The organism is Streptomyces sp. NPDC016562, from assembly GCF_043076955.1.
In the GTDB taxonomy this organism is placed as follows: Bacteria; Actinomycetota; Actinomycetes; order Streptomycetales; family Streptomycetaceae; genus Streptomyces.
On record NZ_JBIBRZ010000002.1, the window covers coordinates 496,896 to 611,510 of the forward strand.

Here is a 114,615-nt window from a genome sequence, read left to right on the forward strand (position 1 = left end):
GAACCAGCGCTTGTAGTCGGCGGCCGGGATGCGGACCGGGTTGCGGGCCAGCTGCTCCTCGGTGAGCCAGTCCTGGTCGTGGCCGCCGGCCTCGATCAGGGCGCGGATCAGCTCGTCGCCGTCGCCGGAGACCAGGCCGGGGATCTCGGGGACGGGGCCGAAGTCGTAGCCCTCGGCGATGAGCGTGCGCAGCAGTTCGACGGCGCTGGCCGGGGTGTCCAGGCCCACCGCGTTGCCGATGCGGGAGTGCTTGGTGGGGTACGCCGACAGGACCAGGGCGATCTTCTTGTCGCGGCGGTCGATGTGGCGCAGGCGGGCGTGGCGTACGGCGATGCCGGCGACGCGGGAGGCGCGCTCGGGGTCGGCCACGTAGGCGGGGAGGCCGTCCTCGTCGATCTCCTTGAAGGAGAACGGGACGGTGATCAGGCGGCCGTCGAATTCGGGTACGGCGACCTGGGTGGCGGCGTCGAGGGGGGAGAGGCCCTCGTCGTTCTCCTCCCAGGTACCGCGGGAGCCGGTCAGGCACAGGGCCTGGAGGATCGGCACACCGAGCGCGGCGAGCGCGCCCGCGTCCCAGGACTCGTCGTCGCCGCCGGCGGAGGCGGTGGCGGGACGGGTGCCGCCGGCCGCGAGGACGGTGGTGATGATCGCGTCCGCGGACTCCAGGGCCTGGATGAGCTCGGGCTCCGGGGTGCGGAGGGAGGAGACGTAGAGGGGGAGCGGCTCGGCGCCGTGGGCCTCGATGGCGTCGCACAAGGCGTGGACGAAGGCGGTGTTGCCGCTCATCTGGTGGGCGCGGTAGTAGAGGACGGCGACCTTGGGGGTGGGGGCCGCCGTGGTGGTGCCGGGGGTGGTGCCCGTGCCCGTGGTGGAGGCCGTGCCTGTGGTGGGGGCCGTGCCTGTGCTTGGGGCGGGTGCCGGGCGGTCCAGGGGGCCCCAGGTGGGGGAGGCGGCGGGGGGTTCGAAGCCGTGGCCGGTGAGCAGGACGGTGTCCGAGAGGAACCGGGCCAGCTGGTCGAGGTTGGCCGGGCCGCCGTGCGCGAGGTAGCCGTGGGCCTCGGCCGCGATGCCGATCGGGACCGTGGAGGCCTCCATCAGCTGGGCGTCCGGGGCCTGTTCTCCGGTGAGGACCACCACGGGGCGGCTCTGGCCGGGGGCGAGGAGGACGTCGAGGCCCTCCTGCCAGGCGCGGAGTCCGCCGAGGAGGCGTACGACGACCAGGTCGACTCCGTCGAGGAGTCCGGGGAGGTCGTCGAGAGGGAGGCGGGAGGGGTTCGCGAACCGGTACGGGACGGGGGCGTCAGCCGTGTTCGCGGCGCGAGCGCTGAGCAGATCGGTGTCGGACGTCGACAGCAGCAGGATCATGCGGCGGCAGGCCTTCCTCGGGGTTTCCGCGCCCCGGGCAGTGAGGACAGCGGGAGTTCCTGACTTGCCCGGCGGTGTGGCTCTGCCGGGTTCACAGTGGCGGGACCGCGCCGGAATCTCACCGGGCTTCCTCCCATGTCGCCGTCCTCGGCGACGGCGGGCCGTGTGGTCCGCCGGAAGGTCATCTTAGGGCGTGAGTTTGTGCAGGCCGGGCCGGGGTGGGCGTGGGCGGGGGCGGGTGGGGGTCGGGGGCTTTGCCGGGGGTGGCGCTGGAGGTGTTGGCGCGGCGCCGTTGCCGGGGCTCTGCCCCGGGCCCCGCGCCTCAAACGCCGGCGGGGCTGGTGTGGGTGGCGGGGCGGGAGTGGGCGGCGGAGCTGGAGTGGGCGGCGGAGCTGGATGGGCGGGGCTTTTCCCGGGCCCCGTAGGCGGGGGGGTGGGGGCCGCGCCTCGGTTGGTGGGGGCGGGAGGGGCTTTGCCGGGGGTGGCGCTGGGGGTGTTGGCGCGGCGCCGTTGCGGGGGGGGGGCCCCCCCCCCCCGGCCCCCGACCCCGCCCCGGGGGGGGGGGGGGGGGGGGGGGGGGGGGGGGGGGGGGGGGGGGGGGGGGGGGGGCTGGATGGGCGGGGCTCTGCCCCGGGCCCCGCGCCTCAAACGCCGGCGGGGCTGGAGTGGGCGGCGCGGGGTGGAATCGCGGTGGGGGAGTGCTGGTGGTGGGGGTGGATTGGCTGGTGGGGGTGGAGGCGGGGAGGGGCGTGCGGTTGTGGGTGGGGTGGAGGCCGGGAGGGGGTGGGGTTTCTGGTGGGGGTGGGGGCCGGGATGGGGGGTGGGGTGACTGGTGGTGGCAGGAGGGTGGTGACGGACACAGGTCGGGGGATCGGAATCGTGGGTATGCTCGCCGCCATGCCCCAGCCCCCCTCCGCCGTATCGCGGGACGAACCCGTCATACGGGATCGCGGTGACGCATGCCCCGGTGCGCTGCGGCTGCACGCGGCGGACGACGGGTACCTCGCCCGTGTGCGGATCCCCGGCGGAGCGCTGACCGCGCGCCAGGGGTCCCTGCTCGCGCTGGCCGCCGACCGGTTCGGCGACGGGCACCTGGAGCTCACCTCCCGCGGCAACGTCCAGGTGCGCGGCCTCGCCGAGGGGTGCGGCGCCGGGCTCGCGCGGCTGCTCGACTCCGCCGGGCTGTTGCCCGCGCCCGGTCACGAGCGGGTGCGCAACATCGTGGCCACGCCCGCCTCGCAGGACGTGCTGCCCTGGGTCCGCGAACTGGACCGGCTGCTGTGCGCGAACGCGCGGGTCACCGCCCTGTCCGGGCGGTTCCTCTTCGCCTTCGACGACGGGCGCGGGGACGTGGCCGCCCTGGAGCCGGACATCACCGTGCTCGGCCGGCCGGGGGCGGGGGAGCGGGCGCTGGTGCGTCTGGGGCCGGCCGCCTCCGGCGCCGTGGCCGTCGCCGCGCAGGACGCCCCGCGCGCCGCACTGCTCGCCGCCGAGTACTTCCTCGACGCCGCCGACGCGGCCGGCACCCGGGCCTGGCGGGTGAGCGAGCTTCCCCCGGAACACGGCCTGGACGAGGGCGAGTTCGGCGCGCGGCTGGCCGCCGCCGGTATCGAGGCGACGCGCGAGGCCGCGGTGGACTGGCCGTACTGCCCGCCGCCCCAGCCCTGGGGCCGGGGCGCGGGACCGGGCCCGCGCGGAGCCCTGTGCGTCCTGCCCCCGCTGGGGCGGCTGACCACCGAACAGTGGCGGGTCTTGGTGCGGGTCGCCGAGCACGGCGATGGGCTGCGGATCACCCCGTGGCGCACCGTCATCCTGCCCGGCGCCCCGCTCGGGGAGCCGGTCGACGGCCCGGCCCTGCTGGAGGCCGCCGGGCTGGTCGTGTCCCCCGACAGTCCCTGGCTGTCCGTCACCGCCTGTACGGGGCGCCCCGGTTGCGCGAAATCCCTCGCGGACGTACGCGCCGACGCGCGCGCCCTCGTCGAGCGGGCCCTGGGGCCGCTGCCCGTGCACTGGTCCGGGTGCGAGCGCCGGTGCGGGCACCCGCGGGGGACGCAGTGGGTCGACGTGGTAGCCACGCAGGACGGCTACCGGCTCTCCGCGCACGGGCAGGCCCTGTCGCATCAGCCGTACCAGACGCACCAGCCGTACCAGCAAGGCCTACAAGACCTGGCGGACGCCCTGACGGCCGCACGCGAGATCCCCTCATCACCTCAGAGTCCGAAGACGCAGTGAAGAAATGAGCGAGTACACCGTGTTCGAGTACGAGAAGGACGGCGCCGCGATCTACCGCCAGTCCTTTGCCACGATCCGCGCCGAGGCGGACCTCTCCGGGCTGCCCGCCTCGGTCGCCCAGGTCGCGGTGCGCATGATTCACGCGTGCGGGATGACCGACCTCCCGCAGGACCTGGGGTACACCCCCGAGGTGGTGCTGCGCGCCCGCGCCGCGCTGGAGGCGGGCGCGCCGATCCTGTGCGACGTGCAGATGGTCGCGAGCGGGGTCACCCGCAAGCGCCTGCCCGCCGACAACGAGGTGATCTGCACGCTCTCGGACCCGGCGGTGCCGGAGCTGGCCGCGAAGATGGGCACCACCCGCAGCGCCGCCGCGCTCGAAGTGTGGCGCGACCGCGGCCTGTTGGAGGGCTCGGTGATCGCCGTCGGCAACGCGCCGACCGCACTGTTCCGGCTGCTGGAGATGATCGAGGAGGGCGCCCCGCGCCCGGCCGCCGTCATCGGCGTGCCCGTCGGCTTCATCGGCGCGGCCGAATCCAAGGACGCCCTCGCCGCCCACCCCTCCGGCCTCGACCACCTGATCGTGCGCGGCCGCCGGGGCGGCAGCGCCATCGCCGCCGCGGCCGTCAACGCCATTGCGAGCGTGGCCGAATGAGCACCAGGACCAGTGACGGCAAGGGGCGCCTCTACGGGGTCGGGCTCGGGCCCGGCGACCCGAACCTGATGACCCTGCGCGCCGTCGAGGTGATCGGCGAAGCCGACGTCGTCGCCTACCACAGCGCCCGGCACGGCCGTTCCATCGCCCGCTCGATCGCCGCGAAGCACCTGCGCGAGACGCACATCGAGGAGCCGCTGGTCTATCCGGTCACCACCGAGACCACCGACCACCCCGGGGGCTACCAGGGCGCGATGGAGGAGTTCTACGAGTCCGCCGCCGCCCGCCTGGCCGTCCACCTGGACGCCGGCCGGACCGTCGCCGTGCTCGCGGAGGGCGACCCGCTCTTCTACAGCTCGTACATGCACATGCACAAGCGGCTCGCGGACCGGTACGAGACCGAGGTCATCCCCGGTGTCACGTCGGTCAGTGCCGCCGCCGCCCGGCTCGGCACGCCGCTCGTGGAGGGTGAGGAGGTCCTGACCATCCTCCCCGGCACCCTGCCCGAGGAGGAGCTCACCGCCCGCCTCGCCGCCACCGATTCGGCGGTCGTGATGAAGCTCGGCCGGACCTTCCCGGCGGTGCGCGCCGCCATGGAGAACAGCGGCCGGCTCGCCGAGGCCCGCTACGTGGAACGCGCCACCATGGCCGGCGAGCGCACCGGCGTCCTCGCCGACACCGACCCCGGCAGCGTGCCGTACTTCGCCGTCGCCGTGGTGCCCAGCCGCATCGGCAACCCGGGCAGCGTGCCCTCCGGTCCCGGTGAGGTCGTGGTCGTCGGCACCGGCCCGGCGGGCCCGCTGTGGCTCACCCCGCAGACCCGGCGGGCGCTGGCCGACGCCGAGGTGCTGGTGGGCTACACCACCTATCTGGACCGGGTCCCGGTGAAGCCGGGCCAGATCCGGCACGGCTCCGACAACAAGGTGGAGTCGGAGCGCGCCGAGTTCGCGCTCGACCTCGCCCGGCGCGGACAGCGGGTGGCCGTGGTCTCCGGCGGCGACCCCGGGGTCTTCGCCATGGCCACCGCCGTCCTGGAGGTGGCCGGGCAGGCCGAGTACAAGGACGTGCCCGTACGGGTGCTGCCCGGCGTGACCGCCGCCAACGCGGCGGCCGCCGCGGCCGGGGCCCCGCTCGGTCACGACTACGCCACCATCTCGCTCTCCGACCGGCTCAAGCCGTGGGAGGTCATCGCGGAGCGCCTGCGCGCCGCCGCCTCCGCCGACCTGGTGCTCGCGCTGTACAACCCCGGCTCGCGCAGCCGGACCTGGCAGGTCGCGCAGGCGCGGGAGCTGCTGCTGGAGCTGCGCTCGCCGCAGACGCCGGTGGTCGTGGCGCGCGACGTGGGCGGCCCGGAGCAGTCGGTACGGATCGTCACGCTCGCCGAACTGGAGCCGTCCGAGGTCGACATGCGCACGCTCCTGCTGATCGGCTCCTCGCAGACCCAGGTCACCGAGCGGGCCGACGGCTCGCGGATCACGTGGACGCCGCGCCGCTACCCGTGACCGGGCGGGGCGCTCAACGACCCGTGGCCCGGGGCGGTCCGCCGCCCCGGGCCACGGGTCCTTCCACCGCGTGTCCGGCCTCGCGGGAGAGCGACGCCGGACCTACGCGGCCCCCCCGCGGCCGAGCCAGCGCAGGGCCGCCGGCACCGAGTCCGCCTCCGGTACGCCCTGGGGGACGGGCGGGCGGCGTACGACCAGGACCGGGACGCCCGCCTCGCGGGCGGCGGTGAGCTTGGGGGCGGTCGCGGAGCCGCCGCTGTCCTTGGTGACCAGGACGTCGATCCGGTGGCGGGCGATCAGTTCCCGTTCGTCGTCGAGGGTGAACGGGCCGCGCGCCAGGAGGGTTTCCAGGCGCGGCGGCACCGGCCCCTCCGGCGGGTCCACCGAACGCACCAGGAACCAGGTGTCGGTGAGGTGCGCGAAGGTGTGCAGGCCCATCCGGCCGGTGGTCAGGAACGCGCGGGAGCCGACGCCGGGCAGCAGCTGCGCCGCCCCGGCGAGGGAGTCGGTGAAGGTCCAGTCGTCGCCCGGCTGCGGGCTCCAGCCGGGGCGCCGCAGCGCCAGCAGCGGGACGCCCGTGAGCGGCTGCGCCTCGGAGGCGTGGAAACTCATCCGCTCCGCGAACGGGTGGGTGGCGTCGACGACATGGGTCACGTCGTGGCCGGCGATCCACTCCGCGAGGCCCGCGACGCCGCCGAAGCCGCCGATGCGGATCCCGCCCGGCGGGAGCACGGGCGCGGTGACCCGCCCCGCGAGCGAGGTGGTCACACGGACCGAGGGGTCGGACGCCAGCGCCTGCGCGAGCTGCCGGGCCTCCGTCGTACCGCCGAGGATCAGCACGTGGCGGGTCGGCACCTCGTGCGCCGGCTGGGCCTGCCCCGAGTGGGTCTGCCCCGCGTGGGTCTGCCCCGACTGGGTCTGCCCCGGCCGGGGTTCAGCAGACATGCCGGTCCCGCTCGGGCGAGTACAGGTGGCTGTCGCGGAACTGCTCCGCGCCCAGCGTGCGCCCCACCACGATGACCGCGGTCCGCACCAGTCCGTGCTCCTTCACCTGGGCCGCGATGTCGGCCAGGGTGCCGCGCAGGATCAGCTCGTCGGGACGGCTGGCCATCGCCACCACCGCGACCGGGCACTGGGCGCCGTAGTGCGGCAGCAGCTCGTCCACGACCCGGTCCACGTAGCGAGTGGCCAGGTGCAGCACCAGCAGGGCGCCGCTGCGGCCCAGCGTGGCCAGGTCCTCGCCGGGCGGCATCGGGGTGGCCTGCTGGGCGATGCGGGTCAAGATCACCGTCTGGCCGACGGTGGGGACGGTCAGCTCCCGCTTCAGCGCCGCGGCGGCCGCGGCGAAGGCCGGGACGCCCGGGACCACTTCGTACGGGATCCCCGCCGCGTCCAGGCGCCGCATCTGCTCCGCGACCGCGCTGAAGATGGACGGGTCGCCGGAGTGCAGCCGCGCCACGTCCTGGCCCGCCGCGTGGGCCCGTACGCACTCCTCGATGATCTCGTCGAGGTTCAGCTGCGAGGTGTCGACCAGCCGGGCGCCGTCCGGGCACTCGGCCAGCAGCTCCTGCGGGACGAGGCTGCCCGCGTACAGGCACACGGGGGCGGCGGCCAGGGTCCGCGCCCCGCGCACCGTGATCAGGTCGGCGGCGCCGGGGCCCGCCCCGATGAAGTACACGGTCATGTCAGAGATCCTTCTCGCTCGTCGACTTCGTCACTGACCACTGGGTGACCGCCATCGCCTGGCGCCAGCCCGTGAAACCGCCGACCGGCACGGCGTGCGCGACCGCCAGTTTCACCAGTTCGCCGCCGTGGCGCCGGTAGCGGTCGGTGAGGACCGCCTCCGACTCCAGGGTGACCGTGTTCACCACCAGCCGGCCGCCGGGGGCCAGCGCCGCCCAGGCCGCGTCCAGCAGGCCCGGCGCGGTCAGCCCGCCGCCGATGAACACCGCGTCGGGGGCCGGGAGCGCGACGAGCGCCTCCGGGGCGGCGCCCACCACCACGCGCAGGCCGGGCACGCCGAGGGCCGCCGCGTTACGGGAGATCCGCGCGGCCCGCTCCGGTACGCGCTCCACCGCCACCGCCCGGCACGAGGGGTGCGTGCGCATCCACTCGATGCCGATGGACCCGGAGCCCCCGCCGATGTCCCACAGGAGCTCGCCGGGGGCCGGGGCCAGGGCGCACAGGGTGGCGGCGCGGACGTGGCGCTTGGTGAGCTGGCCGTCGTGTTCGTACGCGGCGTCCGGCAGGCCGGGGGTCGCGCCGAGCCGGGGCGCGTCGTGGGCGGGGTCCCGGCGGCAGTCGAGGGCCACCACGTTCAGGGGGTCGCCGGGCGCGTGGTCCCAGCTCTCCGCGCGGCCCTCGTACGCGTCCTCGCGCTCGGACCCGAGCTGTTCCAGCACCCGCATCCGGCTCGGGCCGAAGCCCCGCTCCCGGAGCAGAGCGGCGATCTCGCCCGGGGACGCCGCTCCGGCGCTGAGCACCAGCACCCGGCGTCCTTCGTGCAGCGCGGCCGCGATCCGGGCCACCGGGCGGCCGACCACCGTGATCACCTCGGTGTCCTCCACCGGCCAGCCCAGGCGGGCGCAGGCGTAGGAGACGGACGAGGGGTGGGGGTGGACCAGCAGGGCCTGCGGCCCGAGCTCCTCGGCGAGGGCGCGGCCGATCCCGTAGAACATCGGGTCCCCGCTGGCCAGCACCGCGATCCGGCGGCCGGCGTGCTCGGCCATCAGCTTCGGTACCGCCGGGCGCAGCGGGCTCGGCCAGGAGACGCGCAGGCCGGTGCAGGCGTCGGCGGGCAGCAGGTCCAGCTGGCGCGGCCCGCCGATCAGCACGTCGGCCGAGGCCAGCGCGGACCGGGCGGCGGCGGTGAGCCCGGCCCAGCCGTCCGCGCCGAGACCGACGACCGTCACTGGTATGGGGGGCGGTGCGGAGCTCACTGCGCGATACCTCGGGGACGGGAAGGGACGGGGTGCGGACCCGCAGCCTACTGGCCTGCACGGACGACCCCCGCTGCCACCCCTCGCCGAGGCCCGTCTACCCTCGGTAACCACCGCTCGTGAGGGAGTCGACATGCCCGGCTGGAACGCCACGAACATCCCCGACCAGAGCGGCCGGACCGCCGTCGTGACGGGGGGCAACAGCGGGATCGGCTTCGTCACCGCCCGCGAACTCGCGCGGCGCGGCGCCCGCGTCGTCCTGGCCTGCCGCAGCGCCGCCCGCGGGAAAGCCGCCGAGGTGCGGCTGCGGGCGCAGGTGCCGGGCGCCGAGGTGGAGTTCCTCCCGCTGGACCTGGCCGACCTGGCCTCCGTACGGGAGTTCGCCGCGGCCTACGCGAAGCGCCGCGCGTCCCTGGACCTGCTGGTCAACAACGCGGGGGTGATGGCCCTGCCGTACGGGCGCACCGCCGACGGGTTCGAGACGCAGTTCGGGGTCAACCACCTCGGCCACTTCGCGCTGACCGGGCTGCTGCTGCCGAGGCTGCGGGCCGCCGGCCCCGGCGCCCGGATCGTGAACGTCTCCAGCAACCTGCACGTCCTGGGAAGCCTCCGCGGCCACGACCTCGTCGACCCCGAGGCCCTGGGCAGCGGCGGCGGCCCGCACGGCTACCGGCGCTGGGCGGCCTACGGCCGCTCCAAGACGGCCAACCTCCTCTTCACGCACGAGCTGTCGCGGCGCTTCGCCGCCGCCGGCTTCCCGATCACGGCCGCCACGGCCCACCCCGGCTACGCCTCCAGCAACCTGCACGCCGGAGCGGCGAAGCTGGAGGGCCCCAGCCTCGTCTCGCGCCTGGCGGCGTTCACCAACACGGTCGTCGCCCAGTCCACGGCCGCGGGCGCGCTGCCCACCCTGTACGCGGCCACCGCGCCCGGGGTCCGGCCGGACGCGTTCATAGGGCCGCGGTTCGGCTGGCGCGGAGCGCCGGTGCGGTCGCGGCGGGCGGGGTGGACCCTCGACGACAGGTCCGGCGAACTGCTCTGGGCCGCCTCCGAGAAGCTCACGGGCGTCTCGTACGCGTCCTTGCCGGGCTGAGCGGGGGGCCTGGGGGCCGAGCCGGGACTTACTTGACGGCGCGCTCGTACAGGGCCCGGGCCGCGTCGCCGAAGTAACTGCTGTACGAGCTCTCGTCGTCGCCGCCCCCGTCGCGGCCGCCGATCACTCCGATCAGGGTGCGCCGGTCGGTCAGCACCGGGCCGCCGCTGGTGCCGTTGGGGACGTCCGCGCAGTCCAGCCGCACCTGCGTCGGCCCGGCCGCGACGGCGGTGTTGCGGCACTCCAGGGGCTGCTCGGACCCGTTCGAGTAGCCCACCAGCCGTGCGGGCGCCGGCAGTTCGGGCCGGAAGGCGATGGTCTCGGCCCCGGTGACGTCCTCCAGCCGCTGGCCCGGGTATCCCGGACGGCGCAGCCGGACGAAGGCGAGGTCGTGGTCGGGGTCCTGGTCCTCGGTCCAGCGCGGGTCCACGTCGATCCGGGCGGGCACCCAGACGCCGTACGGCGCCACGCCGTCCCGGTAGCCGGGGACGAAGGCGAGGTTGGTGCGGAAGCCGCGGCCGTACACGCAGTGGGCCGCGGTGGCGATGAGGTCGCCGGCGGGGGAGTGGACCACGACGCCCGAGCAGTGGTGGTCCGGGTCGCCGTCGGCGCCGGGGGAGAAGAGCGCGCCGATCGCGGGCTCGGCGGCGGCGGGCCGGGCCTCCAGGGGGTCCGAGGGCTGCCACCCGGCGGACCGCCAGTCCACCGCGGCGCCCCCGTCGGCGAAGGCGTGGCCGTCCGTCGGCGGCTCCGCGTCCTCGCGGACGATCCCGTCGAGCACGGCGGCAGCGGTCTTGTCCGCGCGCTCGGGGTCCTGCTGGTAGGTGCCCTGGGACGGATCGCCGTCCGCGCGGTTGGCGGCGATGCCGCGCAGCTCCCAGGCCACGTACCCGGTGCCCGCGAGCACCACGGTGCACAGGAGGCCGAATACGACGGAGCCGCGCGCGGCCCGGCCCCGTTCCCGCCCCCGCCCGTGAACCTTGCTGACCATGTGGCACTCCCACCCCGCAGACACGTCCGACTCCTCGTTCGATGGGAGCGCGCCGTCCCGGGTTCCGGCTGCGGGACGTGTCCGTTCTCACAACCCGCCCCCTCGCCCCGTGCACGTCACTGCGCGGCCTTCCGCTCGTCATCCAACTGGCTTACGCTCCACGCGATTTGACGTGCACATGGTCGAGCGGCCCAGCTGGCGGACGGCCACCTGGCTGACGGGAGTCGGATGATGAGAATACGGAACCGGGTGGCGGGCGCGGTGACCGCAGGGCTGGCGGCCGTGGCCCTCGCGCTGGGCACGGCCCCGGCCGGCGCGTCGGCGGCCGGGGCGGCAGCGGCCGTCGAGGGTCTCCCGTACGCGGGATCGACCGGTGTGGGCGTGCACAACGCCTACGAGAAGACCAAGTACCCCTACTTCGCGGACGCGTTGGACTCCGGCGCGGCCATGCTCGAACTCGACGTGTGGACCAACTTCTTCGGAAGCTCCTGGCGGGTCTCGCACAACAACCCGTTCGGCAACGACAGCAACTGCGAGAACGCCACCACCGCGGCCCAGCTGCGCACCAAGTCCCGCAACCAGAACCTGGCGGGCTGCCTCGCCGACATCCGCAGCTGGCACGACGCCCACCCCGGCCACCGGCCGATCGTCCTCAAGCTGGAGCTCAAGGACGGCTTCGCCGCGAACCTCGGCCGCGGCCCGGCCGACCTCGACGCGCTCGTGACCGGCAAGCTCGGCGACGCCCTCTACCGTCCCGGCCAGCTCGCGGCCGGACACCCCGACCTCGACACGGCCGCTCGCGCCGGGGCCTGGCCCAGCCGCGCCGCGCTGGCGGGCAAGTTCATCGTCGAGCTGATCCCCGGCACCGTGGAGGAGGGCAACAGCTCCGACACCCTGTGGACCGACCGCGAGTACGCCACCCACCTGCGCTCCCTCGCCGCCCAGGGCCGGCTCGGGCAGGCCGCCGCCTTCCCCGCGGTGCACCGGGCCGAGGCCGGCGACCCGCGCGCCCGCTACGCCGACGCCGGGCTGCGCCCCTGGTTCGTCGTCTTCGACGGGGATGCGAGCGCGTACGCCGGGGGCTCCATCGACACGGGCTGGTACGACCGCAACCACTACCTGCTGATCGCCACCGACGCCCACAACGTCGCCCCGGCCATCGACGGCACCCACCCGACCGAGGCCCAGGCCCGCGACCGCCTCACCCTCCTGGCCGGCCACCACGCCTCGGTGATCTCCGCCGACTGGTACCCGCTGCCCCAGGTCCTGGCGACGGTGGTGCCGCGCGGGTAAAGCTGTGATGGATGGGGAGACGCTCTCTAGCCGCCCGGCTGCGCACCCGGCTCAGAGCCCGGCCCGGGTGTGCGGCGGCGGGTCAGGACGCGGGTGGTGGTGCCGTCGTCCTCCTGGACGTCGCGGTCGTGGGTGAAGCCGGTGCGCGTCAGCAGGGCCAGGGAGGCGGTGTTGGGCGCGGCCACGGTGGCGTGGACTTCGGTCAGGCCGAGGGAGTCGAAGCCGTATGCGACGATCGCCTCCGCGAGCTCCGTACCGAGGCCCGAGCCCCAGGCCTCGGGGGCCAGCGCGTAGATGATCTCGTGGCCGTCGACCTCGTCGGTCCGCTTGATCTCGGCGTGCCCGATCAGGCGGCCGTGGCGGCGCACCGCCCAGACGTCGAAGAGGTCCTCGGCGTAGACCTTCGTGAAGACCCGCCCGAACAGGGCGCGGTCCTCGGCCTCGGTGGTGGGGCCGTCCCCCATCCACCGGGACACGCGGGTGTCCTGGAAGAGGGCCACGAAGGCCTCCTCGTCCTCGGGGACGTACGGGTCGAGGACCAGGCGAGCGGTGCGCAGTACGGGAGTCACGAACGGCGAGGCTACCTGCCCGGCCGCGGCCCGGCCCCGTACGGGTCCAGGGCTGAACTCGGCGTTCCGGGTTCCCGGTTCGCCCCGCGGCGCTAGGGTGCGGGCGGGGGCGACTGCGCGAGGGGGGCGGGCCTGCGATGCGTTTTCTCTTTGTCCATGGCACGGGGGTGCGGCGCGAGCGGCACGACAGGCTGTTCGCGCTGGTCCGGGAACGGCTGACGGCCCGGTTCCCCGACGCGGCCGTCGAATCCTGCTACTGGGGCGACCGGTTCGGCGCGACGCTCGGCGCGGGCGGCCGCTCCGTACCGGGCCTGCGGCCTCGGCCGCTGCCGGAGGGCCCGCCGGACCCCGTCGACGCGGAGACGGCCGAGTGGGCGCTGCTGCTCGCCGACCCGTTGTGCGAGCTCAGGGTCCTCGCCGAAGCAGGCTGGGACGGGGTGGGGACAAGAGCGGACGGGCCGGACGGGCCGGACGACGACCGCGACGACGCCCACCACGACGACCGCGACGACGGCTTCGCGATGCCCGGCGTCCAGCCCGCCGGGCAGCGCGTGCTCGGGCTGCTCGCCGCGTTGGCGCCCGCGCCGCCGCCCGACGGGGACGAGCTCGGCGCCCTGCTCCACGCCACCGGCCTCGCGGCGGGCTACCCCGCCGCCCTGGACTGCGCCGCCGGCTCCGCCGAAGCGGCCGGGGCCGCGGCCCGCGCCACCGGTGAGGCGCAGGCGCGCGAGGTGGCCACCGCGCTCGCCCGGGCCGTCACCGCCGCCGCGCTCGCCCTGGCCGGAGCCGAGGCCGACTGCACCGGCGCCGAACGGGACCGGATCGTCGAGCTGCTCACCACCCGCCTCGGAGGCGACGCCCGGTTCCCCGGCGCCCGCGCGGCCGCCGTCCTCGGCCGGCTCGCCCTGCGGGTCACCACCCAGCCCCTGCTCAACGCCCGGCGCGGCGCCCTCACCGTCGGCGCCACCCCCGCGCTCGGCGACATCCTGCGCTACCAGGCCCGCGGCCACGGCCTGCGGGAGTTCCTGCACGAGCGGATCGCCGCCCGCCCGGGGCCGACCGTACTGATCGGCCACAGCCTCGGCGGGATCGCCCTGGTGGACCTCCTCGCGCTCGCCGCCGCCCGCGGCACGGCCGTCCCCGGGGCGCACCTGCTGGTCACCGTCGGCTCCCAGGCGCCGTTCCTCTACGAACTCGGCGCGCTGACCGCGCTGGAGCCCGGCGAGAAGCTCCCGCACGGCTTCCCGCGCTGGCTCAACGTCTACGACCGCCACGACGTCCTCGCCTACCTCGCCGGTCCCGTCTTCCCCGGCGACCCCCGCGTCAGCGACCACGAGGTCACCAGCCGCCAGCCCTTCCCCGCCTGCCACAGCGCCTACTGGAAACAGGACTCCCTCTACGAGCGGATCGAACAGGCGGTGGCCGAAGCGGAGATCGGGTGACCCCCGCCGACCTGCTGCCCCCGTCCCTCGGGCCGCAGCGCACCTTCGCGCTCGTCGCGGGGGTCGAGCGCTACGAAATCAGCCACCGCTGGAACCTGCGAGGTCCGGCCCGCGACGCCCTGCGCTTCGCCCACTGGCTGACCGGGCCCGCCCAGGTCCCGCCGGGCAACGTCCGGCTGCTGCTGTCCCCGCTCGACGCCCCCGAGTCCCTCGACTGGTCGCAGTCCCCGGCCATGGCGGAGCTGCGGACGACGCACCGGCCGGCCACCGAGGAGAACGTGAAGTCGGCGCTGCTCGACGAACTCCCGCAGTGCGACGGCGACCTGCTGTGGATCTTCTGGGCCGGGCACGGCTACCTGGGGCCGCGCCACGAGCTCATCCTGCCCTGCGCGGACGCCCGTCCCGGCCAGATCAGACACCTCAACCTCGACTCGGCGCTGCGCTGGTGGCGGACCGACCTCGTCAAACAGCGCCGCTTCCCGCTCCAGGCCGCCCTCGTGGACTCCTGCCGGGTCGACGCTCCCCGCGACACCCGCTGGAATTTCGGCACCACCGATTACGGCGGCGGCAGTTCGGTCCCCGGACGGCGGCAGTTCCGGCTCTACGCCTCCCGCGAGGGCGAGGCCGCGCAGAACGACGCCGAGCGCGGCGCGGGCCGCTTCACCGAGGCCCTGCTCGGCGAACTGGGGCAGCGCTCCGTACGGGAGAGCGTCACCGGGCTGCCCGGCGCCGCGCGCAGCATCCACCGCACCTTCCAGGAGCGGCGCGAGCGCGGCGAGGGCTGGCAGCTGCCGCAGTTCGTCGTGGACCGGGACTGGGACGCCTGCTCCTTCCTCGGCCTGCCCGGCGAGGACCCGCTCGGGGCCCCCACCTGCCGGACGGCCCGGCTCGACCAGCAGGCCTGGGACGGGCTCGGTGAGCTCTTCGAAGGCCGCGAGCTGCCACGGTGCGCCTATGAGGCCTACGTCTGGGCGTTCAAGGTGGCCGGCTGCGCGGCCCCGGTGGGCGTCGGCCTGCCGTGCGACAGCCTCCTCGACGTGGTCCAGGACCTCGACGAGCGTCAGGGCGGGCGCGGTGGGATGCCGCTGGCCGTGCCCTTCGTACGGTTCCTCGCGGAGCGGGCCGCGGTGGGCGACGCGCCGTGGGCCGCGCGGCTGCGGGCCTGGGTGGGCGCCACCCGCGAGCGCCTCGCCCTGCCCGCGCTGCCCCCGCCCCCGCCGCCGCCGCGCCGCGCGGTCGTGCACGTCCGGCTGGAGACCCCACCGGGCGGGGAGCCGGGCTTCCTGGCCCGGATGTGGCTGCGGGGCGAACGGGCCGAGCACATATGGGAGTCGCAGGGGCACCGCCTGCGGCTGGAGGGCGTACGGGAGGAGCTCGTGCGGCAGCTCGCCCTCCTCGGCGCGGAGCCGCACGGGATCGTGGACCGCATCGAGTTCCACGTGCCGTACGAGCTGCTCGACGCCGACTTCGACCAGTGGCCGGTGCCGCGCGGCCGGGCCGGCAAGCACCGCGCCCTGGGCCTGCTCTACCAGGTGGTGGTGTGCTGCCCGGAGGAACGGGCGGACACCCGCGCCGAGTGGCACGCCAGCTGGCGCTGGCTGTGCGCCCGCGGCGGCCGGCACCCCGACGCCGTCCGGGTGGTGCGGGACGCCGAGGTCACCGACGCGCTCGGGATGGAGCTGGCGGCGGGGCCCGCGCCCGCCTGCGTCCTGGCGCACACGACGGCCGCCCCGGACGCCGGGCTGCTGGAAGCCGTGCTCGAAGCGGGCGTGCCGGTCGCGGTCTGGCGGCGCGGCGGCGGCGTACCGGCTCCCGCGCTCCTCGACCTGCTCGCCCCGGCCGGGGCGGACGGCCGCCCCGACCCCGGCGCACTGGACGTACTCGCCCTGCCGGCCCGCGTGCGGGAGGTGCGCCGGGCGGCCGCGGGGGCGGGCGCGGGACCCGTACGCGCCCATCAACCACCGTCGGAGGCAGACCAGTTGGTGCTGTTGTGGGACGATCCCGACGACGTGCCGGGCCTGCGGTCCCTGGCCTGACGCCCCCGACCTGCCGACGACCCCCGACCCCCACCCCCGACCCCCGATCCGTGACGGACGGCAACACCGATGATGGAGGCACAGGCAGTGGCGAAGGACTGGTGGCTGTACCGAGGGGCCGGTGAGGGCGCGGACCGGCGCGCACGCCTGGAGGCCGGATCCCCGCCGCCCTGGCGGGACTTCACCGGCACCCCCGACCCCGGGTACACGCCCCCCGGCTGCGAGGGGCCGGCCTGGGAGCGCACCTGGCGGCGCGGCGAGGGCTACGTACCCGACGAGCCGGAGAAGGACGTGGTGAACACCGCCCTGCACCTGCGCCGGCCGCTGCTGATCACCGGGCGGCCGGGCGTCGGCAAGTCCACGCTCGCCTACAGCATCGCGGCGGACCTGGGCCTGGGACCCGTACTGCACTGGCCGATCACCAGCCGGACCGTCCTGCGGGACGGGCTGTACCTGTACGACGCGATCGGGCGGCTCCAGGAGGCCGGGCTGGAGCAGCTGCGCACCCCGGGCGCCGCCGGCGCACCGTCCGGCACCGTCCCCGGCGGTCCCACCGGCACCCTCCCCGTCGCACCCTCCGGCACCGTCCCCGGCGCCGCCCCCGCCCCCGCACCCTCGATCTCCCGCTACCTGCGCCTCGGGCCGCTCGGCACCGCCCTGCTCGCGCAGGACCGGCCCCGCGTGCTGCTCGTCGACGAGATCGACAAGAGCGACATCGACCTCCCGGGCGACCTCCTCACCGTCTTCGAGGACGGCGGTTTCGTCATCCCCGAGCTGGCCCGCCTCGCCCAGGAGGACCCGACCGTCGCCATCGGCACCGACGACGACCCCGACGCGGCCGTCCGGATCACCCAAGGCCGCGTCCAGTGCCGGTACTTCCCCGTCGTCGTCCTCACCAGCAACGGCGAGCGCGACTTCCCGCCGGCCTTCCTGCGCCGCTGCGTCCGCCTCCACCTGGAGCCGCCCGGTCCGGAGAAGCTGGCCCGCATCGTGCGCCGCCGGCTCGGCGTCGACATCGAGGACAGTACGGAGTACCAGGAACTCGTCCGCAGCTTCCTCGACCGCGCCGAGGACGGGGACCTGGCCACCGACCAGCTCCTGAACGCCATCCAGCTCCGCCTCGCCGGCGCCTGGTCGGCGCCCGGCGACCGCGACCGGTTCCTGGCCACCGTCATGCAGCACCTGAACGGGCCCTCGGTGTGATCGAGCAGCTGCTCGCCGCCTTCGCCGACGGCGCCGACGACAGCGGCCCGAACCCCGGGATCGGGGCGGAGGAGATCGCCGACATCCTGTGGCTGGCGGCCCGGGTCGACGCGGGCCGCGAGGCCGCCGCGCCGGGCACGCCCGCCACCGGCCCCGCGGGCGAGCGGCCACCGGAGCCCGAACCCGGAGCGGCGTCGCCCGAGGCCGGTCCGGCCCCCGACGACTCGCCCGCGCCCGGTGACCCCGCGGGGGGCGAGGGCGCCGTACGGCTCTTCCCGGCCACCGTACGCGAGCCCACCGCGATCCCGGCCGACCCCGGCGGCCCCGCCACGGGACTGCGGGGCACACCGCTGCGGCTGCCCCGGGCCGCCTCCCTCGACGACCCGCTCGCCCTGATGCGCTCCCTGCGCCCCGTCGGCCGGCGTTCCATCGGCGGCCCCGGAGAGGAGCTGGACGAGCAGCTCACCGTGGAACGCAGCATCGAGCGCATGGTGGTGACCCCGGTCCTGCGCCCCGCCGAGAGCCGCTGGCTGGACCTGGCGCTCGTCGTCGACACGCACCACTCGATGCTGCTCTGGGCGGACCTCGTGGACGAGCTGCGCCGCGTGTTCACCCGTAGCGGGGTCTTCCGCGACGTCCGTACCTGGCAGCTGACGGGCACCGGTTCCGGCGCCACCCCGATGGTCACCCGCGGCCGCGGCGGCCCGCCCCGCAACCCCCTCGAACTGGCCGACCCGGCGGGCCGCCGGCTGATCCTCGTCGTGTCCGACACCGTGGCGGAGGGCTGGCGCGAGGCGCCCGTGCAGGGCGTGCTCCGGCACTGGTGCGCGCACAACGCCGTGGCCGTCCTGAACGTGCTGCCCGAACGGCTCTGGACCCGCGGCGCCGTACGGCCGGTGCCCTTCGCCGTCCGCGCCGACCGGCCGGCGGCCGCCACCCGCTCCTGGCAGCAGGTGCCGGCCGTCCGCCGCGCCCGCCCCGGCCGCCGCCGCCGCGCCGCCGCGGCGGTGGTCCCGGTGGTCGGCGTCGCCCCGGGCAGCCTGGCCCGGCTGGTGCGCGTGGTATCCGGGGACGGCCGGTGGCGGCGGCTGGCCTGCCTGCGCCTGGACGCGGAGCCGGGGTCCGTGAGCGCGAAGTCCGCGAGCCGCCCGGGCGAGCCCGCCCCGGGCGGCGGCGCCCGCAGCGCACTGGAGGCCGTGGAACACTTCCGCGCCCACGCCTCCCCGACCGCGCAGCAGCTCGCCGCCCACCTGGCCGCCGTACCGCTGACCCTGCCGGTGATGACCCTGGTCCGGCGCTCCCTGCTGCGCGACTCCGAACACGGCCACCTGGCGGAGGTCGCCCTGGGCGGGCTGTTCGAGCCGTGGGGGGCCGGACAGGACCCCGAGAGCGTGGAGTTCGCGTTCCTGCCCGGCGTACGGGAGGCCCTGCTCGGCTCGCAGCTGCGCGGGGACGTGGCCGCCGTACGGGAACTGGTGCGCCGGCGCGTCTGGGAGTTCATGTCCCGCAACCGGGGCCCCGGCCCGGACTTCTCCGCGACCCGGGTCACTGGGCGACGGGACGGCCGCCGCCGGGTACCCGACGGGGCCCTGCCCTTTGCGGCGAAGCCGCAGCCGCACGACCTGCCGGAGCCCGGCCTGCGCGAGCGCGTCGTACGGGTCCGCTACGACACCCTGCCGGAACCGCAGGAGGTGGGCACCCTGCTGACACCGCGGCTGGTGCTCACCGTCGGCGACGCGGCGCTCTCCCGGTCGACGGTCGCCTGGGTGCGGGCCGGTGACCGGGAGGTGCCCTGCCGCCCGGTGTGGTGGGACGACGCGGCGCCCCGGGTGTTCCTGCTGCTCGCCGACGAGGACCTGGTGGAGCGGGGTCCGGACCGGGATCCGGCGTTCTGGTCCGAGCCCCTCGCCTGGTCGACGGACGAGCCCGGCGCGGGCGCCGTCCGGCTCCGCGTCGACGGCCGCACGGACCAGGGGGAGCCGGTCGCGCTCACCGGCGAGGTGGTCCCGTACGAGGGGGCCCGCAACGGCGAGCTGGTGCGGCTCTCCGCCGAGCCCGAGAGCTGGACGCACTACCGTGGCGGCCCCGTCTCGGCCGACGGGCGGCTGACCGGCGTCGTCCACGGGGTCTGGCCGGACCGCATGGTGTTCCTGTCGGGCCCCGCCCTCCTGGACCAGCCGGGCTTCCGCGCGGCCCTGGCCGACCACGCGCGGGCACACCTGACGGCGGCCGCCGGGTCCGCCTCCGGGGGCGCGGTACGGGAGGTGTGCCTGGCGCTGCAGCCCGGTGACGGCGGCGCGTACCCGATCGGCGGCTCGCCGGACCAGGAGGTGGTCCACGTGCTGACACGGCTCATGGGGGACGCCCGGGTGGCCGGGGAGCTGACCGGTGGGGAGGGCGGACCGGTCCTCGTGCTGCTGGACGCGCCCGGCGCCCTGGCCAAGGCGGGCCGGCTGCTGTCCGAACTGCCCGGCGCGTGGGCCGCGTCGGGCGACCGGCGGACGGAGGGGCTGCAGCCCCCTCTCGGCGTCGGCGTGGCGACCGGAGCGGCGGAGGCCGTCCGGCTCGTCGAGCACCCGCAGTTCGTGGAGGCCGGCCGGCGGTCCGAGAGGTCCCGCTCACCCCTCCTCGCGCTCTCCCGCCACCTCGGCGGGGACCTCGACGCGCTGCTGTCGCCCGGCGCGCTGAGCCCCCTGGGATCGCAGGCCTGGTTCTTCGACGGCGACTTCGCGCGCCTCGGACGCGCCCTGATGGAGGCCGCCGGACGCCTGGACGAGGGCGTCAGCTGGCCGACCTGCGGCCTTGACGTCCCGCAGGCCGATCCGGCGGGGTGCACCGGCATCCGGCTGACCGGCCACGACCGGTGCCTCGCCCATGTGGAGGGCCCGGAGCGCAGCGCCTACCTCAGGACGCTGAGGCACCTGCCGAGGGTGGACCTGCGGGGCACCACCTTCGAGGACGGGCTGCTCGGCGAGGTCCTGGAAGCCTTGAAGGAGCACGAGTCGGGACGCGTCCTGCTGGGCGAGGCCGCCTTCGACCACGCGCGTTTCGTGGACGACTGGCCGGACGTGCGATCCACGTTCAGTGGCCGCAGCTCCTTTCAGTGCGCGGTCTTCGAGGGACGGGCGGAGTTCGAAGAGGTGTCGTTCGGAGGAGCGGCCTCCTTCGACGACGCGGTGTTCCGGCGGGGCGCCACCTTCGAACGGAGCCTGTTTCATCGGAGCGCCTCCTTCCGGCGGGCGCGCTTCGGCGACGGCGCCGGGTACGCGTGGGCCGTCTTCACGGAGGACGCCTCCTTCGCGCGAGCGGTGTTCGAGGCGGAGGCGGACCTCACCGGGATCCGGGCCACGGGGCCGGCGGACTTCACCCTCACGGTCTTCGAAGGGCCGGTCGCACTGGACACGGCGGCGTTCTCCGCCGCCGTGTCCTTCGCGCATGCGAGGTGGGACCGGGAGGTGGTGGCACGCGACGTCTCGTTCGGGGGGCCGGTGAGTCTGCGCCACGCGCGGTTCCGGGCGCCGGCGCGGTTCGAGGCCGTGCGCCTGGGGTCCGGGGCCGGGGCCGGGACGCCGTTCGGCGACGCGGCCGACCGCTGGATCGTGCACGGTCGCTCGTCCGGCGCCTGGGACATCACGCTGGCGGACCCCGGCGGGGCCTGACCATGCCCCCGGGGCCCCGTTACGGCCCGCTGTGCGAGGCCTCCAGCCGCCGCGGCGGACGGCCGTCGGCGGCGTCGAGTCCCGCCTCGATCTCGTCCAGGGCGCGGCGGGCGGTCGCGATCCGCTCCTTCACGTCTGCGGTTCCCGCATCGGGGCCGGGGCCGGGGCCGTGAGCGGGGCCCGCGGTGGGGGAGCCGGGCCGCTTGGGGTTCCGGTCGGCCGCCTCCTCGATCTCGCGCGCCTCGTCCAGGGAGTTGAGGACCACCCCGATGAGCACGTTCACCAGGACGAAGGAGGCGAGCAGCGCGTACGAGGCGTAGTAGAGGATGCTGAGCCGGGAGATCTCCAGTCCGGCGCGGACGGCGTCGGTCAGGCCGTCGAGGGTGGTGAGCAGGAACAGGGTGAGCATGGCGCGGCCCACCGAGCCGTAGTGCCCGGGGTCGGAGCCGGCGAAGCAGACCCAGCCGATCATGGCGTACACGTACAGGACCAGCGCGCCGACGAACAGGAAGCTGGCCGTGCCCGGCAGGCTGCGGCCGACGGCGATCAGCAGGATCCGCAGGTGCGGCAGGAAGCGGGCGGTGCGCAGGACCCGGGCCAGCCGCAGCAGCCGCAGCAGGGTCGCGTTCTCGCGAACGAGCGGGAGGAAGGCCGAGGCCACGACCGCGAGGTCGAAGAGGTTCCACGGGTCGCGGAAGAATGCTTTCGGCCGGTCCGCGAAGGCGCCGAGGCGCAGCAGCATCTCCAGCGTGAACAGGGCCAGGCAGCAGTCCTCCGCGGCCCTCAGCAGCTGCTGGTGGTCGTGGGCGAGCCCGCTGTAGGTCTCGGCGCCCATCAGCGCCGCGTTGAACAGGATCGCGCAGAAGACGACCAACCCGAAGGCGGGCGCCTCCGTGGCCACCCGGCACCGGGCAGCCAGCTTCATCCGGCCGCGTCCGGCCGGCCTCGGGTTCGTCATCGTGCTCCTCCCACTCTCGTCCGCACAGCGGGCCGTGATCGGCCCGACCGTCTAACGCCCCACAGGCGATCGGGTTTCACCACTTCTCGCACGGCAACGTGCCCATTCGGGCCCGCGGCGGGCGCGGACGCTCACCCGCCGTCGCCCCAAGTACGCTGCGCGCGGAGTCGGTTGATCCAGAGGTGGGGTGGGCCGCGGGCCCCTATGCTCGCTTCGTACTCCAGCACCCCGTACACCCGTACACCCATACACCCGTGCATCCGCACGCCTTGCGCACCGTAAGGGGACCGCGTCGTGAGTGTCCGCATCCAACCCTCCTCCCAGGTCGACGAGAGCGCCGAGCTCGGTGAGGGGACCACGGTCTGGGACCTGGCGCAGATACGGGAGGACGCCCGGCTGGGGCGGGGCTGCATCGTGGGGCGCGGGGCGTACGTGGGGCCCGGTGTGCGCATCGGCGACCACGTCAAGCTGCAGAACTACGCACTGGTCTACGAGCCCGCCGAACTGGGCGACGGAGTCTTCATCGGCCCGGCGGCGGTGCTCACCAACGACTTCTACCCCCGCGCGGTCGACCCGGACGGGCGGCTGAAGCGCGACGGCGACTGGGAGGCCGCCGGGGTCGTGGTCGCCGAGGGGGCCTCCCTGGGGGCCCGTTCGGTGTGCGTGGCCGGGGTGCGCGTCGGGCGCTGGGCCCTGGTCGCGGCGGGCGCGGTGGTGTCGCGGGACGTCCCGGACTTCGCGCTGGTGGCGGGGGTGCCGGCCCGGCGGATCGGCTGGGTGGGCCGGGCCGGGGTACGCCTGGTGGAGAGCGGTGACGAGCCGGGGGTCTGGCGGTGCCCGCGCACCGGAACGCTGCACGACGAGAGGGACGGCGGGCTCACCGAACGCACCTGACGCAATGCCGGAGATATTCGGGCACCGGCATTTCCTCAAAACCACAATCAACGAACATCCGTGGGCATACCGTGTCCCTGCACACGGGATCTGAGCTGGCAACAGGCCGTGTTCGGTGGGGGGTTGTGTACGACGAGGGCACCGCGGGCCATGCCGTGCGGCGCGGGTTCACCGTGCTCGCCGACACGTTCGCGCACGTGCGTGCCCCGGTCCGCGGCATCGCTGGGGGGTCCAGTGGCGGCCTCGGACGGCTCGTGTCACCCGGCGTGAGGACGCCGCGGGCGCGGGCGCCGTCACGCGCAGTTCCCCTCCGTCGGGCGACGACCGCCAGGTCCGTCCGAGGAGCGATCAGAGGGGGTAGCCGTGATGGAGCCGCACAACTCGGACGCACGGGGTGCGTGCCGTACCCGGGAGGCCGGGGTGGGGACCCGATGACGACCGCACGATTATCCGCCCTGGCGGAAGCGGACCTGCCGCTGCACGCCCTCGCCGAGCGGCTGCTCGCCCTGGCCGAGGCGGGGCTGCCCGAGATGTACCTGCCCGACGCCGAGACCTTCGTGTTCACCCGGGCCGGGACGGTCTCCCCCGACGGAAGCCGCCGCCTGGAGCAGCGGGGCACGAGCACCCGGTACGCGGCCATCACCGCCCTCGGGGCCCGGTTCCTGCCCGAGGAACGCCAGCGCGCCCTGTTCGGCGGGCGCAGCGCCCAGGAGTTCGCGGGGCTGCTCGTGGAGCGGCTGGCGGGGGTGGTGAACCTCGGTGACGCGGCGCTGATCGCCTGGGCCGCCGCCGAGACCGCCCACCCCAAGCTCTCCGACGCCCTGGACCGGATGGCCGCGCTGGACGCGCCCGGGCGTCCGCGGTACACGGTCGAGGCGGCCTGGGTGCTCTCCGCCCTCGTGGCCGCGCGCGCCTGCGGGGACGTGGAGGACCGCATCGCGCTCGCCCGCCGGCGGCTGCTGGCGGCCAGAGCCACCGGCCCCCTCTTCGCGCACGCCACCGGGCCCGGGCTGGTGCCCCGGTACCGCGACCACGTGGCCTGCTTCGCCGACCAGACGTATCCGCTGCAGGCACTGGCCCGGCTGCACGCGAGCGGCGACGACCCGCAGGCCCTCGCGGCCGCCGACGCCTGCGCCGCCCGCATCTGCGCCCTGCAGGGCGACGGCGGCCAGTGGTGGTGGCACTACGACGCCCGCCGCGGCACCGTGGTGGAGGGCTACCCCGTCTACAGCGTCCACCAGCACGCGATGGCCCCGACCGCCCTGTTCGACCTGGCCGAGGCGGGCGGCACGGACTTCGGCCCGGCGATCCGCCGGGGGCTGCGCTGGATGACGGACGTACCCGAACTCGCCGGGCCCACCGGGGCCCCGCGCGAGCCGATGATCCGCGAGGACCACGGCGTCACCTGGCGCAAGGTCTACCGGGGCGATCCGAGGAAGGCCGTGCGTGCCGCCCGCGGGCTCACCGCCAAGGTGGCCCCGCGGGCCCGCCTCGCACCCCTGGACCTGCTGTTCCGGCCCGGCTCGGTGGACCGCGAATGCCGTCCGTACGAGTTCGGCTGGCTCCTGTTCGCCTGGCTCGGGGGGCTGGCGCGATGACGCGACGGCCCTGCCTCTTCGGGGTGTCGCTCGACGCCCTCACCATGGACGAGACCGTGCAGCGCTGCCTGGACGCGGTGCGGCGCGGGGAACAGATCGAGATCGGCATGGTCAACGCCGCCAAGCTGGTCAACATGCGGCGCGACCCGCGTCTCGCCGAGGCGGTCGCCGGCTGCGACCTCGTCCTGGCCGACGGCCAGGCGGTGGTCTGGGCCGGCCGGATCCTGGGCGTCCGGCTGCCCGAACGGGTCGCGGGCATCGACCTGTTCATGCGGCTGCTCGCCGCGGCCGAGGTGGCGGACATCCCCGTCTACCTGCTCGGCGCCGAACAGAGCGTCCTGGAGATGATGCTCCGCCAGATCTCCGCACGCTTCCCCCGGCTGCGGGTGGCCGGCAGCCGCAACGGCTACTTCGCCGACCGCGACCAGGAGCCCATCGCCGACGCCATCGCCGGCAGCGGCGCCCGGCTGCTCTTCCTCGGCATGACCTCGCCGAAGAAGGAGATCTTCACCGCCGGCTACGGCAAGCGCACCGGCGCCCACGTGGTCCACGGCGTCGGCGGCTCCTTCGACATCCTCGCCGGCATCACCAAGCGGGCTCCCCTGGTCTGGCAGCGGATGGGACTCGAATGGTTCTACCGCACCCTCCAGGAGCCGCGCCGGCTCGGCAAGCGCTACCTCACCACCAACGCCGCCTTCCTCCTCATGACGGTCAAAGAGCTCATCCACCGCACCCCGTCCGCCGGTTCCGCGAACAGGAGTCACTGATGCGTGTCGTCGTCGTGGGACAGGGCTACGTCGGACTGCCGCTGGCCGTCCGGGCCGCCGAGGTCGGACACCAGGTGATCGGGTACGACGTGGACGCCCGGCGGGTCAAGAGCCTCGCCGCCGGCGAGTCGTACGTGGAGGACGTCTCCAGCGAGCGGCTGGGCCGCGCGCTGGCCAACGGCAGTTACCGGCCCAGCGAACTGGCCCGGGACTGCGGCGGCTTCGACGTGGCGGTGGTCACCGTACCCACGCCCTTGCAGGAGGGCGCTCCCGACCTGCGCTACATCGAGGAGTCGGCGCGCACCCTCGCCCGGTTCCTGCGCCCCGGCGCCACGGTGGTGCTGGAGTCCACCACCTATCCCGGCACCACCGAGGAACTGTTCGCGCCGATCCTGGAGGACGGCTCGGGGCTCACCGCCGGCGCCGACTTCCACCTCGGCTACAGCCCGGAGCGCATCGACCCGGGGAACACCGTCTGGGGCTTCCAGCAGACCCCCAAGGTCGTCTCCGGCATCGACGCCGGCTCGCTGAAGGCCGTCGAGGCCTTCTACGGAGAGCTCGTCGACACCACGGTGCCGGTGCGCTCGCCGAAGGAGGCCGAGCTGGCCAAGCTGCTGGAGAACACCTTCCGGCACGTGAACATCGCGCTGGTCAACGAGATAGCGATGTTCGCCCGCCACCTCGACATCGACGTGTGGCAGGCCATCGAGGCGGCGTCCAGCAAGCCCTTCGGCTTCATGAAGTTCACGCCCGGCCCCGGGGTCGGCGGCCACTGCCTGCCCATCGACCCCTCCTACCTGTCCTGGCGGGTCCAGCGCGAGCTCGGCCAGAGCTTCCGCTTCGTCGAGCTGGCCAACGACATCAACAGCCACATGCCCGAGTACGTGACGCGCCGCGTCATCGACGCGCTCAACGGCAAGCGCCGCTCGGTCAACGGCTCCCGGGTCCTGCTGCTCGGTCTGGCCTACAAGAAGAACACCGGCGACGCCCGCGAGTCGCCCGCGGTGCGCATCTCCCAGCTGCTCCTCGACATGGGGGCCAAGGTGCGCGCGGCCGACCCCCACGTGGTGGAGGACGTCACCGTGGACGCGCGCCTCGTCCGCGTGGAGCCCACGCGCAAGGAGCTCGCCGCCGCCGACGTGGTCGTCCTGCTCACCGACCACGACTCCTTCGACTACCAGATGGTCACCGAGCACGCGGCGTTCGTCCTCGACTGCCGCAACCGGATGACCGGCCCCATGGTGGAGGTGCTCTGAGCCCATGACCAGGATCGTCTGCGTGGCCGGAGCGCGGCCCAACTACATGAAGATCAAACCGGTGATGGACGCACTGGAGCGCCGGGGCGCCGAGGTGGTCCTCGTCCACACCGGCCAGCACTACGACGACGCCATGAGCGACGTGTTCTTCCGCGACCTCGGTATCCGCACACCGGACCGGTTCCTCGGCGCCGGCTCGGGCACCCACGCCCAGCAGACCGGGCGGGTGATGGCCGCCTTCGAGCCGCTGCTCGACGAACTGGCGCCGGACGCCGTCGTGGTCGTCGGCGACATCAACTCCACGCTGGCCTGCGCCCTGGTGACCGCGAAGGCCGGCCCGCTGCTGGCCCACGTGGAGGCCGGGCTGCGCAGCCGTGACTGGACGATGCCCGAGGAGGTCAACCGGGTCGCCACCGACCGGGTGAGCGACTACCTGCTGGCCCCCTCGCCCGACGCCGCCGCGAACCTGCGGGCGGAGGGCTACCGGGAGGACCAGATCCACGTCGTCGGCAACGTCATGATCGACACCCTCCTCGCCAACCTGGAGCGGGCCAGACGGTCGGACGTCCTGGACCGGTACGGGCTGACACGCGGCGGATACGGCCTGGTCACCCTGCACCGGCCGGCCAACGTGGACGACCCGGCGGCGCTGCGCGGCCTGCTGAAGGCCCTCGGTGAGATCGCCGGCCGCTGCCCGCTGCTGCTGCCCGTGCACCCGCGGAGCGCCGAGCGGGTGGCCGGACAGGGCGTGCCGGAGGGCGTCCGCCTGGTGCCGCCCGCCGGTTACCTCGACTTCATCGCCCTCCAGGACTCCGCGCGCCTGGTGCTCACCGACTCCGGGGGCGTCCAGGAGGAGACCACCGCCCTGGGCGTGCCCTGCGTGACCCTGCGGGAGAACACCGAGCGTCCCGTCACCGTCGAGGAGGGCACCAACGTCCTGGCGGGCACCGACCCGGAACGCATCGTGGCCACCGTGCACCGGGTGCTCGACGACCCGCCCGCCGCCCGCTGCCCCGCGCTGTGGGACGGCCACGCCGGCGACCGCGTCGCCGAGGTCCTGCTGGGCGGCGCGGCCGCGGGCACCCGGCCGCGGCCCACCGACCTCGTCCCGTAACACCGCACCGCGAAGGGGAAGACCATGGATCTCGCCGAGATCTGGCGGGTCATGCGCAGACGCTGGTACGTGCTGCTGCCCGGACTGCTGCTCACCGCGGCGCTGACCACGGGTGTGTACCTGCTGGTCCCGGTGCAGTACGTGTCGCAGAGCACCGTGACGCTGCTGAACTCGAAGAAGGCCACGGTGGCCTTCGACGGCAACCCCTTCCTGAGCACCCAGGCCTCGCTCACGGGCATGGCCGACGGCCTGGCCCGCAACCTCAACTCCGACGACTCCGTCGCCGACCTCACGTCCCTGGGCGTCACCGGAACGCACGAGGCGAAGATCGCCGACAACGCCCAGGGGCCCTTCATGTGGCTGAGCGTCACCGGAACCGACCCGGCCGCCGTCCGGAAGTCGGACGAGATCTTCACCGCGTACGCGGAGAAACGGCTGATGGAGTTCCAGACCCAGCAGTCGGTGGCCCCCGAGGCCATGATCCGCATGGCCACCATCGTCCCTCCGCAGAAGCCGGAGGCGCAGACCAAGGCCAGGCTCCAGTACCTCGTCATGGCGGGCGCGCTCGGCTTCGTCCTCAGCGTGGTGGCCACCTTCTACGTCGAGGCGCGGCGCCGCCGCCCGCAGACGCCCGGCCGGCACCGGCCCGCCGGGGGCGAGGAGGCCGTACCGGGCCCGTACGAGGGGGACGACGGCGGGGAGGAGACGAGCGCGTCCCACCCGGCCGCTTCCGCCCCGGCCGCCTCCGCCGTGGCCGGATCGCCGTGACCGGATCCGCGGCGGACACCGCGGCCACGCCCGCTGCGGCGCCGCCCTCGCTGGGACGCAAGGTCGGCTCCGCCGCCAAGTGGAGCCTGATCAACACGGTCGTCATGCGGCTCGGCAACTTCGCCACCGGCATCGTCCTGGCCCGCTTCTTCCTCGGCCCCGAGGCCTGGGGCGTGTACGGGATCGCCCAGACGGTCCTGCTGGTCCTGCTCTCCGCGAACGAGCTCGGCGTCTCGCTGGCCATCGTGCGCTGGGAGGGCGACCCGCGCCGCTTCGCCCCGACCGTCCTGACCCTGAGCGCGGTCTCCAGCTGCCTCCTGTACGCGGCGCTGTTCGCCACGGCGCCCGCGGTGGCCGGCGTACTCGGCTCGCCCGAGGCCTCCGGGGTCCTGCGGGTGATGTGCCTGTGCGTGGTTCTCGACGGGCTGTCCCAGGTCCCCGCGGGCTTCCTCACCCGGGAGTTCGCACAGGGCCGGCGGATGGCGGTCGACGCGCTCAACTTCACGCTCAGCACCGGCGTGACCCTGCTGCTGGCCGTCGACGGCTGGGGCGCCATGAGCTTCGCCTGGGGTTCCGTCGCCGGCAACGTGGCGGCCCTGATCGGCTGCTCCCTGGCCGCCCCCGGCACCCTGAGGTTCGGCTGGGACCGCGAACAGGCCCGGGCGCTGCTGCGGTTCGGCCTCCCGCTCGCCGGGGCCAGCATGCTCGCGCTGGGCGTCGTCAACGTGGACACCATGGTCGTGGGTTCGGCCCTGGACCCGCTGGCCCTCGGCTTCTACGTGCTCGCCTTCAACATCTCCGGCTGGCCCGTCCGCATCATCTCCGAAGCCGCCCGCCGGGTCTCCTTCGCGGGATTCTCCCGCCTGGCCGACTCGCCACAGGCGCTGGCCGCCGGCTTCGGCCGGGCCCTCGGCGTCGTGGTGACGGCCACCGTCCCGCTCTGCGTCCTGCTGGCCGCCCTCGCCGCGCCGATCGTCGACCTCGTCTACGGCGAGCGCTGGCTGCCCGCCGCCCGCGCGCTGCCCTGGCTGATGGCGCTCGGGCTGGTCCGCATCGGCTGCGAACTGGCCTACGACTGCCTCGTGGCGATCGGCCGGCGCCGCTCGCTCATCGCGGTCCAGGGGCTGTGGCTCCTCGTCCTGATCCCCGCCCTCGTGGCCGGCGCCCGTACCGGCGGGATCGTCGGGGTGGCCCAGGGCCACGTCCTGGTCGCCGGCGCCGTCGTGGTGCCGGTGTTCCTCCTCGCCCTGCACCGCGGGGGCGTCGGCCTCGGCACGGTCGCACGGGCCTGCGCCTGGCCCCTCCTGGGCGGAGCGGTGATGGCCGCGGCGGTCCTCGTGCTGGAGCGCGCCCTCGGCGACGGCGTCCTCGCGCTCCTGGTGACCGGACTCGCCGGGACCCTCCTCTACGGGGTGTGCGTGCTGCCCGCGCGCGGTCTGCTACGGGGTGCGCGGGCGTGAGCCGGGACCGCGGGCGCCGGGCCGCCCGGCTGCTCACCGGGGTACTGGCGGCCGTCGTCCTCCTCCTGTGCCTGCCGGGGCCCGCCGGGGTGAGCGAGCGCGCGGACGCGCCCTCCGCGACCCCGTCCGCCACCCTTCCCGGGACGGGTACGCCCGGACCCACGGCCACCGCGAGCCCCACCGGCCCCTCCGGCACCCCTTCCGCGGCCCCCTCCCCGGCCCCCTCGGAGGGGGCGGGCGAAGCGTCGCCGGGCGCCTCCGCCTCCGCCTGCGCCTCGCCCGGGGCCTGCGGATTCCCCGACGCGAGCACCACCGGCCCCCGGACCGCCCTGGAGCGGCACGACACCGGCAACCTGTCCGTCAAGAAGGACGGCACCGTCATCAAGGGCTGGGACATCCACGGCTCCCTGGACATATACGCCGACGACGTCACCGTCATCGACAGCAGGATCACCTCGGCCAACTGGTGGGGGATCAACCTGCGGCCCGGCTTCGGCGGACTGAAGGTCCTGCACACCGCCATCACCGCCGTGCCCGGCAAGGGCCCGGACAACGGAGGGGTGAACTACGCGGTCTCGAACATGGGCGGCAGCTCCATCGAGGTCGGCTGGTGCGACATCTCGGTGTTCGGCAACGCCCTGTCCATGGGCCAGGGGGACCTGCACGACAACTACGTCCACGACATCGTCGCCTTCCGCAACCAGGGCGGCGAATGGCAGCACACCGACGCCGTCATCAGCGGAGGCGGCAACCAGGGCCGCCTCACCCTGCGCCACAACACCCTGCTGAACTCCACCCCGGTGGACCGCGGAGCCACCGCGGCCGTGGGCCTGTTCGCCGACACCGGGGCCGTCTCCTCCGTCGTCGTCGACGGCAACTGGCTGGCCGGGGGAGCGTACGCCCTCTACGGCGGCGGGCCCGGCGCCACCGGCATCGAGGTGACGGACAACGTCTTCTCCACCCAGTACCACCCGGGCGGCGGAGCCTACGGGCCGGTCGCCGCCTGGAACGCGGGCGGCGCCGGAAACGTGTGGCGGGGCAACCGCATGTCCGACGGCCGGCCCGTCACCCCCCAACCCACCGGCTGAGAAGGCGAGTCCACCATGTCCCGGATCGCGCGGGCCCCTTGGGAACTGCTCAAGCGGACCTTCGGCTGGCTGGTCCTCTTCGAGGCCCGGAACAAGATCCTGCTGGCCCCCACCGCCGTACGGCTGCGCTCCTTCGAGGACGCGGAGACCGCCCGGCTGGGCGCCGCCCTGGGCCGGCCCCCGACGGCCCTGGTCGCCACCGTGATCGCCACCCACCGGCGCCCCGAGGCCCTGCGCGCGGCGGTCCGCTCGGCGCTGGACCAGACCGTCACCGACCAGGTCGTCATCGTCGTCGACGACGGCGCGGGCCTTGGCGAACTGCCTGAAGACCCACGGCTGTTCGCGGTGTCGCTCGCCCGCAACACGGCGACGGCCGGCGTCGTGCGCAACGTCGGGATCCGGCTGACGCGATCGCGGTACGTGGCCTTCCTCGACGACGACAACCTCTGGGAGCCCGACCACCTGGCCCAGGCCCTCGCGGCGCTGGAGCCGCCCGGCGGGCCCGACGCCGTCTACACCGCACTGCGCAGGGTGCTGCCCGACGGCCGCGAGCGGGACGTCCTGTCGGTGCCCTTCGACCGCCGGCGCGCCGCCCACGAGGCCTTCCTGGACACCAACGCCTTCGTCGCGCGCCGCAACCGCTCCCTCCACTTCAGCCGACTGCGCCGCACCCCCGAGGTGCTGCCCCGCGAGGACTGGGAGCTGGTGCGCCGCTACAGCCGCCGTCACGCGGTGCGCCACCTGCCCCGGGTCACCGTGCGCTACCTGGTCAACCCGGAGAGCTTCTGGACCGCGTGGGAGGGCCCCGGCGCGCCGTAGCGCCGACGGGAAGGCTGCCTACGCTGGAAGGGGCTCGCCCGTCGTCTCCAGCGAGGTGGACCGATGACCACGCAGCGCACCGCCACCAGGAAGAACGCCACCACCACGCACACCGCCACCGCTGCCGCCGTCGCCGCCGTGTGCCTGCTGTCCGGATACGCCCCCGCGCCGGCCCCGGACACCGGTCCCTGCCCGACCTCGCCGGCGGACAGCTTCTGGCGGGCGCCCGTGGACGCGCTTCCCGTGCACCCGCGCTCCGCCCAGTACGTCGCGTCGATCGGTGCCGAGGCACCCCTGCACCCGGACTTCGGGTCGGGGCTCAGCGACGGCCGGCCCTTCGGCATCCCCATCACGGTCTCGGACCAGCAGGTGCCCGAATCGAAGGTCACCCTGGACTACGCCGAGGAGAGCGAGAGCTCCGGCTACCGCATCCCGCAGCATGCCAAGATCGAGAACGGTCCGGCGAGCGACGGGGACCGGCACGTCGTGGTCTGGGACCGCGCCCTGTGCAAGTCCTACGAACTGTGGGACGCCCACCCGCAGGGCGACAACGCCTGGCACGCCGGCTCGGGCGCGATCTTCGACCTGCGGAGCAACCGGCTGCGCCCCGACGGGTGGACCTCGGCCGACGCCGCCGGTCTCGCCATCCTCCCCGGTCTGGTGCGCCCCGACGAGGCGGCGAGCGGGCGGATCGACCACGCGATCCGGATCACCGTGCCCCGCTCGGACCAGAGCTACGTCTGGCCGGCACGGCACCAGGCGGGCTCCGCGGCGGACCCGTCGCTGCCGCCGATGGGCCTGCGGTTGCGCCTCAAGAGCTCCGTGGACACCTCGCGGCTTCCCCCGCAGGCGAAGGCCGTGGCCGAGGCACTCGCGACGTACGGCGCCATCGTGGCGGACAACGGCTCGGCCTGGTTCCTCTCCGGTGAGGAGAACGCCGCCTGGGACAACGCCCAGCTCGACACCCTCAAGGGCTTCAAGGGCTCGGACTTCGAGGCGGTCGACGCCTCCGGACTCATGCGGTCGCCGGACTCGGGCGCCGTCGCGCCGAGGTGACCGCGCCCCGGACCACCCCCTCCTACGGCCCCGGTGTGGCGCGCAGCGCGGACGGCCCGGCCAGGGCCTTCGCCGCCGCCGCGCTGGCCGGGCGGCCGAGTACGGCCCGCGAGGTCTCGCGCAGCAGGACGGCCGCGCGGAAGGCGGCGGTGGCGGCGGCGCCGTGCCGACGCCCGTAGAGCCGTACGCGGTTGAGGGTCAGCAGGGTCCACAGGCGCGGCGAGACCCGTGAGTCCCCGCCGAGGTGGGTGGCGGCGGCCGCGGGCTCCAGCCGGGTCAGGAAGCCGCGGTCGCGGGCCCGCAGGCAGTACTCGGTCTCCTCCGAGTAGAGGAAGAACGACTCGTCCCAGCCCCCGCACGCCTCCAGGCAGTCCCGGGACAGCGCCATCAGCGCGCCCGTCGCCCAGTCCACGACCGTCGCCCGCCCGTACGCGGCCGGGTCGGTGACCAGTTCGCTCCAGCGCGGGAAACGCCCGGCCCGGCGATTGCCCAGCACCGCCTCGCCGAGCGCCCGGGTCACGCTCGGCTCGCGGCGCAGCGAGTGCACCGGCGCACGGCCGCCCTCCTCGTAGAGCAGCGGGACGCTGATGCCCACCCGGCCGCCGCCGGGGGGCCGGGCGTCGAGAGCGTCCACGAGCAGCTCGGCGCAGCCGCGCCGCATCCGGATGTCCGGATTGCACACCAGGACCGCCCGGAAGCCGCCCTCCCACCCGGCGGCGGCCCCGAGGGCGGCGTTCACCCCGGCCGCGTAGCCGGCGTTCCGGCCGGTCTGCACCACGGTGGCGTCCGGGGCCAGGGAGCGGACGAGGTCCACGGTCCCGTCGGCCGAGTCGTTGTCGGCGACGACCAGGCGCCAGTCGAGCCCGGCCATCCCCTCGGGCAGGGAGGCGAGGAACTCCGGGAGCACCGGCGCGCTGTTCCAGGTGACGACGAGAACGGCTACGGGACCGGCTGTTCGAGAAGGGGCCGGGACGCGGGCACAGTGGTCGGACGGCATGGGGACTCCACGGTTGCGGGCGTCGGCTCGGCGCGCCGGATGAAGCCGAGGCAGCTGCCTCCGGCGGCGATCGTCAGGAAGAACATCCCGGCGAACATCGGGAAGCTGAGGGCGTCGAAGGTGGCGCTGATGACCAGGGCGACGAGGGCCGAGGCGAAGAACGCCTGGCCCAGTTCCCGGTCCGACTCGGTGCGGGCCAGCCTGCGGACGGCGCCGCCCTGGTGCACGCCGGTGAAGAGGAGGACCAACAGCGCGATCAGCCCCACCAGGCCCATCTCGGCCAGCGTCAGCATGTACTGGTTGTCGGTGAAGAAGAACAGCTCGGGCAGGAAGGTCCCGAAGCCCCGCCCGACCAGGGGGCGTTCGTCGAGGTAGGGGACGATCGCGCTGTACTTCACGGTGCGCGCCTGGGTACTGCTGTCGGAGTTCGTCAGGAAGGAGCCGAACAGCGTGGTGATGGTGCCGATCAGCCCGGGGACGATGACCTTGAAGCAGGCCACCGAGCCCATCAGCAGACCGATCGCCGTCCACCGCCGCTGCGGCTTCCAGCGCGGCAGCATCACCAGGACGACGATGAGCGCCCCGATGATGGATGTCCGTGACACCGTCAGCGGCAGGGCGCCCCCCATCAGCACCACCGGCCCCCACCGGCGCAGCGCGCCCAGGTGCCGGCGTACCGGATCGAAGGCCTGCTGCACGGCGAAGGGGAGCAGGAGGGCGAGCATCCCGCCGAACTCCAGGGGCTGGGCCGTGGTGGAGCGCGGCCGGGTGAAGGAGCCGCGGTCCAGGGTGGTGATCTGGGCGACGCTCGACTTGAGCCCCGGGATGCTGATCTTGTCGGCGATGTTCGTGGCGGTGAAGAAGTCGTAGTAGCCGATGGCGGCCACCACCGCCCCCATCACGACGGCCCGGCGCAGCAGCACGTCGAGCCGGGCCCGGTCCTGGATCCCGGCGGACACCAGCACCACCAGCGCCACCCAGACGAGCAGGGCGATCAGGCCGCGGTCGGCCCCCAGCACCTCCTTGCGCGAGCTGCCGCGGGTCGCGTTCGCGAGGTACGAGGCCAGCACGGAGAAGGCCAGCAGGCACATCACCACCCGGGGCAGCCGGGTGCCGGGCGCGGGGCGGATGCGGCCGGTGAGCCAGGCGGCCAGGTACCAGAACAGGCCGAGCAGGGCGAACACGTTGGCCGGTGTCCCCACGCCGCCCAGCCCCGGCAGGGTCAGGTTCGAGGGGATGAAGAAGGCCAGCGCCAGGTATCCGGTGAGCACCGCGGTGGCGTCCAGCTGCCGGCCCCGCGGCCTCCTGTGCGGACGCACCCGGCGCGAGCCGGCCGTGGCCCCAGCCGCGGCCGCCGCCGCGCGCCGGCGGCTGCGGACCGCCAGCAGGGTCTCCGTGAGGAAGGACAGGACGAAGGCGGCCGTGGTGCCCAGGATGACGACGCCCAGCACCTGCTGGTAGCGGCTCTTGAGCTGCGGCACCGGGGTCTGCGGCAGCACCACCGGCGCGCTCTGCACGAAGTACGCCGGCTCGACCTCGGCCGCGGCCTGGAGCGCGGTGAGCTGCTCCCCGGCGAAGGCGGTCAGCTTGTTCGTCTCGTCGAGCACCTTCGCCCGGTCGGTCCCGGTGACGGTCAGCGTCAGCATCGGCCCCGAGGTGTTGGCGGCGAACCCGACCGTATAGGGGTCGCTCACGCCGATGCCCTGCAGGTCCCGCGCCGCGTCGGTCCCCGACAGGGTCCTGATCAGTACGTCGGCGGTCACGACCAGCGAACCGCCGGCGTTCGAGAGGGGGTTGCCGAAGGCGGGGGCCAGTTCGGCCACCGCCGTGGAGTCGAGCAGCGCCACCGAACTCTGCGACTGGTACGCCACCGGCACCGACCGGTACAGGTGCGCGCCCGCGAGCAGGCTGATCAGAGTCAGGGGCACCATCACGTACCAGCGGCGGCGCAGCACCGCGAAGATCTCACCGATGCTCACGAACACCCCCCGGAGCAGGGCGCGTTGATGGCCGGTTTGACGGCGGGCCTACCCGCGTCCTGGGAGGATCGGTCATGACGGAAGGAATCCCCGTGTCGCCTGGTGAGTTGGTCCGTGCGCTGCGTCGGCGCTGGTACGTCCTGGTCGTGGCGGCCCTGCTCGCGGCCGCCGGAGCCCAGCTGGTGCTCCACCCCACCCGGACGTACCTGAGCACGGCCATCGTGGTCCTCAAACCGCCGGTGACCGGCAACCAGCCGAACCAGCTCGCCAATCTCCAGCCCCCGCTCGCCGCCGTCTCCTACGCGGTGGTGCGACAGCTGGAATCGCCCGCCGGGGCGGACGAGCTCGCCGCGGCCGGAGTCCGCGGCACCTACCGGCTCATCCCGCGCAACAGCGGGACCAGCGTCACCCCGCGCTACCTGATCCCCTCCCTGCAGGTCCAGGCGGAGCAGTCCGACCCCGCCGCGGCCGACGCGGCCGTACGGAAGATCATCGAGCTCTACACGCAGCACCTGGCGGACCTGCAGACGCAGCAGGAGATCCCCGAGAGCGCGCGGATGAGCGTGACCCTGCTGGTGGCGCCCACCGCGGTCGCGCAGACCGGCACCAAGAGCAGGGCGCTGGCCGGGGTGGCGCTGCTGGCCGCCGTCGCCGGGGTGGCGGCGGCCCTGTGGACCGATCAGGTCCTGACGCGCCGCGCCCGTCGCCGGCGCGCCACCGCCACCGCCGTCGCCACCGAAGAGGCCGACGCGGGCGCGGGCGCGGGTCCCACGGACGCCGGCGAGGCGCACGCGCCCCTCGCCGGGGCGTCCCGCTGAGGACGGGCGAGCGTCCATCAGATCCCTCGGCGCTTCCAGGACCGCCACCAGAGCCACTCGCGGCCCCGGTCCACGACCGCCGAGAGCACCAGCGGCTGGAGGTACGGCATGACGCGCGCACCGATGCGCCGGCGCCTGCGCAGCGCCCGGTACTCGGCCAGAGCGGTGTGACCACCGGGCACGCACTCGGCGGCGAACTCCTCCAGCTCCTCGACCGGGACCACCGCCGTGCGCCCCCGGTCGTAGGCGCGGTAGGCGCGCCGCAGCGCGTACCGGGCGAGCCGGGTGCGGGCGTCCTGCGCGAGCCGGTCCGGATCCGGCAGGAGGCCGGCGCACTTGTCCAGCACCGAGTCGAAGGCGACGAGGCGCTGGCGCAGGTCGTCGAGCTGCCCGCCGAAGTCGGTGAGGGACATGTTGTCGCCGTGCACGCGGTAGAAGGCCTGGTCGGCGCCGCTGACGTAGCCCACGTCGGCGTGCGCCGCGAGCCGCATCCACATCTCGATGTCCCCGGCGTGCGGCAGCTGCGGATCGTAGCCCCCGACCTTGCGCTGGAGGCTGGTGCGCACGACCACCTCCGGTGAGGTGATGCAGCCGGTGCCCTCGCGGAACCGCCGCTCCAGCCACCACTGTCCCGGATAGACGACCGACCCGGTGCTGCGGGTACGGGCCGCGGGCAGCGGGCCGCCGTGGCGGAAGCGCAGCGGCCGGCCGTAGCAGAAACCCGCCCGCGGATGCGCGTCCAGCAGGGCCGCGGCGCGCACCAGGGCCCCCGGGACCAGCCGGTCGTCCGCCGAGACCAGGGCGACGTAGTCGCCGTCGGCCCACTCCAGCAACCCCTCGTTGTAGGTGGCGATGTGGCCCTGGTTGCGCTCGTGGACCCGCACCTCGATCCGCGGGTCCGCGGCCGCCAGGGCCCGGGCGACGGCCGCGGAGTCGTCCGGCGAGGCGTCGTCGATGATCAGCACCCGGACGTCCACGCCCTCCTGCTCGTCCAGGACGCTCTTGACGCAGTCGGCCAGGAAGTGGCCGTACTTGTAGCAGGGGATCACCACGCTGACGGTGCTCACGGGCCGGTCACCTCCGAGGAGTCGGCCGACGGTGCGGCGGAGGGCGGGGTGGTGGTGAAGAGCGGCCCCACCCAGTAGTTCACCGAGCCGAAGGTGTTCGCGGGGAAGGCCGTGGCCGCCCCGTACTTGTAGAGCCCGTTGCCGGCGCCCGCGCCGCCGTCGGCCGGCGCCACGAGCGGGTAGGAGCGGTGCGCGCCGGTGAAGTAGCCGCCGTCCACCGAGTAGTTGCCGTTCGGCGCGTGGTAGGAGGCCACGTACGAGGTGCCCGCCGTGATCGGCACGGGGGAGGCGAACTGGAGCCGTTGCCAGCCCGTCAGCGTCTCGCTGCCGAAGGTGCCGGTGGCGAGCAGCGTGCCGCCGGCGGTCCACAGGCTGCCGGTGTGGGTGCCGGTGTTGCCGGGGCCCTTGTAGAAGGTGACGCCGGTGACGTAGCCGCTCACCGCGGACTGGAAACGGGTGCCCAGCTCCACCGAGTTGGCGTCGTCGCCCACGTTGGCGGTGCTCGGCGTCGCCGTCGCGCTCCACAGGCCGCACGGGCAGTTCACCGTCGGCGGGCTCGCGCTGGTGGTGAAGTTCCACGTGACCGGCGCGGCCATGGCGTTGCCCCACAGGTCGGAGGCCTGTACGGACGCCGTGTAGGTGGTGCTCAGCGCCAGCTCGCTGGTCGGGGTGAAGGTGGCGCTGTTCGAGGAGCCGAGGACCTTGGTGCCCGGCACGGCGGCTCCGCCGGAGTCCTTGAGGGTGAACACCAGGGAGTCCGCGTCGACGGCGCCGCTGAAGGTGGCCGTGAGCGCCGCGGTGATGGCGGTACCGGTCGCCGCGGACTGCGGCGAGGTCGAGGTGACGGTGGGCGGTGTCGTGCTCGCGGTGGCGGTCTCCAGGACGGCGTCCACCCAGTAGTTGCTGCCGGAGGAGGCGGTGGCGGGGAATCCGCCCGTTGCGCCGTAGCGGTAGACGCCGTTGCCGCCGTCGGTGCCGCTCTTCAGCGCCGTGAGCGGGGCGAGTCCCGCGTCGCCCCCCGCGAAGGTGGTGTCGAAGGAGTAGCCGCCGTGCGGGGCGAAGTAGGAGGCGATGTAGGTGGTGTTGGCCTTGACCGGCACGGGTGAGGAGAAGTTCAGCTGCTGCCAGCCGGAGGCCGTCTCGTTGGTGAAGGTGCCGGTGGCCAGCCGCTGGCCGGTGCTGCTCCACAGGCTGCCCGTGTGGGTGCCGGTGTTGGCGGGGGACTTGTAGAAGCGGACACCGGTGATCGAACCGGGCGCCGAGGAGCGGATCTTCACGCCGAGCTCGACGGCGCTGCCGTCACCGGCGTTGACGGTGCCGGGCACGGCCGCCGCCGGCCATACCGTGCAGGGGCACTGCTGGGGTCCGACGGTCAGCGCCACCGTGGTGGTGGCGCCGATGTTCACGCTGTCGTCCACCGCGCGCACCTTGATCTGCGCCGGGCCCGGGGCGGTCGGGGTCCACGTGTGGCTCCAGGAGCCGAGGCCCGTCGCCGCCTTCCAGGTGGTCCCGCCGTCGGTGGACACCTCCACACGGGCCACCACGCCGCCGCCCGTATCGGTCGCCGTACCGGTGACCGTGACGGGCCGCAGCGCGGGCACGGTGGCGTTCGACGTCGGGCTCGCGACCGTGACGGCCGGTCCCGCCGTATCGGCGGAGGCGCTCGCCGGGACCAGGCCGGACTGCAGGGACCGGGGCTGGACGCCCATGTCGGCGAACACGTTCACCGTGGCCTGCTGCATCCGCTTGTCCTCGGTGACCACCGCGTCGTCCGGATTGCCGACCGGCATGTTGGTCAGGCCCCAGGACCACTGCACGGTGCCCGCCCCGAACACCAGCGCGCCCGAGGCCTGGTCCCGGAAGGCGACCAGGCTGTGCGTCGCGGTGCCGTTGCCGTAGGTGTTCCCGTAGTCGAGCAGGAGCTTGCCGTCGTCGACGTCCACCGTGGTGGAGGACATCCGGATCTGCCCGGCGGGCCGGGTCGCGTTCTCCACGTCGCTGTCCCACTCGTAGCCGAGCGTTCCGACGGGGAACGTGGCGGTCTGGGACGGGGTGAGGTTGGCGACCGTGGTGCCCCGCCACAGCCGCAGCTTGGCGAAGGAGCCCGGCACGGTGATCGCGTCGCTGCGGTAGCCGTTGACGCTGAACATCGAGCCGGTCAGCTGGTTCTGCGGCTGGAAGGGCCGCCCGCCGGTGGCGCCGGCCGGGTCCATGAAGGTGCCCGTCCAGATCCCGCTCGGGTCGGGGACGCCGTTGGGCTGCGGGAAGGACAGCTTGGTCTCCTTGTAGGAGACCAGCGTCCGGTTGGCCGTGGACGTGCCGTCGATGCTCGGGGCGAGGCGGGTCTTCCAGAAGACCTCGTTGCCGCTGAAGTACGTCTGGTGGACCCCGGCCCTGCGCGCGTTCAGCGCGTTCGTGAACTGCTCCTGGGTCCAGTACTCGTCGTGGCCCGAGGACATGAACACCTTGTGGTTCGCCAGCTGCGCACCGCGGGTGGACACGTCGATGCCGGACATGTAGCTCACGTCGTAGCCGTTGCGCTCCAGCCAGGAGACCATCTGGAACTCGGACCCGTAGATCCCGTTGTCCCCGCCGATGTCCATCGGCCGGTTGTAGCTGACCTCGTACGCCCGCCCGTCCGGGGCCGGCCCGCCGCCGTCGTAGAGGTCCTGGCCGCCGTAGTCGTTGTACGCCTGCCAGGTCTGGTCGCTGGTCTGCACCACGATGTCGGAGTGGCTGGAGTCGTCGCGCACCACGAACGGGTAGGGCATCACCCCGTTGCCGTCCGCCTGGTCGAAGTTGACCACGTACAGACCGGAGACCGCGTCGGACGGCACCGTCCAGGTCGCCGTGACCGGCCAGTTGCCGCAGTCGACCAGACCGGTGGAGGCCTTGGTGGCGCAGGCGCGTGGGTTCCCGCCCGGCAGGACGTTCGCCGGGTACGTCTGGGCGGCCTGGGCCGCGGTCGACTGGAGGCGGGCCCCGTCCCCCGCGTAGTGGCCCAGGCGGAAGACCGAGACGCGGTACGGCGTCGGCGACTGGATCTTGAACTGCACGGTGTCGCCGGGCCGGACGCTCGTCTGGGCCGGGAAGCCCTTGATGTCGCCGTACGCGCTGGGCGCGAACCAGTCGGACATGGGCGTGCCCGGCTTGGAGTTCTCGCACACGATCGCGTTCGCACCGGGACCGCAGGGGTCGGCGGCGCCGGCCACCGAGGCCGGCGGGAGGACCGTGGCCATCAGGGCCGCGATCACGGTGAAGAGTCCGTAGCGGAGCAGCCTTGTCCGTCTGTTCATCTGGACCTCATTGGTTTCGCGTCGACAGGGCGTCAGCGCAGGGCGTCCGCGAGCGTGTCCACGACCCGCATCTGCTGAGCGGAGGTGATCTGCGGGAAGAGGGGGAGGGAGAGCATCCGGTCCGCGGCCCGCACGGCGTGCGGGAAGGCCCCGCGGCCGTGGCCGAGGTGGGAGAAGGCCGGGGTGAGGTGGACGGGGGCCGGATAGTGCACTCCCGCGCCGATGCCCTCCGCGTTGAGCTTGCCGACGACGGCGTCGCGGTCCGCGCCCGACACCCGTACGACGTACAGGTGCCACACGTGCACGTTGCCCTCCGCGGTGACCGGCAGGGTCAGGCGTCCGGCCGCCGCCCACGGGCCCAGCAGCTCGTCGTACCGGGCGGCGGCGGCCCGGCGGGCCGCGTTCCCCTCGGCCAGCCGGGCCAGCTTCGCCCGCAGGACCACCGCCTGCAGACCGTCCAGCCGGCTGTTGAACCCGGCCACGTCGTGGCGGTACTTGGCGACGCCGCCGTGGTTGGCGAGGGCCCGCACCCGATCGGCGCTCTCCTCGTCGTCGGTCACCACCGCGCCCGCGTCCCCGTACGCGCCCAGGTTCTTGCCCGGGTAGAAGCTGGTCGCGGCGATGCCGCCGCTGCCGGGGGAGCGGCCGTGCCGGGTCGCGCCCTGGCTCTGCGCCGCGTCCTCGACGAGCTTGACGTGCGCCGGCAGGTGCGCGGCCAGTTCCGCGGTGGCGGCGCACTGCCCGTACAGGTGGACCGGGACCACCGCGCGGGTGGCCTCGCCGACCGCGTCCAGCGCGGCCTGCGGGTCCATCAGCAGCGTGTCGGGCAGGCAGTCGACCAGCACCGGCCGGGCCCCGGTCCGGGCCACGGCGCCCGCGGTGGCGATGAAGGTGTTGGCGGGCAGCACCACCTCGTCACCGGGGCCGACCCCACTGGCGCGCAGGGCCAGTTCGAGGGCGTCGGTGCCGTTGGCCACGCCCACGCAGTGCCCGACCCCGGCGAAGGCGGCGTACTCGCGCTCGAAGGCCCGGACCTCCTCACCGCCGATGAACGCGGTGGCGGCCAGGACACGGTCGAAACCGGCCCGTACCTCCCCGGCCACCTCGGCGTGCGCCGCCTTCAGGTCGACGAGCGGTATCTGGTTCATCTGACTCGGCTCTCCATCCGTGTCTCCGGCCGCGGGCCGGTCGTCTGCTCGTCGGTCCCTAGCCCGTCGGCCCGCAGCCCGTCGGCCCGCAGCTCGTCGAGCGCGGGACGGTCCGCCGCGCGCAGCCGGCGGGCCGGGCTGCCGGCCCAGACCTCGCCCGGCGGCACGTCCCCGAGGACCGTGCTCCCCATCCCGGTCAGCGACCAGGCGCCGACCCGGGCGTACTCACGCACCAGCGATCCCGCGCCCACGTAGGCGCCCCGCCCCAGCCGCACCCCGCCGCCGAGCCGTACGCCCGAGGCGAGCGTCGCGAAGTCCCCGACGGCGTCGTCGTGGGTGAGGACCACCTGCGGCATCACCGCCACGTGGGACCCGACCCGGACGGCGGCGGTCAGCACGCAGTGCGCCAGCAGCACCGAGCCGGCGCCGAGCGTCGAGGACCCCGACACCACGGCCGTGGGGTGGACCACCGTCGCGTACCGGGCCGCGGGCAGGGCCAGGCGCCGCACCAGGCGGGCCCGTACGGCGTAGTCCCGCGGGCTGCCCACGCACACCACCACCCGGGCGGCGGCGTGCTCGTGCACCAGCTCGCAGCCGCCCAGCACCGCCGTCCCGTCCACGTCCCGGCCGTGCAGCGCGGGGTCGTCGTCGAGGTGCCCGGCGAGCCGCCACCGTGCGGGGCGGCCGCGCGCGACGTCCGCGGCGGCCACGTCCCGTACGGCCTGGGCGGTCTCCCGGGCGAACCCGCCCGCGCCGACGACCAGCAGGTCCTCGGTCACCGGCAGGTCCTCGGGCACCGGCGGTTCTCGGGTCAGGGCGGTGTTCATCCGCCCGCCCGGTCCCGCAGCACGGCCACCACCCGGTCCTGCTGGGCCTCGGTCATGGTGTGGAACAGCGGCAGGATCAGGGAGTCGCGGCTGATCCGCTCGGTCACCGGCAGCGGGGCCGCGCCGTGGCCCGCGTAGGCCGGCTCCAGGTGCGAGGCCATGATCCCGCGCCGGGCCGAGATCCCCGCCGCGCCGAGCACCGCGAGCAGTTCGTCGCGGCCGACGGGGAAGTCCCGGGCCAGCAGCACCCAGTACGACTGGAAGTTGCCCTGCCCGTGGGCGGGATCGCGGACCGGCCGTACGCCCGGGACCTCCCGCAGCAGCCGCGCGTACCGGGCGGCGAGCGCCCGCCGCCGGGCCACGATCGCGTCCAGCTTGCCCAGTTGGACCAGGCCGACCGCGGCCTGGATGTCGGTCATCCGGTAGTTGTAGCCGACCTCCAGATAGCTCTCGACGATCGGCTTGGCGCTCGCGTGCCGCTGCGCGGCGGACACGTTCATCCCGTGCTCGCGCAGCCGGCGCAGCCGCTCGGCCCACCGGGCGTCGTCGGTGGTCAGCATCCCGCCCTCGCCGGTGGTGATGACCTTGCGGGGGTGGAAGGACCAGGCGGCGAGCAGGGCGCCGTGGCCGACGGACTTGCCGCCGACCGTCGCGCCGATCCCGCAGGCCGCGTCCTCCACCAGCGCGAGGTCCCAGTCGGCGCAGGCCGCGCGCAGCGCGTGCACGTCGGCGGGCACCCCGCCCTGGTGGACGGCGAGCACCGCCTTCGTACGGGACGTGCGGACCGCGTCGACGGTGGCGGGCGTCAGGTTGCCGGTGGCCTCCTCGACGTCCGCGAACACCGGCCGCGCGCCCACGTAGCGCACCGCGTTGGCCGTGGCGATGAAGGACAGCGAGGGGACGACCACCTCGTCGCCCGGACCGAGGTCCAGGGCGATCAGCGCCAGGTGCAGGGCCGTCGTGCACGAACTCACCGCGATGCCGTGCTCCGCGCCCACGCGCTCGGCGAAGGCCTGCTCGAACGCGGCGACCCGCGGGCCCTGGGCGACCCAGCCCGAGAGCACCGCGCCGGCCGCCGCCTCGGCTTCCTCCGCACCCAGCCACGGCACCATGACCGGAATCCGGGCCGGCGGTACGGGATCCTGCGCGCTCATCGGCCGGCCTCCCCGGCGGCCTCGTCCGCGGCGCGCTCCGCCCGCCACCAGTCGACCAGGTCCCGCAGCCCGGCGCGCAGGTCGATCCGCGCCGTGAAGCCGAGGCGCGCCGCGGCCGCCGAGGTGTCCGCGAGCCGGCGGGTCACCCCGTTCACGGTGCGGGCCGGGCCGTGCTCCGGGACCAGGCCGTCCGCGCCCATGGCCTCCAGCAGGCCGTTCGCCAGCTCCAGCAGGCTCGTCTCGGTTCCGCTCGCCACGTTGAACACCTCGTCGGTCAGATCCGACTCGGCGGCCAGCAGATTGGCCCGCGCGATGTCCCGGACGTCGACGAAGTCCATGGTCTGGGTGCCGTCGCCGAGGATCAGCGGCGGCTCGCCCGCGGCGATCCGCTCCATCCAGCGGATCAGCACCTCCGTGTAGAGCCCGTGGATGTCCATCCGGGGCCCGTACACGTTGAAGTAGCGCAGCGCGACGTAGTCCAGCCCGTACATCGCGTGGAAGCTGCGCAGCACGCCCTCGTTGAAGGCCTTCGCCGCACCGTAGAAGGTGTCGTTGTGGTACGGGTGGTGGCGCTCGCCCGTCGGGAAGGACTCGGCCAGCCCGTACACCGAGGCCGAGGACGAGGCGATCACCTTGCCCACCCCGGCGGCGGCCGCGGCCTCCACCACGTTGAAGGTGCCGTCCACCATCACCTCGTTCGCCAGCCGCGGCTCCTGCGCGCACTGGGTGATCCGGATGGCGGCGAGGTGGAACACCAGGTCGGCGCCCTCGGTCGCCTTGCGCACCGCGGTGACGTCGCGGATGTCGCCCTCGACGACCTCCACCACCCTGCTCGGCAGGGCGCGCGCCAGGTTGGCGGTCCGTCCCCGCACGAAGTTGTCGAGCACCACGACCTCGCGTGCCCCGTTGTCCACCAGGAGGTCCACCACGTGCGAGCCGATGGTGCCCGCCCCGCCGGTGACCAGGATCCTCTTGCCTCGTACGCTGCTCAACGCCCTGCCCCCACTGAGTCGTCCGTCGTCGTGCGTGCTGGCGGCCTGCGGCCGAACGGTCAACGTCCGGTGCGCAGTCCGACGACCGCGCCACGGAACTCCAGGCTCCGGGAGGCGGCTTCGAGGATGTCCAGGACCTTCAGGCCCGCCCTGCCGTCCGTCAGCGCGGGCCGGCCCGACCTGATGGCGCCGGCGAACTCCTCGACCATGCTGCGCAGCGCCTCCCTCTCACCGATCGCGGGCGCCACCATGTCGCCGGTCCGGTAGGAGACGAGCATGTCGCGGCGCTCGTCCGGGCCGATCTCCTGCGGGGTGCTCAGCTCCACGCCGCGGTCGAAGACCGACACGCGCTGGGTGGGGTTGAGGTCGTCCCACACCAGGGTGCGCTTGGAGCCGCCGACCATGGTGGTCCGCACCTTCGTCGGGGACAGCCAGTTGACGTGCACGTGCGCGATCGCGCCGGTGCTCAGCTGGAGCGTCAGATAGGCCACGCAGGACTGCCCGGCCCCGATCGGATCGGCTCCGTGCGCGGCGACGGCGACCGGCTGCACGTGGTCCGGGAGGATGAAGTCGAGGACCGACAGGTCGTGGGGGGCCAGGTCCCACAGGACGTCGACGTCCTTCTGGACGAGCCCCAGGTTGATCCGTACCGAGTCCACGAAGTGGATCTCGCCCAGTTCGCCGGAGCGGACCATGTCCCGGATGCGGCCCACCGCCGGGGTGTAGCAGTACGTGTGGTCGCACATCAGGGTGAGACCGCGCTCCTCGGCCTCGGTCACCAGCCGCAGCCCGTCCTCGTACGTGGCGGCCAGGGGTTTCTCGACGAGGACGTGCTTTCCGGCGCGCAGGGCGGCCAGCGCGACGTCCAGGTGCGTGCCGGCCGGGGTGGCCACGGCGACCGCCTGGACGGCCGGGTCGGCGAGGACCGCCGCGTAGTCCGAGGTCGCCCGCACGGTGGAGTATCCGCCGAGCACCTGCCGGGCGCGGTCCTCGTCCAGGTCGCAGAGCCAGTGCAGCCGGAACTGCGGACTGGACTGGAAGTTGCGGACGAGGTTGGGGCCCCAGTAGCCCGCGCCGACCACGGCGACGCCTAATCGATCCGGCTGCCCGGCGTCCCGTCCGCCGTCGTTGACAGTGCTCGGCTTCACAGCGTTCCCCTTCCTTCCGCGCACGCCGACCGGCGTGTCGCCCCTCATGGCCGGGACGCGTGAGATGGAGGGGGAAAGCCGTCGGCGGCAGGCCGGGCGTCCGCGCGACCCGTGCATGACCTGCTCAACGGTGATGGCCCCCCACAACCGATGCTCTGCGTGCTCCGCGTACCACCCCCCGGACCCGCTGCGCGTTCCCCCCGGCAGCCGGACCCGTACCGCGTGCCGAATGCGCTCGGCGCCGCTCAATCTAGACCACGGGGCCTACGCGGGGGCGGAGTTGACCGAATCGCCGGGAGCGGGTGTTCGACCCCGTGCATACTGCCGGGGTGACCAGCATCGTGATACCGGCCCACAACGAGGGCCGGGTCATCGGCCGCCTCCTCGACGCGCTCCTGGCCGACAGCCCGGCCTCGACCTCCGCGTCCCCGTCCGGCTCCGGTGTCCGGCCCGGGTCCGGTCCGGACATCGTCGTCGTGTGCAACGGCTGTACGGACGACACCGCCCGGGTGGCGGGCGCGCGGGGTCCTCGCGTACGGGTGGTGGAGATCCCGACTCCGTCCAAACACAGGGCACTTCGGGTCGGTGACGAGCACGCCCGGGGCTTCCCCCGGCTCTACGTGGACGCCGACGTCGTCCTCGGGGCCGCCGACGTCCGGATCCTCGCCGGCACGCTCGCCGGGAACCCCGAGCTCCTCGCGGCCGCCCCCGGGCGCGACGTCCCCCTGGCCGGCTGCGCCTGGCCGGTCCGGGCGTACTACCGGGTCTGGCAGCGGCTTCCGGCCGTCCGCGAGGGCCTGTTCGGGCGGGGGGTGATCGCCGTGACCGGGCCGGGGCACGCGCGGATCGCCGCGCTGCCGCCCCTGATGGCCGACGACCTGGCCGCGTCCCTCGCCTTCGGGCCCGGGGAGCGGCGCGTGGTCGAGTCGGCCCGGGTGACCGTGCGTCCGCCGCGCACCTGGTCCGACCTGATCAGGCGGCGGATCCGCGCGGCGACCTCCTCCGCCGAGTTCGAGCGCTTCCAGGCGGCGCAGCGGGCCGCGGTCGGGGTGGGGGGCGCGGGTGAGCCGGGGCCGTCCGGGCCGTCCGGGCCGGACGCGCCGGTGCCGACCGCGCCGACCGCGCCGACCGCGCCGACCGCGCCGACCGCGCCGACCGCACCGTCCGCGCGGACCGGCGCGGCCGATCTGCGCGCCCTCGTACGGGAGCGCCCGAGCCTGCTGCCCGCGGTCGCGGTCTTCGCCGTCGCGGCCCTCGCCGCCCGCAGGGGATCCCGCAAGGCCATCCGCGACGGGGACTACTCCACCTGGCTGCGGGACGAGAGCAGCCGGGAGGGATGAGGCCGGATCCGGCCCCGGAGAGGCCGGATCGGCCCGGCCGTCGGCCCGTACAACGACTAGGGTTCCCTGGCACGTTCGAGTGACTCAGACCGTCGGCATCGGGGGGTTCCAGAGCATGTACCTCGCGGACCGCTCGCCGCCCGCGGGCGCGCAGGACGCGCCCGGGAAGCCCGGCTCCGCCCGGGTCCCCGCGGTCGCCCCCACCGTCCTCGCCCTGGGCACCGTCAGCCTGATCACCGACGTCTCCTCCGAGATGGTCACCGCCGTCCTGCCCCTGTACCTGATCGCGGGTCTGGGCCTGAGCCCCCTCGGCTTCGGCGCGCTCGACGGCGTCTACAACGGGGTCAGCGCCCTGGTCCAGCTGACCGGCGGCCACCTCGCGGACAGGGTGCGCAACCACAAGCTGATCGCCGGCATCGGCTACGGCCTGTCCGCCCTGTGCAAGCCGCTGCTGCTGTTCGCCCACAGCCTGGGCCCGGTGGGCATGGTCCTCGCCCTGGAACGCACCGGCAAGGGCCTGCGCACCGCCCCCCGCGACGCCCTGATCTCCCTGTCCACACCACCGCGGTTACAGGGCCGCGCCTTCGGTGTGCACCGGGCCATGGACACCACCGGGGCGCTGCTCGGCCCGCTCGCCGCCTTCATGATCCTGAGCGTGGCGGTCGACGGTTACGACGCCGTCTTCGGGGTCAGCGCCTGCGTCGCCGTGCTCGGCCTCGTGGTGCTCGTGCTGTTCGTCCCGTCCGGCGGCGACCCCCGCCCGGTACCGAAGGACGCGGGCGCGAGCGGAGGTCCGAGCGCCGGCACGGGCCCGGCCGCGGCCCCCCGAGCGGCTCCCGTGGGCCTGCGCGACGCACTGGCCCTGCTGCGCCTGCCCCGCCTGCGCGCCCTGGCGGGCTGCGCCGTCCTGCTCGGCCTCACCACCGTCAGCGACGCCTTCGTCTACCTGCTCCTCCAGCGCCGCACCGGCATCGGCGAGCAGTGGTTCCCGCTCCTGCCGCTGGGCACCGCCGCCGTGTTCCTGCTGCTGGCCGTACCCGTCGGCGCCCTGGCCGACCGGATCGGGCGGCGCACCGTGTTCCTCACCGGCCACGCCCTCCTCCTGGCCGCCTACGGCCTGCTGCTGTGGGCCCCGCAGGCACAGGCCCTGCCCTACCTCGTCCTCGCGCTGCACGGCATGTTCTACGCGGCCACCGACGGCGTGCTGCCCGCCGCCGTCGCGGCCACCGTCCCCGCGCCGCTGCGGGCCACCGGCCTGGCCCTGGTCGGCACCGGCCAGGCGCTCGCGCGCTTCGGCTGCTCGCTGGCCTTCGGTGCGGCGTGGACGCTCTGGGGCACCGGCCCGGCACTCGCCGCCGCCGCGGCCGGCCTGCTGTGCTGCGCGACCGCGGCCGGCTTCGTCCTGCGCCCGCCGGCCCCGGACACCGCCGCCACGCTCCCCGACCCGGCCCCGGACACCGCCGGCCTCCCCGACCCGACCCCAAGCCCCCGAGGAACCGAATGACCCGCTCCCGGCGCCTGCTCGTCCTCACCGTGGCGGCGCTGCTGCTCGGGGGCCTGGCCACCGTGTTCGTGCTGCGCGCCGCCTCCCGCGCCGACCGGCCGGGGGCGGGCGGCCCGCCGGTCGCCGAGGGCGCCGTCACGCTCACCGCGCAGGGCCGGCTCGCCCTGCTGGGCAGCGGCCAGGGCCCGCACCGCGGAGCCGTCGCCTCGGTCCCGGCCGCAGCGCCCGACGGCGCCCGCACCGTCTCCGACCTCACCTGCCAGCGGTTCCACGCCGCCGCCGGCACCGGCGTGTGCCTGCGCTCCACGCCGGGCGCGCTGGCCCAGGACAACAAGGCCCTGATCGTCGACGCCGACCTGCGCACCGTACGCAGCTTCCCCCTGGCGGGCACCCCCAGCCGGGCCCGCGTCTCGCCCAGCGGCCGGTTCGTCGCCTGGACCGTCTTCGTGTCCGGCGAGTCCTACGGGACCGCGTTCTTCTCGACGCGGACCGCGATCCTCGACACCCGTACGGGGAAACTCGAAGCCGATCTGGAGGAGTTCGCCGTCTCCATGGACGGCCGGGACCACCGCGCGCAGGACGTCAACTTCTGGGGGGTGACCTTCGCCGGGGACGACGACACCTTCTACGCGACCCTCAGCACCGCCGGCCAGACCCACCTGGTCAGGGGCTCGGTCTCCCGGCGCTCCGTCACCACCCTCGCGCAGAACGTCGAATGCCCGTCCCTGTCCCCGGACGGGACCCGCATCGCCTACAAGAAGCGGGTGCGCCCCGGAGCCTCGCTGTGGCGCGAACACGTGATGGACCTGCGGACGCTGCGCGAACAGCCGCTCGCGGAGAAGCGCAGCGTGGACGACCAGGCCCTCTGGCTCGACGACCGCACCCTCGCGTACGCCCTGCCCACGGACGGGGCCGTCGACAGCACGGACCTGTGGACCGTGCCTGCCGACGGCTCCGGAGCTCCCGCGCTGCTGGCCCCCGGCGCCTCCTCCCCGGCCCGGCTGGGCTGAGGCCGGGGCGGCGCGATCCGCCCCCTCTCGCGGCCCGCCCGCCGCCAGAGGTGGCGGTCGGCGAACGGTGGGATAATCCAGTTGAGGGGACGGATGGAACGCATCCGTGAGGGAGAAGCCGGGCGACTCGAAGGAGGAGCGTGGTGAGCACTCCCGTTGCGCGCATCGCCGACCTGCTGGAGGAGGCGCCGACGGCCTCCAACCCCGCGCCACAGCTTCCCGCGGCGGCCCAGGAGGAGGCACCCCGCACCGAAGGCCCCACCCTCGCCCTGACGGTGGTGTGGGGCGACCTCGCGGAGGCGAGCGCAGACCTGCACGTCACGGGCCACTACCAGTCGGTGGTGCCCACCGCCGCCGAGCTCGCACTCGACCGCGCCATATCCAGCGAGTCCCGCGGGGTCATCACCGAGCACACCAAACTCGGCTGGATCGACGCCCAGCTGGGGGAAGTCACGTACTTCCCCTGCAAACCGGGGCCCGTACGCTCCGCCGCCGTCGTCGGCATGGGACCCATGGGCACCCTGACCGAACGCCGCGCCGTGCAGATGTACAGCTCGCTCCTCGGCGAGGCGGTCGGGCTCGGCCACGTCCAGACCCTGGCGACCGTGCTCATCGGCGCGGGCGCCGGGAATCTGACCGTGAACCAGGCGTCCCGCGCGCTCGCCGGGGGATTCGCCGGATACCTGGCGTCCCTGCCGGCCACGCCGCCGCCGCGGCTGGGCGAGATCCTCGTCGTGGAGGTCGACCGGCTGCGCGCGGAGCAGCTGCTCCTGGGGCTGACCAAGGCGACCGAGAAGCTGCCGCAGCTGCGGATCGGCCCGGAACTGGTCGAGGGCAGCGGCGGCCAGCTGTTCGCGCCCTCCGCGGCCGTGTACGCGCTCACGGCGCTGACGCGCCTCGCCCGGCCGGCCCGCCCGGCGCCCGACGGCGAGACGAGCCCGGACGGCGAGGCGGCACGCGGCGGTGAGCCGGCGCCGGACGGCGAGGCGGCGCCCGACGGGGAGGTGAGGCCGGACGGCCCGGACCCCCCGCCCGAGGAGGACGTCCTGCGCAGCGTGCTGGCCGGCTTCGCCCCCCACATCCAGGGCAAGGTCCGCGATCAGCTGGTCCAGCTGGCCGAAGTGGCCCGCACCGACCTGACGTTGACGGTCCGCGCGGCCGCCGAGGCCCAGGCCGACGCGCTGCCGGTCCGGATGTCCGTCCAGTCGGGCGTCGGCGGCCTGCGCTGGGCGGCCCTGACCGGGCGGGCCACCGTACCGGAACGGCTCGTCCCCGTGGACATGGACCTGCTGCGCGAGCTCGTGGACCGGCTGACGGAGCCGACGGTCGAGGACGCGAGCGGACTGCCCGACCTGCTCTCCCGGTTCGTGGTGCCCCCGGACTTCCAGCGGCTGCTCACCGACGACGCGACGGTCCTGCTGGAACTGGACCGCGACACCGCCTCCGTGCCCTGGGAGTTCCTGGCCGAGACCCAGTCGGCGGGCGGTGACCGGCGCGACCCCCTGGCCATCCGCACCCAGCTGTCGCGGCAACTGCGCACGCCCTACTCGCGGGTGCTGACCGAGGGGCCGGCGGACGGACAGCTGAGCGCCCTGGTGATCGGCGACCCGGGAGACCCGGAGAAGGGGTTCCAGCTCCCGGGAGCCCGCAGCGAGGCCCTCGCGGTCGCCACCCAGCTCAAGAACCTCGGGGTCAAGGTCACCCTCTTCGTCGGCGCGGCCAACTCCACCCGGCAGCCGGGCGTCGACCCCGCGCGACGCCTGGACGTCCTGCGGGTCCTGCTGTGCGGCGGCAACCACATCGTCCACTACTGCGGTCACAGCGACTTCGACGTCTCCGCCACCGGACGGCGCTCGGGCTGGGTCTTCGCGGACGGGCTCCTGACCGCCCAGGAACTGTCCCTGCTCGAACGGCCGCCCCTGATCGTCGTGGCCAACGCCTGCTACACCGCCCGGCTCGGCGGGACCACCGGCCCCGGCACACCGGACGCGCCGCCCGGCGTGGTCGAGCACAGCCCCTGGGGCAACCCGCAGGCCGCGCTGGTCCCGAGCCTCGCCGACGAGTTCCTGCGCGTCGGGGTCGGACACTACATCGGGGCGGGCTGGCGGATTCCCGACGACCAAGGGGTCACCTTCGCCGAGCAGTTCTACCGGCACCTGTTCAAGGGCGGCACCGGTGAGGAGGCGCCGACGGTCGGCGGAGCCGTCCGCGCCGCACGCAGGAGGCTCTACGAGCGGCGCGCGGCGGGGCGGCAGTCGCCCGCCGGCGCACCGAGCCCGGAGCGGTGGAGCTCCTGGGCCGCCTACCAGCACTACGGGGACGGGGCAGCCCGGTTCGTCCGGCCCGACCCGGCCGACCGACCGGACACCGCCTAGGAGGTCTGCTCATGGCCAGGATCCCGATGGCCGACGTCGTCGTCCTACTGCCCGGCATCACCGGGAGCGTACTGACCAAGGACGGAAAAGATGTATGGGCGCCCTCGTCCTCGGCGGTACTGGGCGCGCTGACGAGTCTGGGCCGCTCCCTGGACTCCCTCCAACTCGGGGAGGACGACTGGCGCGTGGACGACCTAGGCGACGGGGTCTCCGCGCCCCGGCTGGTGCCCGACCTCCACACCCTGCCGGGCCTGTGGAAGATCGACGGCTACACGGCGGTCGAGCGGTTCCTGCTGGCGCAGTTCGACCTGACGGCGGGCGAGAACTACTTCCCCTTCCCCTACGACTGGCGGCGCGACAACCGGGCCGCGGCCCGCAAGCTCGCCCTCCAGAGCGAGACCTGGCTGACGGACTGGCGGACGAAGAGCGGCAACGCGGCCGCCCAACTCGTCCTGGTGGGGCACTCGATGGGCGGACTGGTCTCCCGCTACTTCGTCGAGGCGCTGGGCGGCTGGAAGAACACCCGGGCCATCGTGACCTTCGGTACGCCCTTCTACGGCTCGCTCAACGCCGTCGAGTTCCTCTGCAACGGCTTCCAGAAGCGGCTCGGCCCCTTCGAGCACGACCTCACCCGCCTCCTGCGCTCCCTGACCGCCCTCCACCAGCTCGTGCCCGTCTACCGGTGCGTGGACGGGCCGGACGGCGTGGCCCTCACCCCGGCCAACGCGGAACTGCCCGGCTGGCAGCCGCAGTGGAGCACCCATCTGAGCGAGTACTTCAACGAGATGGAGAAGGCGGCCGCCGAGAACCGGAAGAACCTGGCGTGGGAGTCGAACCAGGTGATCTACCACCCCATCGTCGGCATGGAGCAGCCCACCCGGCAGTCGGCCCGGATCACCGACCACAAGGTCGAGACCCGGATGACCCGCTCCGACCTCGACGAGGGCGGGGACGGAACGGTACCCAAACTCTCCGCCGCCCTCTCCGGTACGGAGGACGCCCGCACCTTCGTCCCGCAGAAGCACGGCAGCCTGCAGAACCACGGCGCGATGCTCGATCACCTGAAGGGCATCCTGCAGTCCCTGCACGAGGTGCGCTTCGACGACCTGCGCGACACCGTCACCACCTGGTTCAGCTACCTCGGCGACGACCTCTACCTCACCGGTGAACCCGTCGTCTGCGAGATCGGCGCCCACAGCGCCCTCAGCGAGAGCGCACTGCCCGAGGTGCCGGCCCGCCTGTCGGTCACCGAGCGCACCACCGGCCGCCCGGTCCTCGCCCGCGCCATCACCGTCCCCCGGGAGCGGCAGCAGTTCGAGATCGGCGTCCTGCCCCCCGGCACCTACGACCTCCTGATCAGCGCCAGCGCCGACACCGCCCCGCTGTCGGACGTCTTCCTCGTATCGGGCCCGGAAGGCACCGACGCCTGAACCACCCGCCCCGCGGTCGTCCGCGCGGGCCGGGTGGGGGCGGGGTCATGCCGAGGGGGAGTGGTCCAGGGTGAAGAGGCCGCCGTCCGGGTCGCACACCGTCACGCGCTGCCCCTCGGCCGCGCCGGTGGCGTGCGGGGCGTCCGGGACGATGCTGCCGCCGTGCTCCAGGACGGCCGCCTTGGCCCGCTCCAGGTCCGGGACCTTGAAGTGGACCAGCCAGTGGGGGCGCAGCTGCGGCCTTTCGGCCGCCGCCTCCAGCGGGCCGCTGTTCAAACGGGCCACGGCCTGGCCGTCGCCGCGCCGCAGGACGACCTGGTCCTCCTCGTAGGAGACCTCGCAGCCCGCCGCGTCCCCGGCGCCGGAGGTGTCCGCGCCCCACTCCAGGACCTCCCCGTAGAAGACGGCCGCGTCGAAGGCGTCGCGGGTGTGCAGCTCCACCCAGGCGGGGGCCCGGCGCTCACCGACGCGCCACTCGGAGAGGACCTCTCCCTCCCACAGGCCGAAGGCCGCGCTCTCGGGGTCGGTGGCGAGGGCCGCCCGGCCGCGCGGCGGGTAGGACACCGGGCCCACTCCGACCGTGCCGCCGCGCTCGCGGACCCTGGCCACGGCCGCGTCGGCGTCGTGGACCGCGAAGTACACCGTCCACGCCACGGGTGCGAAGGGTCCGCCGCTCGTCGCCCCGATGCCCGCCACCGCCACGCCGTCCAGCTCGGCCACCGAGGACGCCCGCCCGAACACGCCGCGCCGGAAGCTCCAGCCCAGCACCGCCCCGTAGAAGCGCTCCGCCGCCTGAAGATCGCGTGCCAGCAGGCTCAGCCAGCACGGCGCACCCAGCACGTCCGCTGCCACGAGCACCATGGCGGCCTCCTTTCGCCACCGCGTTGCGCGATGCGACACCCACGAGCACTACCCCGTACCTACCGGCGTCTTCCCGCCGGGTGACGGGCCCATGCACACAGTCCGCAAGGCCCTCCGGACGGCCCTCAGGTCCCCTCCGGACGGCCCTCAGCTGCGGTCGGGGCGCAGCTCGATGTGGTCCGGGGCCAGGTCGACCGCCACACGGTGCTCCATGCCCAGGGCCTCCAGGAACTTCGGGGGGAGCTGGACGCGCCCCGAGCGGTCCAGGACGACGTACTCGCGTTCGCTGATCGACTCCTCGCCGTGCTCGTCGGTCACCAGGCGGCGCAGGACCTCGCTGCTGGTGCGGCCGTCGCGGATCGCCACCGTGCGGCGGACCTCGCCCGCCACCATGGCGTCGTGCGTGACGATCACCACCGTCACGCCCAGCTCCTTGTTGACCGTACGGAAGGTCTCGAAGACCGCCGCGGCCGTCTCCGAGTCCAGTTCGCCGGTGGGTTCGTCGGCCAGCAGCACCCTGGGGTCGTTGGCCATCGCCACGGCGATCGCGACGCGCTGCTGCTGCCCGCCGGACAGTTCCGCCGGGCGCCGGTGCGCCAGGTCGCCGATCCCGAGGGCGTCCAGGATCTCCGCGACCCGGGCGGAGCGCCGTGCGCCCGCGCCGCGCCGCGGCCGGTCGCCCTTCAACTGCATCGGCAGGGCCACGTTCTGGGCGGCCGTCAGGAACGGCAGCAGGTTGCGGGCCGTCTGCTGGAAGACGAACCCGACCGCTTCGCGCCGGTAGCGCAGCCGGTCCCGCGCCGACAGTTCCAGCAGGTCGTAGCCGGCGACCGCCGCGCTGCCCGCCGTCGGGACGTCAAGGCCCGCCAGGATGTTCAGGAGGGTGGACTTGCCACTGCCCGACGCACCCACGAGGGCCACCAGGTCGCCCTGCGCGACCGTCAGCTCCAGCCCCTGGAGGGCCTGCACCTCGATGCCGTCCGTGCTGAAGATCCGCACCAGACGGTCGCAGGCGATCGCGGCGTCCACCGCCGTGCTGCGGGGCTCCGCGGCGGCGCTCGCCCGGCGGCGCAGCTCCTCGTACGTCGGCTGGTCGCTGTTCAACGCTGGTCTCCCGCTCTCAACTCGGTGGTGATCTGCCGCCGCCCGGAGGTCGCCGCCTCGACGAGTACGGCCGCGGCGACCAGGGCGGCCAGGCCCAGGGCCTGGGTCAGTACGGGCCACGCCGTGAGCCGTACGCCGGTCGGCACGCGCGTGCCCACCAGCGTGGACAGGTCCAGCGCCGGGCCCAGCAGCGCCACCGCGGCCGCCGCCACCCCGGCGCCGCCCAGCGCCGCGGCCACGGTCTGCGGCAGCGTCTCGGCCAGGATCAGCGCCACGCCTTGGCGACGGCGCAGGCCCATGGTGCGCAGCCGGGCCAGCAGCGCCGCCCGTTCGGGGACGGTCCGCATCAGCGTCAGCAGCACCGCCAGCAGCGCGAAGCCGGCCGCCGCGGCCACGGAGGCCCAGAAGAGACGCTGAGCCGAGCGCTGCAGCGGATCGGCGCCCAGCTCGGCGACGACGTCGGCGCTGGTGCGTACGGGATACACCTCGTCGGCGGGCTGCGCCCCGGAAGCCGGGGGCTGCCCCGCGGCGGCACCCTCCGTCGCGGCAGCCGGCGCCGCTGTGGCCGCCGGGGCCGGCCCGGTGGGCGCCGCCGGGAGCGCGGCGCGCACCAGGGCGCGCAGCCGCTCCCCGTCCGGCGAACCGAGGCCGAACCACCGGTTCGGGTGGTCGGCGCCGATGAGGGCCGTCGCCGGGCCCGACGGCAGGACGACGGTCGCGGCGTCCCGGGCCGGCCGGGCCGGCGTGCAGTCGATCACGCCGGCGACCCGGGCCCGCAGCTCGCGGCCGTCGCCGGGCCGCAGTACGTACGCGTCCTGCGCGCCGGCCCGCCCCGCCAGGCCGGAACTGACCAGCGCGGGCACCGGCGCGTCGGCCGGCTGCGCCGCGCCGCCGGACAGCAGACCGGGGTCGAAGGAGCCGCAGCCGAGGGCGCGCGACAGCTCCGCGTACGCGGCCGGCTCGGCGACGATCACGGTGACCTGGGTGGAGCCCTTGGGGCCGCCGAGGAGGGTGGAGTCGTGGTCGATCCACAGCGGTACGGACGTCCGTACGCCCGGCAGTTCGCCCGCGGCCTTCGCGAGGCCGTCGGGGAGCAGTGCCTTGCCGTACGCGGAGATCGCCGCGTCGCCCCCGACCGTCAGCCGGGCCACCCCGAGCCGGGAGGAGTCCACCGACTCCAGTACGGCCGCCCCGAAGCCACCCGTGGTGACGGCGAGCAGCAGCGCGACCGTGGAGAGGACGGACGGACCGCTCCGGCCGCCGTCGGCTCCGGTGCCCCGGCTGCCGGAGCCGCGGGCGGCCCGCGCCAGCCCGAGGAAGCCGACCAGCCCCGGGCGGCGCCCGGCCGCCCGAGCGAGCAGCCCGGTCACCAGCGGCAGCAGCCGGGCCAGCACCAGCCCCCCGCACAGGGCGAGCAGCAGGGGAGCCGCGACCAGCAGCGGGTCCGGGTCATCCCCGGCCGGAGCGACCCCGCGGCGGCGGACCTCCAGCACGGCGGCGGCGGTGGCGGTGAGCACGAGCAGCTCGGCCACGGGCCTGCGCCACCGCCCGGCCGGGCGCCGCGGGGACAGCATCACGGCCGCCCGCACCGGGAAGGCCAGCAGCGCGACCAGGGCGACGGCCGCGGCCGAGATCAGCGCGGGGGCGAGTCGGGGGGTCGGCAGCAGCAGCACGGCGAGCGCGGTGGCCGCCGCGGCCGCCGGGAGCACCGTGACGGCGCCCTCCCCGACGAGCCGGCCGACGATGCCCACGCGCGAGCCGCCCCGCGCCAGCAGCAGCCGCAGCTCGGCCTCGCGGCGGTCCCCGGCGAGCGCGCCGGCCAGGCACAGCACGACGAAGGCGACGCCCCCGACCCCGGCGGGCCCGATCGCCGCGAGTGGCGTCGCGGCCTGGGTGCGGGCGTGGGCCTGCTCCAGCAGCTCGGGCAGCCACGCGGTGGTCCTCAGCCGCTCGCGGCGGGTTTCGAAGGTGAGGGCGGCGGCCGTGGGACCGGCCACGTACGAGGCGATCTCCTCCTTCGTGGCGTCCAGCCGGTCGGCGCGCAGCGTGCCGACGTCCACCGGGAGGCGCCAGAAGTCCTCGGCGTCGTGAGCCCAGAGGTGCATTCGGCCGAGGTCGCCGGCGCCGATCAGGGCGTCGGCCTCCCACAGGTAGCTCTCCCCGAGGAACTTCTTACAGGCGCGCGGGACGCAGTCCGCGTTCACCCAGACGTCCGCGGTCTTGTCCGTGACCGCGTAGAGGCCCGTGACCTCCACGGACGCGGTGCCACCGGTCAGGGGTGCGCTCCTGAGGACGGACCCGACGCGGGCGCCGATGGTGTCGGCGGCCTCCTTGGACAGGGCGACCCGGAGCGGCGGCTCGTCCGCGCCGGTACCGGCGGGCCGGGGGTCGTCGCTCGGCCAGCGCCCCTCCACCAGCTTCACGTGGTCCCGCGCCTGCGCGATGTACAGCAGGGACATCTCGGGCGCGAGGCGGTGCGGGCGGGACAGTTCAGGATTCAGCAGCGGCTGGCGCTTGACGGTGCGCGTGCCGTGGACGACCGCGTCGGGGTCGACGCGGAAGGTGTTCCCGGTACGGGCGAGGAGGCTGGTCAGGGTCCGGTCCAGGGCCCCCGCGCTCTGCCCGGACGCCGGCGCCGGAGCGGTCACCTGAAGGCTCGTGCGGCCCGCTCCGGTGTGCTCCAGGAAGGACCGCAGGGCCTGGTCGGCGCCCCGGTCCTGGGCCCGCGGCAACGCGGCGGCGAGCAGGACCGCGACGAACGCCAGCGCGGCGGCGAGCAGGGCACCGAGCGGAGCCGCGCGCAGCCGGGTCCGGACCCACGGCGCGGGCCGCGGGCGGGGGCCCGGGCCGGACGGCGGGCTGGCGGACGGCGGGTCGGCCGACGGCGGGGTGGCGGACCGCGGGGTGGTCGACCGCGGGGTGGCGGGCGGCGGGGTGGTCACATCTCCTCCACGGGACGCAGCCGGCCGGCGATGTCGCGGCCCCGGGGGCCGCTGAGCGCGGCCGACAGCAGGGGAACCACGGCGATGGCGGCGGCCGTCAGCACGATCTGCGCGAGCGACATGTCCACCCGTACGGGCGGGAACGGCCGCCCGGCGGCGGGAGTCAGCACGATCAGGGGCGCCATCAGGTGCACGAGGGCGACACCCAGACCCGCCCCGACGGCGGTGCCGACGGCGATCAGCACCCCGCCCTCGGCGGCGGAGGCCGCGGCCAGCGACCGGCGCGGTGTGCCGAGCGCGAGCAGCACCGAGAACTCCCGGCCGCGCACGCGCCGTTCCGCGGCGGTGGAGGTCGCGAACCCGATGGCCGCCAGGACCGCGCTGGCGAGGGCGAGGGCGATCAGCGCGCTCTGCGAGCCGGCGCTCAACGGGTCGTCGAGCAGGCGCGCGGTGATCTCCTCGCGCAGTTGGACGCGTTCGGTCCTGCCCCCCGCGCGCAGCTCGGCCGCCGCGCGGGCCGGGGCCGGGTCGGCGGCCGAGGCGGCGGGCAGCCACCACTCGGTGGGCGCGACCGGCTGCTGACCGGAGGACTCCAGCAGGAACCGGCCGAGCGTGCGCAGGTCGACGGCGAGCGCCGTCCCTCCGGCCACGGGCAGGGAGTCGACGGCGGCGGTGATCCGCATCGGGACGGTCGCGCCGTCCAGGGTGACGGGGACCGTCGCGCCGACGGAGGCGCCGATGGACCGCAGGTAGCGGGTGGTCGCGACGGCCGGGACCGCGGCGGCGGGCGGCGCGGAGGGCGTCGGGAACAGGACGGCGGTGACACCCTTCTCGGTGCCCACCCCGCCCCGGAAGCGCAGCCGCAGCAGGTCCGTGGAACCGGCCGGGACGGGCGAGGGTACGGGGGCCCACTGGGAGCCGGGCCCCTGCGCGGGGGCCGCCTGCCAGCCGCCGGTGCCCGCGGGCGGGGACACGGCGACCGGTACGGGTGCCCCGTCCACGGCGTCGGAGACGGCGATCCGGCGCAGGGTCAGCTCGCTCCCGTCGCCCGGCGGTCCGCCGTCCCCGGCGTAGGACAGGCGCATCCCCGCGAGCGTCAGCGGGGTCGCGGCCGAGCCGACCGGGGCGCCGGTCAGGGCGTCCAGGAGGAAGGGGAGGGTGGCCTCGCCGCTGGTGGGCAGCGTGACCGCGGGCGTCCCGTAGGTCGCCCCGAACCGGTCGCGCAGCAGCAGGCTCACGGCCGCCCAGCTCGTCCCGGAGGACCGCAGCGTCACGTCGAGGTCGATCCGGCGGGGCGAGCCGGGCAGCGCGACACCGGGTCCCTGCGCGGAGGTGGTGGCGGCTCCGGCCGATCCGGAGCCGCCTGCCAAGCCGGCGGCCGCCGGGGCGTGCGGGTCGCCCCCGGCGAGCGGGGCGAACAGCTCCCGCATCTCCCGGCCGCCGCGCAGGTCCGCGCGCAGCGATACCTCTTCGGCCGCCTTGGCGGCGTCCAGCGCGACCAGGTCGGCGACGCCCCCGCCCGGCAGCTGCTGCTCCCGGCGGGCCACCGGAATGAGGCGCTCCGCGCCCGGCAGGGCCCCGTACCGTCCGCCCTGCCCCATCGGGGACATGCTGCTCCCGGAGATCCGCAGGCCGCCCGCGGTCGCGAAGTCGGCCTGGTCGCGCTGGGAGGCGGACCAGGCGGTGTGCTGACCGAGGGCCAGGATCCCGCTGGAGACGGCGAGTACGAGCAGCAGCACGGGCCCGGTGGCCCGGCCGGGCCGGCGCGCGAGCTGCCAGCCGAACAGGGCGGGGCCCAGGCTCCGGCCGCGCGCCGCCAGCCGTCCCCCGGCCCGCGCCGCGAACGGCAGCAGCCGCAGGACCAGCAGGGTGCCGCCGCACAGGGCCAGGGCGGGGGCGGCGACCAGGACCGGGTCGACGCCGAGCCCGCCGCCGGCCGGGGCGGTGTCCGTACCCCCGTACTGCGACAGCTGCTGGTAGCCGAGGACGGCGAGGACCACCACGGCGAGGTCCACTCCGGAGCGGGCGGCGCCCGTCACCAGGGCCTGCCGGCTGCCCACGCGGCGCAGGACGGCGGCCGAGGCGCCGCGCAGGACGGAGGGCAGGGTCGTCAGCAGGACGCAGGCCACCGCGCAGCCGGCCGCGACCGGCCACACCAGCCAGGTGTCCGGTATCTCCAGGTGGACCCGGCCGAGCGGCCCGATGCGGGCGAACAGGCGCAGCAGGGGCGGGGTGAGCAGCGGCGCCAGGACGGCCGCGGGCAGGGCGAGCAGCAGCGACTCCGCTGCGCTCAGCGCGCCGAGGCGCCGGCGGGAGGCGCCGCGCGCGGTGAGCAGGACGCGCTCGGGCTCCTGGCGGACGGTCAGGATGTGCGAGACGAGGAGCAGCGCGGCGCTCGACAGGACGGTGAGCTGGAGGGCGCCCATCATCAGGGTGGACCGGGCGACGCGCATGCCGGAGTCCAACTCGCCGAGCAGCTGAGGGAGTTCGGTGGCGACTCGCAGCGAGGTGGCGCGTTCGAGGGAGGCGGCCGCGGGGTTCGCCGCGGTCCGCACGGCCTCGGCCTCGGAGGCGCGGATCGTGCGCAGGTCCGGGGTCAGCAGGGTGAGCCGGTAGTCCTGGAGGAGGCCGCCCGTCGTGAAGGCGCTGTCGTCCACCAGGAGCGGGCCGTAGGTGGCGAAGGTGTTGCCCTGGATCTCCCGGCCGCCGAGCGGGTCGAGCCGCCAGTACCCGGCGTCCGGATCGGCGGCCCGGTACACGCCGGTGACCAGCACGGTCAGCGGGGGTCCGTCGAAGCGGTCGTCCAGCCGGAGCGGCGCGGGCAGGGCCGACTCGCTCAGGCCGAGGCGCGCCAGCGCGGCGCGCGGGACGGCCACCTGCGTCGGTGCCGCCGGGGCGCCTGCGCCGGCCGCGGGGGCCGGGGCGGGCCACTGGCCGGCGAGCAGGTGGACGCGGTCGCGGCTGAGCGCGGCGAGCAGGGTCAGGTCGGCGTCGCGGCCGGAGGCGGCCGTGCCGGGGAGCCCGTAGGAGCGGCTGCGGGCCACGCTCTCGGAGGCCACCGGCAGCCGCCCGAACACCTCGCCCGCGAAGGCGCGGACCGCCTCGTCGTCCTTGGCGCGGGAGGAGGCGGGATGGCCGCTGGTGACGACGACGGCCGTCCGCGGCTGTTCCGGCCCGGTCAGGGCCCGCCGCAGCCCTTCCTCCCCGACGCCGCGGGTGAAGGCCGTCAGCGCGGTGAGAGCGGTCGCGGTGATCAATACGGTGAGCAGTACGGCGACGGCGAGCGGCCATCGCCCGCGCAGTCGGCGCACGACGAAGCCGAGCACGTGTGGTGTTCCTCCCCCGTCCGGACCCTCGGTACCGGATAGCGGACGATGTTTTCAGATTTGATCGATAGAGGGAAGGGGCTTGCGTGAATGGTGCGACAGATGCGCAAATGCGATCAGAAACTTGCGGCGCGCGGAACACGCGGCACCCGGGCCCGGGGGCGCCCGGCGGACAACTCGACGGGGGAGCACGGATCATGAAGGCCCATCAAGAAGCCGCGTCAGGCGCATCGGCCACCTCGACGGCGCGCGGGGACGACGGTACGCCGATCGTGGTCGTCGACGACGTACACCACAGCTTCGGCAGCGGACCGCAGGCCGTCCACGCCCTGCGCGGCGTCTCCTTCGAGGTCCACCGCGGCGAACTCACCGCGCTCCGCGGCAGGTCGGGCTCCGGCAAGACCACCCTCCTGAACCTCGTCGGCGGGCTCGACACCCCGACCGGCGGCCGGATCACCCTCGACGGCACCGACCTGGCGGCCCTGGGCGAGCCGGACCTGCTGGCCCTGCGCCGCGACCGCATCGGCTTCGTCTTCCAGTCCTTCGGCCTGATCCCCGTCCTGACCGCCGCCGAGAACGTCGGCGTGCCCATGCGCCTGCGCCGCGTCCCCGCCCGGGAACGCGAGGAACGCGCCCGCACCCTCCTCGCCCTGGTCGGCCTCGCGGACCACGCCGAGCAGCGACCCGGCGAACTCTCCGGCGGCCAGCAGCAGCGCGTCGCGGTGGCCCGCGCCCTGGCCAACGACCCCGACCTGATCATCGCGGACGAACCCACGGGCCAGCTGGACTCGGAGACCGGCCGGTCGATCATGGAGCTGCTGCGCGCGGTGGTGCGCAGCCAGTCCGTCACCGTCCTCGTCGCCACCCACGACCCCCACCTGATCGAACTGGCCGACCGGGTCGTGGAACTGCGCGACGGCCGCATCCACACCCCGGCGGAACCCGGGGGGAGCACCGCGCCGCAGAACCCATGACACCACGTCAGGCCGGGTGAGCCGGCTGCCGCTGACCGGTTGTGCGTCCGCTTCGCCGGCGCATGCCGTGCGCCGGCGGTCCGGCGGAGCTCAGCGGCCGTCCGTGCCACCCGTCGGTGCAGGCGTCGCGCGGTGCCTGAGGTTGACGGCCGAAGCCCTGGCCAGGGCCACGGGGTTCAGGAAGCGGAGCGGACCGATCAGGCGGGATCCGAACCGGTGCATGTGGCGGGCCAGCGAGGCGTCGCGGGCCGCCGCCGAGAACATCAGCCGCTCCACGGGGTTGAACGGACGGGAGGTGGCGAAGTCGGCGGCCAGCTGCTGGTGACCGCGCAGCCGGCGCCGGTGCGTGCGTGCGTACACCGTGAGTGCCCCGTCGAGGTCGCCCCGGCCGGCCGCGGCCGGGGCGACCGCCTCGGCCAGCCACTGCGCGGACTCCAGGGCCCACCCGCATCCCACCCCCCACAGGGGGTCGCCGGTCAGGGCGGCGTCGCCGATGAGGGCGAGGCCCGGGGCGGTCGGCCGGCGGCTGTGGAGCGGGTAGTCGACCAAGCCGATGATCTTCGTGATGCGCTCGGCGGAGTCGATGGCCGGCGCCTCGGGCAGGGCGCGGACGAAGGCGAGGAAGCTGCCCTCCAGGTCCTCCCGGAAGGCCGGCAGCCGCTTCTTGTCCGGGAGCACGGCGACGACCGTCACGTCGTCGTCGTTGGGGAACGCGTAGGCCATGTCGGGTTCGAGGAACCAGGTGTGGGCGCTCTGGCCGGGCAGCGGAAGACCGCGGAAGTGCGCGAGGTAACCGAACCGCCCGTTCTCGTGCAGTTGGGCGGGTACCCCGGCCAACTTCGCCACGGCCGAGTCCTTGCCGTCGGCGCCGACCACCAGCCGGGCCCGGATCTCGACCTCGCCCTGGCGGGTCGAGGCGCGCACCCCCACGGTCCGCCCGGCCTCCCGGATCAGCCCGTTCACCTGGTGGCCGAGGAGCAGGTCGACGCCGGGGGTCCGGGCCGCATGGGACCGGATCAGCGGGTCGAGGGTGCTGCGCCGGACGTTGTACGCGTACGGGAGCTCGGGGCCCTGCGGCGCCGCCCTCGGCTCGATCCAGCCCCAACGGGTGTACCAGCGGGCCGTGTTGCGGACGGCTCCGGCCTTCTCCAGGGCGGGGACGAGGCCGAGCTCGTCGAGCACCGGGTAGGCGTTGGCCGTGAGGGAGTGGGTGCACAGCACCTTGTACGCCTCGGGGTCCGAGCGGCGTTCCAGCAGGGCGACGCGAACACCGCGTCGGGCGAGCAGGATGGCCGCGGCGCTGCCGGCGAGGCTGGCTCCGCTGATGACGACGTCGTAGTCGTGTCCCGCGCTCTCGGGGTGGGTCATGCGCTGATCGCTCCTTCGGGGTGGCGTGCCGTTCAGGGAAGGGGTGCAGAGCGGTGCAGAGCCACTGCTGTCAGGTGCATGACGCATTGTCAAGCGGGGTGACCGCCTGACGCGCGGAAGTCGGTCAGCCGGCGAAGCCCGGGACCACCAGGCCGGACTCGTACGCGATCACGACCGCGTGGGTCCGGTTCTGTGCGCCGAGCTTGGTCAGCACGCTTCCGACGTGGGTCTTGACGGTCTCCAGGCTCACCGTGAGGGACTGCGCGATCTCCGGATTGGACAGCCCCGTGGCCATCAGGCGCAGCACCTCCTCCTCCCGGCCGGTCAGGGCGGCCCGCGGCAGGGCCTCGGCGGAGCCCAGCGGGCGGGGGGTGACCATGCGGCCGAGCGCGGCCGGGAAGAGGACCGCCTCACCCGCCGCCACCACCCGGACCGCCTCGGCGATCCGGCGGACCGGGAGGCGCTTGAGGACGAAGCCGCTGGCGCCCGCGCTGAGGGCGGCGGTGACGTAGCCGTCGTTCTCGAAGGTGGTGATCACCACGACCTTCGGCGGGTCGGCCGCTTCGGACAGCAGCCGGCGGGTGGCGTCGATCCCGTTGAGGCGCGGCATCCGGACGTCCATCAGGACCACGTCCGGCCGCAGGCTGCCCGCCCGTTCGACCGCCTCGATGCCGTCGGCGGCCTCGCCGACCACCGTGATCCCCGGCTGTGCGGAGAGCAGCATGCTCAGGCCGCTGCGGGTCACCTCGTCGTCGTCCGCGATCAGCAGGGTGACGGCGGGGCTCGGGTTTACGGGGCGGTCCGTGCCGTCTCCCGGGTCGAATCCGCTCACGCGGCGCCCCGTACGGGCAGCTGGACGGCGAGGCGCCAGTGGTGCGGGCCGTCGGGGGCGGACTGGAACTGGCCGTGGAGGAGTCTGACGCGTTCGGTCAGTCCGGACAGGCCGTGGCCGGAGGTCGGGAAGGTGCGCGGGCTGGTGCCGGTGTCGCTACGGGTGCCCGTGGGTGCGCCGGTTCGGTTGATCACGGTGAGGTCCAGTCCGTCGGGGGTGGCGGTGACGTGGACCTGGATGGGGTCGCCGGTTCCGTGGCGCAGGGCGTTGGTGAGTGCTTCCTGGAGGATGCGGTAGGCGGCGCGGGAGAGGGTTCCCTGGACGTGGGTGAGGTCGCCGGACAGTTCGGGTTCGACGACGGCGCCCGCGTGGCGCAGGCGGTCGAGGAGTTCGGGGAGGTCGGCCAGGGTCCGGGTCGGCGCGGTGCCGGACTGTTCCTCGCGGAGCACTCCCAGGACGTAGTCCAGGTCCTCCAGTGCGGCGCGTGTGGATTCCTCGATGCTGCGCATGGCGGCTCGTGCGGCGGTGGGGTCGGCGGCGAGGACCTCGCCGGCCACGGCGGCCTGGATGGTGGCGGCGGTGAGGGTGTGGCCGATGGAGTCGTGCAGTTCGTGGGCGATGCGGTTGCGTTCGGCCAGGAGGCGTTCGCGTTCGGCGGCCAGGGCGAGCCGTTCGGCGGCCGAGGGTCCCAGCAGCCGGGGCGCCGACCACCGCAGGGTCTTGGTCACCAGTACGCACACCGCCGCCGCCAGCAGGAGACTCGTGGCAGCCACCACCCAGCTCCACCCGCCCGACACCCGGACCGACGTGCCCCACAGCGTCGCCCGCGCCTCGCCGCCCAGCCAGTTCCCCGGCAGCGAGACGCCCAGGATGAACAGCACCCCGCTCGCCAGCGCCCCCGTCCACCCGACGGCCACGTGCAGGACCATCCAGAGCGGGGTCCGCCAGCGCTCGGGGGCGAAGGAACCGGAAGCCCGGCGCCCGGCCACCGGATCCGGCAGCTGCACCCGCAGCAGCCGACGGGTGGAGACGACGAGCGCCCGCCGCACGGGACGCGCCAGCCCCACCAAGGCGACCAGTACCGCCCAGACCAGCAGGAGCAGGAGGATCTGCACGCTCTCGGGGGCGGAGGGCCACGACAGGGCCGGCACCAGGGCGAAAGGCAGAAGCGGAAGGCTTGCCAGCGCGCCGCCGAAGGCGAACAGCGCTCCCGCATAGGTGGAGCCGCGCAGTAGCGGCCGGAGTTTGCTGATCATGGTCGCCAGTATCGCGGCGCCGTTCACCGGCCGCCTCCCCCGATCGGGGGAGCGTCTTCTCCCGCCTTCCCGCGATGCGGCCCCCTGCCCACGCGAAGCAGGATCGTGCCCAGAAACCAAACGCCAACCACCTCCCAGGAGTTGACTCATGCGTGCTCAGAGCCGGCAGGGCCGCCGCCACTCGGACCGGCAGCAGGGCGGCGGCAGGCGCCGACGAGGTGCGTCGGCCGCGGCCGTGGCCGCCGTGGCCGTCGGCGCCATCACCCTGGGCGTCCTCGCCCCGCCCACCGCCCTCGCCTCGGCCTCCGCCTCCGCCGTCTCCGCTCTCTCCTCCGCCTCCGCGTCTGCCGCCGCACGGCCCGACGCCGTCCAGCGGGCCCTGGACGCACTCGTGCGCGACGACGGGATGCCCGCCGCGCTGGCGAGCGTCAAGGACCGCAGCGGCCGCACCCGCACCTACACCGCAGGAGTAGGCGACCTGGCCACCGGCTCGAAGGTGCCGAGGGACGGCCGGATACGGATCGGCAGCAACACCAAGGCGTTCACCGCGGTCGTGGTCCTGCAACTGGTCGCCGAAGGCAAGATCGGCCTCGACTCCTTCATCGACACCCACCTCCCCGGCCTCGTCCGCGGAGACGGGATCGACGGACGCAACATCACCGTCCGCCACCTCCTCCAGCACACCAGCGGACTCCCCGAGTACGGGATCCACGTCGACGACGGCGAGATCAGGAACCGGTACTTCGAGCCGCGCGAGCTCCTCGACCTAGCCCTCCGGTACAAGGCCGACGGCGCTCCGGGGGAGAAGTGGGGGTACAGCAACACCAACTACATCCTGGCCGGCCTGCTCGTCCAGAAGATCACCGGCCGCCCCCTCGCCGAGGAGATGGACCGGCGCATCATCCAGCGCATCGGACTGCGCCACACCTACTTCCCCGCCCCCGGCGACATGACCATCCGCGAGCCGCACCCCCAGGGCTACCACCGCAGCCCGCAGGACGGGCCGTTGCGCGACTTCACGGAGATGGACCCCTCCGCAGGATGGGCCGCGGGCCAGCTGATCTCCACCAACTCCGATCTCAACCGCTTCTACACCGAGCTCCTCGCCGGCCGCCTCCTCCCGCCGGCCCAGCTCGCCGAGATGCGCACGACCGTCCCCGCCGGCACCACCGGTCTGCGCTACGGGCTGGGGCTGACGAGCAGGCCCCTGTCGTGCGGCGGCGTCTACTGGGGCCACGGCGGCGACATCGCCGGTTTCGAGACCCGGGGCGGCGTCACCGACGACGGCCGCGCCGCCAACGTCGCGGTCACCGCCATCCCGGAGGGCGAGGCGGCCACGCAGCACGTGAAGGACGCCGTGGACAAGGCCCTGTGCGGATAGACCGGGCCCCGGCGACCGGCCGTAGGACGACCCCGCGATTCCAACGACTTCTCTGGAGTTCACTCATGCCTGCACAGACATTCTCACGGCTCCGCTCGCCCGGCCGGCGACGGGGCGCGCGGCGACGGGCCCTGCCCGCCGCGACCGCGCTGGCCATCGGCGCCATCACGCTGGGCGTCCTCGCCCCACCCGCCTTCGCCTCCGAGCCGCCCGCCCCCGCCGCCGCCCGGCCGGGCACCGTCCAGCAGCACCTGAACGCGCTGGTGCGCGACGACGGGATGCCCGCCGCCCTGGCGAGCGTCAAGGGCCGTCACGGCCCCAGCCGCACCTACACCGCGGGGGTCGGCGACCTGGCCACCGGCGCCCCCGTACCCGTCGACGGGCAGGTACGGATCGGCAGCAACACCAAGACCTTCGTCGCCGTGGTCGTCCTCCAGCTCGTCGCGGAGCGCAGGCTGGCCCTGGACGCCTACGTCGACACCTACCTGCCCGGCCTCGTCCGCGGGGAGGGCATCGACGGACGGCACATCACCGTCCGCCATCTCCTCCAGCAGACCAGCGGACTTCCCAACTACAGCAACTACCTCGGGGACGACGTCCGGTACTACGACCCCCGCGAACTGCTCGCCACGGCCCTGCGGCACCCGGCCGACTTCGCCCCCGGCAAGGGGTGGAAGTACAGCAACACCAACTACGTGCTCGCCGGCCTGATCGTCCAGGAGGTCACCAAACGCCCCCTGGCCGAGGAGATCGACCAGCGCATCGTCCGGCGGATCGGGCTGCGCCACACCTACTTCCCCGCCCCCCGTGACGCGGGCATCCGCGAGCCCCACCCCCACGGCTACTACCGCGAGTCGGCGGACGCCCCGCTGCGCGACATCACGGAGATCGACCCCTCGTGGGGCTGGGCGGCAGGCCAGATGGTCTCCACCAACTCCGACCTCAACCGGTTCTTCGGCGCACTCCTGGCCGGCCGCCTCCTGCCCGCGGAGCAACTCGACCAGATGCGCTCCACCGTCCCGGCCGAAGAGACGTTCGGCCCCGGCGCCCGCTACGGCCTGGGACTCGTCAGCCGGCCGCTGCCGTGCGGCGGCCTCTCCTGGGGCCACGGTGGCAGCTTCCCGGGATACGAGAGCCGCGGCGGCGTCACCGACGACGGCCGCGCCGCCAACGTCACGGTCACGATGCAGCTCACCGACGAGGCGAGCCGACGGAAGCTCGAACGCACCGTGGACACCGCCCTGTGCCGCTGAGCAGCATGCGGTCGTGGGGCGCGTACCAGGGTTCAGCTCTTGCGGGTCAGCGGCTGCCCGGCGAAGCTCACGCCCGCCAGGCCGTGGGCCATGAGGTTGCGGATGTTGCTGTGATCCGTGCCGTCCGGCGTCGCCAGCACGCTGCGGTAGTGCTCACCGAACGCCAGCAGCGCCTCTTCGTCGCTCAGCCCTTCCAGCAGGGCCAGGCCCAGCGTCTTGCAGGAACCCTCGTTCTCGCCTGCGGCGTTGTCCACGTCCCCGTTGCGGAACGCCTGCGGCTGATAGGCGTAGTGCGCGGAGACGAAGGCCAGGGTGTCGGCGAACGCGTGCTCACCGGACGCAAGGCTTGCCCGCAGCACATCCAGGTCGGTCATGTTGATCCTCTGAGTTGATCGGACGCTCCGATTGCCGTCCGTGACCGGAAGACATTAGCCGGTTCCGGTCCGGGCGGTCGGTCAAGGTGGGGCCTGCGCGCAAGGGGCGCGGAGGGCGGAGTCGCGGACAGAAACTGTCCGCAAGGAGGGCTAGCTTGCTGTCATGGCCTCCAGGACGACGCATCCGAAGCACCCGAAGCACCCCGTACTCGACACCCGCGCTCTCAACCGTGCCACCCTCGCCCGCCAGCTCCTGCTGCGCCGTGCCGAGATGTCCGCGCGGGACGCCGTGGCCCACCTGCTCGGACTGCAGGCGCAGAACGTCAAGCCGCCCTACTTCCAGCTCCACGCCCGGCTCGCCGGTTTCCGCCCCGCCGAGCTGGCCGGGCTCATGGAGTCCCGTGAGGTGGTCCGGATGGTCACCATGCGTTCCACCATCCACACCCACACCGCGCAGGACGCGCTCACTCTGCGTCCGCTCGTCCAGCCCGCCCGCGAGCGCGAGGTCAGCTATTTCCGCAAGGGGCTCGTCGGGGTGGACCTGGACCGGCTGGCGCAACGTGCCCGCGCGTTTGTCGAGGCCGAGCCGCGCACCATGGCCGAGATCCGCGAGGAACTGCTCCGAGAGTGGCCCGGCGCCGACCCGCAGTCCTTGTCCGTCGCCGCGCGCTGCCGGCTGCCGCTGGTGCAGGTCACCCCGCGCGGGGTGTGGGGGCGCAGCGGGCAGGTCAGGCTGACCACCGTGGAGAGCTGGCTGGGGCGGGAGGCGGGCGCGGCGCAGCCGGTGGACGAGGTCGTACGGCGCTACCTCTCCGCCTTCGGGCCCGCATCCGTCAAGGACATGCAGGTCTGGGCGGGGCTCACCCGGCTGCGGGAGGCCTTCGAGCGGCTGCGGCCCGGGCTGCTCGCCTTCCGGGACGAGCACGGCGTGGAACTCTTCGACCTTCCCGACGCGCCCCGCCCCGACCCGGACACCCCGGCGCCACCCCGCTTCCTCCCCGAATTCGACAACGTCCTGCTCTCGCACGCCGACCGCACCCGCGTGATCGCCCCCGCGGCCAAGGGGCGTGCCTGGACCGGGAACCAGGCCCACTGCACGCTCCTCGTCGACGGGTTCCTCGCCGGTCTGTGGAAGCTGAAGGGGGACGTGCTCACCGTCGAGCCGTTCGGCGACCTCTCGCCGGCGCAGCGCGAGGAGGTGGTCGCCGAGGGGGAGCGGATGGCCGCCGACATGCGCGGGGCCGAGGGCGCGGACACGGACACGGACGCGGGCGCAGGCGACCACGCAGGCAGGGTTTCCGTCCGCTTCGGGTCAATCCGCGGCTGACGCCGCTCTGGTGGTCCCCGGACCGGACGCGGCACGATGCCTGCCATGACGACCGACAGCACGCAGCACAGCGCCACCGCCCAGTTCCTGGCCGCGCGGGACTTCCTGCTGGAACGCCGCGGTGACTACGAAGCCGCCCACTCCGGATTCACCTGGCCCCGCCCCCGTCACTTCAACTGGGCCCTGGACTGGTTCGACCAGCTCGCCGCCGGCAACGACGCGGACGCCCTGCGCATCGTCGAGGAGGACGGCACCAGCGAGGGCGTCACCTTCGCGGAGCTCTCCGTACGGTCCGACGCGGCCGCCCACTGGCTGCGCGAGCAGGGCGTCGCGCCCGGCGACCGGATCCTCGTCATGCTCGGCAACCAGCGCGAGCTCTGGGAGGTGATGCTCGGCGCGATGAAACTGCGCGCCGTCGTCATCCCCGCGACCCCGCTGCTCGGCCCGGCCGACCTGCGCGACCGGGTGGAGCGCGGCCGCGTCCGCCACGTCATCGCGCGCGCCGAGGACACCGCCAAGTTCGACGAGGTGCCGGGCGACTACACCCGGATCGCCGCCGGGCCGCAGGCCCCGTCCGGCTGGCGGCGGCTGGCCGACATGCACGAGGGGGCCGGCCGTTCCTTCAGCCCGGACGGGGAGACGCTCGCCACCGACCCGCTGATGCTGTACTTCACCTCGGGTACCACCGCCCGCCCCAAGCTCGTCGAGCACACGCACGCCTCGTACCCCATCGGGCACCTCTCCACCATGTACTGGCTCGGGCTGCGCCCCGGCGACGTCCACCTCAACATCGCCTCGCCCGGCTGGGCCAAGCACGCCTGGTCCAACCTCTTCGCCCCCTGGAACGCCGGCGCGACCGTCTTCGTCCACAACTACACCCGCTTCGACGCCGAGCGTTTGATGGCCGAGATGGACCGGCACGGCGTGACCACCTTCTGCGCCCCGCCCACCGTGTGGCGGATGCTGATCCAGTCCGACCTCACCCGGCTCGCCCGGCCCCCGCGCGAAGCGGTCGCCGCCGGGGAGCCCCTCAACCCGGAGGTCATCGAGAAGGTCCGCGAGGCCTGGGGCATCACCATCCGCGACGGCTTCGGCCAGACCGAGACGACCCTCCAGGTCGGCAACTTCCCCGGCGTGCCCGTCAAGCCCGGCTCGATGGGCCGGCCCGCGCCCGGCTACCAGATCGTCCTGCTGGACCCGGTCACCGGCAAGGAGTCCGCCGACGAGGGCGAACTCTGCGTGGACCTGCGCACCCGGCCCGCGGGCGTGACGACCGGCTACCGCGACGACCCGGAGCGCACCGCCGAGGCGATGGCGGACGGGCTCTACCGCACCGGCGACATCGCCTCGCGCGACGCCGACGGGTACCTCACCTACATCGGGCGCTCCGACGACGTCTTCAAGGCCTCCGACTACAAGATCAGCCCGTTCGAGCTGGAGAGCGCCCTGCTGGAGCACGAGGCGGTCGCGGAGGCCGCCGTGGTACCGGCCCCCGACGAGCTGCGGCTGGCGGTCCCCAAGGCGTACGTCACGCTCGCGGCCGGCTGGGAGCCCGGTCCGGAGACGGCCCGGGTGCTGTTCGAGCACTCCCGCGCGGTGCTGGCCCCGTACAAGAGGATCCGCCGCATCGAGTTCGCCGCGCTCCCGAAGACCGTGTCCGGAAAGATCCGCCGGGTGGAACTCCGGGAGCTGACCGCGGCCGGCTCGGCGGGGGAGTACCACGAGGCCGACCTGCTCTGAGGCCGGGCGGTACGGCCCCCGAAGACGGCCTTACGCGGGCAGGTGAGCCTCGATCGCCGCGATGACCTCGGGGGACTCGGGCTCGGTGCGCGGACGGAAGCGCGCCACGACCTCACCGGCGGGGGAGATCAGGAACTTCTCGAAGTTCCACTGGATGTCCCCCGCCTCGCCCTCCGCGTCCGGGGTCTTCACCAGCTCCTGGTAGAGCGGGTGCCGGTTCTCACCGTTGACCTCGGACTTCTCCAGGATCGGGAAGGTGACGCCGAAGCCGGCCGCGCAGAAGGTCTGGATGTCGTCGGCGTTGCCGGGCTCCTGCTCGCCGAACTGGTTGCAGGGCACGCCGATGACGGTGAAGCCCTTCTCCTCGTACTTGAACTGCAGGCGCGCCAGTCCCGAGTACTGCGGGGTGAGCCCGCACTGCGAGGCGGTGTTCACCAGCAGGATCGCCTTGCCCTTGTGGGCCGCCAGGCTGGTGGGCTCGTCGGACAGGGTGGTCAGCGGAATGTCGTACAGGCTCATCGGGCTCTCCTCGGCAAGCGGTGAGTAACGCCTCCGAGATTAGGCCCCCGACCCCACCAGCTCGTCCGCCGGGTCGTTGACCGGCTGCGGCATGCCCGTCAGGTCCATGACGAACAGCGGTATCCCGAGATCGTCCGCGCGCGTGCGGGCGTCCTCGGTGTACCCGGCGAGCGCGAAGTAGACGCTGGTCGCGGAGGCCGTGAGTCCGTTCAGCCAGACGCACTCCACCGCCCGCAGCCCGGCCGGCGCGGTGGTCGGGTCCACCTGCGCGACCAGCCCGGGAGCCCGCAGGTCCACGGCGGCCGACGGGATCGGGCGCCCGTCGGGCTGCCGTACGTCCTGGAAGCCGAGCCAGCGCAGGTACAGCGCGGCCGTGGCCACTGCGTCGCGGGCCGTACGGATGGTCACCGGGCGGAACGCGGGCCGCGGCACGGCCGCGGTCGGCGGCAGCGGTATGTGCGGCGCGGGCGCGGAGCCGGCGTCCCGGCCGGGCGGGGGTGCGGAGGCGGCGGTCGCTGAGCCGGCGGGCGGGTTCGTCAGACCCGCCGGGCCCGTCGGATCGGCCGGCCCCTCCTGCTGCTCCAGCGGGTGCACGGGAAGGCGCACCACCGTCCCGCAGGAGCCGCACCCCACCTCCGGGTGCGGCCACTCGCTCTCCCGCCCGCAGGCGGCGCACCGCACCGCCACCCAGGTGTCCGACCAGGTGCGGTGGGTCAGCGGCAGCGGAGGCGCCGCCAGATCCAGCGGGGGATGGACCGGGCTCCCGCAGGCGCACGGGAAGACCGGTGCGGTGTAGCCGTTCTCGCGCAGGCACGCCGGGCAGCGCACCGGTACCGCTTCCGCCATGAGACCTGGACCCCCTCCGTCGCTGTGCGTGGGTCCATGCTCCACCACCGGCTACCGCCGGGGCGAGAGCGCACGCCATTTCGGGTCGTCGCCCCGGTCATTTGTGCAACCGACAGGCCGAGACGCGGCTTTTGGTGGCTTCGGGGGTCCCCTCCTGCCTTGACGAGAGGGGGAGCCCCGCATAGCTTGTTCCGTATAGCAGAACAAAACTTCCGGATTACGGAAAAGCCTGACCGCCAGACCCGCAGGAGAACTCGATGCCCCGTATGACAGCCGCCGCCGCTGCAGTGGAGATCCTCAAGCTCGAGGGCGTTTCGCAAGCGTTCGGCGTGCCCGGCGCTGCGATCAACCCGTTCTACCGGGAGCTCAAGAACGTGGGCGGCATCAACCACACGCTGGCCCGCCACGTCGAGGGCGCCTCGCACATGGCCGAGGGCTACACCCGTGCCAAGGCGGGCAACATCGGTGTCTGCATCGGTACGTCCGGCCCCGCCGGCACCGACATGATCACCGGCCTGTACTCGGCCATCGCGGACTCCATCCCGATCCTGTGCATCACCGGTCAGGCCCCGGTCTCGAAGCTCCACAAGGAGGACTTCCAGGCCGTCGACATCGCCTCGATCGCCAAGCCGGTCACCAAGGCGGCCACGACGGTCCTGGAGGCCGCGCAGGTCCCCGGCGTCTTCCAGCAGGCCTTCCACCTCATGCGCTCCGGCCGTCCCGGCCCGGTCCTCATCGACCTGCCGATCGACGTCCAGCTGACCGAGATCGAGTTCGACCCGGCGACCTACCAGCCGCTGCCGGTCTACAAGCCGACGGCCAACCGCGCCCAGGCCGAGAAGGCCCTGCAGTTCCTGCTGGAGTCCGAGCGCCCGCTGATCGTCTCCGGCGGCGGCATCATCAACGCCGACGCCTCCGACCTGCTGGTCGAGTTCGCCGAGCTGACCGGCGTCCCGGTCATCTCCACCCTCATGGGCTGGGGCACCATCCCGGACGACCACGAGCTGAGCGCGGGCATGGTCGGCGTCCAGACCTCGCACCGCTACGGCAACGCGACCTTCCTGGAGTCGGACTTCGTCCTCGGCATCGGCAACCGCTGGGCCAACCGTCACACCGGTTACAACCTGGACGCCTACACCAAGGGCCGCAAGTTCGTCCACGTCGACATCGAGCCCACCCAGATCGGCAAGATCTTCGCCCCGGACTTCGGCTTCGCCTCCGACGCCAAGGCCGCGCTGGAGCTCTTCATCGAGGTCGCCAAGGAGCTCAAGGCCGAGGGCAAGCTGCCCGACTTCAGCGCCTGGGCCGCCTCCGCCCAGGAGCGCAAGGCCACGCTGCAGCGCCGCACGCACTTCGAGAACATCCCGATGAAGCCGCAGCGCGTGTACGAGGAGATGAACAAGGCCTTCGGCCCGGAGACGCGCTACGTCACCACCATCGGCCTCTCCCAGATCGCCGGCGCGCAGATGCTGCACGTCTACAAGCCGCGCAACTGGATCAACTGCGGCCAGGCCGGCCCGCTCGGCTGGACCATCCCGGCCGCGATCGGCGCCGCCACCGCGGACCCGGAGACCCCGATCGTCGCGCTCTCGGGCGACTACGACTTCCAGTTCATGATCGAGGAGCTCGCGGTCGCCGCGCAGCACAAGGTCCCCTACGTCCACGTCCTGGTGAACAACGCCTACCTGGGCCTGATCCGTCAGGCGCAGGGCGGCCTGGGCATCAACTTCGAGGTCAACCTCGAATTCGAGAACATCAACACCCCCGAGCTGGGCGTCTACGGCGTCGACCACGTCAAGGTCGCCGAGGGCCTGGGCGTCAAGGCCATCCGCGTCACCGACCCGGAGGAGCTGGGCGCCGCCTTCGAGCAGGCCAAGAAGCTGGCCCAGGAGTTCCAGGTCCCGGTCGTCGTCGAGGCCATCCTGGAGCGCGTCACCAACATCTCGATGAGCAAGACGGTCGACATGAGCGACGTCACCGAGTTCGAGGAACTCGCCACCGAGCCGGGCCACGCCCCGACCGCGATCAAGCCCCTCCAGGTCTGATCACCCCCGGCACTCGCCAACCCGTAACGACCCCCGCCCCTCCTCAGAGGGCCGGGGGTCGTTCCGTTGCCCTTCGCGCATGAGAGGGCCTGGCGAGCCGCATTGTCGGTGCGGTGCGCTTCACTGACCGTCATGGAGCTCACGCACGAGGCCGTCAATGACCTGTTGGCCCGACTCGGCCCGGGGGACGGCTACCTCTACCTGCCCGGCGACCTGGACTTGCAGGAACTGACCGACCTTCTCGCAGGCAGGTACGGCGTCCCGCGCACCCTCGTCCTCGACGGCTTCACCGATCCGACGGTCGACGATTCCAGGGGCGCGGCTCTCCTCGTCCCCTTCGGCACCCGCGCCGTGACGCTGCGGGCGTGGGCGTACGGGGATCAGTGGATCGGCACGGGGACGGCGCGCGACCCCGAAGGGGCCGAGCGGTCGGTGCTGGTAGTGGGTGGCAGGGATGTGCCCGAGCCCGTCGCTCCGGACGAGGGCGAGCACGAGGGCGCGGACACCGACTGGGTGGAGCGGCTCAGGCTGATCACCGGCTGGACACTGCCCGACCAACGGCCGGACGTGGACTGGGCGGCGATGGAGTCCCGCCTGGGCACCGCGCTGCCGAGCGACTACAAGCGCATGGTCGAGACGTTCGGCAAGGGCGCCTTCGACGCATTCCTGGACCTGAACCAGGAGCCGTGGACGGACCTCAGGGAGGACGGCCTGCTCATCTGGGCCGGCACGGAGCACGAGAACCTGTACTGCTGGAGGACCGACGGCGACGACCCCGACCGCTGGCCGGTCGTGATCCGGTCCTTCGACGGTGAGGACGTCCCCTTCGACTGCCCAGCCGCCGAGTTCGTCTGCCGCGTCCTCACCGACCCGCACCACCCGTTCACGATGGCCCGCTTCTTCGACACGCACTGGTTCATGAACTACGGACAGAGCGGCTGACCGAACCCGCCCGCGGCGGTGCTCTCCAGGTCGGTGAGGGTGGCGTGGAGCCAGGTGAGCTCCGCTTGGGTGGTGGCGCGGGCGATGGTGAGGATGCCGTGGCGGAACGGGTCCTCCAAGTCCTCGGCGCGCAGGGGGCGTTCACCGTCGTAGAAGAAGCTGGCGGGTTCCTCCAGGAAGGCGAGGCGGCGCCGCAGGACCGCGGCCTGGGCGGCGGGGTCGTCGAGGTGGCGCAGGAAGGCCAGGAGGGTGAACCAGCGGTTCTCGTCCGTCACTTCGGGGCCGTCCGCGTCGGCGAGACGGCGCCTGAGCTCCTCCCGGCCCGTGGGGGTGAGGGTGAGGACCTGGCGCGGCGCGGCGGCCGGCCCGGGCCGGGTCTCGCGTACCAGCAGGCCGGCCTTCTCCAGGCGCTTGATGGCCGGGTAGAGGGTCGACTCGCCCACCGGGCGTACGTGGCCGGTGAGGGCGGTGATGCGTTTGCGCAGCTCGTAGCCGTGCAGCGGGGTCTCGTAGAGGAAGCCGAGGATGGACAGTTCCAGCATGCCCGCATTCTCTCCCAGGTGAGCCGATGGCGTAGTACTACGGCGGCGTAGTACTGTGACGGCGAAGTATTCGAGAGGGGAGTGCACGGTGCGCGAGGCACGGTTCGACGAGCGGGGCAGCGTCATCCGATGGACCGAGGCGGCCGGGGAGGAGCCCGCGGTCGTGTTCGTGCACGGCCTCGGCGCCGCGTCGACCGTCTACCACGCGCACATCGCCGCCCGCCCCGAACTCGCCCGCCGACGCGTCCTGTTCGTCGACCTTCCGGGACATGGCATCAGCGACCGGCCGGCCGCCTTCGACTACCGGCTCGAAGACCACGCCGACGCCCTGGCCGCCGCGCTCGACGCGGCCCGGGTGCGCGCCGGGGTGATCGCCGGACACAGCATGGGCGGTGCGGTCGCGATCGTCCTGGCCCACCGCAGGCCCGATCTGGTGGGACGGCTCGTCGTCACCGAGGGCAACCTCGACGCGTTTCCGGAGCCGACGGCCGGCAGCAGCGGCATCGCGTCGTACACGGAGGAGCAGTTCGTACGGGGCGGGGGCTTCGCCCGCGTCCTGGAGCGCGTCGGCCCGGCCTGGGCCGCCACCATGCGCCTGGCCGATCCGCTCGCCCTGCACCGCTCCGCCACCCACCTGGTACGGGGCACCGAGCCCGTGATGCGGGACATGTTCGTCGACGCGCGCGTCCCGCGCGTCTACCTCCAGGGCGAGCTCAGCGGCGACCTGCCCGGCGCGGAGGGGCTCCGGGCCGCCGGCGTGGACGTCGTGACCGTCCCCGGCGCCGGTCACAACATCATGTTCGACCACCCCGACGCCTTCGCCGACGCGGTGGCCGCCAGGATCACCACTGGGGTGGGCCGATGACGGACTGGCCGATCTGCTCCGCCAGCCAGGAGGCGTGCCGTTCCTCGGACCCGTCGAGATTCCTGCGGCGCACGTGGACGAGCACGGTGTGGTCACCGGAGCGCTGGTCGAGGCCCTGGGTTCGGCAGTTGAACAGCAAAGAGGCCCGGGCGTTATCGGCTTCGCCGTGGCTCCTGCGCCCCGCCGTGGGCGCAGCCGACGGCGGGGCGCAGGGCCCACAGCGGCAGGTGCGGGGAGAGGAAGTCCGGATCGCCGGAGAGCTCGGGCGCGTGGACTGCGCCGTGCAAGCCCGTCGGGTCGGAAACGGCAAAGCGCCGAGTCACGGGACCGTCCGTGACTCGGCGCTCTGGTTGGTTCCGCCCGACGGAGCGAGGCTGGCGCGACAGGACGTTCGCACCGCCGGGCGGAGTAGGAGGTCCTCGTACCCCCGGGGGACTCTGTGCGCGGCCCCCGCGGGAAGAGGATGGCTGGGACCGTGGTGGTCGGGCGACGAGAACTCCGGCGCCGTCTCCCTCAGGTCAAGAGACGGGCCTCGGAACCCATTACCACCGCACTGGCTCGCACGCCCACCACGGTCCTCGTCCTGCCCTCACTGCGTACCACCCCTCATCCGGGCAAGCAGCTCGGGCCAGCACCCGGGGCCTGACCTCCCGTCAGGCCCCCGGTACAGCTGTGCGGCTCAGGCGTCGCGCAGGGCGCGGACGGCCTCCTCGACGCGCTTGCCGTAGTCGGCGTCGGCGGCGTGGAAGTGAGCCAGGTTCTTCTCGATGACGTCTTCCAGCGTGACCTGGGACAGGCCGCCGGCGATGTTCGCCACCAGACGCTGCTTCTCGGCCTCCGACATCAGGCGGTAGAGCTCACCGGCCTGGAAGAAGTCGTCGTCCTTGGTGTGGGCCGGGGCCTCGTGGGTGCCCGTGTAGCCGGAGACGGCCTTCGGGGCGCCCAGCGCCAGACCGGTCTCGGCCGGACCCTGGTACGAGTTGGGCTCGTAGTTCTTGTCGTGGCGCGAGCCGTTGCGCAGCGCCATGACGCCGTCGCGGCCGTAGTTGTCGGCCTTCGTCGCCTTCGGGGCGTTGACCGGCAGCTGGGTGTGGTTCACACCGAGGCGGTAGCGCTGCGCGTCGGCGTACGCGAAGAGACGGCCCTGGAGCATCTTGTCCGGCGAGGCGGTGATGCCCGGGACGAAGTTGTTCGGGGAGAAGGCGGACTGCTCGACCTCGGCGAAGACGTTGTCCGGGTTGCGGTCGAGGACCAGACGGCCCACGCGCTGCAGCGGGTAGTCGGCGTGCGGCCACACCTTGGTGAGGTCGAACGGGTTGAAGCGGTAGTCCGCGGCCTCGGCGGCGGGCATGATCTGCACGTACAGGGTCCACGAGGGGTTCACACCGCGCTCGATGGCCTGGAGCAGGTCGGTCTGGTGCGAGTTGGCGTCCTTGCCGACGAGCTCGGCGGCCTGCTCGCTCGACAGGCAGCGGATGCCCTGGTTCGTCTTGAAGTGGTACTTGACGAAGAAGGCCTCGCCCTGGGCGTTGGTCCACTGGTAGGTGTGGGAGCCGTAGCCGTTCATGTGACGGTACGACGCCGGTATGCCGCGGTCACCCATCAGCCAGGTGATCTGGTGCGTCGCCTCGGGGGCGTGCGCCCAGAAGTCCCAGACGTTGTCCGGCTCCTGCTTGCCCGTGAAGGGGTCGCGCTTCTGGGAGTGGATGAAGTCGGGGAACTTGATCGGGTCCTTGATGAAGAACACCGGGGTGTTGTTGCCGACGAGGTCGTAGTTGCCCTCTTCGGTGTAGAACTTCAGCGCGAAGCCGCGCGGGTCGCGGACGGCGTCCGCGCCGCCGAGGGAGTCCGCGACGGTGGAGAACCGCAGGAAGGTCTCGGTCTTCTTGCCGACCGTGTTCAGGAACGCGGCGCTGGTGTACGCGGTGACGTCGTCGGTCACCTCGAAGTAGCCGTACGCGGCCGAGCCGCGGGCGTGCACCACGCGCTCCGGGATGCGCTCGCGGTTGAAGCGGGCGAGCTTCTCCAGGAGCTGCTGGTCCTGGATCAGGAGCGGGCCACCGACGCCGGCGGTGGCGGAGTTCTGATTGTCGGCGACCGGGGCGCCGGACTCGGTCGTCAGCGTGCGCTTCGACATGGTGACCTTCCGTACGGGTAACTGCTGACGGAAAGCGTCTTCCGTCATGCGGAGCCTAATTTCGGCACGAACTAAACGTCAACAGTTTGTTGAACGAAGTTGAGGAGAGGTAATCCGGACGGCGTCGGCACTTGGGCGCGACAGGACAGGTGTCAGCACCGACGCCATCCGGAAACTCAGACCCCCGTGAGGGGGAGGGGTGCCCCCGTGAGGGGGAGGGGCGGCCCGGCGAGCGGGCCGCGGGCTCAGACCTGCGCGCCGGAGAGGCGCTCGACGGCGCGGAGCAGGGCCGAGTGGTCCAGGCCGCCGTCACCCTGGGCGCGCAGCGAGGCCACGAGCTGGGCGACGACCGCGCCGACCGGCAGGGCCGCACCGACGTTGCGGGCGGCGTCGGTGACGATGCCCATGTCCTTGTGGTGCAGGTCGATCCGGAAACCGGGCTTGAAGTCGCGGTTCAGGAAGTTGTCCTTCTTGCGGGTCAGGACCGTGGAACCGGCCAGCCCACCGTTGAGAACGTCCAGGGCGGCCTGGAGGTTCACGCCGGACTTCTCCAGGAAGACCACGGCCTCGGCGCACGCCTGGATGTTCACCGCGACGATGAGCTGGTTGGCGGCCTTGACCGTCTGGCCGGAGCCGTGCGGACCGCAGAGCACGATGGTCTTGCCGAGGGCCTCCAGGACCGGCAGGGCCTCGTCGAAGTCGGCCTGCTCGCCACCCACCATGATCGACAGGACGGCCTCGATGGCGCCGGCCTCGCCGCCGGACACGGGGGCGTCGATGACGCGGATGCCCTTCTCGGCGGCGTTCTTCGCGAGGTCGATCGAGGTCTGGGGCGTGATCGACGACATGTCGATGATCAGCGCGCCGGACTTCGCGTTCTCCAGGATGCCGTTCTCACCGTAGGAGATGGCCTCGACCTGCGGGGAGGCGGGCACCATCGTGATGATGACGTCGGCGTCCTTGACGGCCTCGGCGATCGAGCCGGCCGCGGTGCCGCCGGCGGCGGCCAGGCGGTCCAGCTTGTCCTGCTCCAGGGTGAAACCGGTGACCGAGTAACCGGCCTTGAGGAGGTTCTCGGCCATGGGGGAGCCCATGATGCCGAGACCGATCCAGGCAATCTTCGGGAGCGCAGTGGGGTTGCTCATGATGAGGGTCCTTCTCTTAATGCTTTGTACGAAAAGTTCGTGACGTGCCTGGCGGATCGCCTGGACTTTGTCCGCCTACTTCGCGGCGCGGGCCTCGGCCGGCAGCCATGCGAAGGACGCGGCAGCGTCGGCGGCCTTGTACTCCAGGCCTACGTAGCCCTCGTATCCGGCCTTCTTCAGCTGGTCGAGCAGCTCCTCCAGGGGCAGCTCGCCGGTGCCGGGGGCACCGCGTCCGGGCTTGTCCGCGATCTGGACGTGCCCGGTCTTGGCGGCGTACTTTTCGATGACCTCGGAGAGGTCCTCATCGTTCATCGCCAGGTGGTACAGGTCGAGGAGGAACTTGGCGTTGCCGAGGCCGGTGGCCTCGTTGACCTTGTCCACCACCTCGATGCCCGCCGGGGCGCTCACCAGGGGGTAGAGCGGCGACTCGGGCTTGTTGAGGGTCTCGATCAGGAGGATCGCGCCGACGCGGTCCGCGGCGCGGGCCGCCACCACGAGGTTCTTCAGCGCGAGCTCGTCCTGGACGGCCGGGTCCACGCCTTCGACGCGGTTGCCGTAGAGGGCGTTCAGCGCCTTGCAGCCGACCGAGGCCGCGAAGTCGGCGGCCACGTTGATGTTGGCGTTGAAGCGCTCCGACTCCTCACCGGGAACCGATACCGCACCGCGGTCCGGGCCCGGCAGCTGGCCGGCGTAGAAGTTCAGTCCCACCAGCTGGGTGCCGGCGTCCTCAAGAGCCTTCTTGAGGGCGTCGAGCTCCTCCTGTGCGGGGGTGGGGGTCTCGATCCAGGGCCACCACAGCTCGACCGCCGTGAAGCCCGCCGCGGCGGCGGCCGCGGGACGCTCCAGGAGCGGGAGTTCCGTGAAGAGGATCGAAAGGTTCACATCGAAGCGCTGGTCCGTGTATCCCATGAGGGGTGTGCGCTCCTTCCGTATTGCGGAAGTTAGTTTCTGCTTGATGGAAGACTGCATGGGGTTCCGCGCCGATGTCAAGTGCGGACTCCCGAAAAATCCCGTCCGCCCGTCGCCCGACCACCGCCCCTCGAGGAGGCGCGTTCGCGCCGCCGCTTTTCATCCGGGTAGCTTGACCGCGTGCGATTGAGAGTGGAGTTCACGACCGAGCCCTTCGATCTCGAAGAGGCTCCTGCCCATGCCGTGGCCGCCCGCGAGGTCATCCAGAAGGCCCAGCTGGACGCGGTGGACGTCGGCCCGTTCGGCAACACCGCCGAGGGTGAGGCCGAGCGCGTACTGGACGCGGTGCGCGCGCTGCTGCGCGATTCCCTGGAGGCCGGAGCCACGCGCGTCTCGCTCCAGGTCAACGTGATCGGGGAGGACACCCCATGACCGAGCCCCGCGACCACCCCTTCGTCGCCGCGGTCAAGCCGCTGGTGGACGCCATGGGCGGGGAGCTGATGGATCCGGCCCTGGCGCAGCCCGACGACGTCGTCCTCAGCTGGGAGGGGCAGGACCTGCTCGCCGTGCGCCTGCCGCAGCTCTCGGACTCGCTCGACCACATCCTTGCGGCCCTGGAGCGCCGCCACGGCGTACCGTTGGCGCAGCTCGACCGCAAGACCAAGCAGGACGTCGTGCGGATACTGGAGGCGCGAGGCGCCTTCTCGGTGCGGCACGGGGTGGAAACGGTCGCGAGCGCCCTCGGTGTCAGCCGTTTCACCGTCTACAACTACCTGAACAGGGACTCCGGCGCCGCGAAGGGATCCGCCAAGCGCAGCCCGGAGTGAGCGTTTCCTGACTTACAGCGACGAGCCGCCGCCCAATTCACCCGGGCGGCGGCTTTTGTGTACGGGAAGTTTCAACAAAGTGTTGACGCCGTGTGGTGGAGGGCGTTAGCTATGCGCAGCCCGTCAAAGCAACAACAGGCCACGGAGGCCTACCGTGACTTCGAGTCCGACCCCGGGTCTCACCCGGTTCAACGCCTTGGACGACAGCGCGGCCACGGCCGAGCTGCACGAGGTGTGCGCCAGTTCGGCGTGGGGGAGCAAGCTGCTCGCCCAGCGCCCCTTCACCAGCGCCGAGGCCCTGTTCGCCGCGAACGAGGCCGCCATGGCGGAGCTCACCGCGGACGACCTGGCCGAGGCCATGGGAGGCCACGCGCCGATCGGCCGGCCGAAGCCGGGAGACCCGACCTCCGCCCGCGAGCAGCGCGGTATGGCCGGTGCCTCGGAGGAGCTCAAGAACGAGCTCCTCGAACTGAACCTGGCCTACCAGGAGAAGTTCGGCCACGTCTTCCTCATCTGCGCCACCGGTGCGACCGGTGAGTTCATGCGGGACGCGGTCAAGGTCCGGATCGACAACTCGCCGGAGCAGGAGCGGGAGATCGCCCGCGGTGAGCTCGTCAAGATCAACAAGATCCGCCTGACCCGACTCGTCGAAGGAGAGTGAAGCCGCGCATGAGCACGGAGACCACCGCGTCGGTGTCCACGCACATCCTGGACACCAGCATCGGCAAGCCCGCCGAGTCCGTCGCCATCTCCCTGTCGGCCCGTGCGGGCCTTGAGGGGGAGTGGACGGCCCTGGGCGGCTCCGCCACCGATGTGGACGGGCGCTGCAAGGACCTGCCGGCGCTGCCGGAGGGCACCACCCATGTGCGTCTCGACTTCGAGACCGAGACGTACTTCTTTCACAAGCACAGTTCCGATCAGCAAGCCGAGGCGCAGCAGGACGCCCCCCGCGTAAGGGACAGCGGTGCGTTTTTCCCGGAAGTGACGATCACGTTCGCGGTCACTCCCGGCGAGCACTACCACGTACCGCTGCTGCTCAACCCGTTCGGCTACTCCGTTTACCGAGGGAGCTAGCATGGCCACGATTCTGGGCCAGAACCAGTACGGCAAGGCAGAGAACCGCGTCGTCAAGATCACGCGGGACGGCGACACCCACCACATCAAGGACCTCAACGTCTCGGTCGCCCTCTCCGGCGACATGGACGACGTCCACTACTCCGGCTCCAACGCCAACGTCCTGCCGACGGACACCACCAAGAACACGGTGTACGCGTTCGCCAAGGAGCACGGCATCGAGTCCGCCGAGCAGTTCGGCATCCACCTGGCGCGCTGGTTCGTGAACAGCCAGGAGCCGATCCAGAAGGCGCGCATCCGGATCGAGGAGTACGCCTGGGACCGGATCGCCACCTCGGACGCCAACTCCAAGTTCATCGGCTCCGACGAGGTCAAGCACTCCTTCGTCCGCCAGGGCATGGAGACCCGCGTCACCCAGATCACGTACGACGGCAAGAACTGGGAGGTCATCTCCGGCCTCAAGGACCTGGTCGTCATGAACTCCACGAACTCCGAGTTCTGGGGGTACGTGAAGGACAAGTACACGACGCTGAAGGAGGCCTACGACCGTATCCTGGCCACCCAGGTGTCGGCCCGCTGGCGCTTCAACTGGTCGGACGACGAGCAGCGGATGCCCAACTGGGAGAAGTCCTACGCCGAGACCAGGAAGCACATGCTCCAGGCCTTCGCGGAGACCTACTCCCTGTCGCTGCAGCAGACCCTGTACCAGATGGGTTCGCGCATCATCAACCACCGTTCGGAGATCGACGAGGTCCGCTTCTCGCTCCCGAACAAGCACCACTTCCTCGTGGACCTTGAGCCGTTCGGCCTCAAGAACGACAACGAGGTGTACTTCGCCGCGGACCGTCCGTACGGCCTGATCGAGGCCACGGTCCTGCGTGACGGCGTCGACGCCCGTATCCCCGTGGACATGACCAACCTCTAGAGCGCCGCCCGAACGCGGCACGCGCGTCCCGGGGCACCGCAGTGGCCCCGGGACGGCGCGACACCTTCAGCTTCCTGAATCGGCACCCGGACGCACCCCACGGGGCGGCAGTACTGTCAGCTGTCGAGGCCCCTGCTCCGGCACTCAAATCTCCTGGGCCTTGCCGTGCCCACACCGCCACTGAAAGCACGAGGAAGTCCCATGGCAGCATCGGCAGCCCCTGACAGCGCGCTCGAGCGCATCGTCATCGAGAACTGCGCGATTGCGACCGTCGACGCGAACGACACCGAGTACGCCTCGGGCCACGTGGTCGTCGCCGGCAACAGGATCGAGTCCATCGGCGCGGGCAAGGCCCCCGAGAACCTCGAGAACGTGGTCCGCCGCATCGACGGCACGGGACACCTCGTGACCCCCGGCCTGGTCAACACGCACCACCACTTCTACCAGTGGATCACGCGCGGCCTGGCCACCGACCACAACCTCTTCAACTGGCTCGTCGCGCTGTACCCGACGTGGGCGCGCATCGACGAGCAGATGGCCTACACGGCCGCCCAGGGTTCCCTGGCCGCGATGGCCCGCGGCGGTGTCACCACCGCCATGGACCACCACTACGTGTACCCCAAGGGCGCCGGCGACCTCTCCGGCTCGATCATCCGCGCCGCCTCCGAGATGGGCGTCCGCTTCACCCTCGCCCGCGGTTCCATGGACCGCAGCGAGAAGGACGGCGGTCTGCCGCCGGACCACGCGGTGGAGACCCTGGAGGGCGCGCTCGCGGACACCGAGGCGACCGTGAAGAAGTACCACGACGCCTCCTTCGACGCGATGACGCAGGTCGCCGTCGCCCCCTGCTCCCCCTTCTCCGTCTCCACCGAGCTGCTGAAGCAGGGCGCCGAGCTGGCGCGCCGCCTGGGCGTGCGCATGCACACGCACGGTTCCGAGACCGTCGAGGAAGAGCAGTTCTGCAAGGAACTGTTCGGCATGGGCCCGACCGACTACTTCGAGTCGACCGGCTGGCTCGGCGAGGACGTGTGGATGGCGCACAGCGTCCACATGAACGACTCCGACATCGCCGCGTTCGCCCGTACCAAGACCGGTGTCGCGCACTGCCCGTCCTCCAACGCCCGTCTGGCCGCCGGCATCGCCCGCGTACCGGACATGCTCGCCGCCGGCGTCCCGGTCGGCCTCGGCGTGGACGGCACCGCCTCCAACGAGTCCGGTGAGCTGCACACCGAGCTGCGCAACGCGCTGCTGATCAACCGCCTCAACACGGTCCACCGCGAGCGCGCCCTGAACGCGCGCCAGGCCCTGCGCCTGGGTACGTACGGTGGCGCCCAGGTCCTCGGCCGCGCCGACAACATCGGCTCCCTGGAGGTCGGCAAGTGCGCCGACCTGGTCCTGTGGAACCTGAGCACCTTCCTGCACTCCTCGATCGCCGACCCGGTCACCGCGCTGGTCTTCGGTGCGGCCGCCCCGGTGACCGCGTCGTTCGTCAACGGCAAGCAGATCGTCGAGGACAACCGCCTCCTCTTCGCCGACGAGGACGCCATCGCCGTGTCCACCCGGGAAGAGGCCCAGCGCCTCGCGCGGATCACCGCGCAGGGCTGATCTCCCCCTGGCTGCGCCGGGGGACCCCCAGAAGTCCGGCCGGGGGGGACGGCCTCCGGCCGGCGGCCGCGGACCCGAGCGGGGTCCGCGGCAGCCGTTCCCGGGAAGCGCCCGAGGACATCCGAAGGCGCCCCCGGGGGCGGTGACCGACGCCATGGGCTCCGCCCTGCGCGCGAACAGACGCGGAACGGTTTGGGCGAATCGTTTCTGCACCCCTTGGGACAAGTACGGGCACCACCCACAACTCCATACCGCTCGACTCGCTCCGCTTTCGCACCACCTCCAAGACACCCACGTCCCTGCCGACGTGTTACCCGACCGGAGGAAGCCGTGGCCCAGGCGCCCAGGTTTCGCAAAGACGCAGTCGCAGTACCGCAGGTCTCCGGGGAGAAACACCCGGTCGACGAGATCCTGCCCCCGCTGAAGATGTTCACGAGCGGCTTGCAGCACGTGGCCGCCATGTACGCGGGTGTCGTGGCCCCGCCCATGATCGTCGGCCCGGCCGTCGGACTCTCCGCCACCGAGACCGCCTTCCTGATGGGCGCCTCGCTCTTCACCGCCGGCCTCGCCACCCTCCTCCAGACCCTCGGTTTCTGGAAGATCGGCGCCAAACTCCCCTTCGTCAACGGCGTTTCCTTCGCCGGGGTCACCCCGATGATCGCGATCGGGAAGGGGGAGGGGGAGGACGCCCTGCCCATCATCTTCGGCGCGATCATCGTCGCCGGAATCGTCGGCTTCTTCGCCGCCCCCTACTTCGGCAAGCTCGTCCGCTTCTTCCCGCCGGTCGTCACGGGCACGGTCATCACCCTGATCGGCGTCTCGCTCCTGCCCGTCGCCTTCAACTGGTCGCAGGGCGGGAACCGCACCGCCACCGACTACGGCTCGATGAAGAACATCGGCATGGCCGCCGTCACCCTCGTCATCGTCCTGCTGATGCGCAAGTTCCTGCGCGGCTTCCTCCAGCAGATATCCATCCTGCTCGGCCTGATCGCGGGCACGCTCATCGCCCTCCCGCTCGGCATGACCAGCTTCGACGCCGTCAAGAACGCGTCCGTCGTCGGCTTCCCGACCCCCTTCAGCCTGGGCCTGCCGCAGTTCCAGGTCGCCGCGATCGTCTCGATGTGCATCGTCATGCTCGTCTGCATGACCGAGTCCACCGCCGACATCCTGGCGCTGGGGAAGATCGTCGGCCGCCCGGCGGACGCCAGGACCATCGCGGGGGGCCTGCGCGCCGACACCCTCGGCAGCGCCATCAGCCCGCTGTTCAACGGATTCATGTGCAGCGCGTTCGCCCAGAACATCGGGCTGGTCGCCATGACCAAGGTGCGCAGCCGGTTCGTGGTCGCCGCGGGCGGCGGCATCCTGATCCTGCTCGGCCTGTGCCCGATGGCGGCCTCCGTCATCGGCGTGGTCCCGCTGCCCGTCCTCGGCGGCGCCGGCATCGTCCTCTTCGGATCGGTCGCCGCCAGCGGCATCCAGACCCTGGCCGGCGCGGCCATGGAGAGGGGCGAGAACGCCCTGATCGTCGCCGCCTCCGTGGGCATCGGCCTGATCCCGATCGCCGCGCCGGACTTCTACCACGCCTTCCCGAAGGACCTCCTGGTCGTCCTCGACTCCGGGATCAGCACCGGCTGCGTCGTGGCCATCCTGCTGAACCTGGGCTTCAACCACCTCGGGGCGAAGAAGGGAGCGGCCTCGCCGGCGGTCCCGGACCCGGCGCTGGTGCACTGACCGGCCGCCGCGCCGCCCCCGCCCCGCCCCGGTCCCCGGACCGGATGCCGTACGGCGGTGCGCACGCCACCCACTGCGGGTGTGGCGTGCGCACCGCCGTACGCGTGCCTGTCGCCGTCAGGCGTGCCCGCCTACGACGCGGGCGTCAGGTACATCCCGCTCTCGTCCGCCCCGGCGGTGTTCTTGCAGCTGAAACCGGAGGTCGCGGGCTGGGCGACGACCAGGGAGAGGCAGCGCCCGGCGGCCAGCTGGCCGTAGTGGTTCGGGTGCATGGACTCCTGGATCAGGCCCTGCGTCTCGTTGTTGTCGATCCAGCGCGCCCACTCGCTCGTCTTCGACGACGCCGGGACCGTGGACGTCACCTGCCTGCTCGCCTTGGCGCACACCTCGCGGCCCTGGAGCATGTCCCGCAGGTCCAGGAACTGCACGCCCTTGGCCTCGGCGACGCCCTTGATACGGCTCGCCATCTGCGGCACCAGCGAGTCCCGCGCCCAGTCCGAGTCCCGGTTCCAGAAGGGGCATCCGCCGGTGTTGAGGCGGCTCCAGTCGCTCTGGGTGTACCGGTTCTCCGTGCCGCGCGGGATCGGCGACGGGTAGGACTGGAGCACGATCCGGTAGGCGGAGTCGGCGTACCCGGCGCCCCGCATCACGGCGCGGATCTCGTCGACGGACTTGCCGACCTTGGCCATGACGCCGTCGATCTTCTGGTCCACGGCGTACTGCTGGTCGTCGTAGCAGTAGGAGTACCAGAGGGTGAAGTCGAGCGCGCACTCCTTGATGATGTCGGCGAAGCCCAGGTCGTTCCCGCCGATGGACAGCGCGATGACCTTGACGTTGTGGCTCGCGGCGACCGCGGCGAGCTGATCGGCCTGCGGGGCCTCGCCCTTGAAGGCGACGCCGCCGTTGGAGGAGCGGAACACGTTGTCGGAAACGGCCCCGGAACAGGCGAGGTTCACCGCGACGTCGGCGATGGCGCCCGCGCTGCGCACCTCGGCGGAGTCGGAGCGGTGACATCCGCCCGCGGTGGTCCCGTATACCTTCGCGGGGTCGTAGGTGCTGCCGGTCCAGGCACGGTCGGTCCCGTTGCGACTGCCGGTGTTGGTCAGACTGTTGCCCTTCCAACGGCCGGCCTCGCCGGAGATGTAGCTGTCGCCCATGGACACCACGGCGGTCGGGCCGGTGCCCGGACTGGCCGCGGAGGTGCCGGCCCCGCCGGCCAGCAGAGCGCTGACGGCGAGCGGGAGGACCATCCCGGCACCGGCCAGCCGTCGCATTCGACTGCGGCCCCGGTCCTTGCTGACCTTGCGGAATCCGATCACTGCGGAACTCCTGCGTTCGGCCACGCCGAAGGCGGCGACGAGTGCGTCGCCGACGACTGGGTCGCGTGGCTGGGAAGTGGGGGTACCGCCGGCCGGTGGCACCGGAAAGGTGACACGCGGCTGCTTGTTACCGCTAGGTACAGGTAAGTTACGAACAAGTAACAACCGACCGGTCGTTCGGCTGTTCACCTTCCGCAACGCAAACGGCTCCGCCCCCGCGCCGTAGGGCGACGGGGGCGGAGCCGGTGGTTTCGACTGCTGTGCGTTTCAGCCGAAACCCGTTCTCAGCCGACCAGTTGGTCGTATGCGGGGAGGGTGAGGAAGTCCGCGTAGTCCGCGTCGAGGGAGACCTGAAGGAGGAGGTCGTGGGCCTGCTGCCACTTGCCGGCCGCGAAGGCCTCCTCGCCGACCTCGGCGCGGATGGCGGCGAGTTCCTCGGCGGCGATCGCGCGGGTGAGCTCCGCCGTGGCGAGCACGTGCTCGCCCTCGTGCTCGAAGGTGACGCCGGCGTTGATCCACTGCCAGATCTGCGAGCGCGAGATCTCGGCCGTGGCCGCGTCCTCCATCAGGCCGAAGATGCCGACGGCGCCGAGGCCGCGCAGCCAGGCCTCGATGTAGCGGATGCCGACCTGGACCGCGTTGCGCAGGCCCTCGTACGTCGGCTTCGCGTCCAGGGAGTCGATTGCGATGAGCTCGCCCGGGGCCACCGAGACGTCCTCGCGCAGGCGGTCCTTCTGGTTCGGCTTGTCGCCGAGCACCGCGTCGAAGGAGGCCATGGCGATCGGGACCAGGTCGGGGTGGGCGACCCAGGAGCCGTCGAAGCCGTCGCCCGCCTCGCGGTCCTTGTCGGCCTTGACCTTCTCGAACGCGACCTTGTTGGCCTCGGCGTCCTTGCGGGAGGGGATGAAGGCCGCCATGCCGCCGATGGCGTGCGCGCCGCGCTTGTGGCAGGTGCGCACCAGCAGCTCGGTGTACGCCCGCATGAACGGGGCGGTCATCGTCACCGCGTTGCGGTCCGGCAGGACGAACTTCTCGCCGCCGTCACGGAAGTTCTTGACGATGGAGAAGAGGTAGTCCCAGCGGCCCGCGTTCAGACCGGCCGCGTGGTCGCGCAGCTCGTAGAGGATCTCCTCCATCTCGTACGCGGCGGTGATCGTCTCGATGAGGACGGTCGCGCGCACGGTTCCCTGCGGGATGCCGACGTAGTCCTGCGCGAAGACGAAGATGTCGTTCCAGAGGCGCGCCTCCAGGTGCGACTCCGTCTTCGGCAGGTAGAAGTACGGGCCCTTGCCGAGGTCGATCAGGCGCTTCGCGTTGTGGAAGAAGTACAGCCCGAAGTCCACGAGCGAGCCGGAGGCCGGGCCGCCCTCGAAGCGCAGGTGGCGCTCCTCCAGGTGCCAGCCGCGCGGGCGCATGACCACGGTCGCGAGCTCGTCGGCGGCCTTGAGGGCGTACGACTTGCCGGTGCGGGCGTCGGTGAAGTCGATGCGCCGCTCGTAGGCGTCGATCAGGTTGAGCTGGCCGAGGACGACGTTCTCCCAGGTGGGAGCGGAGGCGTCCTCGAAGTCGGCGAGCCAGACCTTGGCGCCCGAGTTCAGGGCGTTGATGGTCATCTTGCGGTCCGTCGGACCGGTGATCTCCACACGGCGGTCGTTCAGCGCGGCCGGGGCCGGCGCCACCTTCCAGTCGCCCTCGCGGACCTGTGCGGTCTCCGGGAGGAAGTCGAGGGTGGAGGTCCGGGCGATCTCGGCACGGCGCTCGGCGCGGCGGGCGAGGAGCTCGGCGCGGCGGGGGGCGAACCGCCGGTGGAGCTCGGCCACGAAGGCGAGAGCCGCTTCGGTGAGGACTTCGTCCTGCCGGGGCAGGGGCTCGGCGTCGACGATGGCCAGCGGGGACGGCGCTGGTGCGGACATATCTGTCACTCCTTCAGCGGCGGTGCCTGGCGGCCGCGGGGGAATGCTCGCGCGAGACGGCACGCAGTGCCGTCGGGTGTGGAGAGTTCCGGGATACGGTCGCGGGCGCCGTCTGTGGGTTCAGGGCGCTTCTGACCAGTGGATAGTAATTTCCTCATGGTGGAAGTTCAATGGTTTGTTGATGTCGAGATTCTCTTGGTCGACACATTCCGCCCGTCGGTGGCCCTCAGTGCCACTGTCGTCACGCCGTGCTCAGAGCAGACGCGCCAGGTCGGGCGGCGTGTCGATGTCGAAGGCCTCCGCGACGTCCGAGCACTCCACCAGCATGAGCTCTCCGGCGTGTCGTGCGAGGTGCACGCGCGCCCCCTTGTCACCCGTGGCCGTCGCCGCGATGTCGGCCCAGCGGTCCGCGCCGAACAGCACGGGGTGGCCGCGCTCCCCGTCGTACGCCGCCGCCACCAGGCTCGCGGGGGACCGGTACGCCTCCCGGACCCGGGCGACGGCCGCCGGGCCGATGCCCGGCTGGTCCACCAGCGAGACCAGGGCCGCGCTGGCGCCCGTACCGGCCAGGGAGGTCAGACCGACGCGCAGGGAGGAGCCCATGCCCTGCGTCCAGTCCGGGTTGTCCACGAGCACGCAGCCGGTCAGGTCCGCGCGCTCGCGGACCTCGTGTGCACCGGCGCCGAGCACCACGTGGACCGGGCCGCAGCCCGCTTCGCGCAGCACCCGTACGGCGTTCTCGACCAGCGGGCGGCCGCGGTAGGGGAGCAGGGCCTTGGGCCGCCCGCCGAGCCGCCGGCCACCGCCGGCCGCCAGGAGCAGGCCCGCGATCACGGGCGGATCGGTGTGGGCGGGGAGGGCGTGGAGGGCGTCGTCGTGGGCTGGCATGCCACCGATTCTCGCTCCTGCACGCCCTGCGGGGAGCGCCGTGCCAAAGTGCGCCGTACGGAGGCCAGGGCGGCCCCGATCCGCAGCGGCCGGGAGATCCGGTTCTCGGCGGCGCTCGCCAGGGCGCGTTCGTCACGGTCGGTCAACATGGCGGCTTCTCCTTGCCAGTCGGGGGCCAATACAGCGAGTCTGGTCCTCGATTGGCCTGGCCGTCAGAGCCAATCAGGGGAGGTTGGCATGGCAAACGGGCGAGTGGTCCACACAGCGGACAGAACCATCGGCAGCCGCCAGCTCGCCGCCCTGCTCCCCGCCGAGGTGCTGGCCCGCCCCGGCTACCGGGCGCTCGCCGACGCCGTGCGCACGCTGATCCTCGACGGCCGCGTCGCCCTGCACGTACGGCTGCCCGCCGAACGCGAGCTGGCCGAGGCGGTCGGTGCCAGCCGGGCCACCGTCACCGGCGCCTACGACCTGCTGCGCGAGAGCGGCTACGTCCGCAGCCGGCGCGGCTCCGGCACCTGGACCGAGCTCCCCGACGGCCACCGCCCGGTCGGGGCGCACGCGCTCGTCGGGGCGGGCGGCTACAGCGCCGACGGGGACACCGGCATCGACCTCGCCATCGCCGCCATGGGCGCACCCGACGGCAGCCTCGCCGAAGCCCTCGCCTGGGCCGCCCCCCGGCTGCCGGGCCTCGCCCGCTCGCCGGGCTACCACCCCTTCGGGATGCCCGAGCTGCGGACGGCGATCGCCGAGCGGTTCACCCGGCGCGGGCTGCCCACCCGCCCCGAGCAGATCCTGGTCACGGCCGGAGCCCAGCAGGCCTTCGCGCTGGTCGTCGGACTCCTGTGCCGGGCGGGGGACCGGGTCGTCACCGAGAACCCGACCTACGCCAACGCCCTCGACGCCCTGCGCCACGCGGGGCTGCGCACCGGGTCCATCGCCGTCTCGGACGCCGGCTGGGACATGGAGATAGCCGAGTCCACGCTGCGCCAGCTGGTGCCCCGGCTGGCGTACGTGATCCCCGACTTCCACAACCCGACGGGCGCGCTGATGCCCCCGGAGCAGCGGCTGCGGCTGCTGGCGGCCACCCGGGCCACCGGGACCTGGCTGGTGGTCGACGAGACGATCGCCGACATCGCCCTGGACGTCCCCGCGGCCGCGCCCCTGGCCTCGCTCGCGCCGCGCGGCGGCGCGGACCACGTGATCACCATCGGCTCGCTCAGCAAGACCCACTGGGGCGGCCTGCGGGTGGGCTGGGTCCGGGCCACCGAGAAGATGATCACGGAGCTGACCGGCGTACGGGTCGCCGCCGACATGACCGGCTCCGTCCTCGACCAGCTGGTCGCGCTCCCCCTGATGGACGGCCTGGAACGGACCCTGCCCGCCCGCCTCGCGCAGCTGCGGATCCAGCGCGAGGCCCTGGTGCGGGCCCTCCAGCGGTACACCCCGGAATGGTCCTGGCAGCTGCCGCCGGGCGGGCTCTCGCTCTGGGTCGACCTGGGCGAGCCGGTCAGCTCCGCGCTGGGCGAGCGGGCCGCCGCCGCCGGAGTGCACATCGGCCGGGGGGCCCGCTTCGGCGTGGACCCGGGCACCTTCGAGCACCGCCTGCGGATCCCGTACTCGCTGCCCGCCGACCGCCTGGACGAGGGCGTACGGCTCCTCGCGCAGGCGTTCCACGACGGCGTCCCGCTGACCCCGGCGGTGCAGCGGCCGCACTGGGTGGCCTGACTCCCGGCCGTTCGTCCGTCCGTCCGTCCGCCCGATGCCCCGCGGCCACTGCGCCGACCTGCGTGTCAGCCGACGCTCAGGGCGAGCAGACAGGTGTCGTCCTCGTTCTCCTCGGGCGTGTAAGCCTCCATGATGCGGTCGAGGGTGTCCTGCGGGCCGAGCCCGCCGCAGCCCGCCAGCACCTTGGCCAGGTGCTCGATGCCGTCCGTGATGTCCTCGCCCCGGCGCTCGACCATGCCGTCCGTGTAGAGCAGCAGGAGGTCTCCGGGGCGGAGCTCCACGGTCGCGGTCCCGTACTCGTGCCCGGGCAGGAGTCCGAAGAGGGGCCCCCGGTGCGCCGTGTCCAGGGCCGAGGCCGCTCCGTCACGCAGCAGCAGCGGCGCCGGATGGCCGGCGCACGCCCATCGGAACCGCCGGTCCCGGTCGATGTGCCCGATGATCCCCGTCGCGGTCTCGGCGGCCGGGTCGGCGCACAGGAGCTCGTTGAGCCAGGTGGTCAGCTGGCCCGCGTGCGTCCCCGGGGCGTGGGCGAGACCCGCCAGGGCGTGCCGCTGCTGCGCCATCCGGGCGACCGCCCGCAGCCCGTGGCCGCAGGCGTCGCCGATGGCGAGCAGGATCCGGCCGTCCGGCAGCACGCGGCACTTGTACCAGTCGCCGCCCACCGCCGAGTCCGCTTCCACCGGCAGATAGGCGGCCGCCACGGACAGGCCCGCCTGCGCCAGTTCCGCGGAGTGCGTCGGGAGCAGCGCCTCGCGCAGGGCGGAGGCCACGCGCCGCTCGGCGGCGGCCTGCTCCCGCAGCCAGTCGGACTGCCTGCGCGTCGCGGCGAGCCGCTGGCGACTGCGTACCTGGGACGTCAGATCGCGCGCGATGATGTGCACCGACCAGGGAACCCCGTCGGTCGCGATGACCGGATGCCCCACCAGCTGGAGGGTGCGCACCTCCCCGAGGACGCTGAAGCGGATCTCCGCCCCGGGCGGCTCCTCTCCGTCGACCAGCGCCAGCAGGAACTTCCCGAAGCGCGGCACGTCCTCCAGGAGCACCGTGTCGCACAGGTCGGCGAGCGACAGCGGCCGGGACGGATCGTTGCGGAAGATCGACGACAGCCCCTCCGACCAGGTGACCTCACCGGACAGCAGGTCCCAGGTGCCCCAGCCCATGGACGCGATGTACTGCGCGTCGAGCGAGAGCAGTTCCATGCGGTTGTGGGCCGCCCGCCAGGTCGCCAGCACCTTCCCGCCGCAGGCCGCCGCGTCGTACAGGAGCTTCGTGCGGTGCAGACCGTCGCTGCGCTGCTCCGTGTAGTCCAAGGCGTACGACTTCAGGGCGCGACCGGTGCGCAGTACGGAGTCCAGGGCCTCGACGAGCCCGCCGACCGCGGCGCCGGGCTGGACCTCCAGCAGCCGCCGGCCGATCTGGCGGTCGGGAGCCTCCAGCCACTCGGCGGCGCGGACGTGGTTGCCGGCCGTGACCGTGAAGTCGACCGTCCGGCCGGCCTCGTCCTGTTCGGGCGTGAACAGCGCGGCCGACAGCGGGATGGCGGGCAGCGTCGCACAGACGCACGCCCACGGGTCGTGCTCGCCGCCCTCGTCACCGCAGCCGTGCCCGGGCCCGGCCGCACCGCACCGGCAGGACTCCCCGGCCGCGCCGGCCGGCTCCGCCCCGGACCCCGGGGCGGGGCCTTCGTCGAGCCGGACCCCTGCGTCGTGGCGGGCGGCCTCCCGCAAGGCCTTCACCTCGCGGGCGAGGAGCTGCTTCAGCGTGTCGGGGTCCTGGGGGACGAAGGGGCTCATGGGGCACCACCGGCTGGGTAGCTGGCACCGGCGCCGCCGCCGCGCTCACGCGGCGGGCACGCCCGTGCGCAGGGGGGGGGCGAGGACGCGGTCAGGAGGCGTGTGCCACGATCCCTTCCTTCCGTCGGTACGGGACTGCGAGAGTGCGCCTGCCCGGCCGCCCGCCGCCCACGCCCGCGGGGACGCCGAAGGGGCCGTCCGGCTCCTCACCGGAGGACTTCCGGCCCGCCCCCGACGTCCGCTACGGCGTGCGGATGAGCCGGCGGGTCGCCGCGGCCGCGACCGCCGCCGTACGGGAGTCCACGCCCAGCTTCGCGTACACGTGCACCAGGTGCGACTTGACCGTGGCCTGGCTGAGGAAGAGCCTCTTGGAGATCTGCTGGTTCGACAGGCCGTCGGCGACCAGTTGCAGCACCTCCAGCTCCCGCTTCGTCAGCGCCTCCGCCGGGGTCCGCATCCGGTCCATCAGCCGCAGCGCCACCGCCGGGGCCAGCGCCGACTGACCCGCCGCGGCCGTCCGTACGGCTGCCGCCAGCTCCTCCGGCGGGGCGTCCTTGAGCAGGTAGCCCGAGGCGCCCGCCTCCACCGCGGCCAGGATGTCCGCGTCCGTGTCGTACGTGGTCAGCACCAGCACCCGGGGCGCGTCCGGGCGGGCCGTGATCAGGGCCGTCGCCGCGGAGCCGTGCATGCCGGGCCCGAACTGGAGGTCCATCAGGACCACGTCCACGGACTGCTGCGCCGCCAGCTCCACGGCCCGCTCGGCGGTCGCGGCCTCCGCCACCACCGCGAAGTCAGCCTCGGTGTCCAGGACCGCGCGCAGCCCCGCCCGGACCACCGGGTGGTCGTCGGCGAGCAGCAGACGGATGGTCACGGCGCCTCCACGGGTTCCAGCGGCAACGGCAGGGTGACGGCCACGGCGGTGCCCTGGCCGGGGTCGGACTCCACGGTGAACAGCCCCCCCAGCGTCTCGGCGCGCGAGCGCATCGCGGGCAGCCCGAAGCCGCCGTCGCCCGAGCCCTCGCCCGAGCCGGACGCCGCCGCGGAGAGGTCGAAGCCCTGCCCGTCGTCCACGACGTCCAGCGTGACCGACGCGTCCATGAAGGTCAGGGTGATCTCGGCGCGCCCGGCCCGCGCATGGCGCACCACATTGGCCAGCGCCGACTGCGCGATCCGCAGCAGGGCCACCTCGTAGGGCGTCGGCAGCACCCTCGGGCTGCCGCTCAGCGAGAACCGGACCCGGGGCCACGGCGCCGCCGCGCACAGCCGCTCCAGTGCCGCCGCGAGGGAGCCGTGCTCCAGGTCCGGCGGGGTGAGGGCCCGTACGAAGCGACGCGCCTCGGCCAGGTTCTCCTGCGCGGCCTCCCGGGCGCGGGCGATGTGCTCCAGCGCCGGGCCCGGGGCGGGCTCCGGCTCGCCGAGGGCGCGCTCCGCGGCCCGCAGGAGCAGCTGGATGGAGGACAGCCCCTGGGCGAGGGTGTCGTGGATCTCCCGGGCCAGGCGCTCGCGCTCGGCCAGGATCCCGGCGCTGCGCTCGGCGGCGGCCAGCTCGGCCCGCGTCGCGATGAGCTCCTCGATCAGCTCGCGGCGCCGTTCGCTCTCGCGGTACAGCGCCTGGTAGCCCAGTACGGTCGCCACCGCCACCGCCCCGCCCAGCAGCGGCCCCAGGAAGGCGCCGGGGTTCACCGCGCCGCCGTGCGCGGGGCCGTTGTGCCCGAGGTAGCCGGCGATGGCGGCGCAGGCCGTCACCGCGACGGCCGCGACCCCCCAGCGCAGCCGCAGCAGGTGCAGCTCCAGGAAGTACAACGGGAAGGCGAGCCACAGGCCGTCGGGGGAGAGCGCCAGCAGCGCCGCCCACAGCGCCCCGAGCCCGGCCAGCCACAGCGCCCCGGCGCGCGGGGAGCTGTGCACCGCGGGGACCCGTACGCCGCCCAGGTACGCGGCGGCCAGCACCGCGCACAGCGCCACCACCCAGCCGGAGCGGGGCGCGGAGCCGGCGACGGCCCGCCCGGCGGCGAGCGCGAGCAGCGCGAGGAACAGCGCGTGCAGGCACAGCCGCAGCACTTTCGACACGGGGGTGAGGGCGCGGGGGGCGCGAGGGGGGCGGGGGTCCGGTGCAGTCATGGCCTGACCAGCGTAAGTCGGTGCGGACCGGCCCCGGTCAACCAAAAGTTTGATGTCCCGGTGCGCCCTTCGATACCAGGATCGCTCCTGTGGCGCGATGCCCTGTGTCCACGCCGAAGACCAAGGTGGGGGACATGTTCGTCGCATGGAGAGATCTACGGTTCGCCAAGGGGCGCTTCGCCCTCATGGGCTCGGTCGTCGTGCTGATCACGCTGCTGGTCGGCCTGCTGTCCGGGCTCACCTCCGGCCTGGCCCGGGAGAACGTCTCGGCCGTCACCGGCCTGCCCGCCACGCACCTGGCCTTCGCCGCGCCCGCCGGGGACCAGGAGGTCTCCTTCGCCCGCTCGCAGGTGACTGAGCGGGCCTGGCAGGCGTGGCGCAAGGAGCCGGGGGTGACGTCCGCCGAGCCGCTCGGGATCCGCACCACCAACGCCGTATCGGGTGAGCGCACCGCCGCCGTCTCGGTCTTCGGCGTGGATGCGGCCGGCCCGCTCGCCCCGAAGGGGACCGGCCTCGCCCCGGGCCGGGTGGTCCTCGCGGAGAAGGCCGCGAAGGAGCTCGGCGGCCTCACCGTCGGCGCCGCGCTGAAGATCGGCCCGCTCGAACTGACGGTGGCCGCCGTCTCCGGGACCGCCGCCTACAGCCACACCCCGGTCGTGTGGATGGACCTCAACGACTGGCAGCGCATCGGGAACCCGGGCACCTCCCTCGACACCCTCGCCACCGTCGTCGCCGTCTCGGGGAGCGGCGTCGACCTCGCCGCCGCGGACCGCGCCGCGGGGACCGCGGTCCGCACCGTCGACGAGGCGCTGGGCGCCATCGGCTCCTACCAGGCCGAGAACGGCTCGCTCCAGCTGATGCGCGGCTTCCTCTTCGCCATCTCGGCGCTGGTGACGGGCGCCTTCTTCACCGTCTGGACGATCCAGCGCAGCGGGGACGTCGCCGTACTCAAGGCACTGGGTGCCTCCACCCCGTACCTGCTCAAGGACGCCCTCGGCCAGGCCGTGGTCATGCTCGCGCTCGGCACCGGGCTGGGCACCGCCCTCGCCGCCGGCTTCGGCGCGCTGATCGGCGGCGGGGACGTGCCCTTCGTCCTGGACGCCGCCACCGTGCTGGTGCCCGCCGCGATCATGATCGTGCTCGGCGCGCTGGGCGCCGCCCTGTCCATCCGGCGGATCACCGCCGTAGACCCGCTGACCGCTCTGGGGAGCGCCCGATGACCCTGCTCGTGGACGACGTGACGCTCACCTACCCCGACGGCGAGAGCCGGCTCACCGCCCTCGAGGCGGTCCGCCTGGAGGTGCCCGCGGGCACGCTGACGGCGGTGGTCGGACCGTCGGGATCCGGCAAGTCCAGCCTGCTCGCGGTCGCCGCCACCCTCGTCACCCCGGACGCGGGGCGGGTCGTCGTGGCGGGCCGGGACACCACGCACCTCACCGCCGCCGAGAAGTCGGCGCTGCGCCGGGAGAGGATCGGCATCGTCTTCCAGCAGCCGAACCTGGTGGCCTCGCTGACCGCCGCCGAACAGCTCCAGGTCATGGGGCACCTGTCCGGGCGCCCCGCACGGCAGCTGCGCCCGCGGGCGCTGGAGCTGCTGGACGCGGTGGGCCTGGCCGACAAGGCCGACAAGCGGCCCCACCAGCTCTCCGGCGGGCAGCGCCAGCGGATCAACATCGCCCGCGCCCTGATGAACGAGCCCGCCGTACTGCTGGTCGACGAGCCGACCAGCGCCCTGGACCACGAGCGGGGCGCGGCGGTGCTCGACCTGCTGGTAGCCCTCACCCGCGAGCGTTCCACCGCCACGGTGCTGGTCACGCACGACCGCGCGCACCTGGAGCGGATGGACCGGACGGCGACGATGACCGACGGCTGCCTGACGCCCGGCCCGGAGCCCGCCCGGGCGGTCTGACCGCCTCCCCGCATCGGCGTACGGCAGGCGCGTACCGCGGGCCCGCGTACGGAAAGGCCCCGTGCACCCCTCACCGAGGGGCGCCGGGGCCTTCGTACGTCCGCGCCGGGCGGGGCCTACGCCGGGGTCTGGTTGGACAGGGCCACCGACAGCTCGGCGGCCACGCCCTGGAGGATCGGGACGAAGGACTCGGCCACGGCCTCGGTCACGCGGCCCGCCGGGCCGGAAATGGAGATCGCGGCGGCGGTCGGCGAGTTCGGCACCGAGACGGCGAGGCAGCGGACTCCTATCTCCTGCTCGTTGTCGTCGACCGCGTAGCCCGACTTGCGGACCTGCTCCAGCGCGTCGAGGAAGCCCTCGGGCGTGGTGATGGTCTTCTCGGTCGCCGCCGGCATCCCGGTGCGGGCGAGGAGGGCGCGCACCTCGTCGGCGGGGGTGTGGGCGAGGAGCGCCTTGCCGACACCGGTGGAGTGCGGCAGCACCCGGCGGCCGACCTCGGTGAACATGCGCATCGAGTGCTTGGAGGGCACCTGGGCGACGTAGACGATCTCGTCCCCGTCGAGCAGGGCCATGTTCGCCGTCTCGCCGGTCTCCTCGACGAGGCGGGCCAGGTAGGGGCGGGCCCAGGTACCCAGCAGGCGCGACGCGGACTCGCCGAGGCGGATCAGGCGGGGGCCGAGGGAGTACCGTCGGTTGGGCTGCTGGCGTACGTAACCGCACGCCACCAGCGTGCGCATCAGGCGGTGGATCGTGGGCAGGGGCAGACCGCTGGCGGCGGAGAGCTCGCTGAGGCCGACCTCGCCCCCGGCGTCCGCCATGCGTTCGAGCAGATCGAAGGCGCGCTCAAGGGACTGGACGCCACCGCTGGCGGCAGGGGTCTTTGAGGAAGCGTCGGTGGTGCTGGCGCTGGACGTCGGCACGGCGCGGTCCTTTCGGTGCTGGCAGGCAAGGGAGCAGCCTACCCGGCGGCCGACGGCGGCCCTAGTGCTGGGGTCGGGCCCGTCACCGCCGGTCAGAGGTGGTTTGTCCGGGTGGCGGACGTCCTCGGGAAGTTACCTTCCCCGTTCGCGGTGGTGGTAGCTACATTCTGTATGGCGAAATCATAATTCCATCCTGTGGAAACATCCAACTGGGATCCAGAAGGGTCAGCGGTCCGTCCGGGCGCTCTTGACTGCTCCCGGATCGCCGTGAAGACTCCCTCAACAGAACGTTGAATTTCGCTCTGTGGAAGTAGATGGGGAGGTTCCGGTGTCCGACGTGGCTGTGGAACTGGTACTGCGCTCGACGCGCGTCATCACCCCCGAGGGGACGCGTGCCGCTTCGGTGGCCGTCGCCGGCGGGAAGATCACGGCCGTGCTGGCGTACGAGGCCGAGGTACCGGCCGGAGCCCGACTGGAGGACTTCGGCGACGACGTCCTGCTCCCCGGCCTGGTCGACACCCACGTCCACGTGAACGACCCGGGCCGCACCGAGTGGGAGGGCTTCTGGACGGCCACCCGCGCCGCGGCGGCCGGAGGCATCACCACGATCCTCGACATGCCGCTGAACTCCCTGCCGCCGACCACCACGACGGACAACCTGCGCGTCAAGCAGGAGGTCGCCCGCGCCAAGGCGCACGTGGACGTCGGCTTCTGGGGCGGCGCCCTGCCGGACAACGTCAAGGACCTGCGCCCGCTGCACGACGCCGGCGTCTACGGCTTCAAGTGCTTCCTGTCGCCCTCCGGCGTCGAGGAGTTCCCCGAGCTGGACCAGGAGCAGCTGGCCACCTCCCTCGCCGAGATCACCGGCTTCGGCGGGCTGATGATCGTGCACGCCGAGGACCCCCACCACCTCGACGCGGCCCCCGTCGTCCCGGGCCCCAAGTACGCCGACTTCCTCGCCTCGCGGCCGCGCGACGCCGAGAACACCGCGATCGGCAATCTGATCGCCCAGGCCCGGCGGTTGAACGCCCGCGTCCACGTCCTGCACCTGTCGTCCTCCGACGCGCTGCCGCTGATCGCCGCCGCCAAGGCCGAGGGCGTCCGGATCACGGTCGAGTCCTGCCCGCACTACCTCACCCTCACGGCCGAGGAAGTGCCGGACGGCGCGAGCGAGTTCAAGTGCTGCCCGCCCATCCGCGAGGCCGCCAACCAGGACCTCCTGTGGGACGCGCTCGCGGACGGCACCATCGACTGCATCGTCTCCGACCACTCGCCCTCCACCGCGGACCTGAAGACCAGCGACTTCTCCACCGCCTGGGGCGGCATCTCCTCCCTCCAGCTGGGCCTGCCCGCCATCTGGACCGAGGCGCGCCGTCGCGGCCGGACCCTGGAGGACGTCGTCCGCTGGATGTCCGCCGCCCCGGCGGCCCTCGCGGGCCTGGCGCAGAAGGGCGCGATCGAGGCCGGCCGCGACGCCGACTTCGCCGTGCTCGCCCCCGAAGAAACGTTCACTGTGGACCCGGCCGAGCTCCACCACCGCAACCGGGTCACGGCGTACGCGGGCAAGACCCTGCACGGCGTCGTGAAGTCCACCTGGCTGCGCGGTACGAAGATCGCCGACCACGGCACCCCGACCGAGCCCACGGGCCTCCTCCTCGAAAGGCAGAACTGACAGTGGCGATTCCCTCTTTCACCGGTAACGCGAACCCGTACGGAGGCGGCGACCCGTACGCGGACTACCGCACCGCGGACTTCCCGTTCACCCAGTACGCGAACCTCGCCGCCCGTGAGCTGGGCGCCGGTGTCACCTTCGCCAACGACGAGTTCTTCGCCGAGCGCGAGAACCTGCTGATCGCCGAGGCCGCGCACTTCGACCCCGAGCACTTCGGGCACAAGGGCAAGGTCATGGACGGCTGGGAGACCCGCCGCCGCCGCGGCGTCTCGGCCACCGAGCCCTGGCCCACCGCCGAGGACCACGACTACGCCCTGGTCCGCCTCGGCGCCCCCGGCGTGATCCGCGGCATCGTCGTCGACACCGCCCACTTCCGCGGCAACATGCCGCAGGCCGTATCCGTCGAGGGCACCTCGGTCGAGGGCGCGCCCACGCCCGAGGAGCTCCTCGGCGACGACGTCAAGTGGACGACCCTCGTCCCGCGCACCCCGGTCGGCGGCCACGCCGCCAACGGCTTCGAGGTGAACGCCGAGCAGCGCTTCACGCACCTGCGCGTCAACCAGCACCCGGACGGCGGCATCGCCCGCCTGCGCGTCTACGGCGAGGTCGTCGCGGACCCGAAGTGGCTCGCCGCGCTCGGCACCTTCGACGTCGTGGCGCTGGAGAACGGCGGCTCGGTCGAGGACGCGTCCAACCGCTTCTACTCCCCGCCGACCAACACCATCAACCCGGGCCGCTCCCGCAAGATGGACGACGGCTGGGAGACCGCGCGCCGCCGTGACAACGGCAACGACTGGATCCGCTACCAGCTCGTCGCCGAGTCCGAGATCCGCGCCGTCGAGATCGACACCGCCTACCTCAAGGGCAACTCCGCGGGCTGGGCCTCCCTGTCCGTCAAGACGGGCGAGGACGGGGAGTGGACGGAGTTCCTGCCGCGCACCCGCCTGCAGCCCGACACGAACCACCGCTTCGTCCTGGACACCCCGGCGGTCGGTACGCACGTGCGCATCGACATCTTCCCGGACGGCGGCTTCTCCCGCCTGCGCCTGTTCGGCTCCCTGACGCAGGCCGGCGCCGCCGCGCACGCCGCCCGCCACCAGGAACTGGGCGGCTAGTCCAGCCGCGCCGACGTGTGAGGCGCGGGGCCGGGGCGTAGCCCCCGGCCCCGCACCCGCACCCGCGCCCCGGGGGCCGACACCCCCGGGGCGCGCTGCTTCCGGGACCGCCCGCACGCAGCCCCGTCCGCCCGCCCGGCCCGAGGGCTACGCCGCGTGCCCGCCGTCCACGGCGAACTCGGCGCCCGTGACGTACGCGGCCTGCGGTCCCGCGAGGAAGGCCACCACGGCAGCCACCTCCCGCGGGGCGCCGTACCGCCCGAGCGCCGTCATCGCGGCCTGCGCCGCCGCGTACGGCCCGTCGGCCGGGTTCATGTCCGTGTCCACCGGCCCCGGATGGACGATGTTCGCGGTGATCCCGCGCCCGCCCAGCTCCCGCGCGAGGGCCTTGGTCAGCCCGATCAGGGCGGACTTGCTCATCGTGTACAGCGTCGCGCCGGCCACCGGCACCCGCTGGCTGAGGCACGTGCCGATGGTGATGATCCGCCCGCCGGAGCCCATCCGCCCGGCGGCCGCCTGCGTGGTGGCGAACACCCCGCGCACGTTGACCGCGAGCACCCGCTCCACGTCGGCCGCCGTCAGCCCCTCCAGGGGCCCGATGACCCCGACCCCGGCGTTGTTGACCAGGACGTCGAGCCCGCCCAGCTCCCGCACGGCCCGCTCCACCGCCTCCCCGGCGGCCTCCGGATCCGCCGCGTCGGCCCGCAGGGCCAGGCCGCGCCGCCCGAGCGCCTCGATCTTCCCGACGACCTCGCCCGCCGCCTGCGCGTCGCTGACGTAGGTCAACGCGACGTCCGCGCCCTCCTCGGCCAGCCGCAGCGCGATCGCCGCCCCGATTCCCCGGCTACCGCCCGTCACCAGTGCCACCTTGCCGTCCATGGCGTTCCTCCCTCGATTGCCACCAAGTGGTTGCGGTTTCAATGAAATGGGAATCGGCGGGCGGGTGCTGGCGGGAATCGGACACGGCGTTCTCGCGCGCCGCGGCGATGAGTTCTCGGGGGTCCGGGAGTCTGAACCCGCAGGACGAACGAGCAAGGAGCGCGGAGACATGGGCAAGCTGACCCTCACCACCTTTCTGACCCTCGACGGTGTGATGCAGGCCCCCGGTGGCCCGGACGAGGACCGCAGCGGCGGGTTCGACTACGGCGGGTGGCTCGTGCCGTTCGCCGACGAGGGGATGGGGGAGTTCGTCACCGAGGTGTTCGGGCGGACCGAGGCGTTCCTGCTCGGGCGGCGGACGTACGAGATCTTCGCCTCGTACTGGCCGGAGCACGACGACCCCGCCGACCCGGTGGCGGGCGGCCTGAACCGCCTGCCGAAGTACGTGGCCTCCACCACCCTCAAGGAGCCCGCCTGGGGGCCGGTCACCGTGCTGGACGGGGAGCACCTGCAGAGCGAGATCGTGCGGGTGAAGGACGCGATGGAGGGGGAGCTGCAGGTGCACGGCAGCGGGCAGCTCGCGCAGTGGCTGCTGGCCCGCGACCTCGTGGACGAGCTGAACCTGCTGGTGTTCCCGGTCTTCCTGGGCGCCGGGCGGAGGCTGTTCCCGACCGGCGGACTGCCGACGACCTTCGAGCTGACGGGCTCCCGCACGACGTCGGCCGGGGCCGCCATCCACACCTACCGGCCGAGGGGGCGGGCCGCCTTCGGCTCGTTCGGCGACTGAACTACCGCGGGTCCAGGGCCAGTTGGACCACGCGGCCCTCGCGCAGGACCAGCAGGTCCGGCGCCTCGTGCTCGTAGTGGCGGATCCGGCCGACCGGGCCCGGCGGGCGGATGTGGCGGGCGAGGAGCAGCAGCAGGTCCTCCAGGTCCGGGAGCTGTTCCTCGTGGACCTCCTGGCGGGCGGTCAGGGCCCAGCTGCCGTCCGGGCGCCGCCCGAGGTCCCCGACGAGCATGCCCGCGACCCGCGCGGCCGGGCCGCGGGCCGCGAGGAGCCCGTCCCCCGTCAGTTGACGCCGCACGTGGGCCAGTACGGCTTCCGGTGTGTCGTCGAGCAGGTCGAACGCCAGGTCAACGGCGTAGAGATCAGCCATGACGCCGATGCTACGGGGCGCGGGGCTGCGGGCCGGAAAAGGGTCGACCGCCATGATCGGCTCCGGTACGGTGAGCGCGCATCCGTGCGAGCCGCCGAAGTCTCCACCCCTCGAACCGCTGGAGACACCGCGATGACCGTGATCTCACCCGCCCTGGACGTTCCCCGCCGGGCCTGGCTCGCCGATCTGCCCGTGCTGGCCGTCGCCGTCGTCTGGGGCGGCAGCTACCTCGCCGCCAAGGGCATCACCACCGCGCACACGGTCATCGCCGTGCTCGTGCTCCGGTTCGCCCTGGTCCTCCCCGTGCTGGCCGTGGCCGGGTGGGCGCGACTGCGCGCGCTGAGCCCCGCCCAGCTGCGCGGCGCCGGGCTGCTGGGGCTCGTACTCGGCGGGATCTTCCTGCTGGAGACCTACGGGGTCGTCCACACCTCCGCCACCAACGCCGGGCTGATCATCAGCCTGACCATGATCCTCACCCCGCTCGCCGAGGCCGCGGTGAGCAGGCGGGCGCCGTCCGGCGCGTTCCTCGCGGCCGCCGCGCTGTCCGTGGGCGGGGTGGTGCTGCTGACCCAGGGCGCCGGTTTCACCGCGCCCGCCTCCGGTGACCTGCTGATCCTCGGCGCCGCGTGCGCGCGGACCGTCCACGTCCTGCTGATGGCCCGGGTCAAGGCCGTGCAGGACGCCGACGCGCTGTCCCTGACCACCGTGCAGCTCGGCGGCGCGGTGGTGGTCTTCGCCCTGCTGGCGGCCCTGCCGGGGACGGGCGACAGCCCCTGGGCCGCCGCCGTCGGCTTCGGGGCGGCGCAATGGGCCGGCCTGGCCTTCCTCTCGGTCTTCTGCACCCTCTTCGCCTTCTTCGTGCAGATGTGGGCCGTACGGGCCACCTCGCCCTCCCGCGTCAGCCTGCTGCTCGGCACCGAGCCCCTGTGGGCGGCCCTCGCCGGGATCGCGATCGGCGGAGAGCACCTCGGCCCGCTCGGCTACGCGGGCGTCGTCCTGGTGCTGGCCGGCACCGCGTGGGGCCGCCGCGCCGTGGCCCGCACCGCGTAGCCCCGCCCCCGACCGCGTAGCCCTGCCCCCACCCGCGCCTGAACGCCTGTCCGAAAAACGCCGCAGTCAGGGGCGGACCCCCGCCATAGGGTGGCCCAATGCCCGTGCGCTCAGAGAACCGGCAGGTCCGGGAGTTCCTCCAGCCGGACCCGGCGCCGCTCCCGGCGCGAGCGCTCGCACGCCTCCGCGACCCGGAGCGCGGCGAGCGCCTCCCGGCCGTCGCAGGGGTTGGCGCCCTCCCCGCGCACCAGGCGCACGAAGGCCGCCAGCTCCGCCTCGTAGGCGGGGCCGAAGCGTTCCAGGAAGCCCGTCCACGGCTTGCTGGCCGACGGCGGACCGTGCGGTTCCGTCGAGGCGATCGGCGTACGGTCGTCCAGTCCGGCCGAGACCTGGTCCAGCTCCCCGGCCAGCTCCATGCGGACGTCGTAGCCGGCGCCGTTGATCCGCGAGCCCGTGCAGGCGGCCAGGGTGCCGTCGTCCAGCGTCAGGACGGCCGCAGCCGTGTCGACGTCGCCGGTCTCGCGGAACTGCACCGGACCCGCGTCCGACCCGGCGGCGTACACCTCGGCCACCTCGTGCCCGGTCACCCAGCGGATCATGTCGAAGTCGTGCACCAGGCAGTCCCGGTACAGCCCGCCGGAGGTCGCCAGGTACGCGGCGCTCGGCGGCGCCGGATCGGCCGTCGTCGTCCGCACGGTGTGCAGCCGGCCCAGAGCGCCCGAACGGACCAGCTCCCGGGCGGTGCGGTAGCCCGCGTCGAAGCGGCGCATGAATCCCACTTGGAGCAGCCCGCCCGCGGCCGCCACCTCGCGCAGCACCGCCAGGGTGCGGTCCAGGTCCGGGGCCACGGGCTTCTCGCAGAACACCGGCAGGCCGGCGCGCACCGCCCGTACGACCATCTCGGCGTGCGCGTCGGTCGCGCAGGTCACGACCACCGCGTCCACGCCCCAGGTGAAGACCTGGTCGACGGAGGGCGCGGCGGTGGCCCCCAGCCGGTCGGCGAGACGCGCCGCCCGCGCGGGATCGGCGTCCGCGAGCAGGAGCGAGCCCGCCTCCGGGTGGCGGGACAGGGCCGCCGCGTGGAAGGAGCCGATCCGGCCCGTTCCGATGAGCCCGATGCGCATGCACTCAACGTGACCCCGTCCGGGGGACCTGTCAATCTGCCCGCGCATGCCCCGATGGCCCTTCATGGTCCACTGTGGCGGATACTGAGCGGCTGGAACCGGAATGACCGAATTGGTGACGAGGGAAGGGCGCGGCGACGTGGCTAGGGTTCGGACAGGGGTACCCGTCGTGGGCGCCGTGCTCGCGGCGGTACTGGGAGCCTCGCTCGCGGGCTGCAGCAGTACGGGCGGCAAGCGCGCCGAGGAGCGGGCGAAGGCCGCCGAGGCGGGCCGGCCCGCGGTGTCCACCCCGCGCTGGACCTTCGCGATGGTCACGCACGCCGGCGACGGCGACACCTTCTGGGACATCGTCCAGAAGGGCGCCAAGGAGGCCGCGGCGAAGGACAACATCAACTTCGTCTACGCCCACGACGACCAGGCACAGCAGCAGGCGCAGTTCGTGCAGAACGCCATCGACCAGAAGGTGGACGGCATCGTCGTCAGCCTCGCCAAGCCCGAGGCGCTCAAGGACGTCATCGCCAAGGCCGTCAAGGCCGGCATCCCGGTGATCACGGTCAACTCCGGATCCGCCCAGTCCGCCGAGTACGGGGCGCTGACCCACATCGGCCAGGACGAGACCATCGCGGGCGAGGCCGTCGGCACCGAGCTGAGCGAGCGCGGCCGCAAGAAGGCCGTCTGCGTCCTGCACGAGCAGGGCAACGTGGGCCACGAGCAGCGCTGCGCCGGGGCCAAGAAGACCTTCTCCGGGACCATGGAGAACCTCTACGTCGAGGGCACCAACATGCCCTCCGTCCAGGCGGCCGTCCAGGCCAAGCTCCAGGCGGACCCCTCCGTCGACGCGATCCTCACCCTCGGCGCACCCTTCGCCCCGACCGCCGTCAAGGCCAAGGACGCGGCGGGCAGCAAGGCCGAGGTGGACACCTTCGACCTCAACGAGTCGGTCGCCCGCGACCTGAAGTCCGGCGCCCTCGGCTTCGCCGTCGACCAGCAGCCCTACCTCCAGGGCTACCAGGCCATCGACCTGCTGTGGCTCTACCGCTACAACGCGGACGTGCTCGGCGGCGGCCGCCCGGTCCTGACCGGGCCGCAGATCGTCACCGCGGCCGAGTCGGCCAAGCTGGAGGAGTTCATCAAGCGGGGCAGCCGATGAGCACGCTCGGCGCCGTCGACGAACGGCTCGCGCCGACGTCCGCGGTGCGCAGGCTGTTCGGCCGTCCGGAGCTGGGCGCGGTCGTCGGAGCGGCCGCGGTCTTCGTCTTCTTCTCCTTCGCCGCCGACAGCTTCCTGCGGGCCTCCAGCCTCAGCACGGTCCTGTACTCGGCCTCGACCATCGGGATCATGGCCGTCCCGGTGGCCCTGCTGATGATCGGCGGCGAGTTCGACCTCTCCGCCGGTGTCATGGTGACCACCAGCGCCCTGCTGAGCTCGATGTTCAGCTACCAGATGACCGCCAACGTCTGGGTCGGCGTCCTGGTGTCGCTGCTGGTCACCCTGGCGGTCGGCCTCTTCAACGGATTCATGCTGACCCGCACCAAACTGCCCAGCTTCATCATCACGCTGGGCACCTTCCTGATGCTGACCGGCCTGAACCTCGGCTTCACCAAACTGATCAGCGGCACGGTCTCCACCAAGACCATCGCCGACATGGAGGGCTTCTCCTCCGCGCGCGCCCTGTTCGCCTCGCAGTGGACGCTCGGCCCGGTCACCCTCAAGGTCACCGTCCTGTGGTGGCTGGCCCTGGTCGCCGTGGCCACCTGGATCCTGCTGCGCACCCGCGCCGGGAACTGGATCTTCGCGGTGGGCGGCGGGGCCGACGCGGCCCGCGCGACCGGCGTACCCGTCGTGAAGACCCGTATCGGCCTCTACATGGGCGTCGCCCTGTGCGCCTGGATCTCCGGGCAGCACATCCTCTTCTCGTTCGACGTGGTCCAGTCGGGCGAGGGCGTCGGCAACGAGTTCCTCTACATCATCGCGGCCGTCATCGGCGGCTGCCTGATGACCGGCGGCTACGGCTCCGCCATCGGCTCGGCGGTCGGCGCCTTCATCTTCGGCATGACCAGCAACGGCATCGTCTACGCCCAGTGGAACCCGGACTGGTTCAAGTTCTTCCTGGGCGCGATGCTGCTGCTGGCCACGCTGCTCAACGCATGGGTCCGCAAGCGGGCGGAGGCACGGGCATGACCGGCGCACTGGTGAAGCTGACCGACGTCAGCAAGTTCTACGGCAACATCCGCGCCCTCCAGGGGGTCTCCCTGGAGGTCCACGCGGGCGAGATCACCTGCGTGCTCGGTGACAACGGCGCCGGCAAGTCCACCCTCATCAAGATCATCGCGGGGCTGCACCGGCACGACGCCGGCACCTTCGAGATCGAGGGCGAGCCGACCGCGCTCGCCAACCCGCGCGCCGCCCTCGACCACGGCATCGCCACCGTCTACCAGGACCTCGCCGTCGTCCCGCTCATGCCCGTGTGGCGCAACTTCTTCCTCGGCTCCGAGCCCACCAAGGGCCGCGGCCCCTTCCGCCGCCTGGACGTGGAGTTCATGCGGGCGACCACCCGCGCCGAGCTGCTGCGCATGGGCATCGACCTGCGCGACGTGGACCAGCCCATCGGCACCCTGTCCGGCGGCGAACGGCAGTGCGTGGCCATCGCCCGCGCCGTCTACTTCGGTGCGAAGGTCCTCGTACTGGACGAGCCCACCGCCGCCCTCGGCGTCAAGCAGTCCGGCGTGGTCCTCAAGTACGTCGCCGCCGCCCGCGACGCGGGTCTGGGCGTCGTCCTGATCACCCACAACCCGCACCACGCCTACCTGGTGGGGGACCGTTTCGTCCTCCTCAAGCGCGGCACGATGGCGGGCAGCCACACCCGCGACTCGATCACCCTCGACGAGCTCACCCGGCAGATGGCGGGCGGCTCCGAGCTGGACGAGCTCAGCCACGAACTGGAGCGGGTGGCACAATCAGCACCAGGCGCCGCCCCCGGCGCAGCGGGCCCGGCCGGCCCGGCCGGCGAAGCCGACCCGGCTTCCCGTACCACCGCACCCACGAGGGACGACACGACTCGATGAGCACGTACCGGGACTTCACGCTCTCCCACCGGGGGTCGGCGCGAGGCACCGTCCTGCGGACCATCGGAACCCGTGAGCGCCGGTCGCACCTGACCGCCCCGCGCGTCCCGACCGTCGGCATCGACATCGGCGGCACCAAGGTGATGGCCGGGGTCGTCGACGCCGACGGCATCATCCTGGAGAAGATCCGCACCGAGACCCCGGACAAGTCCAAGAGCCCCAAGGTCGTCGAGGACACCATCGTCGAGCTGGTCCTGGACCTCTCGGACCGGCACGACGTGCACGCGGTGGGCATCGGCGCGGCCGGCTGGGTCGACGCCGACCGCTCCCGCGTCCTGTTCGCGCCCCACCTGGCCTGGCGCGACGAGCCGCTGCGCGACGCCCTGCAGTCCCGGCTCGCGGTGCCGGTCATGGTCGACAACGACGCCAACACCGCCGCCTGGGCGGAGTGGCGCTTCGGCGCCGGACGCGGCGAGGACCACCTCGTCATGATCACCCTGGGCACCGGCATCGGCGGGGCCATCCTCGAAGGCGGCCAGGTCAAGCGCGGCCGGTACGGGGTCGCGGGGGAGTTCGGCCACATGCAGGTCGTCCCCGGCGGCCACCGCTGCCCCTGCGGCAACCGCGGCTGCTGGGAGCAGTACAGCTCCGGCAACGCCCTCGTCCGCGAGGCCCGCGAGCTCGCCGCGGCCGACTCCCCGGTCGCGCACAACATCATCGCCCGCGTCGGCGGCAACGTCTCGGAGATCACCGGACCGCTCATCACCGAGCTGGCCCGCGAGGGCGACGCCATGTGCGTCGAGCTCCTCCAGGACATCGGCCAGTGGCTCGGCGTCGGCATCGCCAACCTCGCCGCCGCCCTCGACCCGGCCTGCTTCGTCATCGGGGGCGGCGTCAGCGCCGCCGACGACCTGCTGATCGGGCCCGCACGGGACGCCTTCCGCCGCCACCTCACGGGCCGCGGCTACCGGCCGGAGGCCCGTATCGCCAAGGCCCAGCTCGGCCCCGAGGCCGGCATGGTCGGCGCCGCCGACCTCGCCCGGCTCGTCGCCCGGCGCTTCCGCCGCGCCACGCGCCGCCGCGTCGAGCGGTACGAACGGTACGAGCGCTACGCGCAGCAGCTGGGCCGGCGCGACACCGCGGCACCCACGGACGCCAAGGACGACCAGCAGCCGTGACCCCGCCCACCCTGCCCCACCAGGCCTCCGCCCCCGACGAGGGCGGCGCGCCCCCGGCCACCGCCGAGGACCGCCGCCACGTCGTCAAACGCCGCTGGATCACCGCGATCATCATCCTGCTGCTGATCGGCGTCCCCGCCGGCTACCTGGCCATCTCCACCCAGCAGAGCCGCGAGAGCGGGCGCGACAAGGCCGCCCGGATCGGCGCGTCCAAGGTGCGCCCCGGCTGGCCCTCCAAGGTGCAGCGCAGCATCTACGAGGTGCCGATCCCGCCGAAGGCCTGGCGGGTCGGTTTCCTGGAGACCAACAACTGGCGCACGAGCCGCCTGTACACCCAGTTCGCGGTCACCCCGCCCGAGCTGGACGCGTTCCTGGCCTCCGTCGGCACCAGCCGGGAGCAGCTGACCCCCGGGGTGTCGATCTCCGATCACGACACCTCGGTCGCGGGCTGGCACTGGAAGCCCGAGACCGAGTGGCTCGGGACCACCCTCGAACAGGACGACCCGAGGCCCACCCGGGACATCACCGTCGACCTCACCGACCCCAAGGTCTCCAAGGTCTACGTGGTCTCCTCGACCACCCCCTGAGCGCCCGTACGGTGGGCCGCGCCCGGTCTCCGGGATCAGGCCCTAGGCTTGGATCATGAAGCTCACCAAGCGGCTGCACTCCTGCGTCCAGCTGGAGAAGGACGGGCACACGCTCGTCATCGACCCGGGCGCCTTCAGCGAACCGGACGCGGGCCTGGGGGCCGACGTCCTGCTCGTCACGCACGAGCACCCCGACCACTTCGAGGAGGGCCGGCTGCGGGCCGCCCTCGACGCGAATCCGGCGGCCGCGCTGTGGACCCTGCGCAGCGTCGCGGAGAAGCTCGCCCCCGCCTATCCGGGCCGGGTGCACACCGTCGGCCACGGGGACACCTTCACCGCCGCCGGGTTCGAGGTGCAGGTGCACGGCGAGCTGCACGCGGTGATCCACCCGGACCTGCCGCGGGTGACGAACGTGGGCTACCTCGTGGACGGTTCGCTCTTCCACCCGGGAGACGCGCTGACCGTGCCCGGGGTGCCGGTGCAGACCCTGATGGTCCCGGTGCACGCCCCCTGGAACAAGGTCTCCGAGGTGATCGACTACCTCCGCGAGGTCAAGCCGCGCCGGGCCCTGGACATCCACGACGCCTACCTCGCCGACATCGCCCGGCCGATCTACGACTTCGCCCTGGACACCCTGGGCGGCACCGACCACGGGCGACTCACCGCCGGGGACAGCGCCGACCTCTGAGTGTCGGTGGCGGGCGGTAGGTTGGAACGTATGCGTATCGCCACCTTCAACGTCAATTCCATCACCGCCCGGCTGCCGCGCCTGCTGGCCTGGCTGGAGGCCTCCGGGACCGACGTCCTGTGCGTCCAGGAGACCAAGTGCTCCGCGGAGCAGTTCCCGCACGCCGAGCTGCGCGAGCTGGGCTACGAGGCTGTGGTCAACGCCACCGGCCGCTGGAACGGCGTGGCCCTGCTCTCCAAGGTCGGTCTGGAGGACGTGGTCGTGGGCCTGGCCGGCGGTCCCGGATACGAGGGTGTCGACGAGCCCCGCGCGATCTCCGCGACCTGCGGCGGGGTGCGGCTCTGGTCGGTGTACGTGCCCAACGGCCGCGAGGTCGAGCACGACCACTACGGCTACAAGCTCGACTGGTTCCGCGCGCTGACCGCGGCCGTCGCCGAGGACGCGGCCGGCCCGCGCCCCTTCGCGGTGCTCGGCGACTTCAACGTGGCCCCGACCGACGAGGACGTCTGGGACCCGGCCGTCTTCGCGGGCATGACCCACGTCACCCCCGCCGAGCGGGCCGCCCTGGAGGCGCTGCGGGCGGCGGGGCTCTCCGACGTGGTCCCGCGCCCCCTGAAGTACGACCGCCCCTACACGTACTGGGACTACCGCCAGCTCGCCTTCCCCAAGAACAGGGGCATGCGCATCGACCTGGTCTACGGGAACGAACCCTTCACCAAGGCCGTCACCGACGCCTACGTCGACCGCGAGGAGCGCAAGGGCAAGGGTGCCTCCGACCACGCGCCGGTCGTCGTGGACCTGGACCTCGACCGCTAGGAGAGTC

The 114,615-nt window shown here is 73.5% G+C and carries 96 protein-coding genes and 1 riboswitch (1 of these 97 cut by a window edge); of the genes, 54 read left to right on the forward strand and 42 right to left on the reverse strand.

What is annotated here, in order from left to right:
• Window positions 1-1,365, reverse strand: the 5' portion of a protein-coding gene (cobN, locus tag ACF059_RS10085; RefSeq protein ID WP_392054044.1) for a cobaltochelatase subunit CobN. Its footprint begins 2,331 nt before the window's first position; the window shows 1,365 of its 3,696 coding nt (coding positions 1-1,365); the start codon lies at window positions 1,363-1,365; its stop codon lies off the left edge, out of view.
• A gap of 32 nt (window positions 1,366-1,397) precedes the next feature.
• Window positions 1,398-1,556, reverse strand: a riboswitch (cobalamin riboswitch).
• Between the two features lie 706 nt (window positions 1,557-2,262).
• On the opposite strand from cobN, the gene ACF059_RS10090 reads away from it, so the two are divergent.
• From ACF059_RS10090 to ACF059_RS10100, 3 genes are read left to right on the forward strand one after another with little or no spacing between them, the layout of a single operon-like run.
• Window positions 2,263-3,597, forward strand: a complete 1,335-nt coding sequence (locus ACF059_RS10090) for a cobalamin biosynthesis protein CobG (RefSeq protein ID WP_392054047.1) — start codon at window positions 2,263-2,265, stop codon at window positions 3,595-3,597.
• Between the two features lie 4 nt (window positions 3,598-3,601).
• Window positions 3,602-4,249: a precorrin-8X methylmutase gene (locus ACF059_RS10095; protein WP_356881902.1), complete on the forward strand. Its 648-nt coding sequence runs from the start codon at window positions 3,602-3,604 to the stop codon at window positions 4,247-4,249.
• Window positions 4,246-5,751, forward strand: coding sequence for a precorrin-2 C(20)-methyltransferase (locus tag ACF059_RS10100; RefSeq protein ID WP_361952141.1), 1,506 nt, complete (start codon window positions 4,246-4,248; stop codon window positions 5,749-5,751). Before ACF059_RS10095 ends, ACF059_RS10100 begins: the two co-directional genes overlap by 4 nt.
• Window positions 5,752-5,853: 102 nt before the next feature.
• Here the strand turns inward: ACF059_RS10100 and ACF059_RS10105 are convergent, their stop codons facing one another.
• The 3 genes from ACF059_RS10105 to cbiE are packed head-to-tail and all read right to left on the reverse strand — an operon-like array spanning window position 5,854 to window position 8,690.
• Window positions 5,854-6,696, reverse strand: coding sequence for a cobalt-precorrin-6A reductase (locus ACF059_RS10105; RefSeq protein ID WP_392054050.1), 843 nt, complete (start codon window positions 6,694-6,696; stop codon window positions 5,854-5,856).
• On the reverse strand, window positions 6,686-7,435 hold the full coding sequence (gene cobM / locus ACF059_RS10110) for a precorrin-4 C(11)-methyltransferase (RefSeq protein ID WP_366864197.1): 750 nt from the start codon (window positions 7,433-7,435) through the stop codon (window positions 6,686-6,688). Before cobM ends, ACF059_RS10105 begins: the two co-directional genes overlap by 11 nt.
• A gap of 1 nt (window position 7,436) precedes the next feature.
• A complete protein-coding gene (gene cbiE, locus ACF059_RS10115) occupies window positions 7,437-8,690 on the reverse strand; it encodes a precorrin-6y C5,15-methyltransferase (decarboxylating) subunit CbiE (protein WP_392054053.1) in 1,254 nt (417 codons plus the stop codon).
• Window positions 8,691-8,823: 133 nt separating this feature from the next.
• On the opposite strand from cbiE, the gene ACF059_RS10120 reads away from it, so the two are divergent.
• Window positions 8,824-9,783, forward strand: coding sequence for an oxidoreductase (locus ACF059_RS10120; RefSeq protein ID WP_392054056.1), 960 nt, complete (start codon window positions 8,824-8,826; stop codon window positions 9,781-9,783).
• A 28-nt stretch (window positions 9,784-9,811) separates the two neighbouring features.
• Here the strand turns inward: ACF059_RS10120 and ACF059_RS10125 are convergent, their stop codons facing one another.
• The gene (locus ACF059_RS10125; RefSeq protein WP_392054059.1) at window positions 9,812-10,774 is read right to left on the reverse strand and encodes a trypsin-like serine peptidase; all 963 of its coding nucleotides are present in this window, start codon (window positions 10,772-10,774) and stop codon (window positions 9,812-9,814) included.
• A 228-nt stretch (window positions 10,775-11,002) separates the two neighbouring features.
• On the opposite strand from ACF059_RS10125, the gene ACF059_RS10130 reads away from it, so the two are divergent.
• Window positions 11,003-12,067, forward strand: coding sequence for a phosphatidylinositol-specific phospholipase C domain-containing protein (locus ACF059_RS10130; protein ID WP_392054062.1), 1,065 nt, complete (start codon window positions 11,003-11,005; stop codon window positions 12,065-12,067).
• A gap of 26 nt (window positions 12,068-12,093) precedes the next feature.
• Here ACF059_RS10130 and ACF059_RS10135 read toward each other — a convergent pair whose 3' ends face one another.
• A complete protein-coding gene (locus ACF059_RS10135; RefSeq protein WP_392054065.1) occupies window positions 12,094-12,636 on the reverse strand; it encodes a GNAT family N-acetyltransferase in 543 nt (180 codons plus the stop codon).
• Window positions 12,637-12,773: 137 nt separating this feature from the next.
• Here ACF059_RS10135 and ACF059_RS10140 point away from each other — a divergent pair, with 137 nt between their 5' ends.
• The 4 genes from ACF059_RS10140 (at window position 12,774) to ACF059_RS10155 (ending at window position 20,976) form a co-directional block, all read left to right on the forward strand.
• The gene (locus ACF059_RS10140; RefSeq protein ID WP_392054068.1) at window positions 12,774-14,078 is read left to right on the forward strand and encodes a hypothetical protein; all 1,305 of its coding nucleotides are present in this window, start codon (window positions 12,774-12,776) and stop codon (window positions 14,076-14,078) included.
• Complete coding sequence (locus ACF059_RS10145) at window positions 14,075-16,114, forward strand: hypothetical protein (RefSeq protein WP_392054071.1); 2,040 nt, start codon at window positions 14,075-14,077, stop codon at window positions 16,112-16,114. The genes ACF059_RS10140 and ACF059_RS10145 overlap by 4 nt, the downstream gene beginning before the upstream one ends.
• Before the next feature lie 69 nt (window positions 16,115-16,183).
• Window positions 16,184-17,317 (forward strand): AAA family ATPase, encoded by a 1,134-nt coding sequence (locus ACF059_RS10150; RefSeq protein WP_392054073.1) that lies wholly within the window; start codon window positions 16,184-16,186, stop codon window positions 17,315-17,317.
• A complete protein-coding gene (locus ACF059_RS10155; RefSeq protein WP_392054076.1) occupies window positions 17,314-20,976 on the forward strand; it encodes an SAV_2336 N-terminal domain-related protein in 3,663 nt (1,220 codons plus the stop codon). Before ACF059_RS10150 ends, ACF059_RS10155 begins: the two co-directional genes overlap by 4 nt.
• A gap of 19 nt (window positions 20,977-20,995) precedes the next feature.
• Here the strand turns inward: ACF059_RS10155 and ACF059_RS10160 are convergent, their stop codons facing one another.
• On the reverse strand, window positions 20,996-21,934 hold the full coding sequence (locus ACF059_RS10160; protein WP_392054079.1) for an ion transporter: 939 nt from the start codon (window positions 21,932-21,934) through the stop codon (window positions 20,996-20,998).
• Between the two features lie 294 nt (window positions 21,935-22,228).
• On the opposite strand from ACF059_RS10160, the gene ACF059_RS10165 reads away from it, so the two are divergent.
• From ACF059_RS10165 to ACF059_RS10210, 10 genes are all read left to right on the forward strand, one after another.
• A complete protein-coding gene (locus tag ACF059_RS10165; protein ID WP_392054082.1) occupies window positions 22,229-22,828 on the forward strand; it encodes an acyltransferase in 600 nt (199 codons plus the stop codon).
• 431 nt (window positions 22,829-23,259) lie between these two features.
• Window positions 23,260-24,426, forward strand: coding sequence for a hypothetical protein (locus tag ACF059_RS10170; protein ID WP_392054085.1), 1,167 nt, complete (start codon window positions 23,260-23,262; stop codon window positions 24,424-24,426).
• Window positions 24,423-25,193 (forward strand): WecB/TagA/CpsF family glycosyltransferase, encoded by a 771-nt coding sequence (locus ACF059_RS10175; RefSeq protein ID WP_392054088.1) that lies wholly within the window; start codon window positions 24,423-24,425, stop codon window positions 25,191-25,193. The genes ACF059_RS10170 and ACF059_RS10175 overlap by 4 nt, the downstream gene beginning before the upstream one ends.
• The gene (locus tag ACF059_RS10180) at window positions 25,193-26,449 is read left to right on the forward strand and encodes a nucleotide sugar dehydrogenase (RefSeq protein ID WP_392054091.1); all 1,257 of its coding nucleotides are present in this window, start codon (window positions 25,193-25,195) and stop codon (window positions 26,447-26,449) included. The genes ACF059_RS10175 and ACF059_RS10180 overlap by 1 nt, the downstream gene beginning before the upstream one ends.
• A 4-nt stretch (window positions 26,450-26,453) precedes the next feature.
• Window positions 26,454-27,563, forward strand: a complete 1,110-nt coding sequence (gene wecB, locus ACF059_RS10185) for a non-hydrolyzing UDP-N-acetylglucosamine 2-epimerase (protein WP_392054094.1) — start codon at window positions 26,454-26,456, stop codon at window positions 27,561-27,563.
• 24 nt (window positions 27,564-27,587) lie between these two features.
• Window positions 27,588-28,331, forward strand: a complete 744-nt coding sequence (locus ACF059_RS10190; RefSeq protein ID WP_392054097.1) for a chain length determinant protein — start codon at window positions 27,588-27,590, stop codon at window positions 28,329-28,331.
• Window positions 28,328-29,791: an oligosaccharide flippase family protein gene (locus ACF059_RS10195; RefSeq protein ID WP_392054100.1), complete on the forward strand. Its 1,464-nt coding sequence runs from the start codon at window positions 28,328-28,330 to the stop codon at window positions 29,789-29,791. Before ACF059_RS10190 ends, ACF059_RS10195 begins: the two co-directional genes overlap by 4 nt.
• Window positions 29,788-30,879, forward strand: coding sequence for a hypothetical protein (locus ACF059_RS10200; protein WP_392054103.1), 1,092 nt, complete (start codon window positions 29,788-29,790; stop codon window positions 30,877-30,879). The genes ACF059_RS10195 and ACF059_RS10200 overlap by 4 nt, the downstream gene beginning before the upstream one ends.
• Window positions 30,880-30,894: 15 nt before the next feature.
• Window positions 30,895-31,698 (forward strand): glycosyltransferase family 2 protein, encoded by an 804-nt coding sequence (locus ACF059_RS10205; protein ID WP_392054106.1) that lies wholly within the window; start codon window positions 30,895-30,897, stop codon window positions 31,696-31,698.
• A 63-nt stretch (window positions 31,699-31,761) separates the two neighbouring features.
• Window positions 31,762-32,754 carry a hypothetical protein gene (locus ACF059_RS10210; RefSeq protein ID WP_392054109.1) on the forward strand — a complete coding sequence of 331 codons (993 nt, stop codon included), beginning with the start codon at window positions 31,762-31,764 and terminating at the stop codon, window positions 32,752-32,754.
• A 22-nt stretch (window positions 32,755-32,776) separates the two neighbouring features.
• On the opposite strand, the gene ACF059_RS10215 is transcribed toward ACF059_RS10210, so the two are convergent.
• Window positions 32,777-33,751, reverse strand: a complete 975-nt coding sequence (locus ACF059_RS10215; RefSeq protein ID WP_392054113.1) for a glycosyltransferase family 2 protein — start codon at window positions 33,749-33,751, stop codon at window positions 32,777-32,779.
• Window positions 33,694-35,730, reverse strand: a complete 2,037-nt coding sequence (locus tag ACF059_RS10220; RefSeq protein WP_392054116.1) for an O-antigen ligase family protein — start codon at window positions 35,728-35,730, stop codon at window positions 33,694-33,696. Before ACF059_RS10220 ends, ACF059_RS10215 begins: the two co-directional genes overlap by 58 nt.
• 74 nt (window positions 35,731-35,804) lie before the next feature.
• Here ACF059_RS10220 and ACF059_RS10225 point away from each other — a divergent pair, with 74 nt between their 5' ends.
• Complete coding sequence (locus ACF059_RS10225; RefSeq protein ID WP_392054119.1) at window positions 35,805-36,548, forward strand: hypothetical protein; 744 nt, start codon at window positions 35,805-35,807, stop codon at window positions 36,546-36,548.
• A gap of 17 nt (window positions 36,549-36,565) precedes the next feature.
• On the opposite strand, the gene ACF059_RS10230 is transcribed toward ACF059_RS10225, so the two are convergent.
• Genes ACF059_RS10230 through ACF059_RS10260 form a run of 7 tightly spaced genes read right to left on the reverse strand, consistent with a single transcriptional unit; the run spans window position 36,566 to window position 46,180 of the window.
• Window positions 36,566-37,615, reverse strand: a complete 1,050-nt coding sequence (locus ACF059_RS10230; protein WP_392054122.1) for a glycosyltransferase family 2 protein — start codon at window positions 37,613-37,615, stop codon at window positions 36,566-36,568.
• Window positions 37,612-40,911, reverse strand: coding sequence for a DUF4082 domain-containing protein (locus tag ACF059_RS10235; protein ID WP_392054124.1), 3,300 nt, complete (start codon window positions 40,909-40,911; stop codon window positions 37,612-37,614). Before ACF059_RS10235 ends, ACF059_RS10230 begins: the two co-directional genes overlap by 4 nt.
• 32 nt (window positions 40,912-40,943) lie before the next feature.
• On the reverse strand, window positions 40,944-42,059 hold the full coding sequence (locus tag ACF059_RS10240; RefSeq protein ID WP_392054127.1) for a DegT/DnrJ/EryC1/StrS family aminotransferase: 1,116 nt from the start codon (window positions 42,057-42,059) through the stop codon (window positions 40,944-40,946).
• Window positions 42,056-42,886 (reverse strand): NeuD/PglB/VioB family sugar acetyltransferase, encoded by an 831-nt coding sequence (locus ACF059_RS10245; RefSeq protein WP_392054131.1) that lies wholly within the window; start codon window positions 42,884-42,886, stop codon window positions 42,056-42,058. The genes ACF059_RS10240 and ACF059_RS10245 overlap by 4 nt, the downstream gene beginning before the upstream one ends.
• Complete coding sequence (locus tag ACF059_RS10250) at window positions 42,883-44,040, reverse strand: DegT/DnrJ/EryC1/StrS family aminotransferase (protein ID WP_392054134.1); 1,158 nt, start codon at window positions 44,038-44,040, stop codon at window positions 42,883-42,885. Before ACF059_RS10250 ends, ACF059_RS10245 begins: the two co-directional genes overlap by 4 nt.
• A complete protein-coding gene (locus tag ACF059_RS10255; RefSeq protein ID WP_392054137.1) occupies window positions 44,037-45,032 on the reverse strand; it encodes an NAD-dependent epimerase/dehydratase family protein in 996 nt (331 codons plus the stop codon). Before ACF059_RS10255 ends, ACF059_RS10250 begins: the two co-directional genes overlap by 4 nt.
• 59 nt (window positions 45,033-45,091) lie before the next feature.
• The gene (locus ACF059_RS10260) at window positions 45,092-46,180 is read right to left on the reverse strand and encodes a Gfo/Idh/MocA family protein (RefSeq protein WP_392054140.1); all 1,089 of its coding nucleotides are present in this window, start codon (window positions 46,178-46,180) and stop codon (window positions 45,092-45,094) included.
• A 329-nt stretch (window positions 46,181-46,509) separates the two neighbouring features.
• On the opposite strand from ACF059_RS10260, the gene ACF059_RS10265 reads away from it, so the two are divergent.
• The 5 genes from ACF059_RS10265 to ACF059_RS10285 all read left to right on the forward strand — a co-directional run bounded on the left by ACF059_RS10265 (window position 46,510) and on the right by ACF059_RS10285 (window position 53,839).
• The gene (locus ACF059_RS10265) at window positions 46,510-47,520 is read left to right on the forward strand and encodes a glycosyltransferase (protein ID WP_392054143.1); all 1,011 of its coding nucleotides are present in this window, start codon (window positions 46,510-46,512) and stop codon (window positions 47,518-47,520) included.
• Window positions 47,521-47,635: 115 nt separating this feature from the next.
• Window positions 47,636-49,024 carry an MFS transporter gene (locus ACF059_RS10270; RefSeq protein WP_392056575.1) on the forward strand — a complete coding sequence of 463 codons (1,389 nt, stop codon included), beginning with the start codon at window positions 47,636-47,638 and terminating at the stop codon, window positions 49,022-49,024.
• Window positions 49,021-50,034: a TolB family protein gene (locus ACF059_RS10275; protein ID WP_392054146.1), complete on the forward strand. Its 1,014-nt coding sequence runs from the start codon at window positions 49,021-49,023 to the stop codon at window positions 50,032-50,034. Before ACF059_RS10270 ends, ACF059_RS10275 begins: the two co-directional genes overlap by 4 nt.
• Before the next feature lie 143 nt (window positions 50,035-50,177).
• On the forward strand, window positions 50,178-52,409 hold the full coding sequence (locus ACF059_RS10280; protein WP_392054149.1) for a CHAT domain-containing protein: 2,232 nt from the start codon (window positions 50,178-50,180) through the stop codon (window positions 52,407-52,409).
• A gap of 11 nt (window positions 52,410-52,420) precedes the next feature.
• Window positions 52,421-53,839, forward strand: coding sequence for a hypothetical protein (locus ACF059_RS10285; protein ID WP_392054152.1), 1,419 nt, complete (start codon window positions 52,421-52,423; stop codon window positions 53,837-53,839).
• 45 nt (window positions 53,840-53,884) lie between these two features.
• Here ACF059_RS10285 and ACF059_RS10290 read toward each other — a convergent pair whose 3' ends face one another.
• The 4 genes from ACF059_RS10290 to ACF059_RS10305 all read right to left on the reverse strand — a co-directional run bounded on the left by ACF059_RS10290 (window position 53,885) and on the right by ACF059_RS10305 (window position 62,072).
• Window positions 53,885-54,700 (reverse strand): VOC family protein, encoded by an 816-nt coding sequence (locus ACF059_RS10290; RefSeq protein ID WP_392054155.1) that lies wholly within the window; start codon window positions 54,698-54,700, stop codon window positions 53,885-53,887.
• 147 nt (window positions 54,701-54,847) lie between these two features.
• Window positions 54,848-55,804 (reverse strand): ABC transporter ATP-binding protein, encoded by a 957-nt coding sequence (locus tag ACF059_RS10295; protein ID WP_392054158.1) that lies wholly within the window; start codon window positions 55,802-55,804, stop codon window positions 54,848-54,850.
• Window positions 55,801-58,746 (reverse strand): hypothetical protein, encoded by a 2,946-nt coding sequence (locus ACF059_RS10300; RefSeq protein WP_392054161.1) that lies wholly within the window; start codon window positions 58,744-58,746, stop codon window positions 55,801-55,803. The genes ACF059_RS10295 and ACF059_RS10300 overlap by 4 nt, the downstream gene beginning before the upstream one ends.
• On the reverse strand, window positions 58,743-62,072 hold the full coding sequence (locus ACF059_RS10305) for an FtsX-like permease family protein (protein ID WP_392054163.1): 3,330 nt from the start codon (window positions 62,070-62,072) through the stop codon (window positions 58,743-58,745). The genes ACF059_RS10300 and ACF059_RS10305 overlap by 4 nt, the downstream gene beginning before the upstream one ends.
• 197 nt (window positions 62,073-62,269) lie before the next feature.
• Between ACF059_RS10305 and ACF059_RS10310 the strand changes: the two genes are divergently transcribed.
• Window positions 62,270-63,046 carry an ABC transporter ATP-binding protein gene (locus tag ACF059_RS10310; RefSeq protein ID WP_392054165.1) on the forward strand — a complete coding sequence of 259 codons (777 nt, stop codon included), beginning with the start codon at window positions 62,270-62,272 and terminating at the stop codon, window positions 63,044-63,046.
• 90 nt (window positions 63,047-63,136) lie between these two features.
• Here ACF059_RS10310 and ACF059_RS10315 read toward each other — a convergent pair whose 3' ends face one another.
• The 3 genes from ACF059_RS10315 to ACF059_RS10325 form a co-directional block, all read right to left on the reverse strand.
• Window positions 63,137-64,414 (reverse strand): NAD(P)/FAD-dependent oxidoreductase, encoded by a 1,278-nt coding sequence (locus ACF059_RS10315; RefSeq protein ID WP_392054168.1) that lies wholly within the window; start codon window positions 64,412-64,414, stop codon window positions 63,137-63,139.
• A gap of 124 nt (window positions 64,415-64,538) precedes the next feature.
• Window positions 64,539-65,246, reverse strand: coding sequence for a response regulator (locus ACF059_RS10320; RefSeq protein WP_392054171.1), 708 nt, complete (start codon window positions 65,244-65,246; stop codon window positions 64,539-64,541).
• Window positions 65,243-66,502: a sensor histidine kinase gene (locus ACF059_RS10325; protein ID WP_392054174.1), complete on the reverse strand. Its 1,260-nt coding sequence runs from the start codon at window positions 66,500-66,502 to the stop codon at window positions 65,243-65,245. Before ACF059_RS10325 ends, ACF059_RS10320 begins: the two co-directional genes overlap by 4 nt.
• Before the next feature lie 148 nt (window positions 66,503-66,650).
• On the opposite strand from ACF059_RS10325, the gene ACF059_RS10330 reads away from it, so the two are divergent.
• Entirely contained in the window at window positions 66,651-67,883 is a 1,233-nt protein-coding gene (locus tag ACF059_RS10330; protein ID WP_392054177.1) for a serine hydrolase domain-containing protein, read from the forward strand.
• Between the two features lie 65 nt (window positions 67,884-67,948).
• Window positions 67,949-69,136 carry a serine hydrolase domain-containing protein gene (locus ACF059_RS10335; RefSeq protein ID WP_392054180.1) on the forward strand — a complete coding sequence of 396 codons (1,188 nt, stop codon included), beginning with the start codon at window positions 67,949-67,951 and terminating at the stop codon, window positions 69,134-69,136.
• A 32-nt stretch (window positions 69,137-69,168) separates the two neighbouring features.
• Here ACF059_RS10335 and ACF059_RS10340 read toward each other — a convergent pair whose 3' ends face one another.
• Window positions 69,169-69,510 carry a HopJ type III effector protein gene (locus ACF059_RS10340; protein WP_392054183.1) on the reverse strand — a complete coding sequence of 114 codons (342 nt, stop codon included), beginning with the start codon at window positions 69,508-69,510 and terminating at the stop codon, window positions 69,169-69,171.
• A 163-nt stretch (window positions 69,511-69,673) separates the two neighbouring features.
• On the opposite strand from ACF059_RS10340, the gene ACF059_RS10345 reads away from it, so the two are divergent.
• Together ACF059_RS10345 and ACF059_RS10350 are read left to right on the forward strand one after the other, a co-directional pair.
• Window positions 69,674-70,837, forward strand: a complete 1,164-nt coding sequence (locus ACF059_RS10345; protein ID WP_392054186.1) for a winged helix DNA-binding domain-containing protein — start codon at window positions 69,674-69,676, stop codon at window positions 70,835-70,837.
• A 45-nt stretch (window positions 70,838-70,882) separates the two neighbouring features.
• Window positions 70,883-72,577, forward strand: coding sequence for an AMP-binding protein (locus ACF059_RS10350; protein WP_392054189.1), 1,695 nt, complete (start codon window positions 70,883-70,885; stop codon window positions 72,575-72,577).
• A gap of 30 nt (window positions 72,578-72,607) precedes the next feature.
• On the opposite strand, the gene ACF059_RS10355 is transcribed toward ACF059_RS10350, so the two are convergent.
• Window positions 72,608-73,096, reverse strand: coding sequence for a glutathione peroxidase (locus ACF059_RS10355; RefSeq protein ID WP_360900855.1), 489 nt, complete (start codon window positions 73,094-73,096; stop codon window positions 72,608-72,610).
• A 39-nt stretch (window positions 73,097-73,135) separates the two neighbouring features.
• Window positions 73,136-73,942 (reverse strand): hypothetical protein, encoded by an 807-nt coding sequence (locus tag ACF059_RS10360; protein WP_392054192.1) that lies wholly within the window; start codon window positions 73,940-73,942, stop codon window positions 73,136-73,138.
• Window positions 73,943-74,199: 257 nt separating this feature from the next.
• Between ACF059_RS10360 and gcl the strand changes: the two genes are divergently transcribed.
• Together gcl and ACF059_RS10370 are read left to right on the forward strand one after the other, a co-directional pair.
• Window positions 74,200-75,987 carry a glyoxylate carboligase gene (gene gcl, locus ACF059_RS10365; protein WP_392054195.1) on the forward strand — a complete coding sequence of 596 codons (1,788 nt, stop codon included), beginning with the start codon at window positions 74,200-74,202 and terminating at the stop codon, window positions 75,985-75,987.
• A 132-nt stretch (window positions 75,988-76,119) separates the two neighbouring features.
• Complete coding sequence (locus tag ACF059_RS10370; RefSeq protein ID WP_392054198.1) at window positions 76,120-76,929, forward strand: hypothetical protein; 810 nt, start codon at window positions 76,120-76,122, stop codon at window positions 76,927-76,929.
• Here the strand turns inward: ACF059_RS10370 and ACF059_RS10375 are convergent.
• Window positions 76,911-77,471: a PadR family transcriptional regulator gene (locus tag ACF059_RS10375; RefSeq protein WP_392054201.1), complete on the reverse strand. Its 561-nt coding sequence runs from the start codon at window positions 77,469-77,471 to the stop codon at window positions 76,911-76,913. The genes ACF059_RS10370 and ACF059_RS10375 overlap by 19 nt on opposite strands.
• A gap of 88 nt (window positions 77,472-77,559) precedes the next feature.
• Here ACF059_RS10375 and ACF059_RS10380 point away from each other — a divergent pair, with 88 nt between their 5' ends.
• A complete protein-coding gene (locus ACF059_RS10380; protein WP_392054204.1) occupies window positions 77,560-78,336 on the forward strand; it encodes an alpha/beta fold hydrolase in 777 nt (258 codons plus the stop codon).
• Here ACF059_RS10380 and ACF059_RS10385 read toward each other — a convergent pair.
• From ACF059_RS10385 to ACF059_RS10400, 4 genes are all read right to left on the reverse strand, one after another.
• On the reverse strand, window positions 78,314-78,475 hold the full coding sequence (locus ACF059_RS10385) for a hypothetical protein (protein WP_392054207.1): 162 nt from the start codon (window positions 78,473-78,475) through the stop codon (window positions 78,314-78,316). The two genes, ACF059_RS10380 and ACF059_RS10385, sit on opposite strands and share 23 nt — an antisense overlap.
• Before the next feature lie 540 nt (window positions 78,476-79,015).
• Window positions 79,016-80,473 carry a catalase gene (locus tag ACF059_RS10390; protein WP_392054210.1) on the reverse strand — a complete coding sequence of 486 codons (1,458 nt, stop codon included), beginning with the start codon at window positions 80,471-80,473 and terminating at the stop codon, window positions 79,016-79,018.
• Window positions 80,474-80,718: 245 nt separating this feature from the next.
• The gene (locus ACF059_RS10395; RefSeq protein ID WP_392056577.1) at window positions 80,719-81,621 is read right to left on the reverse strand and encodes a 2-hydroxy-3-oxopropionate reductase; all 903 of its coding nucleotides are present in this window, start codon (window positions 81,619-81,621) and stop codon (window positions 80,719-80,721) included.
• Window positions 81,622-81,693: 72 nt separating this feature from the next.
• Window positions 81,694-82,527 (reverse strand): TIM barrel protein, encoded by an 834-nt coding sequence (locus ACF059_RS10400; RefSeq protein WP_361947596.1) that lies wholly within the window; start codon window positions 82,525-82,527, stop codon window positions 81,694-81,696.
• A gap of 180 nt (window positions 82,528-82,707) precedes the next feature.
• On the opposite strand from ACF059_RS10400, the gene ACF059_RS10405 reads away from it, so the two are divergent.
• The 7 genes from ACF059_RS10405 to ACF059_RS10435 all read left to right on the forward strand — a co-directional run bounded on the left by ACF059_RS10405 (window position 82,708) and on the right by ACF059_RS10435 (window position 88,689).
• Window positions 82,708-82,959: a thiamine-binding protein gene (locus tag ACF059_RS10405; RefSeq protein ID WP_360900882.1), complete on the forward strand. Its 252-nt coding sequence runs from the start codon at window positions 82,708-82,710 to the stop codon at window positions 82,957-82,959.
• Entirely contained in the window at window positions 82,956-83,354 is a 399-nt protein-coding gene (locus ACF059_RS10410; RefSeq protein WP_360900885.1) for a helix-turn-helix domain-containing protein, read from the forward strand. The genes ACF059_RS10405 and ACF059_RS10410 overlap by 4 nt, the downstream gene beginning before the upstream one ends.
• 154 nt (window positions 83,355-83,508) lie before the next feature.
• Window positions 83,509-84,015 carry a 2-oxo-4-hydroxy-4-carboxy-5-ureidoimidazoline decarboxylase gene (gene uraD / locus ACF059_RS10415; protein ID WP_392054214.1) on the forward strand — a complete coding sequence of 169 codons (507 nt, stop codon included), beginning with the start codon at window positions 83,509-83,511 and terminating at the stop codon, window positions 84,013-84,015.
• 8 nt (window positions 84,016-84,023) lie between these two features.
• The gene (gene uraH, locus ACF059_RS10420; protein WP_392054217.1) at window positions 84,024-84,428 is read left to right on the forward strand and encodes a hydroxyisourate hydrolase; all 405 of its coding nucleotides are present in this window, start codon (window positions 84,024-84,026) and stop codon (window positions 84,426-84,428) included.
• A gap of 1 nt (window position 84,429) precedes the next feature.
• Window positions 84,430-85,353 (forward strand): factor-independent urate hydroxylase, encoded by a 924-nt coding sequence (gene pucL / locus ACF059_RS10425; protein ID WP_361947587.1) that lies wholly within the window; start codon window positions 84,430-84,432, stop codon window positions 85,351-85,353.
• A gap of 201 nt (window positions 85,354-85,554) precedes the next feature.
• Window positions 85,555-86,958, forward strand: coding sequence for an 8-oxoguanine deaminase (locus tag ACF059_RS10430; protein ID WP_392054220.1), 1,404 nt, complete (start codon window positions 85,555-85,557; stop codon window positions 86,956-86,958).
• 330 nt (window positions 86,959-87,288) lie between these two features.
• The gene (locus ACF059_RS10435; RefSeq protein ID WP_392054223.1) at window positions 87,289-88,689 is read left to right on the forward strand and encodes a nucleobase:cation symporter-2 family protein; all 1,401 of its coding nucleotides are present in this window, start codon (window positions 87,289-87,291) and stop codon (window positions 88,687-88,689) included.
• A gap of 131 nt (window positions 88,690-88,820) precedes the next feature.
• Here the strand turns inward: ACF059_RS10435 and ACF059_RS10440 are convergent, their stop codons facing one another.
• The 4 genes from ACF059_RS10440 to ACF059_RS10455 form a co-directional block, all read right to left on the reverse strand.
• Window positions 88,821-89,963 (reverse strand): GDSL-type esterase/lipase family protein, encoded by a 1,143-nt coding sequence (locus ACF059_RS10440; protein ID WP_392056579.1) that lies wholly within the window; start codon window positions 89,961-89,963, stop codon window positions 88,821-88,823.
• Window positions 89,964-90,292: 329 nt separating this feature from the next.
• Window positions 90,293-91,921 (reverse strand): malate synthase A, encoded by a 1,629-nt coding sequence (gene aceB / locus ACF059_RS10445; protein ID WP_366864157.1) that lies wholly within the window; start codon window positions 91,919-91,921, stop codon window positions 90,293-90,295.
• 252 nt (window positions 91,922-92,173) lie between these two features.
• The gene (locus tag ACF059_RS10450) at window positions 92,174-92,809 is read right to left on the reverse strand and encodes an NTP transferase domain-containing protein (protein WP_392054226.1); all 636 of its coding nucleotides are present in this window, start codon (window positions 92,807-92,809) and stop codon (window positions 92,174-92,176) included.
• Window positions 92,752-92,958, reverse strand: a complete 207-nt coding sequence (locus ACF059_RS10455; RefSeq protein ID WP_392054229.1) for a hypothetical protein — start codon at window positions 92,956-92,958, stop codon at window positions 92,752-92,754. Before ACF059_RS10455 ends, ACF059_RS10450 begins: the two co-directional genes overlap by 58 nt.
• An 88-nt stretch (window positions 92,959-93,046) precedes the next feature.
• On the opposite strand from ACF059_RS10455, the gene ACF059_RS10460 reads away from it, so the two are divergent.
• Complete coding sequence (locus ACF059_RS10460) at window positions 93,047-94,534, forward strand: PLP-dependent aminotransferase family protein (protein ID WP_392054231.1); 1,488 nt, start codon at window positions 93,047-93,049, stop codon at window positions 94,532-94,534.
• A 65-nt stretch (window positions 94,535-94,599) separates the two neighbouring features.
• Here ACF059_RS10460 and ACF059_RS10465 read toward each other — a convergent pair whose 3' ends face one another.
• The 3 genes from ACF059_RS10465 to ACF059_RS10475 all read right to left on the reverse strand — a co-directional run bounded on the left by ACF059_RS10465 (window position 94,600) and on the right by ACF059_RS10475 (window position 98,448).
• Window positions 94,600-96,327 carry a PP2C family protein-serine/threonine phosphatase gene (locus tag ACF059_RS10465; protein WP_392054233.1) on the reverse strand — a complete coding sequence of 576 codons (1,728 nt, stop codon included), beginning with the start codon at window positions 96,325-96,327 and terminating at the stop codon, window positions 94,600-94,602.
• A gap of 241 nt (window positions 96,328-96,568) precedes the next feature.
• The gene (locus ACF059_RS10470; RefSeq protein WP_392054235.1) at window positions 96,569-97,198 is read right to left on the reverse strand and encodes a response regulator; all 630 of its coding nucleotides are present in this window, start codon (window positions 97,196-97,198) and stop codon (window positions 96,569-96,571) included.
• Window positions 97,195-98,448, reverse strand: a complete 1,254-nt coding sequence (locus ACF059_RS10475) for a sensor histidine kinase (RefSeq protein ID WP_392054238.1) — start codon at window positions 98,446-98,448, stop codon at window positions 97,195-97,197. Before ACF059_RS10475 ends, ACF059_RS10470 begins: the two co-directional genes overlap by 4 nt.
• A 134-nt stretch (window positions 98,449-98,582) precedes the next feature.
• Here ACF059_RS10475 and ACF059_RS10480 point away from each other — a divergent pair, with 134 nt between their 5' ends.
• On the forward strand, window positions 98,583-99,668 hold the full coding sequence (locus ACF059_RS10480; RefSeq protein WP_392054241.1) for an ABC transporter permease: 1,086 nt from the start codon (window positions 98,583-98,585) through the stop codon (window positions 99,666-99,668).
• Window positions 99,665-100,357, forward strand: coding sequence for an ABC transporter ATP-binding protein (locus ACF059_RS10485; RefSeq protein ID WP_392054244.1), 693 nt, complete (start codon window positions 99,665-99,667; stop codon window positions 100,355-100,357). The genes ACF059_RS10480 and ACF059_RS10485 overlap by 4 nt, the downstream gene beginning before the upstream one ends.
• A 116-nt stretch (window positions 100,358-100,473) precedes the next feature.
• On the opposite strand, the gene ACF059_RS10490 is transcribed toward ACF059_RS10485, so the two are convergent.
• Window positions 100,474-101,277, reverse strand: a complete 804-nt coding sequence (locus ACF059_RS10490; RefSeq protein ID WP_361947551.1) for an IclR family transcriptional regulator — start codon at window positions 101,275-101,277, stop codon at window positions 100,474-100,476.
• A gap of 337 nt (window positions 101,278-101,614) precedes the next feature.
• On the opposite strand from ACF059_RS10490, the gene allB reads away from it, so the two are divergent.
• Both allB and alc read left to right on the forward strand, forming a co-directional pair.
• Complete coding sequence (allB, locus tag ACF059_RS10495) at window positions 101,615-102,949, forward strand: allantoinase AllB (protein WP_392056582.1); 1,335 nt, start codon at window positions 101,615-101,617, stop codon at window positions 102,947-102,949.
• 2 nt (window positions 102,950-102,951) lie between these two features.
• Window positions 102,952-104,064 (forward strand): allantoicase, encoded by a 1,113-nt coding sequence (alc, locus tag ACF059_RS10500; RefSeq protein WP_392054247.1) that lies wholly within the window; start codon window positions 102,952-102,954, stop codon window positions 104,062-104,064.
• Between the two features lie 147 nt (window positions 104,065-104,211).
• On the opposite strand, the gene ACF059_RS10505 is transcribed toward alc, so the two are convergent.
• The gene (locus ACF059_RS10505; RefSeq protein WP_392054250.1) at window positions 104,212-104,943 is read right to left on the reverse strand and encodes an SDR family oxidoreductase; all 732 of its coding nucleotides are present in this window, start codon (window positions 104,941-104,943) and stop codon (window positions 104,212-104,214) included.
• A 169-nt stretch (window positions 104,944-105,112) separates the two neighbouring features.
• On the opposite strand from ACF059_RS10505, the gene ACF059_RS10510 reads away from it, so the two are divergent.
• Window positions 105,113-105,730: a dihydrofolate reductase family protein gene (locus tag ACF059_RS10510; protein ID WP_392054253.1), complete on the forward strand. Its 618-nt coding sequence runs from the start codon at window positions 105,113-105,115 to the stop codon at window positions 105,728-105,730.
• A gap of 1 nt (window position 105,731) precedes the next feature.
• Here ACF059_RS10510 and ACF059_RS10515 read toward each other — a convergent pair whose 3' ends face one another.
• Window positions 105,732-106,100 (reverse strand): hypothetical protein, encoded by a 369-nt coding sequence (locus ACF059_RS10515; RefSeq protein ID WP_392054256.1) that lies wholly within the window; start codon window positions 106,098-106,100, stop codon window positions 105,732-105,734.
• A gap of 132 nt (window positions 106,101-106,232) precedes the next feature.
• Between ACF059_RS10515 and ACF059_RS10520 the strand changes: the two genes are divergently transcribed.
• Window positions 106,233-107,150, forward strand: a complete 918-nt coding sequence (locus tag ACF059_RS10520) for a DMT family transporter (RefSeq protein WP_392054259.1) — start codon at window positions 106,233-106,235, stop codon at window positions 107,148-107,150.
• Window positions 107,151-107,260: 110 nt separating this feature from the next.
• Here the strand turns inward: ACF059_RS10520 and ACF059_RS10525 are convergent, their stop codons facing one another.
• Complete coding sequence (locus ACF059_RS10525; protein WP_392054262.1) at window positions 107,261-108,274, reverse strand: Gfo/Idh/MocA family oxidoreductase; 1,014 nt, start codon at window positions 108,272-108,274, stop codon at window positions 107,261-107,263.
• A 169-nt stretch (window positions 108,275-108,443) separates the two neighbouring features.
• Between ACF059_RS10525 and ACF059_RS10530 the strand changes: the two genes are divergently transcribed.
• From ACF059_RS10530 to ACF059_RS10560, 7 genes are read left to right on the forward strand one after another with little or no spacing between them, the layout of a single operon-like run.
• Window positions 108,444-109,424: a sugar ABC transporter substrate-binding protein gene (locus tag ACF059_RS10530; protein WP_392054264.1), complete on the forward strand. Its 981-nt coding sequence runs from the start codon at window positions 108,444-108,446 to the stop codon at window positions 109,422-109,424.
• A complete protein-coding gene (locus ACF059_RS10535; RefSeq protein WP_360889463.1) occupies window positions 109,421-110,455 on the forward strand; it encodes an ABC transporter permease in 1,035 nt (344 codons plus the stop codon). The genes ACF059_RS10530 and ACF059_RS10535 overlap by 4 nt, the downstream gene beginning before the upstream one ends.
• Window positions 110,422-111,339, forward strand: coding sequence for an ATP-binding cassette domain-containing protein (locus ACF059_RS10540; protein WP_392054268.1), 918 nt, complete (start codon window positions 110,422-110,424; stop codon window positions 111,337-111,339). The genes ACF059_RS10535 and ACF059_RS10540 overlap by 34 nt, the downstream gene beginning before the upstream one ends.
• Window positions 111,336-112,517, forward strand: a complete 1,182-nt coding sequence (locus ACF059_RS10545) for an ROK family glucokinase (RefSeq protein ID WP_360889457.1) — start codon at window positions 111,336-111,338, stop codon at window positions 112,515-112,517. Before ACF059_RS10540 ends, ACF059_RS10545 begins: the two co-directional genes overlap by 4 nt.
• Window positions 112,514-113,104 (forward strand): hypothetical protein, encoded by a 591-nt coding sequence (locus ACF059_RS10550; RefSeq protein WP_366864135.1) that lies wholly within the window; start codon window positions 112,514-112,516, stop codon window positions 113,102-113,104. Before ACF059_RS10545 ends, ACF059_RS10550 begins: the two co-directional genes overlap by 4 nt.
• Window positions 113,105-113,159: 55 nt before the next feature.
• A complete protein-coding gene (locus tag ACF059_RS10555; RefSeq protein ID WP_366864134.1) occupies window positions 113,160-113,792 on the forward strand; it encodes an MBL fold metallo-hydrolase in 633 nt (210 codons plus the stop codon).
• Between the two features lie 30 nt (window positions 113,793-113,822).
• Entirely contained in the window at window positions 113,823-114,608 is a 786-nt protein-coding gene (locus ACF059_RS10560) for an exodeoxyribonuclease III (protein WP_392054273.1), read from the forward strand.
• The last annotated feature ends 7 nt before the right edge of the window (window positions 114,609-114,615 follow it).

Bases quoted from the DNA above. Each gene is read 5' to 3' on its own strand.
- gcl (WP_392054195.1), top strand. From the start codon at position 74,200: ATGCCCCGTATGACAGCCGCCGCCGCTGCAGTGGAGATCCTCAAGCTC.
- ACF059_RS10310 (WP_392054165.1), top strand. From the start codon at position 62,270: ATGAAGGCCCATCAAGAAGCCGCGTCAGGCGCATCGGCCACCTCGACG.
- ACF059_RS10370 (WP_392054198.1), top strand. From the start codon at position 76,120: ATGGAGCTCACGCACGAGGCCGTCAATGACCTGTTGGCCCGACTCGGC.
- ACF059_RS10535 (WP_360889463.1), top strand. From the start codon at position 109,421: ATGAGCACGCTCGGCGCCGTCGACGAACGGCTCGCGCCGACGTCCGCG.
- ACF059_RS10160 (WP_392054079.1), bottom strand. From the start codon at position 21,934: ATGACGAACCCGAGGCCGGCCGGACGCGGCCGGATGAAGCTGGCTGCC.
- ACF059_RS10235 (WP_392054124.1), bottom strand. From the start codon at position 40,911: ATGAACAGACGGACAAGGCTGCTCCGCTACGGACTCTTCACCGTGATC.
- ACF059_RS10515 (WP_392054256.1), bottom strand. From the start codon at position 106,100: ATGGCTGATCTCTACGCCGTTGACCTGGCGTTCGACCTGCTCGACGAC.
- ACF059_RS10410 (WP_360900885.1), top strand. From the start codon at position 82,956: ATGACCGAGCCCCGCGACCACCCCTTCGTCGCCGCGGTCAAGCCGCTG.
- wecB (WP_392054094.1), top strand. From the start codon at position 26,454: ATGACCAGGATCGTCTGCGTGGCCGGAGCGCGGCCCAACTACATGAAG.
- ACF059_RS10250 (WP_392054134.1), bottom strand. From the start codon at position 44,040: ATGAGCGCGCAGGATCCCGTACCGCCGGCCCGGATTCCGGTCATGGTG.
- ACF059_RS10215 (WP_392054113.1), bottom strand. From the start codon at position 33,751: ATGCCGTCCGACCACTGTGCCCGCGTCCCGGCCCCTTCTCGAACAGCC.
- ACF059_RS10170 (WP_392054085.1), top strand. From the start codon at position 23,260: ATGACGACCGCACGATTATCCGCCCTGGCGGAAGCGGACCTGCCGCTG.
- ACF059_RS10560 (WP_392054273.1), top strand. From the start codon at position 113,823: ATGCGTATCGCCACCTTCAACGTCAATTCCATCACCGCCCGGCTGCCG.
- ACF059_RS10180 (WP_392054091.1), top strand. From the start codon at position 25,193: ATGCGTGTCGTCGTCGTGGGACAGGGCTACGTCGGACTGCCGCTGGCC.
- ACF059_RS10315 (WP_392054168.1), bottom strand. From the start codon at position 64,414: ATGACCCACCCCGAGAGCGCGGGACACGACTACGACGTCGTCATCAGC.
- ACF059_RS10375 (WP_392054201.1), bottom strand. From the start codon at position 77,471: ATGCTGGAACTGTCCATCCTCGGCTTCCTCTACGAGACCCCGCTGCAC.
- ACF059_RS10475 (WP_392054238.1), bottom strand. From the start codon at position 98,448: ATGACTGCACCGGACCCCCGCCCCCCTCGCGCCCCCCGCGCCCTCACC.
- ACF059_RS10205 (WP_392054106.1), top strand. From the start codon at position 30,895: ATGTCCCGGATCGCGCGGGCCCCTTGGGAACTGCTCAAGCGGACCTTC.
- ACF059_RS10150 (WP_392054073.1), top strand. From the start codon at position 16,184: ATGATGGAGGCACAGGCAGTGGCGAAGGACTGGTGGCTGTACCGAGGG.
- ACF059_RS10555 (WP_366864134.1), top strand. From the start codon at position 113,160: ATGAAGCTCACCAAGCGGCTGCACTCCTGCGTCCAGCTGGAGAAGGAC.
- ACF059_RS10335 (WP_392054180.1), top strand. From the start codon at position 67,949: ATGCCTGCACAGACATTCTCACGGCTCCGCTCGCCCGGCCGGCGACGG.
- ACF059_RS10520 (WP_392054259.1), top strand. From the start codon at position 106,233: ATGACCGTGATCTCACCCGCCCTGGACGTTCCCCGCCGGGCCTGGCTC.
- ACF059_RS10175 (WP_392054088.1), top strand. From the start codon at position 24,423: ATGACGCGACGGCCCTGCCTCTTCGGGGTGTCGCTCGACGCCCTCACC.
- ACF059_RS10210 (WP_392054109.1), top strand. From the start codon at position 31,762: ATGACCACGCAGCGCACCGCCACCAGGAAGAACGCCACCACCACGCAC.
- ACF059_RS10090 (WP_392054047.1), top strand. From the start codon at position 2,263: ATGCCCCAGCCCCCCTCCGCCGTATCGCGGGACGAACCCGTCATACGG.
- ACF059_RS10285 (WP_392054152.1), top strand. From the start codon at position 52,421: ATGGCCAGGATCCCGATGGCCGACGTCGTCGTCCTACTGCCCGGCATC.
- ACF059_RS10440 (WP_392056579.1), bottom strand. From the start codon at position 89,963: ATGCGACGGCTGGCCGGTGCCGGGATGGTCCTCCCGCTCGCCGTCAGC.
- ACF059_RS10510 (WP_392054253.1), top strand. From the start codon at position 105,113: ATGGGCAAGCTGACCCTCACCACCTTTCTGACCCTCGACGGTGTGATG.
- ACF059_RS10340 (WP_392054183.1), bottom strand. From the start codon at position 69,510: ATGACCGACCTGGATGTGCTGCGGGCAAGCCTTGCGTCCGGTGAGCAC.
- aceB (WP_366864157.1), bottom strand. From the start codon at position 91,921: ATGTCCGCACCAGCGCCGTCCCCGCTGGCCATCGTCGACGCCGAGCCC.
- ACF059_RS10400 (WP_361947596.1), bottom strand. From the start codon at position 82,527: ATGGGATACACGGACCAGCGCTTCGATGTGAACCTTTCGATCCTCTTC.
- ACF059_RS10545 (WP_360889457.1), top strand. From the start codon at position 111,336: ATGAGCACGTACCGGGACTTCACGCTCTCCCACCGGGGGTCGGCGCGA.
- ACF059_RS10450 (WP_392054226.1), bottom strand. From the start codon at position 92,809: ATGCCAGCCCACGACGACGCCCTCCACGCCCTCCCCGCCCACACCGAT.
- ACF059_RS10245 (WP_392054131.1), bottom strand. From the start codon at position 42,886: ATGAACACCGCCCTGACCCGAGAACCGCCGGTGCCCGAGGACCTGCCG.
- ACF059_RS10390 (WP_392054210.1), bottom strand. From the start codon at position 80,473: ATGTCGAAGCGCACGCTGACGACCGAGTCCGGCGCCCCGGTCGCCGAC.
- ACF059_RS10485 (WP_392054244.1), top strand. From the start codon at position 99,665: ATGACCCTGCTCGTGGACGACGTGACGCTCACCTACCCCGACGGCGAG.
- ACF059_RS10360 (WP_392054192.1), bottom strand. From the start codon at position 73,942: ATGGCGGAAGCGGTACCGGTGCGCTGCCCGGCGTGCCTGCGCGAGAAC.
- cobM (WP_366864197.1), bottom strand. From the start codon at position 7,435: ATGACCGTGTACTTCATCGGGGCGGGCCCCGGCGCCGCCGACCTGATC.
- ACF059_RS10460 (WP_392054231.1), top strand. From the start codon at position 93,047: ATGGCAAACGGGCGAGTGGTCCACACAGCGGACAGAACCATCGGCAGC.
- ACF059_RS10140 (WP_392054068.1), top strand. From the start codon at position 12,774: ATGCGTTTTCTCTTTGTCCATGGCACGGGGGTGCGGCGCGAGCGGCAC.
- ACF059_RS10125 (WP_392054059.1), bottom strand. From the start codon at position 10,774: ATGGTCAGCAAGGTTCACGGGCGGGGGCGGGAACGGGGCCGGGCCGCG.
- pucL (WP_361947587.1), top strand. From the start codon at position 84,430: ATGGCCACGATTCTGGGCCAGAACCAGTACGGCAAGGCAGAGAACCGC.
- ACF059_RS10190 (WP_392054097.1), top strand. From the start codon at position 27,588: ATGGATCTCGCCGAGATCTGGCGGGTCATGCGCAGACGCTGGTACGTG.
- ACF059_RS10290 (WP_392054155.1), bottom strand. From the start codon at position 54,700: ATGGTGCTCGTGGCAGCGGACGTGCTGGGTGCGCCGTGCTGGCTGAGC.
- ACF059_RS10480 (WP_392054241.1), top strand. From the start codon at position 98,583: ATGTTCGTCGCATGGAGAGATCTACGGTTCGCCAAGGGGCGCTTCGCC.
- ACF059_RS10240 (WP_392054127.1), bottom strand. From the start codon at position 42,059: ATGAACCAGATACCGCTCGTCGACCTGAAGGCGGCGCACGCCGAGGTG.
- ACF059_RS10225 (WP_392054119.1), top strand. From the start codon at position 35,805: ATGACGGAAGGAATCCCCGTGTCGCCTGGTGAGTTGGTCCGTGCGCTG.
- ACF059_RS10540 (WP_392054268.1), top strand. From the start codon at position 110,422: ATGGGTCCGCAAGCGGGCGGAGGCACGGGCATGACCGGCGCACTGGTG.
- uraH (WP_392054217.1), top strand. From the start codon at position 84,024: ATGAGCACGGAGACCACCGCGTCGGTGTCCACGCACATCCTGGACACC.
- ACF059_RS10095 (WP_356881902.1), top strand. From the start codon at position 3,602: ATGAGCGAGTACACCGTGTTCGAGTACGAGAAGGACGGCGCCGCGATC.
- ACF059_RS10100 (WP_361952141.1), top strand. From the start codon at position 4,246: ATGAGCACCAGGACCAGTGACGGCAAGGGGCGCCTCTACGGGGTCGGG.
- ACF059_RS10120 (WP_392054056.1), top strand. From the start codon at position 8,824: ATGCCCGGCTGGAACGCCACGAACATCCCCGACCAGAGCGGCCGGACC.
- ACF059_RS10525 (WP_392054262.1), bottom strand. From the start codon at position 108,274: ATGCGCATCGGGCTCATCGGAACGGGCCGGATCGGCTCCTTCCACGCG.
- ACF059_RS10275 (WP_392054146.1), top strand. From the start codon at position 49,021: ATGACCCGCTCCCGGCGCCTGCTCGTCCTCACCGTGGCGGCGCTGCTG.
- ACF059_RS10270 (WP_392056575.1), top strand. From the start codon at position 47,636: ATGTACCTCGCGGACCGCTCGCCGCCCGCGGGCGCGCAGGACGCGCCC.
- ACF059_RS10355 (WP_360900855.1), bottom strand. From the start codon at position 73,096: ATGAGCCTGTACGACATTCCGCTGACCACCCTGTCCGACGAGCCCACC.
- ACF059_RS10330 (WP_392054177.1), top strand. From the start codon at position 66,651: ATGCGTGCTCAGAGCCGGCAGGGCCGCCGCCACTCGGACCGGCAGCAG.
- ACF059_RS10105 (WP_392054050.1), bottom strand. From the start codon at position 6,696: ATGTCTGCTGAACCCCGGCCGGGGCAGACCCAGTCGGGGCAGACCCAC.
- ACF059_RS10505 (WP_392054250.1), bottom strand. From the start codon at position 104,943: ATGGACGGCAAGGTGGCACTGGTGACGGGCGGTAGCCGGGGAATCGGG.
- ACF059_RS10350 (WP_392054189.1), top strand. From the start codon at position 70,883: ATGACGACCGACAGCACGCAGCACAGCGCCACCGCCCAGTTCCTGGCC.
- ACF059_RS10345 (WP_392054186.1), top strand. From the start codon at position 69,674: ATGGCCTCCAGGACGACGCATCCGAAGCACCCGAAGCACCCCGTACTC.
- ACF059_RS10130 (WP_392054062.1), top strand. From the start codon at position 11,003: ATGATGAGAATACGGAACCGGGTGGCGGGCGCGGTGACCGCAGGGCTG.
- ACF059_RS10325 (WP_392054174.1), bottom strand. From the start codon at position 66,502: ATGATCAGCAAACTCCGGCCGCTACTGCGCGGCTCCACCTATGCGGGA.
- ACF059_RS10430 (WP_392054220.1), top strand. From the start codon at position 85,555: ATGGCAGCATCGGCAGCCCCTGACAGCGCGCTCGAGCGCATCGTCATC.
- ACF059_RS10455 (WP_392054229.1), bottom strand. From the start codon at position 92,958: ATGTTGACCGACCGTGACGAACGCGCCCTGGCGAGCGCCGCCGAGAAC.
- ACF059_RS10465 (WP_392054233.1), bottom strand. From the start codon at position 96,327: ATGAGCCCCTTCGTCCCCCAGGACCCCGACACGCTGAAGCAGCTCCTC.